The 115,343-nt window shown below is 36.2% G+C and carries 75 protein-coding genes and 1 pseudogene (1 of these 76 running past the window's edge); 13 read left to right on the top strand and 63 right to left on the bottom strand.

Annotation, left to right across the window (positions count from 1 at the left end; translation table 11 throughout):
• Positions 1–165: the 5' end (the start) of a ribulokinase gene (locus tag HCG49_RS13050; RefSeq protein WP_168469974.1), read on the bottom strand. Its footprint begins 1,449 nt before the window's first position; 165 of the gene's 1,614 nt are visible here — the first part of the coding sequence; the start codon lies at positions 163–165; the stop codon falls past the left edge of the window.
• A 13-nt stretch (positions 166–178) separates the two neighbouring features.
• Positions 179–1,960, bottom strand: coding sequence for an L-fucose isomerase (locus tag HCG49_RS13045; protein ID WP_168469973.1), 1,782 nt, complete (start codon positions 1,958–1,960; stop codon positions 179–181).
• Between the two features lie 408 nt (positions 1,961–2,368).
• Between HCG49_RS13045 and HCG49_RS13040 the strand changes: the two genes are divergently transcribed.
• Positions 2,369–2,962: a TetR/AcrR family transcriptional regulator gene (locus HCG49_RS13040; RefSeq protein WP_168469972.1), complete on the top strand. Its 594-nt coding sequence runs from the start codon at positions 2,369–2,371 to the stop codon at positions 2,960–2,962.
• Between the two features lie 38 nt (positions 2,963–3,000).
• Positions 3,001–4,002: a hypothetical protein gene (locus HCG49_RS13035; protein WP_168469971.1), complete on the top strand. Its 1,002-nt coding sequence runs from the start codon at positions 3,001–3,003 to the stop codon at positions 4,000–4,002.
• A 376-nt stretch (positions 4,003–4,378) separates the two neighbouring features.
• Here HCG49_RS13035 and HCG49_RS13030 read toward each other — a convergent pair whose 3' ends face one another.
• The 30 genes and pseudogenes from HCG49_RS13030 to HCG49_RS12885 all read right to left on the bottom strand — a co-directional run bounded on the left by HCG49_RS13030 (position 4,379) and on the right by HCG49_RS12885 (position 57,847).
• Positions 4,379–5,080, bottom strand: a complete 702-nt coding sequence (locus tag HCG49_RS13030) for a DUF2490 domain-containing protein (RefSeq protein WP_168469970.1) — start codon at positions 5,078–5,080, stop codon at positions 4,379–4,381.
• A 1,085-nt stretch (positions 5,081–6,165) separates the two neighbouring features.
• Positions 6,166–6,468 (bottom strand): hypothetical protein, encoded by a 303-nt coding sequence (locus HCG49_RS13025; protein ID WP_168469969.1) that lies wholly within the window; start codon positions 6,466–6,468, stop codon positions 6,166–6,168.
• Positions 6,465–7,163, bottom strand: coding sequence for a metallophosphoesterase family protein (locus tag HCG49_RS13020; RefSeq protein ID WP_168469968.1), 699 nt, complete (start codon positions 7,161–7,163; stop codon positions 6,465–6,467). The genes HCG49_RS13025 and HCG49_RS13020 overlap by 4 nt, the downstream gene beginning before the upstream one ends.
• A gap of 217 nt (positions 7,164–7,380) precedes the next feature.
• Positions 7,381–9,840, bottom strand: coding sequence for a hypothetical protein (locus tag HCG49_RS13015; RefSeq protein WP_168469967.1), 2,460 nt, complete (start codon positions 9,838–9,840; stop codon positions 7,381–7,383).
• 48 nt (positions 9,841–9,888) lie between these two features.
• On the bottom strand, positions 9,889–11,961 hold the full coding sequence (locus HCG49_RS13010; protein WP_168469966.1) for a hypothetical protein: 2,073 nt from the start codon (positions 11,959–11,961) through the stop codon (positions 9,889–9,891).
• A gap of 40 nt (positions 11,962–12,001) precedes the next feature.
• Positions 12,002–14,095 (bottom strand): glycoside hydrolase family 172 protein, encoded by a 2,094-nt coding sequence (locus HCG49_RS13005; RefSeq protein ID WP_168469965.1) that lies wholly within the window; start codon positions 14,093–14,095, stop codon positions 12,002–12,004.
• 132 nt (positions 14,096–14,227) lie between these two features.
• Positions 14,228–15,022 (bottom strand): sialate O-acetylesterase, encoded by a 795-nt coding sequence (locus tag HCG49_RS13000; protein WP_168469964.1) that lies wholly within the window; start codon positions 15,020–15,022, stop codon positions 14,228–14,230.
• A gap of 11 nt (positions 15,023–15,033) precedes the next feature.
• Positions 15,034–16,497, bottom strand: a complete 1,464-nt coding sequence (locus HCG49_RS12995; protein WP_168469963.1) for an alpha-L-fucosidase — start codon at positions 16,495–16,497, stop codon at positions 15,034–15,036.
• An 811-nt stretch (positions 16,498–17,308) separates the two neighbouring features.
• Entirely contained in the window at positions 17,309–20,671 is a 3,363-nt protein-coding gene (locus HCG49_RS12990; protein WP_168469962.1) for a VCBS repeat-containing protein, read from the bottom strand.
• 340 nt (positions 20,672–21,011) lie between these two features.
• Positions 21,012–23,471, bottom strand: a complete 2,460-nt coding sequence (locus HCG49_RS12985) for a hypothetical protein (RefSeq protein ID WP_168469961.1) — start codon at positions 23,469–23,471, stop codon at positions 21,012–21,014.
• A 303-nt stretch (positions 23,472–23,774) separates the two neighbouring features.
• Entirely contained in the window at positions 23,775–25,589 is a 1,815-nt protein-coding gene (locus HCG49_RS12980) for a RagB/SusD family nutrient uptake outer membrane protein (RefSeq protein WP_168469960.1), read from the bottom strand.
• 8 nt (positions 25,590–25,597) lie between these two features.
• Complete coding sequence (locus HCG49_RS12975) at positions 25,598–28,807, bottom strand: SusC/RagA family TonB-linked outer membrane protein (RefSeq protein ID WP_168469959.1); 3,210 nt, start codon at positions 28,805–28,807, stop codon at positions 25,598–25,600.
• Positions 28,808–29,336: 529 nt separating this feature from the next.
• Positions 29,337–29,468 (bottom strand): transposase, encoded by a 132-nt coding sequence (locus HCG49_RS18850; RefSeq protein ID WP_410488996.1) that lies wholly within the window; start codon positions 29,466–29,468, stop codon positions 29,337–29,339.
• 769 nt (positions 29,469–30,237) lie between these two features.
• Positions 30,238–33,168, bottom strand: coding sequence for a two-component regulator propeller domain-containing protein (locus tag HCG49_RS12965; RefSeq protein WP_168469957.1), 2,931 nt, complete (start codon positions 33,166–33,168; stop codon positions 30,238–30,240).
• Positions 33,169–33,251: 83 nt separating this feature from the next.
• Entirely contained in the window at positions 33,252–36,053 is a 2,802-nt protein-coding gene (locus tag HCG49_RS12960; RefSeq protein ID WP_205764395.1) for an NPCBM/NEW2 domain-containing protein, read from the bottom strand.
• Between the two features lie 1,073 nt (positions 36,054–37,126).
• Positions 37,127–37,321: pseudogene (locus HCG49_RS12955) on the bottom strand (glycerophosphodiester phosphodiesterase family protein); the annotation flags it as partial.
• A gap of 96 nt (positions 37,322–37,417) precedes the next feature.
• The gene (locus HCG49_RS12950) at positions 37,418–38,119 is read right to left on the bottom strand and encodes a DUF2490 domain-containing protein (RefSeq protein ID WP_168469956.1); all 702 of its coding nucleotides are present in this window, start codon (positions 38,117–38,119) and stop codon (positions 37,418–37,420) included.
• A 1,096-nt stretch (positions 38,120–39,215) separates the two neighbouring features.
• Positions 39,216–40,214 carry a metallophosphoesterase gene (locus HCG49_RS12945; RefSeq protein WP_168469955.1) on the bottom strand — a complete coding sequence of 333 codons (999 nt, stop codon included), beginning with the start codon at positions 40,212–40,214 and terminating at the stop codon, positions 39,216–39,218.
• An 82-nt stretch (positions 40,215–40,296) separates the two neighbouring features.
• Complete coding sequence (locus HCG49_RS12940) at positions 40,297–40,887, bottom strand: RbsD/FucU domain-containing protein (RefSeq protein WP_168469954.1); 591 nt, start codon at positions 40,885–40,887, stop codon at positions 40,297–40,299.
• 1 nt (position 40,888) lies between these two features.
• Complete coding sequence (locus HCG49_RS12935; RefSeq protein WP_168469953.1) at positions 40,889–41,848, bottom strand: metallophosphoesterase family protein; 960 nt, start codon at positions 41,846–41,848, stop codon at positions 40,889–40,891.
• Position 41,849: 1 nt separating this feature from the next.
• Positions 41,850–42,866, bottom strand: coding sequence for a metallophosphoesterase family protein (locus tag HCG49_RS12930; RefSeq protein WP_168469952.1), 1,017 nt, complete (start codon positions 42,864–42,866; stop codon positions 41,850–41,852).
• Positions 42,867–42,999: 133 nt separating this feature from the next.
• Entirely contained in the window at positions 43,000–44,538 is a 1,539-nt protein-coding gene (locus tag HCG49_RS12925; RefSeq protein ID WP_168469951.1) for an arylsulfatase, read from the bottom strand.
• A gap of 10 nt (positions 44,539–44,548) precedes the next feature.
• Positions 44,549–47,269, bottom strand: a complete 2,721-nt coding sequence (locus HCG49_RS12920) for a GH116 family glycosyl hydrolase (RefSeq protein ID WP_168469950.1) — start codon at positions 47,267–47,269, stop codon at positions 44,549–44,551.
• 9 nt (positions 47,270–47,278) lie between these two features.
• On the bottom strand, positions 47,279–49,894 hold the full coding sequence (locus HCG49_RS12915) for a GH116 family glycosyl-hydrolase (RefSeq protein WP_168469949.1): 2,616 nt from the start codon (positions 49,892–49,894) through the stop codon (positions 47,279–47,281).
• Between the two features lie 34 nt (positions 49,895–49,928).
• Positions 49,929–50,825: an endonuclease/exonuclease/phosphatase family protein gene (locus tag HCG49_RS12910; RefSeq protein ID WP_168469948.1), complete on the bottom strand. Its 897-nt coding sequence runs from the start codon at positions 50,823–50,825 to the stop codon at positions 49,929–49,931.
• 77 nt (positions 50,826–50,902) lie between these two features.
• Positions 50,903–51,799, bottom strand: coding sequence for an endonuclease/exonuclease/phosphatase family protein (locus HCG49_RS12905; protein WP_168469947.1), 897 nt, complete (start codon positions 51,797–51,799; stop codon positions 50,903–50,905).
• A complete protein-coding gene (locus tag HCG49_RS12900) occupies positions 51,796–52,839 on the bottom strand; it encodes an endonuclease/exonuclease/phosphatase family protein (RefSeq protein ID WP_205764394.1) in 1,044 nt (347 codons plus the stop codon). Before HCG49_RS12900 ends, HCG49_RS12905 begins: the two co-directional genes overlap by 4 nt.
• Positions 52,840–54,423 (bottom strand): endonuclease/exonuclease/phosphatase family protein, encoded by a 1,584-nt coding sequence (locus tag HCG49_RS12895; protein ID WP_168469945.1) that lies wholly within the window; start codon positions 54,421–54,423, stop codon positions 52,840–52,842. It abuts the gene before it with no gap.
• 5 nt (positions 54,424–54,428) lie between these two features.
• The gene (locus HCG49_RS12890; RefSeq protein ID WP_168469944.1) at positions 54,429–55,373 is read right to left on the bottom strand and encodes an alkaline phosphatase family protein; all 945 of its coding nucleotides are present in this window, start codon (positions 55,371–55,373) and stop codon (positions 54,429–54,431) included.
• Entirely contained in the window at positions 55,370–57,847 is a 2,478-nt protein-coding gene (locus HCG49_RS12885; protein WP_168469943.1) for a PQQ-binding-like beta-propeller repeat protein, read from the bottom strand. The genes HCG49_RS12890 and HCG49_RS12885 overlap by 4 nt, the downstream gene beginning before the upstream one ends.
• Positions 57,848–58,481: 634 nt before the next feature.
• Between HCG49_RS12885 and HCG49_RS12880 the strand changes: the two genes are divergently transcribed.
• The gene (locus tag HCG49_RS12880) at positions 58,482–59,405 is read left to right on the top strand and encodes an IS110 family transposase (protein WP_168469942.1); all 924 of its coding nucleotides are present in this window, start codon (positions 58,482–58,484) and stop codon (positions 59,403–59,405) included.
• Between the two features lie 693 nt (positions 59,406–60,098).
• Here the strand turns inward: HCG49_RS12880 and HCG49_RS12875 are convergent.
• From HCG49_RS12875 to HCG49_RS12840, 8 genes are all read right to left on the bottom strand, one after another.
• Entirely contained in the window at positions 60,099–60,545 is a 447-nt protein-coding gene (locus HCG49_RS12875; protein ID WP_168469941.1) for an alkaline phosphatase family protein, read from the bottom strand.
• Positions 60,546–60,712: 167 nt separating this feature from the next.
• Positions 60,713–62,440 (bottom strand): LamG domain-containing protein, encoded by a 1,728-nt coding sequence (locus tag HCG49_RS12870; RefSeq protein ID WP_168469940.1) that lies wholly within the window; start codon positions 62,438–62,440, stop codon positions 60,713–60,715.
• A gap of 20 nt (positions 62,441–62,460) precedes the next feature.
• A complete protein-coding gene (locus tag HCG49_RS12865) occupies positions 62,461–64,185 on the bottom strand; it encodes a RagB/SusD family nutrient uptake outer membrane protein (protein ID WP_168469939.1) in 1,725 nt (574 codons plus the stop codon).
• Between the two features lie 9 nt (positions 64,186–64,194).
• Positions 64,195–67,701 carry a TonB-dependent receptor gene (locus HCG49_RS12860; RefSeq protein WP_168469938.1) on the bottom strand — a complete coding sequence of 1,169 codons (3,507 nt, stop codon included), beginning with the start codon at positions 67,699–67,701 and terminating at the stop codon, positions 64,195–64,197.
• Positions 67,702–67,853: 152 nt separating this feature from the next.
• Positions 67,854–69,008 carry a FecR family protein gene (locus tag HCG49_RS12855; protein WP_168469937.1) on the bottom strand — a complete coding sequence of 385 codons (1,155 nt, stop codon included), beginning with the start codon at positions 69,006–69,008 and terminating at the stop codon, positions 67,854–67,856.
• Positions 69,009–69,353: 345 nt separating this feature from the next.
• Entirely contained in the window at positions 69,354–69,962 is a 609-nt protein-coding gene (locus HCG49_RS12850) for an RNA polymerase sigma-70 factor (RefSeq protein ID WP_168469936.1), read from the bottom strand.
• Between the two features lie 1,392 nt (positions 69,963–71,354).
• On the bottom strand, positions 71,355–73,136 hold the full coding sequence (locus tag HCG49_RS12845; RefSeq protein ID WP_168469935.1) for a DUF4091 domain-containing protein: 1,782 nt from the start codon (positions 73,134–73,136) through the stop codon (positions 71,355–71,357).
• A 635-nt stretch (positions 73,137–73,771) separates the two neighbouring features.
• Positions 73,772–74,428: an N-acetylmuramoyl-L-alanine amidase gene (locus HCG49_RS12840; protein ID WP_168469934.1), complete on the bottom strand. Its 657-nt coding sequence runs from the start codon at positions 74,426–74,428 to the stop codon at positions 73,772–73,774.
• 203 nt (positions 74,429–74,631) lie between these two features.
• Between HCG49_RS12840 and HCG49_RS12835 the strand changes: the two genes are divergently transcribed.
• From HCG49_RS12835 to HCG49_RS12805, 7 genes are all read left to right on the top strand, one after another.
• Positions 74,632–74,919 (top strand): hypothetical protein, encoded by a 288-nt coding sequence (locus tag HCG49_RS12835; RefSeq protein WP_168469933.1) that lies wholly within the window; start codon positions 74,632–74,634, stop codon positions 74,917–74,919.
• Between the two features lie 351 nt (positions 74,920–75,270).
• Entirely contained in the window at positions 75,271–77,673 is a 2,403-nt protein-coding gene (locus HCG49_RS12830) for a TraG family conjugative transposon ATPase (RefSeq protein WP_168469932.1), read from the top strand.
• A gap of 36 nt (positions 77,674–77,709) precedes the next feature.
• Positions 77,710–78,291, top strand: a complete 582-nt coding sequence (locus HCG49_RS12825) for a conjugal transfer protein (RefSeq protein ID WP_205764393.1) — start codon at positions 77,710–77,712, stop codon at positions 78,289–78,291.
• Positions 78,291–79,133, top strand: a complete 843-nt coding sequence (locus HCG49_RS12820) for a hypothetical protein (RefSeq protein WP_168469931.1) — start codon at positions 78,291–78,293, stop codon at positions 79,131–79,133. The genes HCG49_RS12825 and HCG49_RS12820 overlap by 1 nt, the downstream gene beginning before the upstream one ends.
• 49 nt (positions 79,134–79,182) lie before the next feature.
• On the top strand, positions 79,183–79,797 hold the full coding sequence (locus HCG49_RS12815; RefSeq protein ID WP_168469930.1) for a conjugal transfer protein TraK: 615 nt from the start codon (positions 79,183–79,185) through the stop codon (positions 79,795–79,797).
• The gene (gene traM / locus HCG49_RS12810; RefSeq protein ID WP_168469929.1) at positions 79,787–80,710 is read left to right on the top strand and encodes a conjugative transposon protein TraM; all 924 of its coding nucleotides are present in this window, start codon (positions 79,787–79,789) and stop codon (positions 80,708–80,710) included. Before HCG49_RS12815 ends, traM begins: the two co-directional genes overlap by 11 nt.
• 12 nt (positions 80,711–80,722) lie before the next feature.
• Positions 80,723–81,547 carry a DUF4138 domain-containing protein gene (locus tag HCG49_RS12805; protein ID WP_168469928.1) on the top strand — a complete coding sequence of 275 codons (825 nt, stop codon included), beginning with the start codon at positions 80,723–80,725 and terminating at the stop codon, positions 81,545–81,547.
• A gap of 87 nt (positions 81,548–81,634) precedes the next feature.
• Here the strand turns inward: HCG49_RS12805 and HCG49_RS12800 are convergent, their stop codons facing one another.
• The 6 genes from HCG49_RS12800 to HCG49_RS12775 all read right to left on the bottom strand — a co-directional run bounded on the left by HCG49_RS12800 (position 81,635) and on the right by HCG49_RS12775 (position 95,649).
• Entirely contained in the window at positions 81,635–84,577 is a 2,943-nt protein-coding gene (locus HCG49_RS12800; RefSeq protein ID WP_168469927.1) for a DUF5107 domain-containing protein, read from the bottom strand.
• A gap of 2 nt (positions 84,578–84,579) precedes the next feature.
• Positions 84,580–87,606, bottom strand: a complete 3,027-nt coding sequence (locus HCG49_RS12795) for a glycoside hydrolase domain-containing protein (protein ID WP_240938695.1) — start codon at positions 87,604–87,606, stop codon at positions 84,580–84,582.
• Positions 87,607–87,839: 233 nt separating this feature from the next.
• A complete protein-coding gene (locus tag HCG49_RS12790; RefSeq protein ID WP_168469926.1) occupies positions 87,840–89,339 on the bottom strand; it encodes an aryl-sulfate sulfotransferase in 1,500 nt (499 codons plus the stop codon).
• 15 nt (positions 89,340–89,354) lie between these two features.
• Positions 89,355–90,905 (bottom strand): RagB/SusD family nutrient uptake outer membrane protein, encoded by a 1,551-nt coding sequence (locus HCG49_RS12785; RefSeq protein ID WP_168469925.1) that lies wholly within the window; start codon positions 90,903–90,905, stop codon positions 89,355–89,357.
• Positions 90,906–90,916: 11 nt separating this feature from the next.
• Positions 90,917–94,318, bottom strand: a complete 3,402-nt coding sequence (locus HCG49_RS12780) for a TonB-dependent receptor (RefSeq protein WP_205764392.1) — start codon at positions 94,316–94,318, stop codon at positions 90,917–90,919.
• Positions 94,319–94,485: 167 nt separating this feature from the next.
• Positions 94,486–95,649 (bottom strand): FecR family protein, encoded by a 1,164-nt coding sequence (locus HCG49_RS12775; protein WP_168469924.1) that lies wholly within the window; start codon positions 95,647–95,649, stop codon positions 94,486–94,488.
• Positions 95,650–95,767: 118 nt separating this feature from the next.
• On the opposite strand from HCG49_RS12775, the gene HCG49_RS12770 reads away from it, so the two are divergent.
• Together HCG49_RS12770 and HCG49_RS12765 are read left to right on the top strand one after the other, a co-directional pair.
• Positions 95,768–96,358 carry an RNA polymerase sigma factor gene (locus HCG49_RS12770; protein ID WP_168469923.1) on the top strand — a complete coding sequence of 197 codons (591 nt, stop codon included), beginning with the start codon at positions 95,768–95,770 and terminating at the stop codon, positions 96,356–96,358.
• Positions 96,359–97,030: 672 nt separating this feature from the next.
• Positions 97,031–97,456, top strand: a complete 426-nt coding sequence (locus tag HCG49_RS12765; RefSeq protein ID WP_168469922.1) for a lipocalin family protein — start codon at positions 97,031–97,033, stop codon at positions 97,454–97,456.
• Between the two features lie 154 nt (positions 97,457–97,610).
• Here HCG49_RS12765 and HCG49_RS12760 read toward each other — a convergent pair whose 3' ends face one another.
• From HCG49_RS12760 to HCG49_RS12675, 17 genes are all read right to left on the bottom strand, one after another.
• Complete coding sequence (locus HCG49_RS12760) at positions 97,611–97,871, bottom strand: Txe/YoeB family addiction module toxin (RefSeq protein WP_168469921.1); 261 nt, start codon at positions 97,869–97,871, stop codon at positions 97,611–97,613.
• Positions 97,872–98,120, bottom strand: a complete 249-nt coding sequence (locus HCG49_RS12755; RefSeq protein ID WP_168469920.1) for a type II toxin-antitoxin system Phd/YefM family antitoxin — start codon at positions 98,118–98,120, stop codon at positions 97,872–97,874.
• A gap of 197 nt (positions 98,121–98,317) precedes the next feature.
• Positions 98,318–98,842, bottom strand: coding sequence for a YozE family protein (locus HCG49_RS12750; protein WP_168469919.1), 525 nt, complete (start codon positions 98,840–98,842; stop codon positions 98,318–98,320).
• Between the two features lie 145 nt (positions 98,843–98,987).
• Positions 98,988–99,749 (bottom strand): phospholipase D family protein, encoded by a 762-nt coding sequence (locus HCG49_RS12745; RefSeq protein ID WP_168469918.1) that lies wholly within the window; start codon positions 99,747–99,749, stop codon positions 98,988–98,990.
• A 96-nt stretch (positions 99,750–99,845) separates the two neighbouring features.
• Positions 99,846–101,450: a type IV secretory system conjugative DNA transfer family protein gene (locus HCG49_RS12740; RefSeq protein WP_168469917.1), complete on the bottom strand. Its 1,605-nt coding sequence runs from the start codon at positions 101,448–101,450 to the stop codon at positions 99,846–99,848.
• Between the two features lie 46 nt (positions 101,451–101,496).
• Positions 101,497–102,522 carry a MobB family relaxase gene (gene mobB / locus HCG49_RS12735; protein ID WP_168469916.1) on the bottom strand — a complete coding sequence of 342 codons (1,026 nt, stop codon included), beginning with the start codon at positions 102,520–102,522 and terminating at the stop codon, positions 101,497–101,499.
• Positions 102,523–102,526: 4 nt separating this feature from the next.
• Complete coding sequence (locus HCG49_RS12730) at positions 102,527–103,081, bottom strand: BfmA/BtgA family mobilization protein (RefSeq protein ID WP_168469915.1); 555 nt, start codon at positions 103,079–103,081, stop codon at positions 102,527–102,529.
• Positions 103,082–103,537: 456 nt separating this feature from the next.
• Positions 103,538–103,918, bottom strand: a complete 381-nt coding sequence (locus HCG49_RS12725; RefSeq protein ID WP_168469914.1) for a DUF6876 family protein — start codon at positions 103,916–103,918, stop codon at positions 103,538–103,540.
• 98 nt (positions 103,919–104,016) lie between these two features.
• The gene (locus tag HCG49_RS12720) at positions 104,017–104,355 is read right to left on the bottom strand and encodes a single-stranded DNA-binding protein (RefSeq protein ID WP_168469913.1); all 339 of its coding nucleotides are present in this window, start codon (positions 104,353–104,355) and stop codon (positions 104,017–104,019) included.
• A 594-nt stretch (positions 104,356–104,949) separates the two neighbouring features.
• The gene (locus HCG49_RS12710) at positions 104,950–106,062 is read right to left on the bottom strand and encodes an endonuclease/exonuclease/phosphatase family protein (protein ID WP_168469912.1); all 1,113 of its coding nucleotides are present in this window, start codon (positions 106,060–106,062) and stop codon (positions 104,950–104,952) included.
• 11 nt (positions 106,063–106,073) lie between these two features.
• Entirely contained in the window at positions 106,074–106,736 is a 663-nt protein-coding gene (locus HCG49_RS12705) for an ATPase (RefSeq protein ID WP_168469911.1), read from the bottom strand.
• Between the two features lie 4 nt (positions 106,737–106,740).
• Positions 106,741–107,415: a hypothetical protein gene (locus tag HCG49_RS12700; protein ID WP_205764391.1), complete on the bottom strand. Its 675-nt coding sequence runs from the start codon at positions 107,413–107,415 to the stop codon at positions 106,741–106,743.
• Positions 107,412–107,702 carry a helix-turn-helix domain-containing protein gene (locus HCG49_RS12695; RefSeq protein ID WP_168469910.1) on the bottom strand — a complete coding sequence of 97 codons (291 nt, stop codon included), beginning with the start codon at positions 107,700–107,702 and terminating at the stop codon, positions 107,412–107,414. The genes HCG49_RS12700 and HCG49_RS12695 overlap by 4 nt, the downstream gene beginning before the upstream one ends.
• 235 nt (positions 107,703–107,937) lie before the next feature.
• Complete coding sequence (locus tag HCG49_RS12690) at positions 107,938–108,762, bottom strand: RteC domain-containing protein (RefSeq protein ID WP_168469909.1); 825 nt, start codon at positions 108,760–108,762, stop codon at positions 107,938–107,940.
• A gap of 479 nt (positions 108,763–109,241) precedes the next feature.
• Positions 109,242–109,367 (bottom strand): prolyl oligopeptidase family serine peptidase, encoded by a 126-nt coding sequence (locus HCG49_RS18845; protein WP_168469995.1) that lies wholly within the window; start codon positions 109,365–109,367, stop codon positions 109,242–109,244.
• 37 nt (positions 109,368–109,404) lie between these two features.
• The gene (locus HCG49_RS12680) at positions 109,405–111,144 is read right to left on the bottom strand and encodes a helix-turn-helix domain-containing protein (protein ID WP_168469908.1); all 1,740 of its coding nucleotides are present in this window, start codon (positions 111,142–111,144) and stop codon (positions 109,405–109,407) included.
• Positions 111,145–111,817: 673 nt separating this feature from the next.
• Entirely contained in the window at positions 111,818–112,069 is a 252-nt protein-coding gene (locus tag HCG49_RS12675) for a hypothetical protein (protein ID WP_168469907.1), read from the bottom strand.
• A 579-nt stretch (positions 112,070–112,648) separates the two neighbouring features.
• Here HCG49_RS12675 and HCG49_RS12670 point away from each other — a divergent pair.
• Positions 112,649–115,252 (top strand): AAA family ATPase, encoded by a 2,604-nt coding sequence (locus tag HCG49_RS12670; RefSeq protein WP_168469906.1) that lies wholly within the window; start codon positions 112,649–112,651, stop codon positions 115,250–115,252.
• The last annotated feature ends 91 nt before the right edge of the window (positions 115,253–115,343 follow it).

Genomic DNA, 115,343 nt, shown 5'->3' with positions numbered 1-115,343 from the left:
GTGTTGCCGAAACTGGTTTTTTAAAGGATTACAATATTGTCCTTTCTCCCATCGCTCGTATTTCTTTTCACTGACGGCAATTATTTTTCCATTAGCCGCATCTACAATGGCAGTCCTAACAGAGTCCGTCCCATAGTCAATTCCTATAACATATTTCCTCTCCATAAATGGTTTTATATTAGTTATACAGTGCTTTATAGGTAGAACACGCTCTATAATCTGCACCTTCTGGATCCATACCAAAAGACGACCACGCGCTAGGTCTAAATATCTTATCCTCGTCAACATTGTGCATATTCACCGGTATCCTTAGCATGGAGGCCAAAGTAATTAGATCAGCACCAATATGTCCATAAGTAAATGCCCCATGGTTGGCACCCCAATTAGCCATTACACTGTAAACATCCTTAAAAGCACCTTTGCCCGTTAAGTTAGGCACAAACCAAGTCGTTGGCCATGTAGGATTGGTTCTTTCGTTTATTACATTATGTACTTCCTCTGGCAAGGCTATCGTTTTACCTTCTGCGATCTGTAAAACTGGCCCTATTCCTTTTACAATATTAATTCTGCACATGGTCACTGGCATTTCACCTACTGTTTTAAAGGTTGATGAAAATCCACCTCCTCTAAAATATTCCAATACTCCAGGTCCCCAAGTGGTATTTTCCAAACATTTTTGAACTTCCTCCTCATTAATATCCCACCATGGTTTCATTGCCGGTTTTCCATCCACAGTTTGTTGGCCAGTTCCATCTAATGCAGAAGCGCCAGAATTTATAAGATGTATAAAACCATTGGCCGCATCACCTTTAAGATCGTGGCCAGTTACCCTTTTCACTGCCTCTGGACTCCAATACGTACGAACGTCAGAGAATATCTGAGCCGCGCCGGTCAATAAATGCCCAAACAACATGGATACACCATTGAGACTGTCGTTTTCAGTAGCTACCATAAAAGGCTGTCGAATTCCGTTCCAATCAAAAGAAGAGGTTAAAATAGCCTCCATAAAGTCACCATTTGGAAAATGATCGGTCCATTGGCGTTGCCCTTGGAAACCTCCTGAAATTGCATTTCGCCCCAAAGCTTCTTCACCATACCCCAAAGTTTTAAGCTTAGGATTTCCAATCATTAGATCCTTAGCTATCAAGGTCATTTTAACCACAAATTCCCAATCCTTATCTAATTCCTCTCTCGATTTCTTACGGTGATCGGGGTTATAATCCTTCCCTTCCTTGCAATTCTTTTTAGTCCACTCCAACGCCTTCTCATACTCGTCTTTATCGTAGATTTCTTTCTCTATACGCCTAACAAATTCGGACATATCTATGTTTTCACTACGCATCCCCAAATAGCTTTCGAAAAAATCCGTATCTACTATAGAACCAGCTATCCCCATTGAAACCGCTCCCATTGACAAATATGATTTCCCTTTCATGGTAGCTACCGCCAAACCGGCCTTAGCAAATCGAAGCAGTTTTTCTTGAACGTCTTGTGGAATCTCGGTATCCCCGCTATCCTGTACATCCCTACCGTAAATTCCAAATGCAGGAAGGCCTTTTTGATTGTGTCCGGCCAATGCAGCCGATAAATAAACCGCTCCGGGCCTTTCGGTGCCATTAAACCCCCATATGGCTTTTGGAATTTCCGAATCCATATCAATAGTCTCACTACCATAACACCAACAAGGGGTAACGGTAAGAGACAATCCTACTCCCTCCCTTGAAAATTTATCCGCTGAAGCGGCAGCTTCCGCCACCCCACCAATACAAGTATCAGAAATAACACATTCTACCTTGCTACCATCGGCATGTCTTAAATTATTTTCTAAAAACTCCGCCGCATTCCTAGCCATCTTCATGGTAGCTTCTTCTAGAGATTCTCTCACACCATCTAGCCTTCCGTCAATAACCGGTCTGATTCCTATTTTTGGCAAATGCCCAATTAAATTTTTGTAAGTCATTATTATGATATATTAAAGTTCATTTTAAATCTTAAATAGTATACAATTAACACTCCTGATCAACGACATCCTTCATGTATACTACAATAACAAGGATTTTTAAACCTAGAAACTAGTACTCTATTAACTATGTCATCAGTTCAAATTCAAGAGGGTATACTTTTATGACTACCACCCTCCTATTCATTCCCAAGCCCTCCCATTATTAGCTAAATTGATTTAGCAAATATAATAAAATTATTAATATTCCGATGAGTTTATAAATCAGAGGCCACAGTACTTTTTTTAAACAGTTATTTTCTCATCTAAATAACTACTTAGAAATACTTAAGTATTTTAAAAATCAATTTAAAACAGGCCATCCTTAAAATATCTTATATACCTTTGCATCATACTAACTAGTATGTAATGCAAAAACAGAACACAAGAGTTAAAATCTTAAACACAGCTTTTGAATTAATCTATAAAAACGGATTTAACGCAACAAGCATAGACGACATAATTAAGCATACAGCCTTTACTAAAGGAGCTTTTTATCATCATTTTAAGACTAAAGAAGATTTAGGAATAGCCCTAATATCCGAAATAATAAAACCAGGAATGGAGAAAGCTTTAATACTACCCTTGTCTACTACTAAGGATCCTATTGCTTCAATTTACTACAGTATTAAAGACCTTTTGCTCAATGACGAATTATTTGATATTAAGTATGGTTGCCCTGCTATAAATCTCATTGAGGAAATGAGTCCAACAAACAAAAAGTTCTATCTACAATTATCCCAAATCATCATATCATGGGAAAACGCTATTGAACAGAGCATTGAAAAAGCGAAACAAAACAAAATAATACCAAGCTCCATTATATCAAAAGAAGTCTCCTGTCTTGTTATTAGTGGTTATGCCGGCATACGAAATCTTGGTAAGATAAAAGGGTACGAGTGCTACAATACCTATTTAGGGGTCTTGGACAAGTATTTAAAAAGCCTAACTATAAATCAATAACATACTATTTAGTACGTTAATTTATTTAGTAGCATATCATGAAAATTCAGAAAATACTACTACTTGCTATTCCGATTAGCAGTATTACCGTTCTTCTTTTAGGTCGTAACTTTTTTAGCACCATTAATAATGAAATAAAGTTTTCCCCTACCTTATCTTCCTATGGCTTTTTCCAAGGAAAAATGTCCGATTTACTTCCGGCAACCGATCTTGAAACATTTGAGCTTTCCGCTCCATTATTTACAGATTATGCCGAAAAACAGCGTTTGTTTAAAATCCCCAAAGACAGTACTATTACCATCTTAAGCACAGGAAAACTTAATTTTCCCGAAGGAAGTATTTTGGTAAAAACTTTTTATTATCCCAACGAGGACAACATTAATTCTCGTAGAATTTTAGAAACAAGAGTACTTATAAAAAACAATACACGTTGGAATTTTGCGACATATCAATGGAATGAAACCCAAACCGAAGCTTTTCTAATCCTTGAAGGGGCCGACAGCCAAATCAACTGGACAGATAACAATAATAGGCGTCGCCAAATTAATTACCATATTCCCTCGTCTAAGGAGTGTGTTGCTTGCCATAAGAGTAAGGGAAAAATACAGCCTATTGGCCCGAAAGTAGGTAACTTAAAAAAATGGCTGATAAAACAGGGCGATACTATCGACCAATGGCAACATTTTATTGATAAAAGATTAATCACATCCAATGGTTCCTATGACAGCTTTGAAAAATTACCAGATTATAATGATACCCAAAAAGACCTTACTAAACGAGCAAGAGCGTATTTAGATATTAATTGTGCCCATTGCCATAATCCTTTAGGACTTGCTAATTACAAAACATTAAACTTAGGATACGAGGTACCTTATAAGAAAACTGGAATAGCCCTAAAATATCCCAAGATAATTCATAGAATGAAGGTTTCGGGAGATTTACATATGCCCAAATTAGGCACCACAATCCTACATGATGAAGGATACGATTTAATTGAAGAATATGTTCAACAATTGCACCGAAACAAACCATTTAGATAAATCAATACAAAATACAAGAGTTTTCATTTCTTTTAGATAAGCATTATAACAACAATTTTGTAGAATTGATCGACTGAATAAAAACTTATTTTAATTCTAAAATCTTATATAGTAATTCTGGTTCATCGGTAGAAATGCGTTCTACCTATTGCCGTAAAAGGCCCTTCATATCTTCCTCCTAATTAACGGTCCATGCATTTACTGTCAACCTAAGATTCTGGGCTTGCTTTTTCCATGTTAGATTCTTCTTATAAACCTTATAATTATAATCTAATTTCGTATAACCATCCTTCTTTGCTTCCTCGGGTGTTTAGTCCCCATTGAGATAGGCAACCTAATCTAACTATTTTCCTTCGTAAGTTTTTAAAATTAGCCGTTACAACTCAAATCCCATCATAATTCCAACTATTGGCTGGTTGTCCCAATTATTAGATTTTATATTCGATTGCAACAGCATATAAATAGCAGGTTCAAATCGACATATTTTTCCTTCAATACCCACATAAACCCTATTTCTTGAAAAACCGTTATGGTTAATAAAAATTTCCTCCAACACGTAAGGGTTAAGGTTTAGATTGGTCCAGTTGAAGCTTGGTTTAATCTTCAAGTCTGTCCTATATCGTAGTCTTGTTTTGCCAATTTTAAACATCCTTAATTCAATACGATGCCGATTTCGAATGCGCCAATCTCGAATTTTAATTTTTCCAGAAAACCTTATCATTGGTCTATATTCTACAACTTTCGAACCATTTAAATCATAATATTCCTGGCGGTAAATTGCTTCAACACCCAGCCATTTTGTAATTTTAAAAGCAGATTTCCCCTCTAGAAACCAATCGTAATTTCCATATTCTGAACTATATAAGTTATTAAAAAGAATTTCACCTCTCCACTTTTTATTAAAATTTTTATATACATATAACTCTTGCCAAAGCTCCTTTATCCCAGACTCTCTATTCTGTGCATTTACTTTTCCCACTACCAGGGTTAACAGCACCAAAATAGCAAACCAAAACATTCTAGTTTTTTTCGAAACTCTCATTAATTTAAAATTTAATTTTTCTTTAATTTTGAACATTAACTTCGTTTTCTTTTAAAAAACTCCTTATGAATTTCACTCGATAATGTTTAATCCCCAATTTATTGGGCCCCGTGACAACTCATAGCCAACAAATGGCCCACTTTTGGGAGTTTTATTTATAATTTTTATGGACAATGGTTATCGAAACTAAGCTGATTTTTAGAATCATTTTTTAGTTATCCTCAATGGGTTTATTGTCAAGTTTCCAACTTTTAATATTAGCTGTGTTCAACTCCTAATTGAAACAAACTTGTTATGTAGGGCTAAATTTTAATAATAATTGATGTTTTATCCGCTTTGGCCAACATCAGTTTTCATTTCAAAACCTACTTCCCCATGTCCTGAATCATAGATGATTTTTGGAGCCTTCTTTATTTGTATCATAACCAGTCTCCTACCAAGGAATAATCTAGGACAAAAACAAAGTGACAAAAAATCGCTTCATGACTAGGTTAATATTTCATGCCTATTGCGCAATATTCACTTTTCTCTCCAATTTACCAACTATATATTTATTTTCAATACGTTAGTTGTACTATTAAAACATAATCGATCCAATTATACTTCCTTCCAAAATATACAATCCCATCCCTTCAATCTAAATTCGTTATAAATCTAATTCAACCCATAACTGCTATCCTGTAAATCACTGATATTTAACCTTAGTTGGTTCTTTAGAAGCCAAGATTTTCTCGATTGGATTAAGTTATCGAATTAAACCGATAGTAATATTTTTAAGACTGTCTGATTCCAGGCCTGAAAGAACGATATAACGAACAGCCAACTGAAAGCCGCCCCCTCACTTTAAGTTAAAATTTTGGTGAGGGAGAACTCTACCAAAGCCTTCCAAAGTATAATCATAGGGCCTAGTATATTCTGTCATAAATATACGTGAGCTCTCCATAGAGAATTCCGACATCATTTTGGCCAAGTGCTCTTTGTATTTGACAATAAAGGTATTCTTTCCGAAGTCCCTAAGGACCACTTACCATACTGCTTTCTAAATTTACGGTTTCTAGAAATTTGGTTATCTTATAATTAACTTTTACAGCTTGTAAAAAGAAAAGGTTTAAAAAATCTAACTAAATTTTCATTTTAAACGCAGAAATGGTTGGTACAATTGGCTCATGAGGATGAGGTTTAGGCATTCCCAATTCATCAGGTCCAGGGCCAACAAACTCAGTTTTTCTTGGTTCAAGAATAATTTTATTATTCTTTATCGTCATAAACGTAAACAATGAATCTTTATATTGGACAGTATATTTTATCCAGGGTTGGGTTTTATCAACAGCCTCACTAAAACGCACTGTTTTATAATCACCACCTAACCAATAATAAGATGCGCTATATATTGGTAAGTAATAGATATCATTGATCTGTGTCAAAAATCGGTGTGATGATGTCCACTCCAGCAGCACAACACCTTTTTAAATCCGACTTCCTTATTCGCTTTTTTAAAAATATTTTGAATCTCTTCAAAATTAGCAACACCACCAGTTTCTTCCAGTTCTAATGTTTGATGACTAAAAACAATGGTAGGTTTCTTTGTTTTTGCTAAGTCATCAATTAACCATTTTTTTTGAACGTCGCCTATGTATCGCTTATAACCGTCCCATGGTTCTGGATTTTGATCGTTCCCATCCAAAACAATAAGATGAACCCCCTTTTTATCAAAAAAAAAATACTTTTTAGGCATATTCCAAAAAGCCATCGTTTGTTCTTTGCTAAAGCCATGGTCCATATCATGATTTCCAAGTATATGATATTTATCACCTCGGTAATTACTCCACCGAGCCATAAAACCTTTATTATGGTCGTGGGGAACACAAAAATCGCCCATTTGTATAATGAAATCTGGATCACGTTTTTTGGCAGCATCTAAAAAGGCTTGCAAACGTTCTTCCCCATCGTGCATAACATCTTGATGGATTTCGGCTATTAAACCAATTTCAATTTTTTCTCTTCCAAGGTTAGCTGAAAATGCATCAATTGGTAGTACCATTGCTGCTCCTGCTAACGATGATAATTTTAAAAATTCTCTTCTATTAGTAATTGGTTTTGGAAGGTTTTTAGAATCCATTTCGGATTTATTTTTATTATTAATATTATATTGCCATATAGCATCAACCATATCCTAAATACCTTGAAAGGAAATAATTGTCGATAGATAGATTTTGGCATTCTTTATTTTCGAAGTGTCATTCGCTAAATAAAAAAAGGTTGGACCTTTCAAAGTCCAACCTTTTGTTATTTAAACTTATACAGTTAACGGAATAGTGTCAAAATTAATATATGCTCTAAATCTTCTTTGATTCATTCACTTCAATCTTAACTAATTCCGGTTTCCCTGCAGTTTTTACTTCTAATTTTAGACTTGCCTCCTCGTTTTCTGAAAAGTTGCAATCTATCTTCAAAATGTGGCTCCCTTTTTCAACCTCAAATAATTTAGGATCCACAGATATACTTTTTATTTTATTCCAAGTTTTATCATAAAGTACCAATTCGTTTGTCCCCGAATATTTAAGATGTTCACCCTCTTTAACGGTAATATCAAGAGAGACTTTTTTAAAATCATCTAGTTCAAAAACAATATTTGAAGCAGCGGTATTCTTAGTTGTAAGTATAAACTGTAACGATTGATTGGAGTTTATATTTTCAAAAGAAAAGCTAGACCATACTGGCTCCCCTGGCTGACGAATCTTTTTTTTATGTTCAAATCTTTCGACATGATATGGCGTTAAGTTCCAACTGTTCTCTGAAATTTTTTCCAAAGAAAACTCGTCTTTGATGTTTTCCATGCGCTTCTTCTGATCAATTGTAAAAGCTCCACCCAATCGTGCCTTTTCCCATTCCTTTATTTTTTCCAATATTTCGTTTCCGGAACCATTTTTTTGTACAAGATCAACTGAGGTAACTAGTGCATAACCTGCATCAAAAGCAGCACTTCTGGCCAACATCCATTCTATGTCTTCCAAACTCGTATTATCTCTCATACTAAACCACCCTAACATGGCTGGAATAAAATTTCTCCTAAAATAGTCCTGATTCAACAATCGATAGGAAGTCTGACTTTCCCTAAATCCAGCATACCAAGGCTCGCCCCAGTTCATACGTGTAAACATATGCCAAAAATAGTGCCCAGGCCTACTCGCATCCATGATGTAATCGTTCTTTATTTCTTCATCTAAATTTTTATACCAGGCATCAACAAACAATAATTCTCCATATGCCCCCATCCCTGTAGAATAATTACCTTCCAATCCATCGAACGATATTTGCTTTAAGCCGGTTTGGTTATATAGATCTGCTAATCTTAAGGACATTTCTATTCCAAGATCCATATTGGTCAAAAATGTTTTATAAGCATGGTCTACCAATTTCCCTATATTTTTATCCTTGCTATGACTAGATGCCTTTGTTCCAAAGGCTCCGCGTTGACAGTTCAATAGGGTCCATGGCGCCGTTTCAGACACACTTTCATACCTAATTATTTCCTTTCCAATGACAGCTGCATGAAGACTATTATTGCCCATTTGATTAAAATAAGTAGGGTCAATAATTACTATGTCTTTATCTTCAACACCAATATCCTTGGTAAGCTGGCTGCTCCCCACCTTTGCCAATCGATCATCTGGAATTGGAGTTACAAGTGGGTCATTGGTGGTTATGAAATTAGAGAGGGTATGGATTCCCAGCTCAACTCCTGCTTGTTCTGCCTTTTCCACACATTCTTTCATACTTTCCCAATTTTCGGGAAAGGCTTCTTTATGTAAGTCAAAATGTCCCCAATTTAAAAAGGGACCGGAATGGTATAAATATCCTAAGCCAGCTTTTTTTGTTAATGATATAGCTTCGTCAATTGTAGTTGTACTAAAATCCTGTATAAGATAAGCAGAAGTTGCCTTAGGTGATTTTTTACTCCACACGCCATCAATTGTGGGGTGAGGCAACCCTTCCCCTAGTTCTATAGCTTCCAAAGTGTTAAGAACATCCTCGGGCGCACAACCAAAAAGGGCTATTTTAGAACCTAATATCCCTTTATCCTTATAAGCTGGGGCCTCATAATACTGATGATCCATTGAACTCACGATCCTATCTTTTGTCCTATTCCGTGTATATGCTTGCAAAGAACTACCGTAATCCTTCGGTAAAGCCGTATGACCACGGTATAATATATTTAAAGAATCGGAAACATCTACCAAACTCGTTGTCCCAAATATATCAAAGGAAGGGGTAGAATCATCTTCAGTAGATGGATACCCCCCAAGAGTTCTCATATTCAATGCCTGTATCCCCATTGAAAAATCCTTATTACGAACAACACCTACTGTTTCTCCTACGGTCTCCTTAATATTTGTTTCAAATGGCCCCCACAATACTAATTCTACTTGGTCTTGCTTGGTTATTGAAATTAGTTCAAAAGTGAGATACTTTTCCTTTTTTACAATTTCAATCTCTGCGGCAACTTCATTTTTTGGATATTCCAACAAAAGAGATCCACCCCCGTTTATGACTTCAACCGAATTAGGATATTCCAATTCTCCATCGACCTTAATAGCCAAAATCGATTTTCGATCGTTGCTAGCATATTCATATTGAGTGTTATTTTTAGAATCAATCATACTAGTAATTTCCCCATCCTGATTAATTCCAATATTCAGATTTCCAGCAAGAAAAACAGTATCCACGTTATTGGTGCAGCATACAAAAGCCCAAATCAGACATATTACTGCTATTTTTAATTTTTTAGTTTTCATATATTAATATCTGGTCTTAATAAATTTATTTTCAATTCAAATTATATTTTAATAGAAATTCAAAACCTTTACCTCTCTAGGCTTCATGTTTATTGTTAATTCATCACCAAAACCATATTTTTTATTTTCAAATTCTTTGGAGTTCTTTAAGGGGAATGATACTTCGTATTGGTCTTTACCTTTGATCAATCCAAATTTTCGATCTAATTTAATGCTATACATTTGTGGTTGATCCGAAGGATTATGGAGCGAAACAAATCCTCCATTCTCATTCCATCCGGTATATCCATATACTTCGAATTCCCTGGGATCGCCTCCGTGCATTTTGGCTCTCTTAAAATACGGAAATACAGATTTTACCCATTTTAATCCATTGGCCAAAACATCCCAATCGCTTTCAGAAAGTTCCGGAGTTTTAATATATAATTCAACAAAACCAGTTCCTCTAGAAAGATTCATCCATAAGTATTCCGAAAATGCTTCACGACTTTCCCCGGATTTTACTTTTTTTGGTTCATGATTAAATATCGAATTAATAGGGAATTGAGTGTTTTCTTTTTGCCATGTGTCATAATAAACCCCATCCCTATAAACCAATTCCTGTGATCTATTACTTCCTCCTGCCGCATCCCCTGCATTGATCATCCAGACTGCATCTACGTACATCAGCCACCATGGACTAAGGTAAGCCCCATTGGAAATTACGACATAAACATTGGGATCAACGGCGTGCTGTTTCTTAAAAAGTTCCATCAACCGCTCGGTTCCAGCGACGAGATAATAGGTTTTTAATTCATCAAATTTGGAATCGTTCAGAAGTGGATCCGATGCCGATAATCCATCTGTTCCCAATTGTGGCATATAAGGTAAGCCATATTGGTCTCCATGAAGTTCAAATTCCCTGGTATTGAGATGTCCAAAAACCCCGTCGAGTTTAAAATATTTAACTCCACTAGTGGTCAATTCCAACATCCTGTCCTCCAGCGATTGCATATATTTTGGTCCGGCCATAGACATCCATTTTCCCAGGGTTTCAAATCCTTGTTCCTTTAGTTTCGGCACCGCCGGTTCTGCTCCCAAAAGACATCCTGGGCTCAACCACAATCCGAGTTTTGAACCTGCTAATTCTATTCCCTTGAAACTCGTCGAGAAGTCTGCATCGAACTTAGAGTTTACTTTCCATACCTTTTGGGACCAATCTGCCTTTACGTCTTGCCAACCATCATCAATAACATAGGCACTCAATGGATCAACATTCCTTTCTTCAACCAATTCTTGATGGACTTTCGACACACTTTGGTTAAATTTTTCTTTGTCAACACCACTATAAAAATCAAACCAACTGTTATATTGAACCTGTAATCTAAATGGCCTTATACGAATCCGGTCTATATAATTAAAAAATGTTTCTTGTATGTGCTCTGGATCATCACCCACTCCAATTACCGCTTTATGGGAGGTGTATATTTCATCTGCCTTAATTTCCTTACCCCATAAATAGCCACAATAGCCCTTTTTATCTTCTACATAGTTGTCAGCTGCAGGAAACTCCACGCCAAAAAAAGTGGCGGATTCAGATCCATATAAGGGTTGACCTAGGCCGGGTCGCCATTGGGCCACCCCTTGGGAAGTAATTTGTTTGATCTGGTATGGTTGATAAATATCATTCAGAGACAAAGACTCAACATCTATTCGTTCTATCGTTACTGGTTTTTTAGAACTAATTTTCAGGTATTTACGAATATAAAAATCGCCTTCTTCTACTTCAAAATATAATTCTACTTCTAATTGATGTTCCTTGTTTTTTAAAAGAAAACCTAATGAGTTACTCCCTTCATTTATAACTTTTTTAAAATTGAAATCCTTCGAGCTTAGTACTACATCTGACCCCTCTATATGTGTACCTTCGGAGATCCGAAATCTAAACTCCTCATTATCTCTTGGAGTTAATATTGTACCTGCAATTTTATTATCAATTTTTGAGGTAAAAAGTTGCCCGTCATCACTAATTTTTATAGTTCTTGAAATAGATTTATTTCCAATGGTATATTCACTCTTAGTTTTGCAGCTTCCTGCTATAAACAGGAATAGAACAATAAATAGCTTTATTAGATTCTTCATTTTTAATTATTTAAATAGTCAAACTTGTAGTCTTTAAAACTTAATTTTTCAGGAAATTATTTTTAATAAGAAAAAAGTCAACACCCAAAGCAAACTTATTATTGGTCATTTTTGCTTCTTTGTTGTTCCCTACAAATTGAATTCGAATAACAAAGGCATTATTCACTGGTTCGCATTCTCCTAGGACTAGATATGGATTCGTAACCCCTTCATGTTTGGAATAAAGATCTTGACTATTTTTTTTGACTCCATTTACATAGATATCAAACTCACCGCTGTTAGGTCCAACAGCAGTACATAGATAGATTTGGGAAGTTTCAAATTGTTCTGTAATATTAAACTCGGCAAAGTCCCCTGGTTCCTCAAACCATATGTTTTTAAGCGCCCCAGAGCTAATCTCCCCCCACATTGGGATTTCACTGAAGTCTTCCTTGACGGTTGCGCTTTTATCAACAATGGGGAGTATTTCTGCTTCTAGAGCTCCATCAACCACATATTGAGATCCTTTTGCCTTAACTATTTTCATCTCCAAGTCTTTTATAGACGGTAATTTGGCCGAGGCAAAAGAGGGTAACGCGGGTTTATTGTGGGTTACCCCTGGGGCACCATACCAAAAGGTAGTCTGTGCATATTGAAGAAAATGAGATTTACTACGTTTGCCACAGGAAGATTCCATATCAAATTTTATTTGACTTTTAAAAGGAATCGCATCCAATACCCGGGTTCTTGAACAAACGTTATATCCCTTGGATTTTTCTCCCACTATAATATTACCCAAGAAGGGTTTCGAAAACTGATCAGATGGCGTAGGAACAACACCGCCGGCCCATCCATAATAGTCCTCCGTTCCAGTCCCAAAGTGTGATGGAAAGTTTCTTTCCAGATCATCATCAATGTAGATTTTCTCATCACCTTCACCCCACCATCCTTCAATGGGATTAAGTACTGACCACTCATCACCAACAATGACTCCTTTTCCTCTTGCACTCAAAAAATTATAATCAAACAATGGAAAGGTCGGAGTGGGGTCATCCATTTGCCATGTGGCATAAAAATGCATTGAATTGGGCGTCCATTTCATTCGTTTCGTAGTAACAGACATTTTAATTTTTACTTTTTCTTTTCCAAGATTCTTAACAACCAACTGACCGCTATTCTTATATGGCATTACCCAACGACATTTCATATTGCCGTCTTTAGTAACCGACCGCTCCCACATATCATAACTTTGGATTTTACCTACATTGTTAAAAAAGTCGCCTACTGGAACCCATATTGTTTCATTACCATCAAAATTGGACTGCAATACCACCGAACGCAGGGCTTGAGCCATATCAGAGGTACTTGAAAGCTTAATTTGAAATTCTTGAATGGAATTATTTCCTTTAGGGAGGTCAAAAGTTATGGATTCTAAGGGGGCAATCGACTTTTCTTGTTCTTTTTTGATTCCTTTCGGTATTGTAGATTCGGTTAAAATTTTACCCACTTCGGTTCTCACCTTTGAAGCCTTCTCAAAATCTTCCATAGTAAAGGTTTTCACCTTGCTTCCCAATGGATATTTTCTATAGTTAATAATATTATAGAAAGCTTTCTTATCCATGGTAATCTTACACCCCTTAGCATAAGGTATTGGAAAGTAAAGATTCCCCGCCCTTGCTGATTTATCTGCAAAGGGTGGCTTTACAAAATCATTCCCTTGCACAAGGTCAAAGAAATTAGTAGAAATTACGGGCTTTGGGTTGCCGTCCAAATAGATATTAATATTTGCACCCTCTGTATTGTCCAACCCATAATAAAAGCACACCGCCCAAATTTTAGTGATTACACCCGGACCTATATCTTCCATCAGAACCCATTCCTTTTTACCGTTTACCTCCTCGACCTTTTCATATGAAACTCCATCACTATCAGCAAACCATCCCGGCAAATCAGGAGAAACTGATTCCCTATTATAACTACTTGCCTGTTTGGATTGATAGTTGGATGTTGGAAACTGGGTAATCAAATCACGATCCACCATTTCTTCCAACAAGGTTGAGATATTCACCTCGGCTTCCTGAGCATATAGCCCTGTTCCGAGATAGAAAAAAAATATGATCAATGACAGATCAATGGTAATAGTTTGCTTTTTCATGCTTTAAAGTTTTGATTTGACAAGTAATTATCCCAGTCATATATCAGAGATAGTATTTGATAACAGATGCAAACAATTATAGCAATAGATATGTGCATTTTTTCATTTGTTTCTTTTTTTAGTATCAAAACACTATTTATATAATAAGCTTTCAATTTCTTGGACGTACCTTTTACCCAATAGTATATAAGATTCCCTATCAAAATGAACCATATGTTGGTCTATTGATTTACAATCGCTACTCTCTGCAAACCCAGTATTTTTCACCTTCGAAGGAAGATCTCTTAAAGCTTTTTTTACTTGATCGATTTTTTTTACTCGTTCCGCTGCATTATGGTCTTTTCCCGTTCCATAAAACTCTGCCAAATTCCCTACAATAAAAGGAAGTTTAGGATTGTTTAAATCGGTTCTTAAATCGGCAATTAGTTGATGTAGTTTAGTTTCATAGGAATCCGCCAATTCTTCATCTACTGTGTCCGATTCTCCTTGGTGCCATAAAACCCCTTTTATTTGTCCTTCGCTTTGGGCAAATAATGCTTTCTTAATTGCATCATTATAGGTCTCAGATCCTTTGTTTAAATCATCAATAGCAGCACCTCCCCAAGCGACAGGAATTAATTTTATAGTAACATCAGGATACTTTTTTAAATATGCTTTAGCAAAGGGAAGTCCCAAACCAAAACGGTCAGATGATAGACGGTTATGTAAAGGGTGTGCTGCTGGTTGCCATTTGTATGGTTCCTTTGCCATAGTAGATATCATAAAAACTCTATCAACAGGGATTGTGTCTTTAGGTAAGAGCTCACCATAACCCGCCATATTAGACTGCCCCATTAAAATAAAAACATGGGTTTCTTCTTTTTCTTTTGAGCAACTTATTAGAATGCAAAGGCATAAACTAAGCGCGAATAAATTTAAAATTTTCATAAGTATTGGTTTTAATTCTTAATACCGAGTACATCAACAAGCATATAATCTCCGGACCTTTTTACGACTTTTAAAGTATGCTTCCCGGGTGATAAATTATGGTTTTCATAAATAATTTCTTGAACCTGCCTTTTATATTTATCGTGGGTTAAAAAAACACCGAGCGATTTATTATCTAAGAATATTTCAACCTTGCCTTGATCCTGTGCTTTTGAGGTCGCAAATACAATACTTGTTCCTGTAAAAGAATAGGTAAAATAGTCGCCGTTTTCTTGTGTATAATGCACGTCTTGTTCAAAAGCTCCCGTTTTTCTGTCTTCGGAATACTGCCAGATACCTGAGTAATTAATTTCCGTATCAGTATCATTCACAAGCTGTAAACTTGAATAAGTGGTATCAGCCGTTGTGTTCATGGCATTACCAATTACCTGTACTTGTTTTATTTTTGCCAAAGGCCAATTTCCATTGGGGTTTATGGCAACATCCCAAGTGGATACCCCGCCATTTTCTCTAGCCCTGACGGTGTGATTTGCAACTTCATCGTCTTTAAATCTTAAATTTCTATCGACCTCTCCCCATCCAGCAAAAACGGGATCTAGTTCTGAAAGAAAAGACCAACCAACATATTGTGTAAATTTTTCTCCTTTTCCTTTAGAAGCTCTAATTTTTGGAAGTGGTGGAAGTTCATTGGACTCACCTGCTGAATATTGACTGTATTTGTCCGGACTTGTAAACACTTCACTTCCCAGCCCAGTATTTAAGGTCATTATTGCATTTGGGTTTCCGCTCCGAACGGCATTCCAAATTTTAGTTGCAATTGGGTAATCATTTGCTTGTTCATCTTTACTAATATTCCAATAACCATCAAACCACCAACCGGCAAGAGTATCTCCCCACTTTTTTGATAACTCTCCAATAAAATCATTGATCCACCAATCTGGGTATGCTGGCGGCACAATTTGTTTTCCTGTCCAACGATCGCCTGCATGTGAAGGGAGGTAGGCTATGACTCTAACTCCTTTTTTACTTAAAGCCTTTGCCAGATCTCCCAACAAATCTCTATTAGGAGTATAATCAGCCCGTAAAGTTCCTTCTTGATTTTTACAATTGGGGGTATTGGGTGGACAAGGAGGGGAATTTAAATCGTAAACCTTACTCGTTGTTGCAAGGTACCCTCTATTTTGAGTTATTGTAAATATAACATATCCTACCCCTAGTTTTGTAACTAAATCGGCATAAGCATTGACATCAAAATTAGAGGTATAATAATCCCATTGCTCAAAACTTCTTATATCGTAATATGCTTTATTTAGCTCACCGCCCGCCAAATAATGATGGCTTATACCCCATTTTGCTTCATCGTACATCCATTTTACTTCTTCGGGTAGCCTATCACCATTATTTATTTGTCCAAGACATGTGCTATTTATCCAAAATAAAACTAGGAAAAAAGACGTTACAGTTTTTGTTTTCATTTCTATTGTTTTTCTTATTATTCAATTACAAACCAAGCATATCGATATGCTAAGGCATTTGGATTAAAAGTTGGATGTTTGAAACTGGGTATTCAAATCACCATCTACCATTTCTTCCAACAAGGTTGAGATTTTCACCTAGCTTCCTGAGCATTTAGACCTCCCCTAGAAATGAAAAAAGATATACTTACTAAAAATCCAAATAACTTTGTTTTATTTTTCATCATCTATAATTTTGACGTAACTGATTATTATTTACAATTGAACAAGTTTAAAAAACAAAGCTTTGATTTTAGACCTTAAGGGAGGATTGGGACAATCAAAAATTCTTAAAATGAACCTAATGACCATTGAGATTATTACAATAATTTTCAACCTACATATTCCAGTATCCTTCAACCGCATGAACAAATTGGTCAAACTTGCTCCCGAATTATTTAAAAACAAGCAAAGATCCTTTGTTCTCCCCTACCAATACCACAACTCCAGTTCCTGTCACCTCTTTTTTCACAGCCTTTATATTTCCCGAAACAATAAATCCACTTTCCCTGCTTGTAACTGCTACAAATACCCCTACCTTTAATTCCTTATAATAACAAGCCAGTAGACACACCGGTTCCCATATACATATGCGTAAAAATATAGTAATTGAAGTCCGGGGTTTCCTTTAGTGAATTCTTAAAATATAACTTGGAATACTCCAGTTTAATTTCATTAAACAGGGAGTCTTCCCCCCTGACTGGAACATACGTGCCATAGAAAGAAAAACATATAAAAAGTAAATTTCCTAAAGCCCTTAACTTTTCCATTTTTAATTATTTATTTTAATAAGTTTTGCCGTACCATTATTTACCCCTATAACAAGTGCCTTTTGGTTTCCATAACCAATGAGTTTTAGTTCCTTTACATCTTGAGAAATGTTTAGTCCTGATTTGCCCATAGGTACTGACTCAAAAATAAACTGGCCCTGTCCCTTTAAAAACAAGCCCAAACTCGCATCATTTCTTGTTGTTTCTATTTCAGATCCATATAGATTTCCAGCCACAACAATATCCTTTATCCCATCATTGTCAAAATCATAAATTACTGAACTGTTGATGTTGGAAATTTGGGCTAAATCTGGCAGTTGCCTAATCTCATATTTACCATTCCCCAAATTTTCCATACTAACACTAGCAAAAGTCTTAGCTTGATAATGCAAGGAATTATCCAATTTGAAAACCCCATATACGTCTTGCAAAGTCGAGGACGCAAATTCATTGTAGGTTGCAAATTTCTTTTTAATTTCTGGAATTTGCTGGGAGGAACATGACCTACCTCGTAACGGATATTGTGTCCCATAATTATAATAACTCAACACTATGTCGTTCTTTCCATTTTCGTCAAAATCACCATAATAAACGGAAAATGGTTCATTTGCATTTGCCTTGTACTTGTAGTTCAATCCCAAATTTCCAAACACATAATCCTCATCGCCGTCGGCATCCAAATCCCCCTTAGAAATGCTGAACCACCACCCGGTGGTATTTTGTAAATTGAATTTATCTGTGCTGTTCTTAAATTGCCCTTCAACATTTTCCAAAACAGTAATGGGCATCCACATACCTGTAACCAATAAATCCAAATCACCATCCCCGTCGAAGTCCGTCCAAACAGCGTCTGTCACCATACCCAACCTATCCAATACATTCATATTGGTTTTTACAAAACTTAATGTTCCAGTTTCATTAAGCTGATTTTTTAACAAATAACTATCCGCTGGTTCGGGATAATGCCCTGGAACTTGTCTACCACCCACAAATAGGTCTAAATCGCCGTCATTATCATAATCCGCCATCTTAACCCTTGAGCCACTAGCCATTATTTCAGGAAGGATCCCTATTGATAATTGAAAATTCCCTTCTCCATTATTTATATACAATCTATCTTGGTAATTTTCGGAATCCAATTCAAATTCATTTCCTCCCGAAACCACATATAAATCCTGATCTCCGTCATTATCGGCATCAAAAAATACGGCTCCCATATCTTCCCTGTTTAGGTCGGGAATAAGTTTTAAGGGACTTTCTATAAATGAACCCGTAGGTTGTTGCTTATAAAGCTTGCCTAAACCTTCATCTGGACCACCGATATAAAAATCTTCTAGACCATCACCATCAATATCTGCGACAGCAATTCCTGAGCCTAAGGTAGACATGCGATGGGGCAATAAGACCTCACGCCCAAAATCATCGAACTTATTCTCTCTATGCACATAATTTACTTTGGCAGCATCGGAAACATCTTCAAATAATAGAAAATCCGGTTTATTGGGGAGTCGTTGGCTATTTTTAGCACTGTTGAGATCATACTCCAATGTTCGGTTTACCTTAACGTTTTTATACATTGAGGTCTGACCGTTAAACCAATCTATTCTTAAACTATCTATAGAATTGATTTGATCCAATCCGAAATGTATAGTTTCTTCACTACTGGAATTAATTCCACGAGCATTGGTCAATTGTGAGATTTGCACCCCATTTTTATGAAACAAGGATACTTTTGTACCAAAAAAACTTTGACCCACCTTGCCCCTTTTGAAATTTATCCTTAAATAATTGTTCTTTTTCTTTTCGGATGTGTTATTTCTATATATATGGGCCACCTCATCTATATTGTTTACTACCAAATCTAAATCCCCATCATTATCCAAATCCCCATAGGCAGCACCAGTGGAAAACGTTTTTTGGGATAGTCCCCATTTATCGGACACTTTTTCGAATTTCAGTCCATTTGTATTACGATACATATAATTCTGAATTTTATCGGATGGAAAAAAGGATAGCATCTTTTCCAACTTGGCATATTTCCAAACGTCAAAGTTTTTGTCGCCTTCCTTATTATAATTGGTATCAATATCGCCAACATATTCATCCAATTTCTTAAGGGCATCGGTGTTTCCAATTTCATGTCGTATTCCATTGGTAACGAAAAGATCCAAGTGCCCGTCATTATCAAAATCGGCCAATAAGGGGGACCAACTCCAATCCGTACTGGATATCCCTGCCATTTGTGCTATTTCACTAAAAAGCATATTCCCATGTACATCAACACCATTGTTCAGTTGTAGAGTATTAAACATATATTGATAATGCCCACCTTTACTTACGTTATTCCAAAACTCAGTGGGGTTCATGGAACTCATATTACTTTTAAGTCTGTAGTTATCTTCTGCTACCATATCGAGTACCACAAAATCGAACCAACCATCATTGTTAATATCGCCAACATCTGTGCCCATACTGAAATAGGAAGTATGCTTTATATTTTCATAAATTTTATTGGTAAAGGTTCCATTGCCATTGTTGATGTAAAAAAAATCAGGACCCAAGTAATCATTTGCCACATAAATGTCCTGCCATCCGTCATTATTAAAATCGGCTATGCTTGAACTTAATCCATAACCAAAATTGCTAACGCCTCCATTATCAGGTGTTTCAAAAAAACGATTGTCAATATTCTCCAATAACCTATAGTTCTGGGTCGGCGTAATTTTTTCTTCATCGTTTGCAGGTGCCATAAAAGATGAATTCTTTGGTTGATTCACCAAGAAAACATCAAAATCCCCATCCCTATCGAAATCAAAAAAATTAGCTTCTGTCGTTCTATTCCTATCATTTAAATTGTACTTGACCGCCGATTCACTAAAAGTAAGGTCTCCATTATTGATATAAAGTTCGTTCTCCCGTAGATCTTCTCTACCGTCATAAAGACTTTTACAAACGTAGATATCCTTAAACCCATCATTATTAATATCAACCATGCTTACGTGAGTAGACCAGCCGCCCTTATCCAAGATCCCGGCTGCCAGGGTAATATCCTCGAATTTTAGATTTCCCTTATTGAGATACAACTTATCACCAACCTGATTTCCAGTAAAATATATATCCAAAAGTCCATCATTATTCACATCTCCAATTGCAACTCCACCTCCCTTGTAAAAACCCTTGTAAACAAAAATATTGTCTTCCTTGGTTTGGTGCAGTTGGTTATTGAAGATTATATCTGTTACAGATGGACCTAGTAAAGTAAATACTGTATCCCTGCTATTATTTACTTCTACATCTTGTGCGTAACTATGTATAGTAAGAACAAAAATCGAAATCGTTTGAAAAATGGCAATTCCTCTACTCATTTTTATATTATTATTATTTCTGGATAGCCTTTGAATAAAATCCCTTTTATTTACGAAAGAAACAACCTACCTCCCTCACAGTCATTAGAACTTCATTAGTACATTTCATAAGTAATGGCAAATCAAATAACACTTTCCTCACCAGTCGTACTGAAGGGAAAACGCGCTACAAACATTGACATTATATCGTTTCCTTACCATTACTTATTCATTATGTTACCTGTGTGGCATATTATTTGTTTTATTTGAATATCCTCATTCCCACGTGATCTTCTTTAGATTGTTATGATGAGCGACAAAGGGCATTGGCAAAACATGAGTGACACATTAAATCTAAAAACTATTTTATTGTACGGAAATTAACAATCATTTCAGGGCCCGCATCCCTTCCTTTGCCTTGATAATCAAATTCGATTACGTTTTGACCTTCAGTCACTGTAAAATAGCCCTCATCTAGAATAACTTCATTCTTAACTTGAAGATCTGCGGAAAGATGTTTATAGGTATTGTTTCCTTTATTAATAATATAATCGCCTGGTGCCAATGTAAACGGTATCATAATTTTTTTTGCTCCTACCTTCAAGTAGATACCATTCACACTTTCTCTCGATTCTTTAGGAAGACGAATTACAAATTGCAATTTTTGCTTGGGTCCTGCACAAAAATATTTCCAAATGGCAGCCGTAGGTTGTCCCGGTTCCGTGGTCATATTCGTATGCCTATAATCCAAAGATACAGGAGCTTCCGGACTGCTTTTCAATATTGAAGATGGTAAACTATTAAGATCATTTTCTCCCTGAGTTCTTCCTCCTTCTGGTGCCCAGGATTCAATAAAAACCAAATTCACACCCTCCCCATTTCGCTCTAGACCATAGAAAGTATAAGGATCGCGTAGTTTTTCTTTTTGTGCTTCTGTAAAAAGACCTTCCATTCTTGCATTTTCCCACTTCTTAATTTCTGATAGAATTGAATTAGCTTCTTTGTTGATTTCTTCAATATTGGGGCTAATGTAAAAATCTACACCCGCATCGTAACCGGCACACAAGCCCATTACCCATTCAATATCCTTTTTTGTTGTTTTTGCATTGATACTAAATTGTCCCATTTTACGCGGCAACAAATCTTCTTTTAAGGCTTGTTGCACATCCAATCTATGGTCTAAATGTGCTTCCCTAAAGTTATCGGATGTCCAAGGTTCGCCCCAACTTTCATTAGCAAAATAATGCCAACCAAAATGTGTTACATCCGATGAATTCGCTACAATATTTGGATCTTTTAAATGATCAAAGAAAACCTTCACAAAACGATCACTTCCATAGCGTCCATGCCCGGAAGCAAGCCCACCTTCAATACCATCAAAACTAATTCTCTTCAGATTAGCTTCATTAAAGAATTTGGCTAGATTTTTAGCCATTTGATCTTGTAAGTTAATATCTGGGAAAAATACTTTGTAACCATGAGACATTAGTCTACTTACCTTTTCTCCTTTTTTGTGTTTAACCGCTTTAGTACCAAAAGCACCACGTTTACAATCTTTTAAAACCAATTTGCCTTCGGCAGTTGCATAAGAATACTCTATAATTTCATCCCCTATTCGAACCGCTGTATGCTCGCGCCACCTAGGGTTAACTTTTTCAATATTTGGTTCATGGTATGCCGGTCGCACAACTTCATCTTGCAATAACAATTCATCATCATTTTCAGATATACTTTTTTCAAGCTTGGTGATACCAGCCATAACAAGACCTGGATCAGGTCGAGGAGTAACTAATGGATCATTTGTCGTAATAAAATTTGTTAATGTATGAGCTCCTAGATTTATACCATGCTTTTCCGCTATATCCGAACACTCCCTAACAGATTGATAACCTTTGGGAAAATCTTTATCATTTAACAAAAAAGTCCCCCATGTTTTAAAAATGCCACCATGATAGACAGATGAAATACCAGCTTTTTTCGCAACATCAATACAGGCTTCAATGTTGTTCACATTGTAAGACATTATCAATTTTGACGAACTAGAGTATTTCGAAACTTTATTCCAGACATCTTTCGTTTTAATATAAGGTAGGTCCTCGTTTACAACGATTTCCTCCACAACTTTCAATAATTTATCTGTAGGCACGCAATAGAAAGCAAATTTGGCACCTATTATTTCAGCATCGCTATCCTTAACAGGTACTGCCTGTCCTAACTTTTGCTCCCAATTATCTACAGTTTGGAATCTGGAGCGATCTCGGACAAAACCAGTTAAGCTTGCACCTCCTTCAATTTTCTTCGCAGCATTTCCAAATCTTTCTCTCGTAGCAATTTCAAATCCACCACGACTTTTAAGATTTAATCCCATAAACCCGATAGCCGTATTATCATCATAGGCTATACCAATTGATTGACCTATTTTTTCTGAGGGCAAGACATGATAGGGTCCCCAAGTAACCTTTGTAATAAATTTTCTACTTTTAACCTTTACGATTTCAAAGGTTAAATAGTTATTTTTACTATTCACATTTACACTAATTTCGGCACCTAGTTCCTTAAATTTCAATTTCAATATTTCTCCTTTACGTTCCCAGCTTGTAATCGGATAATTCACACCGTCACTTTGAATGGTTAATAGAGATTTATTAAAACCTTGAATTAATAGGTTTTTACCTGTTTCTTTCTCTAATAATTCCGTTAAATTACCTTGGTTATCAAGGGTTAATTTGAAAAAATCATTTTCAAGAAATTTATTATCCTGAGAATTACCATAGGCCGTCATACATATTGTAGATAAAAAAATCCAAAATAGTTTAGTCATAATTTTATATTGTACTTAATAAGATTCTTATTCACTTATATTATTTAATAAACAACTCATATTGCAATTAAAGAAGGATGGCTTTCTTATATATGATATAAAAAAACAGAAGCCATCTAGGCGGGCAGTTTTAAATAAAGCTTTAATTCCTGGCTCACAATTTTTCAAATTTACTACTCACATTTTCATTTCTATTTGCAGCCTACAAATGTCTTGATTTGTAAAAAGAGGCTATTAAAGAACAGCCCCCTTTTATCAAACCAACTAACTCAAATAGAACTCCTTTTTTCAATTTTTTTTGGACTATTGCAATGGATCAAAAGTCCCACCTGGCCAACCTTTGGTTTGTTCCAGATTAGGGTTTTTATTAAGATCATCTTGTGGAATATCGAAAAAATAATAGCTATCAAGATAATTTATGACACTACCATCATCATCTATATTTCCAAACCTTTCCACACTCCTCAACTCCGTGCTAAAATAGGTGTTGTATACACTTGGATCGTTAAGATCTATGCTTCCATTATTTATCCCTTCTTCTAAAGCTATACGATCGTCCAAAATTTCTTCGGAAGGATCAAGGGCATCAAAAGAAGCAGTTTTGGTAATTCTATAGCCTTGACGATAGGTCCCATTTATGGCATCGTACATTCTTCTTCTTCTAAGATCTGAGGAACGCTTACCTTCAAAAACCAACTCTAGCCTTCTTTCGAGCATTATAGCATTTCGTAATTGGTCCTGGTCCATCCCCGCCTGTAAGCCATACAATCCGTCTAAACCAGGATCAATACCTGCACGATCCCTGATTTGGGATAGTATGTTGTAGGCTTCTATTGACAATCCAACCTCGTTTGCAGCCTCTGCTAGATTTAACAGCACCTCGGCATACCTGATTTCTATCCAATCCGTAGGGGAGGATAAGCTGGCCGCTCCTCCCTCGATGGAGCCATCAATAGCCTTTCTACAATTAAAACTAGTGGGGGTAATCCTGCTATCGGCCTGTCCTTCAATGGCACTTTCCTGAAAAGTCCACTCCAAATCACTTGTCCTATTGGGAGCAGGATTGTTCAATGGCCAAACGGCACCGTTCCAGGCAATAGTAGCGGCAAATCTCGGATCCCTGTCCACCCAAAGGGCGGTTGGGTTATAGGTATAGGAAGAAGTCGGATCATCAATGGCCTTTCCGTCTTTCATCGGAAAAGCATCTACCAGACTTTTGGTGGGCTTATCAAAAGATTCCCCATTGGTTCCGACAATAAATGGCCTACAGCCAGCATCCCGATTGTGCGATTGATCTAGGGTATATCTTTTTACTAGTATTGCCTCAGGGTTTGATTCACTTTCATCGAACCACAGATTTTCGTAGCTGGAATGCAGTCCTTTTCCATTGGAGGATAGCAATTCCACTGCAGCCTTATTTGCATCATATGCCGCCTGCCAACGCCCTTTATCCTGAGCAGGGTCAAACTGTTCACTGGCATAATGCAATAATACCCTTCCTTTATAAGCTATGGCAGCTCCTTTGGTAATTCTTCCATATTGTTCCGCCGCATTGGGATAAGCCACCGGCAAAAGATCGGCCGCATCATCCAAATCATTCAAAATTTGGGCAATACATTCCGATGTTGTATTTCGTGGCACCTGCAGCGCCTCTATCTCCGATTTATCCTTGGCCTCCAATACCAAAGGCACCCCCCCATATGCCGCAACCAATTTAAAATACAAATGGGCTCTCAAAAACAAGGCTTGGCCAGACATCAGGTTTTGGGCGTCTTTTCCAATAGTTCCAGTGCCTATTTTCGCCAGGAGTAAATTTATATCCTTAATGGTTTTATAGTTACCGGAATAAATATTCATTGACCCCGGTTGGGCCTCACCGTACATCAATCCGTTTTCACCATGGGCATCATCGGATAATTGCGAGGCAGTAGTAGCCCAACCTGGAAGGGCCCTACTATAGATATTGTTCAAAAATCCTATGGCTAAATTCTCGTCGTTCCATACTACCTCTTCACTTATTGCCCCTAACGGCCTTTTATCTAAAGGGTCTTCACTACACTGTGTTAAAACCAAAAAGAATAGGAATATTAATTTGTTTATATTATTTATCTTCATCATACCTTATTTTAAAATGTAACATTTACTCCCAAGCTATAACTTCTATTAACTGGTATTCCCCTTCCGGAAGTTTCAGGGTCGAAGGCTTTGATCTTACTATAGATCATAAATAAATTGGTCCCGTTAGCAAAAATATTTATTCTTTCAGCCCCAACCTTATTGACCAAGGAAACCGGGATATCATAGCCAAAGTTTAAATTTTTAAGTCTTAAAAAATCTGCATCTTCCAACCAAAAGGAGGAGTTAGTATCCCCAAAAGGGGAACCAAACCTTGGAAAGGAATTATTAGGATTATCCGGTGTCCATGCGTTAAGCCATTGCGTATGGGAAGATTGGCCAATGGAAGCAAACTGAAACCTGTTATTGCTCGGCTGATATCTTTCATGACCTGCAAATCCCTGGCCAAAAGCCAATAGACTAAATCTTTTATACCTTAAGTTTAACCGAATACCGTAATTAACGGAAGGGTTACTTCTGGCGCCTATATAATCTCTATCGTTATCATCTATTACCCCGTCTGGCGTATTACCTTCTGGGTCTACCGCAGCCGGGCCTCTTAAATCCCTAAAATACAATGCCCCTATTTGAGGATCTTGTCCGTATACCTTATAACCACTGGCTATTAGATTGTTTAACTGTTCCTCTGTCCTAATAATACCTTCCGCCTTGAGTCCCATGATCCTGCTAGTTTCCTGTCCAGATAACAGCTCGAAAGGCCTCCTGGTTTGAGGCTCATCCAAGGTTACATATTCTGCCTTGGAATATCCAATATTAAATCCAACCTCATAGCTAAAATCGTTCGTCAAATTATCCTTGTAGGTAACCAATCCCTCAACACCTTTTATATCTATGGCACCGTAATTAACCGGCCCTAAGATGAGCCCTGAGGATGAGGGTATAAAAACCTGTCTACTCCCGTAAAGATCTGTCTTCTTATTTTTGAAAAAATCAATGGTGGTGGATAATTTATCATCCAATACCTGAAAGTCTATTCCAAAGTTGTAAGAAGTTTGTTTTTCCCAAGTGATAAACAAATCTGGTTCCGCACCAATCGAAGTGGCACTGGAAATAGCATTATTGGTACCGAATATTGGGCCAGTGCCCCCTACATTATAATTTTGGATATAAGGGAATATTGTGGCACCTTGTCCAGTAACATCATCATTTCCTGTGTTACCTATGGAATATCTAAGCTTAAAAAAATCAAAGAAGCTAAAATTGTTCTTAAAAAAACCTTCCTCACTTACTATCCAAGCCGCGGAAACCGAAGGAAAGAATCCCCATCGTTCATCTTCGGCAAATTGCACTGAACCATCATACCTAAAGGTTGAATTAAGGAAATATTTGTTTTGGAAGTTATACCCAAGGGTTCCGATATAGGATTGTCTGCCTGTTTCTCCCGCATTTCCGTCCGCAAATTGATTTTCTACCGCTGGATTGGTCGCGAACAATTGGGATACCAGGGGGGTTAGTAGGCCTCTACGCAGCGCGTAAAAAGATTTGTCATCCCGCTCATACTGTTCATAATTGAACAACGCATTTAAGGAATGATCTCCAAAAGTATTTTCATATCCTAGCCTCGCATTCAGCTGATAGGAGTTTGTCTCTGCAGTAGATTCCCGTAGACTGTTGGAATTGGCTCCATCATCACTTCGAAGCCTTGTTCCAAGAATTTCATCGGTCAGAACAAATCGATTGTTTGGATCAACACCAAAGGTAACGTCCTCCACAATATTTCTTAGCAAGGTTTGATCATTCCTTATATTTAGCTTATTATAGGTCAATCCGGCCGTCAATCCTTCCACAAAAGGGAATTTGTAATTTACGTCTACAATGGCTCCTATATTCCTTGCACTTCTATCCTTAGATCCGGCCCCTTCCTGGGCCAAATGAACAGGGTTCCACCCGTTGAAATTGGCTACATACTCCCCATTGTGGACTGCTGGCCCCCACCGGCCAGTTCTATTTCCTGTTCTATAGAAATCCCCGAAATCCTCATCATCACCGTTCCATCTCCAATAAAACTCCTCGCGCAGATCATTATTGGTATTAAGATTTAAAGATACATTAAGGTCATCAGTTATATCCACATCTACCTTGGCCCTAAAATTTGTTTTCTGATAGGATAGATTACTAAAAGCACCGGTTTCTTTAATATAAGATCCTGACATGAAATACCTAACATTATCCGTACCACCATTCACAGTCACCGCATGTCTATTCAAGACTGGAGTCTCCTCGGCCTGATCTAAAAAAGAACCTATATTCAAATTCTTTAAATATTCCAATTCGGTCTGGTTAAACCTATTGGAATCATCCATGGGTACGTTGTTAAAATCCTGAACCTGTCCTATGATTAAAGCCTGTTCATAGGCGCTAGTCATAGGTGGCACATTAGTTGGTTCTGTGGTTCCAATCGAGGATGTGAAATTAATGATAGGTTTTCCTGTTCTCCCCGATTTTGTTTTTACCAACACAACACCGTTGGCGGCTCTAGATCCATAAACGCCAGACGAAGCCGCATCTTTTAAGATCGACACAGATTCAACCTCACTGACGTCCAAGGCGTCAAAAAGTTCCTTGGTGGAGATAATATTATCAATTACGTAAAGTGGTTGGTTATTTCCAGCAAATTGTCCAGAAGTTGCCCCTCTGATTATAATATCCGAACTTCTACCGGGCTTACCTCCCGCCTGACTAATATTTACCCCTGCAAATCTTCCTGCAACCGCATTACTCAATGAGGTTGCAGGAACCTCTTGAATTTCCTCTGTAGTCACCGCAGAAACGGAACTGGTTAAATTTCGTTTTATAGATGAACTGTACCCTAAAACGACCACCTCATCTAAAGAATTAACATCTTCCTCCATGGAGATTTTCAATTCAATTTGATTCCTGACGACAACATCCTTGGTTTTAAATCCAATATAAGAACACCTTAGTATATCCTCAGTATTGGCCAAAATAGAAAACTTACCATCAAAGTCCGTTTGGGTTCCCATACTAGTGCCCACCACCAATACATTAACTCCGGGCAAAGGAATCCCCATTTCGTCGGTAATAATTCCCGATATGGTTTTTTGTATTGGGCCGCTTTTTTCATTGAATTTTTCACTTGCCTTTAAAGGCAATAATGCAAACAAAAATAACATTGCCAAGGCTGTTCTAATGGACGAAGCTATTATTTTGGTTGCCTTTTTTGATTTGATTAATTTCATTTTTTAGGTTTTGGTTGTTACTTAACATTTCTTTGTCCCTTGCAATAGCCCGGAACTTATATCAGCTTTTAATCGCAGATTTTTTTACATAAACATTACCCCATAGACTTGTTGTTTTAATTATTATTTTTTAAACATTATTGATTTTAATGATATTATATCATTCGCTAGATTAAAGATTTGTTTAATTACTATCGACCCATATTATTTAAAAGGTCTTTTTAAAAATGTCTTATTAAGCATTAGGACATGACAATTAATAGGAAAGTTAATTTAGCCTTATAGCTATGAAGAAGGTCAGTAAGCTTTTCAAATAGGGTAGCTTATGTAAATTAAAAAAAAGGGGAAGTAGCTAGAAGTACATTCCATTGGAGGTGAATTTTTCACCATACTAGCCCAAATTCAAAAACCTGATTAGGTTTAAGGACTTCATAAAATAGTGCTATTTAGAATGTTCATTCTGTTTTGAATTAAATTTCAATTTTTATTTATAAGATTGAGTAAACAGTGGGGATTTCTTCTTGATTTGTCAAAAAGTTTTCAATGGTTCGACCTCTGCGATATTCTTAAGGCTGTTATTTATCGTTTTTATGATGGAACTTTTTCGAAGAAGAATCTTGTTCACATGATCAACTACACATTTTTTAAAGTTGTTTCTGATGCCAAAAACCAGGTGCAGGCTTTGTTCGAAGAGCATTTACACGAATTCCTTAGAGATAACTCCTTTGTCCGAAAATAGACTAGTGAAGATTTTTATTATCTACTTGCCTTCTTTACACCAAGTGACTACTAGGTGGAGAAATCATCCCTTATTGTTGATCACAATATGCTGCTTGAAACCAAAAAACTATTCCTTTATGAGTTTTGCCAGATTGGCAATAGGTATGGACATCTAGTTCGTCTTGAAGGAATTTTTACTGCAATATTATATAATCATTTACTCCACATAGCACATACCTAACCACATGTCTTTAAATAGAGTATCAAGGCCAGAAAACTAGATTGCAAAAATTGGTAAACCGATTATAGGAGAATATATCTTGGAATTCGTCATTTAGGAACCTCTTGATATAATAAATATGTTCAAAGGTCTGGAAACCTCTCAAATGGAAAAGCACGGTATTGCGAAGAATTTAACAATTTGAAATACTAAAAATCCTGTTCCTATGCTTATTTCTGACCAAAATTAACTTTTGGGCAAAGCTGGTTTAAAATTATGCAAACTCATCGAGGGAGTAGTAAATTTCAATGATTTATTTTCAATCTCTGAGAACAACTTGTCTTTCATCGAACTCAGGTTTAGTTAACAATCAATTATCCATGACAAGGTTAGTTGTTGTGACCTTTTCTCCAAAGGTCCAAATATTTTATAAAAAAACCTGACAATAAAAGGAATTCTAATTTTTACAATCTAACCTTAAGTTGACTAATCAGCTATTCTGAGACATTTTTTGATATTGACTAGGAGTTTTTTTTGTAAAATTCTTAAATATCCTATTAAATGCAGATTTAGAATTAAAACCACAGTCGCCTCCAATAGAAGACAAGGTCTGCTTTTGATATTTAGGATCTTTAAGTCTTTTTTTTACTTCTTCTACCCTATACTCATTAATATAATCATAGAAATTTTTTCCAATACAATCATTTAACAACATAGATAAATGATTGGCGCTAACTCCTATTTTATCTGCTAATTCACTTAGACCTATTTCAGAATCTAAATAAACTTTATCTGTTTCCATCAAAGCGTTCAGTTCAGAAACCTTAATAAGGTTTTCTTCATTTAATTTTGGATCAAAATGTTTTATTGACTTTTTGTCCCTTGAACCATTCTCGTTAGGAATACTGTTTATATTGATTTTTTTAAATACTAATAGTCCAAAAAAGATTACCAAGGGAGCTAAAAATACTGTTCCAATTTTCACTATATTATTTTCCATTATACTACCATGGACTATAATGTCCAGGTAAATTGGTTTTTCATTCCAATTACCATCATAATTGGACGCTTTTAAAAGAAAACGATAATTTCCAGGTTTAAGTTTAGAGTATCGAGCACTAGGGTTACTTCCAGATATTATGGTCCAATCTTTATCTAAACCCTCCAGTTTATAGGCATATTGGTTTCGGATTGGTGAGGCAAAAGTTAAAGAGGTAAACTCAATTTGAAATCTATTATCCTTTTTAGGTAGATCTATAACAGCTCCAGATTCTAAAGAGTTTTTAATAACAATACTTCCATTATACTCATGTCCTGGCTTAATAATCTTGCCATCTATCAATAAGTCGGTAAAAACCGGGGATGGGACGTATATTTCCTTTAGAAAGTTTTCCGGATCAAAGAAGTTGATCCCAGCGGCCCCTCCAAAAAACATGATACCCTCCTTTGTTTTCCAACTCGCATTTTTCCTAAATTTTCCCTTTAACACACCATCATAAGTAGAAAAATTTGTAAATGACTCATTTGCTACATCAAACATTGAAAATCCTGTATTGGTGGCAATCCATAGATTCTCGTTATTATCCTCAAGAATTGCATTTACTTCATTATCGGAAAGCCCTTCTTTCTCTGTATACCTTTTAAAATAATATCTATTCTCATTTTCTTTTCCATCATCTTCCATGAGTAAATTCAATCCTGCTCCGGAGGTTCCTATCCAAACTCGATTTTTTGTGTCTTCATAAATTACAAACACTTCATCATTACTCAAAGATTGTAAATCTGTTGGATTATGATTAAACCTTAAAAAAGACTTGCTTTGACCATTTTCTTTTAACAAGCTTAATCCCCCCTTATTCATACCTATCCAAATTCTATGTTTGCTATCCTGGTAAAGAGTATAAATATCATTCAATGGCAATGAATTCGTATTAAATTTGGAATATCCAAAATTTTCAAATGAAAAATTAGCCTCATTCGTTTCCTTCAGCAAGGACAGTCCTCCACCGGTACCAAACCAAATTCTTCCTAAATGATCTTCCAAAATAGCACGCACAGAAGATGATGCAATACTATTGCTATCCCCAATTTCGTGTTTAAAATTTTTAAATACTTTTTGCTTTTCATCGATTAAAAACAATCCATTACTCATGGAAGATATCCAAAGTCTATTTTTTGAATCTTTAAATATACTTGTAACATGATTATTATTTAAGGCTTCAAAACCACTTTCAGTTATTTTGAAATGGGAAACTTGAGGATTGGTGTATCCCTTATCAAACTCAACCAAATCTATACCTTCTCTTGTTCCTATCCAGAGGGCACCATCCTCATCTTGATATAATGATTGTACAAAACTACTCCTTAAACTATTTTCCTTCTCCGGTAAATGTACTAAACTGTTGAACCTATGCCGTGAATAATCAAAATAGTCCAACCCTTCTTGTGTTCCAATCCAAATAATATTTTCGTTGTCTACATATATATCATAAACATCATCACTACTAATAGATAATGGATTTTCTGGGTTTGCCTTTAAATTCTTGAATTCCCCAGTAACTCGAGAATATTTTGTAACCCCATCCCCATAACTACCAAATAAAATATCGCCTTCGGTATTTTGACAAATAGCATTTAAGGAATTGGATTCAAACATTTCGATAAATCTATCACGCTCCGACTGGTATAATAAAATTCTATCAGAGAGGGTTATCCAAATTTCTCCATTAATATTAGAGAATATCTTATCCAAACTATAGGCATTAAATCGACCTACGTCATAAATTTTAACAATGACAGAACTTTCGAATTCATATTTAAGTAATCCCTTATCTGTACCAATCCAATATTTATTATCAATTCCTTTGGTAATGCATGCAATTTTAAAATCCTTCAGAATTGAGGTGATTTCCAAAGTCTGGGTATTAATAATAAAATTCTCATTTTCCGTGGACACCCAGACTTTATTAGAACCATCATAATAAAGTTGAAGGATACTGCTATCCCCTAGTACTTTTTTTATTTTTGCTATCGGAATAACTTCGAGGGTTACGGTATTAATAACACTCAGACCTGAAATGGTTCCTACCCATAATTTATCCTTGGAGGTTGTTAAGGAAAATATTTTATCCCCGACAATTGAAGTGCTATCATCGGGGTTATTTTTAAATATTTTAAATCTATAACCATCAAAGCGATTAAGCCCATTCTGTGTACCAAACCACAAAAAACCTCTGTCGTCCTTAACAATCTTCCGTACTTCATTGTGTGAAAGCCCATCAACTGTTGTTAAATGCTGAAATTTATATTCTTGGGACCAACCAACATAAAAGGTTATCAAAAACACAAAAATTAAGGAAGCATAATTTTTTCGCACTTGCATAGATAAATTTGAGAAAACAATATACAATTTGTATTTCATTTTCAAAACATTGGATATGCCAATCGAACCAAAAACATAATTTTAGATTATTCTTATATGATATAGTCAAATAAATAAAAGTTTTATTCTATAACTAACCAAGAATATGAATTGGCAGGTATTGTAACTTTTAGGGTTATTTCATAATTCCTGTTAAGTCGATATCTTTTTACAGGACCTTCCTTTTCGCGAACCTTAGCAATACTGGTTAATCCGGTATAGTATAACGGTAATTTTAATTCCCTAACTATTTCTTTATTTAGTGGATTGAAAACCATCACCAAACCCTTTTCTTTTAATTTAGGGTTCGCATGTAAAAAGCCATCCCAATCTTTTCCCGAAGGTCGCCTTAGATGTATTATATCACTATTTAAAATATCCCTATACTTTTTGTACCAATTGATTACATTGGTTACTACGGCTTTAGTTTTTGGGGTATCGTAAAGTCTCGGCCCTCGATAGCACGCCTGCACCCCCGCGCCATAGTTCTGCATCATATGGCTTTCATAATCTACCAAATGATCATTTAAAGGCTCTAAGGTAGCGGCCTCCCCACCCCCATGATATTCCGTTAAGGGCACAAAGGTCCAAGACATACTAGGAATAGTTTTCCATAGCCCATCGTATAAATTTTGCCGCCCCAGAACCAATTGCCTTTCTCTCGGAAGAGACCAATTGACTTCTCGATATCCAATACCCGTTTTATTGGATCCCGAATTGATATAGAAATCTGGAATATTCATATATATGCCCTTAGATCTCATCCATTTATACAAACCTTGAATCTGAGCGTATTGCTTCCATTGAGAGTCTTCAAGACCATTATGGTAGGAATGTGATGTTGATGCACATACATTTCCAGGGTAAGATCCATCATTCTCAAAAACGCTCATACCGGTTTCTTTAAAAAAGGTTTTGATTTTTCTGAAATAACTGTAGCCCCAATCCGAACATAAGCAAGGTGAGGATCCAAATATCATTCCTCCTCGTTTTCCTGTTTCTGGATTTATAACATCAACCTGATCACTAATCCATCTACTGGACAATAATGAATATCCGCCAAGTTCAATTCCTTTGGATTTTGCATAATCCACATACTCCTTGAATTTTGCATAATATTCAGGGGATTCTTTCTCCATATTCAGCCCACTTCCAAAACTCAAAATAATCATTTCATATCCTACTTCAGCACACTGATCTACAGCTTCCTTTATTTTTACAGGATCTGTAGAAGTAAGATGAAGGAAAATTGGATTTTCTGTTGTCCAAGGAGAAATAGTCCTATACATTTTTCTAATGAACAATCCTTTTCGTTCCTTGTCGTAACTATCAAATGGGGTCTCCCATACCCTAAAAGTAGTAAGGGTATCTCCTTTAGATATAGCTATATTTGGTCCTAATGGAGGCTTTACCTCTAACATTACCGGTAACTGCATGGCATAATTAGTTTGGGAAGTATAGCGTGGATCTGCTTCCCAGAAGGTTGTCTTATCAGATGTTTTTTGTTGCATTGCACCGAAAGCATAGTCTGTTTCTATATGGATATTTGGTGTTTCAAAATGTTTGGGTACATCTACAAGGCTCTCGCCTTCTACCATTGCCAATTGTTCCAATTTAAATTCGTTTAACTGAATCATTATATCACCCTTGTTGATGACTTCTATCCACTTACTAAGGGTGGGAATGCCGTCATACATTACGTAATGGACTTTTACCAATATATTATCCTTTGACAAGGTAAAAATCAATTCCTTTCCGGTCGGCATATGTGGATTGGAGGCCCAACGAACACGTTGCCATTCTAAGCGATCAGTAATATCCTTTACCTCAAAATCTTCAATTAAAAATGAATTGGGGTCTACAGTCATTTCATCTATCCATTTCAATAAGGTATAAGCATATTCTGGTTGCCCTTTTAACCCCCCAATAGGATACTCCTTGCCATCAATGATTAATACACCTTCATTGGAAACACTTCGCAAAAGGCTTTCTCCAGTCATTTGATTGACATAGTCTATGGTAGCCAAATTGGGAAATAACCTAAAAACCCTAGCCATCAAACCATTGGATATAATTATATCTTGGCCATTATCACTTCGATATACTTCTGCTTTTGCTTTTCCATTCTCTATTAACCAATCATAATCAGGTTGTTTTAATGGAGTTTTTATTTCTGGTAAATCAACAATCATTTTTTTTAATTTTGTATTAATTGTTTTCGATTGTTCCGGAGTTTTCCCTACATAATCATAAGCTACCATAATTGGAGGTATTTCAAAGTAATTTATTTTTGGGTTCAACCATACAGCATGATCACCACTATTACCATCTCCTGCGTCTTGCACTATCATTTCAAAAACGCCTCCTTTTAATTTAACATCCACCTCCTTGGCGGGGTCACCTTCCCTCATAATTCCGCTGTTATAAATCTCTTCCCCATTGTTAAGTAAAAGAAAAACCACAGAGCCTTTATCTACTTCTCCGTCTTGCCCCTCAACTCCAATAAACTGTTTTTCCGTATCTGATATTTCATAAAACATACGTTTACCATCAGTTAGAGGAATAGAGGTGACTCTTTCCGAATCATACTTCATTTTAGCATCATTCACTCCCACTTTCGCCGTAAATTGTCTACCATCATTAACCTTTATTTTAAAGCTTGATCTAGAATGTACCCCGACTCCAGCTTTGAACTTAACTCCTGCTACAGATAGTACTTCTCCTGTTACAGCTTTGTTTTTGACCGGAGCACTATAGGTTTGAAGGGCTGAAGAAATGTGCATTTCCCCAACATCCATAATATTTTGAGCAGATATCGTTGAAAAACCTAATAAACTGATTGAAAGAATTAATGATTTTATTTTTACTTCAGAAGCAAGTTTCATAATCTTTTAAATAATTTTATTTTTATTCTATACTTGTAGAAATCCATCTATAACCTTAAAAAACAAGGTGCAAATAAATTTTAAACGACAATTATAATTAAAGTAAACTAAGTATTCGTCCTAAAGACTAATTTGGGCCGTTTATATTTTTTAGCACATGTCCCAACTAGCATTAGGACTTTTTAAAAACTCATTATCAATACATTATATTTTTATTATTCGAAATATGATTCTGTTTTTATACTTACTTGAATTATTGTATAAAAAGCATTTAGATAATTTTTAATTGTGGCTTACTTAATTTGTTTTCAAAAGACAGCATCATTTTAGATGTTTTTAGCTCATTTTTGCTGCATTAATAATTTGAACAGGATAGTGCTTCTTTATATCAGAATTCTATTTCGAGATAACTTTAACTGATCGTTGTTGTCTAAAACTGTTTAAACCAACGACCCTCATTTCTGCGTTCATAAATTTTTATTGAAAGAAGAACAAACCAACGTAATCCTCGGTAAAACACAAAATATTGTACAGTCCCAATGCTTCTGCAGAATCCTTCAACGCAAAAATTAAAGCGTTCAGGGCACAGTTCAAAGAGTTAAAAAATGTAAAATTCTTCCTTTACAGATTAACCACAATTTTTGCATAAACACAACAATTGGTCATGATCCCAATAAAATCACTACTTTTTGATTCCCATAAGAAACACTAGAGATACCATTTTAGACGGTTTTAAATGATTTTAGATGATATCACTAAAAACACAAAACACTGAAAACCAAGTGATTAACAGTGTTTTGATATCATTTAATTTAGTTCAGTCGGGATGACAGACCTAGAGTCTTATGCATAAATCACTAACTATCAATGATTTAACCCCGTTTTATTAAACTGTTAACCGAACTCTAAACTCGGTTTAAAATAGCATTATTTGGTACAATCTGACATAAAATTAATCCGTCTCTTGCTCCATAAAAATACAAAATAAATCAATACAAAATACTAGAGGTTTCATTTCTTTTAGATAGGCTTTATAACAATTAATTTGAAGAATTGATCGACTTCATAAAAACTTATTTTCCTTCTAAAATCTTATATAGTAATTCTGGTTCATCGGTAGAAATGCATTCTACCAATTGCCGTAAAAGGTCCTTCATATCTTCCTCCTTATTAACTGTCCATACATTTACTGTCAACCCAAGATCTTGGGCTTCCTTTATCCATTTTGGATTCTTCTTATAAACCTTATAATTATAATCTAATCCCGTATAACCATCCTTCTTTGCTTCCTCCGGTGTTTTGTCCCCATTGAGATAGGCAACCTAATCTAACTATTTTTCTTTTGTACGTTTTAGAATTAGCCGTTACAACTCAAACCCCATCATAATTCCAACTATTGGCTGGTTGTCCCAATTATTAGATTTTATATTCGATTGCAACAGCATATAAATAGCAGGTTCAAACCGACATATTTTTCCTTCAATACCCACATAAACCCTATTTCTTGAAAAACCGTTTTGGTTAATAAAAATTTCCTCCAACACGTAAGGGTTAAGGTTTAGATTGGTCCAGTTGAAGCTTGGTTTAATCTTCAAGTCTGTCCTATACCGTAGTCTTGTTTCGCCAATTTCAAACATCCTTAATTCAATACGATGCCGATTTCGAATGCGCCAATCTCGAATTTTAATTTTTCCAGAGAACCTTATCATTGGTCTATATTCTACAACTTTCGAACCATTTAAATCATAATATTCCTGGCGGTAAATTGCTTCAACACCCAGCCATTTTGTAATTTTAAAAGCAGATTTCCCCTCTAGAAACCAATCGTAATTCCCAAATTCTGAACTATATAAGTTATTAAAAAGAATTTCACCTCTCCACTTTTTATTAAAATTTTTATATACATATAACTCTTGCCAAAGCTCCGTTACCCCAGACTCTCTATTCTGTGCATTTACTTTTCCTTCTACAAGGGTTAACAGCACCAAAATTGCAAACCAAAACATTCTAGTTTTTTTCGAAGCTCTCATTAATTTAAAATTTAATTTTTCTTTAATTTTGAACATTAACTTCGTTTTCTTTTAAAAATCTCCTTATGAATTTCACTCGATAATGTTTAATCCCCAATTTATTGGGCCCCGTGACAACTCATAGCCAACAAATGGCCCACTTTTGGGAGTTTTATTTATAATTTTTATGGACAATGGTTATCGAAACTAAGCTGATTTTTAGAATCATTTTTTAGTTATCCTCAATGGGTTTATTGTCAAGTTTCCAACTTTTAATATTAGCTGTGTTCCAGTCCTAATTGGAACAAACTTGTTATGTAGGGCTAAATTTTAATAATAATTGATGTTTTATCCGCTTTAGCCAACATCAGTTTTCATTCCAAAACCTACTTCCCCATGTGCTGAATCATAGATGATTTTTGGAGCCTTCTTTATTTGTGTCATAACCAGTCTCCAACCAAGGAATAATCCAGGACAAAGACAAAGTGACAAAAAATCGCATTAAGACTAGGTTAATATTTAATGCCTATTGCGCAATATTCACTTTTCTCTCCAATTTACCAACTATATATTTATTTTCAATACGTAAGTTGTACAATTAAAACAAAATCGATCCAATTATACTTCCTTCCAAAATATACAATCCCGTCCCTTCAATCTAAATTCGTTATAAATCTAATTCAACCCATAACTGCTATCCTCTAAATCCCTGATATTTAACCTTAGTTGGTTCTTTAGAAGCCAAGGAAAACATATAAGTAGCCAAGATTTTCTCAGTTGGATTAAGCTACAGAATTAAACCTGTAGAAATATTTTTAAGACTGTCTGGTTCTAGGCCGGAAAGAACGGCATAACGAACAGCCAACTGAAAGCCGCCCCCTCCCTTTAAGTTAAAATTTCGGTGAGGGAGCACACTTCCAAAGTATAATCATAGGGCCTAGTTTATTCTGTCATAAAAATACGTGAACTCTCCATATACCATTCCGACATCATTTTGGCCAAGTGCTCTTTGTATTTGACAATAAGGGTGTTCTTTCCGAAGTCCCTTAGGACCACTTACCATACTGCTTTTTAAATTTACGGTTTCTAGAAATTTGGTTATCTTATAATTAACTTTTGTAGCTTGTATTAAGAAAAGACCTAAAAAAACTCACTATATTTTCATTTTAAACGCAGAAATGGTTGGTACAATTGGCTCATGAGAATGGCGTTCCGGCATTCCCAATTCATCAGGTCCAGGGCCAACAAACTCAGTTTTTCTTGGTTCAAGAATAATTTTATTATTCTTTATCGTCATAAACGTAAACAATGAATCTTTATATGGAACAGTATATTTTATCCAGGGATGAGTTTTATCAACAGCCTCACTAAAACGCACTGTTTTATAATCACCACCTACCCAATAATAAGATGCGCTATTTATTTGTACGTAATAGATACCATTAATCTGTGTCATAAAATCGGTGTGATGATGTCCACTCAAGCAGCACAACACCTTTTTAAATCCGGCTTCCTTATTCGCTTTTTCAAAAATATTTTGAATCTCTTTAAAATTAGCAACACCACCAGTTTCTTCCAGTTCTAATGTTTGATGACTAAAAACAATGGTAGGTTTCTTTGTTTTTGCTAAGTCATCAATCAACCAGTTTTTTTGAACGTCGCCTATGTATCGCTTATAACCGTCCCATGGTTCTGGATTTTGATCGTTCCCATCCAAAACAATAAAATGAACCCCCTTTTTATCAAAAGAATAATACTTTTTAGGCATATTCCAAAAAGCCATCGTTTGTTCTTTACTAAAGCCATGGTCCATATCATGATTTCCAAGTATATGATATTTATCACCTCGGTAATTACTCCACCGAGCCATAAAACCTTTATTATGGTCGTGGGGAACACAAAAATCGCCCATTTGCATAATGAAATCTGGATCACGTTTTTTGGCAGCATCTAAAAAGGCTTGCAAACGTTCTTCCCCATCGTGCATAACATCCTGATGTATATCAGCGATTAAACCTATTTCTATTTTCTCTCTTCCTAGGTTTACACCAAGTACATCAAATGGTAACACCATTGCTGTTCCAGCCAAGGTTGATGCTTTTAAAAAATTTCTTCTACTATTTTCTGATTTTTGAATACTTTTAGTTTCCATTTCGAATTTGATTTATTTTTAAATTATCCATGTCTAGCATTAGCCACTTATTGGATTTGGGGAGTAAAAATTGTAAGTATAGTTAGTTGTCTCGTGCTAAAGCTTCTCTCAATTCATTTTCGGAATCTGAATTCCAATAACCACATTCGAGTTGAAAGAAGACCGAGGTATATGGAATTGCTAGGTTTGTTTTAAGAATTAGCACATTAAATAATTTTGCGGATGAATCTAGTTTACGAATAATATCTTCATGCATTATCGTTTTCACAGGTTTTCCTTCTAAAATTGAAAATAAATTGTTTCTATAATCCGTAATTCCTTTGGCATTTTTTTCTGGAACAAAAGTCATTTCCTTATCCACAAAAATATTAGCATCTACATGGGTGGATTTTGATATTAAATCACTAACATATTCTACAGTCTCAAGTTGGGAAGCATTAATTGTAATGGTCTCAACAGCTGGATTACTTTGTTGTGGGTAGGCAGCATCGACAATAACTATCCAGTTTCGATGTCCATATAATTTCAATTTAGCCTCTAAATCTGTTTTCCAATTTGAGGTCTCCTTAACTTCTTCTATTAAGATTGTTTCCCTTTCAGGTTCTTTTCCCATATTGCAGGCACACATAAGCGCCAGGATAGTAATTGCTTTAACTATTTTTATAGTCTTCATTTTAATATTTAATATTTCGTTCCGTAATAGTCGAAGTTATTTTGCCTTCATCATCTAAACCTGCCTCTTTAGGTGAAGGAGAAATATATACAGTTGAACACCCTTCAATATGTATAGTATGACCTTCTGGATCAATGGTCAACATAGTATATAATGGGTCTCTGTACGGAAATGTTAGTTTTAAAATAGGATGTGCATGTTCTATATGCTTTGGAAAACGAATATTTGAATATTTACCATCACCTAAGGATTTATATGACATACTATTGATTTGTATGTAAGCAATATTATTAATAACCCTTACATAATCTTCATGATGATGCCCACTTAAACAAGCAATAACCTTTGCTTTATTATCATCCATATTTGCTTGTTCAATAATCGATCTAATTTGATCCCCATTGGTCACTCCCCAATCATGTTCTCTTTCTAAACTTTGGTGACAAACTATAATCGTTGGACTTTTTGTACCTGCTAAATCTTGTTTTAGCCATTCTTGCTGTTCTTCATCAATATAGCCTATCCATGGAGCACCTTTTTTATTACCATCCAAAACCACAAAATGAAATCCATTACTATCAAAAGAATAATAACGTTCTTTCATTCTCCACCAAGCCATAGTTTCTTCCTTTGTAAATCCATCATCCATATCATGGTTACCCAGTACATGATAGGTAGGGTGTTTATAACTATTCCAGATGTCTAGAAATGGTTCATTATACTTATGAGGAAGGGCGAAATCTCCCAATTGAATTAAAAAATCAGGTTGGCGTTCATTCATATCATCCATAAAATACTTTAGGCGCTCATAGCCATCATGTATAGTATCTTGATGCACATCGGCAACCAAACCTATTCTTAGCTTTTTATGATTATTTGATTGAAACGCAGATAAGGGTAATGGAATGGACAATGCAATACCTGTTTGAATCGTGTTTTTTAAAAATTTCCGGCGTTCCATTCTACCTCTTTTTAAATTTTATTTTATAATCTGACATTTTAGCTGAATAAACCATCCCATCAATTCCTTTGTCCATACCCATTTCGTAAGGAGAAGGTGACATCCATGTACTTTTTACTCCTTCTATCTCCATTGTACCCTTTGCATTTAGTGTTGCAAATGCGTATAATGGATCTTTATAAGCTCCTATTTGGGGAAGATTGCCGTATTGGTCATAAAACTCTTTTGGAAAACGCTGAGTACTTTTATATTTAGCTGACAACCATTGATACGACATGCTATTGATTTCTATATAATCAATTCCGTTTTGATGATGATGATAATCCAAATGATTGTGTCCGTTAAGGCAACAAATCACCTTTTCATTATGGGCTTCCATAATTTTCTGAAGGGTAAGGCGATTTTTAACACCCCATTGGTAGTGCCATAAACTTTGATGTGAAAACACCATAGTCGGGAGCTTTGTAGCCTCTAAATCAGCTTTAAACCATTCTATTTGCTCGTCATCTATAAAGGTTCTGGCACTATCATCTACATAGAAATTTGCATTTTTGTAGTCGATGAACTCCCCATCTTGATATAAGAAATTGGCATCTAATACAATAAAATGATAGCCTCCAAAATCGTATGAATAATATGTTTTAGGCATCCCCCAGAAGTCCAACATTTCATCCTTCGAATTTTTATCCATGTCATGATTGCCCAAAACATGATATTTGGGACCTTTAAACTGTTCCCAAATATTTAAAAAAGCTTTATTTTTTGTTTCTGCGAAACAGAAGTCACCCATTTGAATTATAAAATCAACTTTCTTATCAATAGCTTTGTTGATAAAGGTTTCTAAGCGCTTATCGGCATCTGGCATTAAATCCTTGTGTACATCCGATACAATACCGATTTTAAGCGAATTTGCCCTTCTTTCAGAAAATAGTGATGGTGTAAATGATAATAATGTGGTTGGAAACATTGTTGCTGCTGATCCAACACCTATTTGTTCAATAAACTTGCGTCTTTTCATCTGTTAATTATTATTGTTTTATATCTGTAGGATGTAACTTTCATTTTACTATTCCTAAGTGTATATACTTTAATTATGAATGTTTTTTTTCATTTATAATTAAAACTCACCTCCACTAAATGTTTGTTAAGGGTTAATTATATAAAGGAAGTGCTTTAGGCTCTAAATGTGCTTCTTTTAATATTTCTAGTGCTTTAGCTACGACATCTGGGTGATTTTCTGCTAAATTATTTTGCTCACCTATGTCTTCGTTAAGGTTGTACAACTCTATAGGGTCATTAATATCTTCTCTTACTACTTTCCATTTTCCAAAACGGATCGCTTGACGTAATCTGGTTTTATGAATTTCATAGGTAGTCCCCTTTTCCACATAGTCAGGAAGCTCCCAATAGAGGTATTCATGCTGTTTTTGTATGTTATCTTTACCCATTAAAGCATCTACAAAAGATATACCATCTATTTTTTGAGGAACCAAGTTCTCCTTATAGGCAATTTCTGCAAAAGTTGGCATAAAATCAGGAAAGTAACCTATGTAATCACTAACCGTATTTGGTTTAATTTTTTCAGGCCATTTAGCAATCATGGGTACTCGAATTCCACCTTCGTAGTTCCATGTTTTTCCTTTTTTAAGTTTGCCATTGGCCTCAAAGAAAATTGAAGGTACATCACCCCAAGTTTCTCGCATTTGTCCGCCATTATCTGAAGTAAATATTACCAAAGTGTTTTCAGAAATTCCTGCTTTTTCTAATACTTTTATCACTTCTCCTATCCAATAATCTACTTGAGAAACCATTCCCGCAAAATTGGCTTTAGGCGTACTAGTAGCTACGTGATATCCATTATTTATAGAGTTATACTCTTCCCATCCTAATTGTTTATATGGTTCTACAAATTTCTCATTTGCTAACATTTCAGCATGCGGTAAGCTGAAAGATAAAAAACAAAAGAAAGGTTGTTTGGTTTTGGCTTTTTCTTCAATGAATTCTATTGCTTTAAGTGAAAAAACATCATCGGTATGTTCTCTTCGGTCCTTAATATTAGTTCCACTTAATCCATATGGGCGATTGCCTTTTCTAGTTATATTGTTCAATAAATATTTTTCTTTGTTATACCAAATATAAGCTGGATAGTGAAAATGTCCATGTCCATGCTCAACTAGTCCCATAAAGTTATCAAATCCTATATCGTTAGGTTTTAAACCTGAATTTACATCTTCAGGTCCTCCAATACCATATTTACCAAAGTAACCTGTTTCGTAACCTGCCTCTTTCATTATTTGCCCCAACGTTTTTAATTTGCCATAAGGCGCATATTCTTTTGCTAAATGATTATCGCGGTTTTCACGATACGGTACGTGCCCTGTGTGTAAACCTAGCATAAGTGAGGTTCTGGAAGGGCCACATACACTTGCCCCTGCATAAAACTGAGTAAAACGTATACCTTCTTGAGCTAAATTATCAATATTGGGGGTTTTTATTTTTCTTTGTCCGTATGCACCAAGATGATTATAACCTAAGTCGTCTGCCATTATGTAAACAATATTTGGAGGTGTAGGTGCTAGAGATTTTGTATTTTTGACAACATTTTGACAGCTCACTACTATTATTAGTGAAACTATAGTTTTAACAATAACTACACCTTTATATATGGTCATATTTTTAATGTTCTTCATTATTATGTTTTTATTGAATGGTAACTTCAACTTTGTCACTTTCTCGTAAACCAACCGATTCAAGGCTAACAGTTACTATTTTGCCTTTTTTATCAAATGTTGATTTTATGTCCTTTCCATTAAGGGTTACACTGACCTCATCTTGAATCTCATTTTCTATTGTTAAGAATAGCTGTGAAAGTGTTAGTTTCCCATATTTCAGTATAATGGTATTTACTTGAGTGTTTTCATTTCGTTTCTGAGAAAAATTACCCCAACCTTCTGCAGTAGAAAAGAATGAAATATGATTGTCTGGTTTCCATTTTGGGTCAAATCCAATTATTTGCTCCGGTCCATTGTACTCAAAACCCTGAGCGCTTAATAGAACTGACCAAATAGAGAGCGCCCTTCCGTAAAACTGACCACATTCATCATCACCGAAAGGATTACCGCTAAACCCAAAATTACCCCAGTCTCCTATATAACCTGTTCTTAATTTTCCATCATAACGGTTATAACCGGACCGTAAAATAGTTAGCGCATCTCGGATTTTATTATATTTAATTAAGGAGGCCCCTATTGTATATTCAAAAGTGGACCACACCTCACTAGAATACCCCGACGCGTATTCAGTTCTATCTTTGTTTGGCCACGTACTCACTACCATTCCCGCTTCCTCACGTAAGGCAAAGGTTCTATGGCCTTGATCGTGATTTTTTAAATTACTTTTAAAATTATACTTTAAAATTGCCTCGTTTGCTGACTTAATTTTATAATCGGGATACAAACTTCCTAAACCCAATTGATCTGCCCACCATTGCCCCAATAACTGATCAGAATGACAGGCATTTTCATAATCAGTGGCACGTATTGCACCAGGTATTTGGTAAAAATATTCTCCGTTCCACAGCTTTTCTGATTGTAATTTAGCTGAGTTATCGGCTATATTTTTCCATTCTTCTGCCTGATTGTTATCTCCCATTATAATTGCCATTTTTTCACTAGCTCTTAAAGCTGCTAAGTATAAAGAGCTTAAAAAGGACGGATTCCCTGACATTGAAGCATCGTATGTTGTGTGTTTGGCTGTATCGGATAGCCATCCATCTTTATCTTCATCATACCCATTCACCAGATAGTTCATCGCTTTTTTAATTGTAGGGTATTGGCTTTTAAGCCAAGTGTTATCTGGTGACAATAAATGCTCTCTATAAGCTCCTAATATATCCCCACATTGCCCATCAAACGCTACACTACCCGCAGGTTGGCGATATGGTATTTCACCGTTCTCCTTTATACTGTTAAAGGTTTGATTTCTGATCGATCTTCCCAACTCTGGGAATAACCTTGCATGTGATTGGGCATAATGCCAAACATGATTGCAATTTCCTGAACAAGAACCATCTACTCCCCCAGTTCCTTCCCATAGCCCTACATATCCATTTTTATCGTGAAAAATAGTTCGACTTTTAAGGATAGCCAACTGATTACTAATACGTTCAACTAACCAATAGGGTAAGTTTGTTTCAAAAAACGAATTTGTAAAATTTCGGGTTCTACGGGTCAATATTTCATGGTTTTCTTTTAAATAATTAGTGAGTTCTTTGATACTTTTCCAATGATTCGCATAAAAATTACCATCACCTTCCCAATCACCGTTTCCCCAAGCATCCCACTTATCCGCTTTACCACCATTTCTCCCATTAGGAAAATACCAAACTAATGCCATTTTAACCGTACGAACTTCTCCAGGTTTCAATGTTAATGAGGTATTTAAAGCACCAGTAAATGTGCTGCCTTCATCACTACTTTTAGCAATCAAATCGCCTTTTAATTTGCCGAACTTTTCAAATATGGAGTAGAGTTCTATTTCATTATTCCAACTAGCAATCCCTTTTGTTTTTCCTTCCTTATCAAAAACCACCATTGCCATTTCCCCAAAATGTTCACTATCACTGGGATCATTACCTTCCATTAACAAAATTTCGGCTCCTTTTTCAGAAACTATTGAGTTTGTATTCCCCTTGTAATACTCAAAATTATTACCGGTTACTGGTCTACGATTAATACTATAGTTAAAATTATCGGCAAATGATTTCTCGTGATTTACAAGTGGTAATTTTGAAAACCCCACTGCATTTTGTTGTGAAGCCAGAAGATTCACCGACACTTTATCACTTGATATATTGTTTATGGTGAACACATAAAAAACAGCAGGAATACCAGATTCTTTACTATTAGTTGGTATAAATGGATTGAAGATTTCCATCGTAACTTTTACAGGAAGATCATCATCAAAAATATATTCTAAAAATGGAAACCTACCAATAGCTTCTAAAGATTTCATTGGTTTAAAAGAACCAACTTCTTTGGTTTGCAATGCTCTTACCTTAATCTTTTGTTTTTGTTTTGTGCGAATTGCAAAAAAACTATTTGGGATGAAATCATGCCCCATATTATTGAAAATTTGCCAATATCGTGGTACAGCCTGTCCATCGTATTGAATACTCCCTGTGCCAATACCCCCTACTGGGAATTGGATTGCGGTTAAATTTTCGTCTTTATACACTGTCTGGGAACCGCGCGTTAGAAGTCCGGCCTCATTGCTCAACTTATAGTAGTCCTTTAAAAGAGCGTCTTTATTTTCTAAAGTATTGTTTATTACTGATTTGACCTTTAATTCTTCGGCAACCTGAGCCTGTAAACTGATACTTAAAGCCCCTATAACGATTAAAAAAAATAATTTCTGCGACATATTTTATTATTATTTAATTTCAATCTCAAGTTTATCACCTTTTATAAGCGAGATAGGTTTAAATGATACCATTACTTCATTGTTTTTATTCTTCAACTTTGCTTTTACTTTTTCACCATTTAAAGTCACCATCACGTGCTTTGAGTCCGACAATTCATCCAAACTAACTTCTTGTAGTTTTAATGCACCATATTCAATCACTAATCTCGCTCTCTGCTGTCCGTTCTTTACATTTTGAGAAAATGTACCCCAACTACTTCCAGTAATAAAAGCTGACCTAAAATTTTCAGGGGTGATTTTAGGGGCAAACCCTATTTTTCCATTCGGTTCATTTAATGTAAATCCAGAGGCTGTAATAAATGCACCATAACTAGACATTGCACGTGTATAATGATTGCCGTATTCAATTTCATTATATGGATTTCTTTTACTAGGTGCATAGCGGTCATGAATAGCTTTGATCATTGTCATTCCCTCATCTACCAAGCCCTCTCCGATCATATGAGCTGCTGCCTGATAAGTAAAGCCAGTCATGGATTCACTAAAATAGCCTATCACCAAATTATCCCATTCAGCAGCTTTAGTGCCCTTGGCCTCGGATGCCCCACCTTTTGGAAATGTACACATTATGGTTCCCGACTCTCCTGGTAAGGCATAGAAGCGTACATTTTTAATGGTAGCAGTATCTAAATACTTACCTATATCTTTCTGGAAATTATACTTATAAATTGACTGTAGAGCACTAACGGTTTCTTTCTTGGGCAAAACACGTGGCAGTCCTGTTTGTAAGGCCCAGGCTTGCCCCAAAACCTGATCAATATGACAACCAATGTTTGTATTCGGATTTTCCCTGTTGTCAGGATCGGGAATATTGATAAAATATTCCCCATCGAACAATTGGTCTACCATATTTCTTTTGCCCTTTTCGGCTATGGCCTCACACTCTTCAGTGAATTTTTTATCTCCTAATTCTTTTGCCATCGCTATGCCTGCCTGTAGTGCTGCATTATACATACTACTGATCCAGGTATTTTTTCCATTCCACATTTTATCAAGTGTGTTATATTGGATTCCCTCTAAAATACCATCTGGCTTTATCGACTTTTCTGCATCGTGGGCAATCATGTATTCCAAGCTCTTCTTGATTTTTGGCCAATAGGTCTTTAAATATTCCATATTGGGTGCAGTAGTATGTTCTCGATAAGCTCTGAGAATTGTTCCCGCATGTCCATCCACCGCATAACCACGACCATCATGATCTCCAATATCACTTAATTCAGCCCTATATTTAATTATTCCATCTTTTCTAAAAGAGAGCCCATAGTCTACCTGCGTTCTTAATTGACGAGCCAAACCGGGGAACACTCGGCCAAGTGCCTGTTCATAGTGAAATACGTGAGTACAAGTACCATGACCTAGATACACTCCTTCCATAGTATAGAAACGGCCCTCATTGTCCGGGTCCTCGGTTAGGTCATGTAGCCGATAGCAGGATGTTGTGGCTAGAGTACTTGTGTTAATGAATGTTCTATCTAAAAACCAATCTGGCAATGAGGAATCATACCAAGTATTGTTCCATATTTTAGTGGTGCCAAGGTATTTTTTTTGATCTCCTGCAATGGTTTTTGCCACCTCTGCAGAAGAACTAAATTTCTTGCTGTAATAGTGTCTCAGATTTTCTCTTTTCTTTAAATCATGAAAACCACTTTCTTTTCTATGCACATTAGGGAAGTACCAAGACAAAATAAAGGTCAGAGTATTACTTTCCCCTGGCTTTAATGTTAACTCTTTACCTAATACCCCAGTCAATGTATTTCCCAAAGGTAATTCTGCCTTATTCTTCTCGGAGCCCTTAACTTGCGTAAGGTTATAATCAATATCTTTAGGAGCATTCGGTGAAGCCCAAGCATCTTTCCCCTCTAATAGAGTTAAGGACATATTACCATAATCTGGAAAATCCTTATTATCAGCAACCACATCGGAATCTAAAAACAACTGAGCAATACTATCTGATTTTAATACAGTATTTCGATGTTTACCTATAGCCATATCTGAAGTTTTATAATTAACCATATTCTGCAACCATCCAAACAACTCTACCGTAATATCAGATTTAGAATCGTTAGTCAAGGTGTATTCCATAACCACCGCCGGGAAATCCGAAGACTCATGATCAGTTGGAATAAAAGGAGAGTAGGAATTCAATAAAACCGAAATAGGGAAGTCAGGTTCTTTAAATGTAACTTTCCCTATTGGATATTCACCTCTAAAAGTAATATCTGCAAATCCGTTGCTGTTTAACGGCTTAACTATTGGAGTAATGGTAGTGGGCAGTAATTTATTAACCCTTATCGCAAACCCTTGGTCAAATTGTTTGTCTTGGGTCATTGGATTTAGGTAAAACTTATCACCTGGCCCACCAGGTTCAATACGTTGAATATTAAAAATATCCCAATACCACAATTGACCATCTCCTCCTAAGTACACCTGTCCACTATTCATCCCGCCTACTGGCATTCCAATATATTTTAATTGATTTCCGGAATAAATTTCTGAATCTGGATTTTGAGCGTCTAAATCAAATACTAAAAACCCAATAAACATTAAGGCAATTATTTTTATCATTTTAGGTCATTTTTAAATTGTTTATTAATAAGTTCTACCATACAAATTCAGCTAAAATTGGATAATGGTCAGATAAATAGTAAGTTTCTTTTTTATTAAGCACCGTTGCGTTTACACACTTCTTCGCTAAAAAAGGGGAACTTAAAATATAATCTATTCGAGTAGAGTTTTTATTAGGGCCTTCTCCCTTTTCGGTTTCAAACACCTGTGTGGGACAGCTCAATCTATCCTCCCATCTGGTAGTAAACCTTTGAACAACATCAATTAAAGGATAGCCTAAAAGAGACCCAATTACACCGTATTCCAATTCATCATCTAATAAGTTTCTAACATGGTCGTGTTCTCTTTCCGAAGCTCTTTTATCCTCCAAAAGCCCTGCTTTATCTCTATAGAGATAGGCATCAAAAGGTGACAAAGCATTGAAATCTCCTAAAACTAAATACTTATCCTGCCCAGTTGTAAGATTGGTTAGTTTATCTAATATAATCTTTACTTCCTCCCGTCTTTTTTGATGGCTAAATGGTGAAAAGTGAATTACAAAAACATCAATACCATATACCTTACAATGTAAGGCCCCGTGATGCATATCATCCAATATCCTTTCTTTTACCTCTATTGGTTCCTTTGATGTAATCCCAACCGGATACCCAGAAGTTTTTAAAATTTCAGCATAGTTATGCCCCCATTTCTTAGCATCATCCAACAGTTTTTCCTGTGTATATCCACATAATTCCTGCAGGGCAAATACATCCGGATTTTGGGTGTTTACCCAATCTATAAACTGCTTTTTTCGATCGGTATCTTTACCCCAATCAAAGCCATTCCAAATATTATAACTAATCACCTTTACAGATTTGTTAACTTGTGCGTTGACCAAGTGAACACTTAAAAATGATATAACCACAATCATTCCTATAATTGTTTTTCTCATTGATAGATATCTTTTAATTAGAATTTTTAAATCAAAGTTTCTTGCTTCACAATGGTGACCTCTAAAAACGTTAACGGTTATTCAATAACAAAATCGACCACTACCCCATTATGGTCTAATAAATTAATAGATTCCCATAGATTGCGTTTTGCAAAAGCAAAAGTTGGTTTTAAACCATTTCCTTTAAAATAAACTTGGTCAACACGTTTAATATAATCGTCTTGTCCAGGACAGGTTACTCCATTACCTTTTTTATGGTTATTCGGGAGAAACACCCAAGCATCATTAAAATTGGCATCGATTAAAAATTGTGTGGTTTGCGAACTATACGTATAATCACCAATTTTTTTGGATGAATTGGGAAACTCTGCAGCAGGTGGACTGTTGAAATCACCAGCGAATATTACCATATCGTTGACTGTGACCTCCTTAATAAAAGGCAATGCTACTTTACTTATTTCATCATCAGTGGTATGGTTCCCTATATTTAAATGGGTGTTGAAAATAAATAGCGCCTTATCTTTAACTCTTATTTTAACACCTAATAGCCCCTTGCCCATCCTTTTTTCACTTGTTTGTTGCGTTGTAAAGGTTTCTTCAATTGGAAATTTGCTAAACATAGCTAATGGATAACCACTGTTTGTAGAATTTGGAACATAACCCGTAGTTCCGTTAGGTTTGTAAAAGGCAGAATAAATATATCCCTTTTTAATAAGTTGATTTTTAATACTGGCGTAGGATTGATGATGGGGTGGTTTTTCCAAAGTTACTTCCTGGAACAATAAAACATCAGCGTTATCTTCCGTGACGTAATCTACCAATTTACCAACCGGGTAACCATTAGCGTGTTTATCCCAAAATGGAATGTCAGCAGGGTCCCAAATATTAAAGGTTAATACGCGTAAGTTTTCTTGCGAAGAAACAACACTCGTAATACCAAACAAAAAGATTAAAATAAGATATCTTAAATTCATTTATTTTGATTTATTTGAAAAGTCGTTAATACCGCACCGTGATCGGATGGGAATTCTGGAAAACTCCTGTTTAAATTAGAACTATGATGGACAATGGTTTTAGAATTAAGGGGGATTATATTTTCGCCGGTGCTATATATAAAATCTATTCTAGAAAAAGGATTTCTGTATTCGGGTTCAGGATGTGTATCCGTTTTAATGGGTACAAAGCCCAAGTCAGAATCATACGTAAATTCCAACCCTACAGTAGTCCAAGTATATCCCAAAGTTTCTTGAGTAATTTTAGGGTTAGTTGACCTATACGTATCGGTAAAACTTGCATTGGCCATAGCCATGGAGGTTTTATTAGCAACCAGCCTATTAAAATTCAACCCATTAGCTTTTGTTTCCTCCGTGAAATCCAAATGAGAAACACAGTTGAAATCTCCAGCAACAATTAATGGAACCTGATCTTTATTCACTAAATCCTTTTTAAAGTCCTCATGTTGAATTAACTGCTGAATATGTTCATAACGATTCTCGTCCCCATCATTAAATTCAGTATCGGAGAGTGTTTTATCTTTAATCGCTACAATATGTCTTCCTCCACTGGTTAGCCATATGTTATAAACCCTAATTTTTTGATCACTTGGTAAAATAGCAGTCGCAGCAATAAAAGAAAAAGGTGATAAACCGTTTACATTTCCAAAATCCTCTAAAGGATATCTGCTAAAAATGGTGAGGTTTGCATCTGCCGATGGCGTATAATAGTGAAAATTCAAAGCCTCCGAAATTGCTAGTGCAGAACCGTAAGTTTCCGTCATGGTAATAATATCCGCATCACTATCTTTAATAATGTCAAGAACCCGCTCTCGGGCGGTTTTACCTTCCATGGTATAGCGTGGTTCCAAATTATATCTCCCCCAAATATTCCAGGTCATTACTTTTAATGAAGAAAACTTGGAAGTGTCTAAGGCAGTAGACTTGTTCTTACAACCTAAACTCAGTATTAACAGTAATACAGTCACAATTAGAACGGTATTTTTAAAGTTTCTTCTCATTTATTTCAATTGAAAAATAGTTAAAAAGGCGGCGTGGTCAGATGGAAACATAATAGGGTGATAGTTCACTACTTTAGATTCTAAGGCTCTAATGTTTCTTCCTTTATAGAAAATATAATCTATTCTGCTTTCCACATAGCGCTGCCCAAAACGCCTACTGTAAGGCCATGCAGAATACCCAGGATCAATTAAGGGATTTGGGTTTAACTCTCTATAACTATCGGTGAATCCATGGTTATGCATAACCTTAGTTACGGGCCATTCCACCACATAACCTAAATGGGCGTCTTTGGTTGCTTCTGTCCAATCTAAATGTGAGTTGGTGTTAAAATCACCAGCCATAATAATTGGTGTTTTATCTGCATTGTCCAAAATCGGTTTTATTTCCTTTAATATCTGATTTATTTCATTTAATCGGGTGTCGGCCTCTTCTTTTACCAGTTCTTCCGAAGTTATCTCTCCTTTTATAATATTGCTATGGTAATCTGGCAAATAATGTAACCAGGTGTCTAAGACCACAATTTCTTTGTCCTGATCTACTTGTAATACGACACCACCAAAATTGAACGATTTAAATGCTTTAATGGTCTTCTTAATAGGAAAACGACTCATAATCGAAAGGTTGGAACTTACTAGATAAAAATGATATCCTAGAGCGTCTGCAATTTCTTCACCAGAACCATAAGTCTCAATAAGTGTCACTACATCCGGGTTGGCATCTTTAATGATATTTATTACCCGATCTAAACCTACCTCTTTCCCAAATCGTTTTCCCCCTTGCCAAATATTCCACGTAAATAATTTTAGTTCATTTATTGGATAAATGGGCTTATTTTGCTGAAAATACTTTTGATAGTTTTCAGATATTTTTGCTGTAGGTAGCACCGCTTCCCAAACAGATATGTTATCCATATACCCGTTAAAGGCTTCCCATTGCCCAAAATATTCCCATCGTCCCGATGTTCCAACAAATGTAGTCTCTAAATCACTTTTTAAATCTTTTAGTCCACTTGCGTTATAGATCGCGACGTTAACACCGTCAAAATACATCCATATTTCTTCCTTCACCCTGTCAATAGTAAAGGCAATTTGATGCCATTTACCATCATTGATTTTTTGACGCTTTACTGTGGGCTTGTAAATATGTTGATGCTTACCATCACTAACCGAAAGCGACCAACTGCCATCTTCTTCGGCATAAATTAACCATCCCTTATTTTCAGTGTTTTTATCCTTCTTATTTCCTGCGATAGGGGTCCCTTGCCCTGCGTCTGGTTTTGCCTTTACCCATAATTCAACCGTTAAAGATGTTTTGGCATGGTATTCCAATTCTTCCTCTGGTTTCAGTTTTAAGGGCATTCTTATAGTACCGTCCTTAGAAAAATCTATAGCTCTACCTTCCAATCCTTCAGAAAATGAATGTTGCTGTGCAGCAAATAGATGCTCTGGGGTTTCAGGAATACTAATTCCTTGATATTGATTGTCATGAACATCAAAATCAATTTGAACAACAGGTTCTTGAGCAAAAATTATAATCGAAAATAGCAATGTAACCATTACTATAATCTTGTTTCTTAAATGCATGAGTTTTAGTTTTTAAAAGCTTCTAGGACAGGTTTTCCTGTCCATTGTATTGGAATGTGTTTATCTGCATCCAACAGCCGTAAAATCGTTGCAGGCGTATCATAGGTATTAATCGGTTGCTCAATGGTATGCCCTCTTTTCACATTTGGGCCAATTAACATCCATGGAATGATTATTTCTTCCATAGTACTACCACCGTGGCTGGTGCCAACACCACCGTGGTCTGACGTTACCAATATATTTACAGCAGTACCTTCTTCTTTGTTAAAGGCCTGGAGTTTTTCAAAAAAGACTCCTATAGCTTTATCAATAAGTTCAATCTCATAATAATACTCCTTTGAACCGTGACCGAATGTATGACCGGCACCGTCAACAGCATCTAAATGGACAAACACAAATTTGGGACGTTCCTCTTTAAAATACGCAAAGGCTTTATCCAAGGATTCATCCATATCACTGGTTTTTTCAATATGGTGCAATGATTTATTATTGAATAAATCTTTAATGGTTCCCCATTCATGAAATACCCCTAGTTTAGCTTTTGGATCCTCTTTTTCAATAATATCGAAAACCGAAGGGAAAAATCCATCCCCATCTTTAATAGTAGCTTCAATACTATAATCGTTAACACGCCACCCGTTACTAGTGATTCCATGCTGTTCTGGGCCTGCCCCTAAAAGCATGGAACCCCAATTTGGACCACTACTAGTTGGCATAACACCTCGTGCTTTTAGGGAACTAGCTCCCATTTTTATAAACATATCCATAGTAGGCGTGTTGGCTTTTGTTAGTCCGTCAACACTCAAACCATCTACACCAATAAAAAAAACCGTAGTGGGTTTTTCCTTTGAATTCTGCCCCTTTTTAAGTTGGGTATTGGTTTGAGCAAAATTTGAGATTCCCTGTAATAGGAAAAACAAGCCTAGTAAATTTTTAAAAATTCTTTTCATATTTGGTCTGCTTTAAAAAAGTAAATATTTCCGGCAAAGTCACATATAAAAAATCCATCTGCGACAATTGCCGCCGAGGTAATCACCGGGGCTCCTAAAGAGGTTTTCCATACTAGTTGGCCAGTATCAGCCCGTACCACATATATTTTACCGTCCATTGCGCCAAAAATCAGGTTCTCTCCTACCAGTATAGGCGTGGTTTCTACACTCTGTTGCTGATCTGAAAAATAGGAAGGAGTATAAAATAAGGCAGGATCTACTTGAAACTCCCAATTTTTGGTTCCCGTCTTTAAGTCGAACGAGGTAATACCTGGATGAGACCCGGAGAGGATAGCATTGTCTTGCAATAATATAGGCGCCGAAGTTCCCGTATGCTGCATCCCAGTTATAAAACTATGGACCGTTTTCCCTGTTTTTAGATCTAGTTGATGAAACTTGTCGCGTTCGGCAACCCAAAGAGATTTATCCTTATAACTCAAAACACCATCCCTAAAACGAAGACCTTCATCACTTCTGGACCATAATAATTCTCCCGTAAACCTATTGTGGGCATATATAGCACCCCAATGACGTGATGCAATAAGCACATCATCTGCAATGGTCATTGTGGGTGTAGTACCCTCCCCTCCACTCCAAGCAGTATTCCGCCATAAAACTTTTCCAGTATCTACGTCCAAAGCGGAAAGTGATTCGGAAAATCCAGTGTATACAATTTTCCCGTCAGTAACCAAACCAGTAATAAACCCAGGAGCTCTGTTATATTTTAAATCTTTCTCCCAAGCCAATTCTCCAGAAGCGATATCTATGGCATAGGTATGGCCAATCATATCGGTAGCTATCACTTTTTCTTGAGCGATGACCATCTGATTCTTGATGCCGTTTTTGGTCTTATACCGCCATAGTTCCTTGCCAGAGGTAGCATCCCAACAAACAATAAAGCTGTTCTCCGCATTACTATCATCAAATCCTGCTGTTAATACGTAATTACCCATAATTACCGGTGAACTCATAAAGATATTGCTACCTACATTAGCCGTCCATTCCATGGTATAGGGAGCATGCTGCTTTATATCTACCACAGGGTGATGCTCCTTATTCCCTGCCATATTAAACCATTCACCATTAGATGTACCGCTAACTTTTTTGTCATCTATACTAAAATTTTGCTTTCTATGTAGTACTTCACCACTTTGCAAATAGGCATCTACGACCAACTCAAAGTCCCTTCCATCGTTTGGGGAATAAGTTGCCCTCCAATTCCAATCGGAAGTTTTGGTCATCAACTTAAATTTTGATTTGTAAAGTAGGTTATCCCAGTTAAATTCGTCCTTGCCCCATACACTATATCGGACACTATCTATAGCAGATCCGCTATCGTACACATTAACGGATATCTCAATATTCCCATCTTCATTTAATCTTAGCTGATTATTTTGTGGACTTACAATTTCGATTTCCCTTTCCAGATGACTCCAAATCAACTCGGATTTGGGATTGCCATTTTTATCCACATCAATTACTCTAAAACTTGACGGCGAGTGGTCTATTCCCCCCTTGGCCAGAGTAGCGGTACTATAGGATACTACCCCAGATTTTTCGTGGGTTTTCACCATATTAATATGCCAATGCCCATATAACCACGCTTTTAAATTGTAATCGTCCAGAACTATGGATTCCCTCTTGTTCTTCTTAAAAACAAAACTATCACCGTCCGTCAACAGATCATGGTTAAAAAACATTTTAGGCTGATTTTTATCGTAAGCCTTCATTAAATTTTGAAGCCAACCGCCAATATCCTCATGATTAAAGCCAGGGGGAAAGTCACCACCCATCATAGGGGTAATGACAAATAAAGTGTTGCCCTCCTCAAAGGCGTACCAAGCAGGTCCAAATTTTTCCTCAAAAAACTGCTCCCCATAATCACCTTTTACTAAGTCATGATTACCAAGGCAATAATAAACCGGAACACCTAAATCTTTTTCTGTTAAGTTATCTGCATGCCATTCCATACCCGCCCTATAACAGATATCCCCGGTATGCACAATAAAATCTGGTTTATGGACCTTTACGTATTTCTTTAGATTATCTACCCAATCTCCATATTCATAGGTTTCGGTATCGGAGATCTGGACGAATTTCACCTCTTCTTTCTTTATCTTAGGCTCAACTAGAAAATCATATGATTTTGATTTACCTGTAATGGGAATAAACCTCTTCTCCGATTTAAAATCGCCACTTGGATAAATCGTTATAAATCGTTGTTTTTCCCATCCCGGTAGTTGATAATTTCCATTTTTGTCGGTCCGTACTACGTGATAGCCATCAGAAATCACTGCATTTTGCACTCCTTTCTCAGAGACTTCCTTTTTGCCATTATCGTTGTTGTCAAAAAAAACTTTACCTTTTAATTGGCCGTAACTTAAAAAGTTTATACCTAAAAATAGGATACTTACAATCAACAATTTAATCTTCATGTATTTTCTTTTAAATAGTTTACTTAATTCTTTATTTTGTGATTTATTATTGTTTTTTTTTATTGTCTATTATATACTTTCTCCTAATAGATTATCGGCTCTAAAAGAAAAAGGACGCAACATGCTGATTGTCGGTTGAAAAAAGTCCATCTTCACCCACAATGGGGAAGCGGACTTTTAAATTAAACTAACTGAACCAACTAATTACTTTCTTATATTAAATTCTACTTTCTAAACCGGTAGACTACGCTAGCATATATTAACCATACTAAATAGCCATATACTTCTCTCCTACAATAGGTACGAGTTAAAGGAAAATAACCCTATATGAATTTTAGGATATTTTAAAAAAATCAATTAGGTTTTTATTATTAGTGTTATTACCCTTTGGGTATAATAACATTACCAGTATTAATTTTCGTAATGTCAAGAAAAGTACAAGGTATAAATATTACTAATGTTATATATGGCTTAAACAACTAGGCTTACTCACTTCATTTTAACTTCACCCCTCCCATTCAAAACAAAATTGGAAAAATCAGATAAATTCTATGAAATACCCATGATTTAACACACGCAAACACCGATGAGTTTTTTTCTTAAATTTAGGTTAGGAATTAAACACTTGTCGAATATGAAAGCAATTGACTTTGAGCAACTTATTTCCGTGGGATGCGGAATAGATGTTCACAAGGATGTTATTGTTGCTACCATTAGAAGGAGCAGCAAAGATTTTGAGACCCGGCAGTTTACTGCCTATACAAGTTCTTTGACAGAGTTACGTGATTGGTGCAGGGAAGAGGGAGTATCCCATGTTGCCATGGAAAGTACCGGGATCTATTGGAAACCGGTTTTTAATATTCCGGAGGAATATTTTGAGATTATCCTGGTCAATGCCCGGCATGTCAAGAACGTCCCTGGGCACAAGACGGATAAGAAAGACAGTGCTTGGCTTAGCAAACTCTTGTTGAGCGGGTTATTGAAAGGTAGCTTCATACCTCCCAAAGAGATCCGGGAATTACGGGATTTGATGCGCTATAAAAAGAAAAAGGTCCAGTTTGTGGCCTCTGAGACCAATCGTATTATAAAAGTCCTAGAGGATTGCAATATCAAATTGAGCAGTGTGGTAAGTGATGTAAAAGGAGTAAGTGCCTCTAAGATTATCGATGATATCATTGAAGGCAAGGAGGATGTTGCCCACTTGTTGACCCACGTGCACGGCCGTGTAAAGACCCCTCGAGAGGAAATGGCCGAGGCATTGACCGGACGTATCACGCCCCATCACCGGTTTATGCTAAAGATGATCCGCGAGACCATAGCAGAGAATGAGAAACTTATCACTAAACTGGACAGGCAAATAGATTTGATCGCTGCCCAGTACCAGTTGGAGCTGGATTTATTGCAGACCATAGACGGGGTGGGAAAAGACACGGCCTTGACCATAGTCAGTGAGATCGGTGTGGATATGGAACGTTTTCCCAACCAGCACCATTTGGCAAGTTGGTCCGGGGTAAGCCCTGGAAGTAATGAGAGCGCAGGTAAAAAAAACGAGCACTAGGGTCATCCACGGGAACAAGCACCTCCAATCCGCATTAGTGGAAGCGGACTGGGGAGCTACCCGTCGGAAACAGGGCTACCTAAAGCGGTTTTACCAAAAGCTACTGGTTCGAAAAGGCAGTAAAAAAGCCTTAATGGCGGTCAGCCATAAGATCATCGTAGCAACGTATTTTATTCTTAAGAATAAGAGGCCTATAAAGAGCCATTGTTGCAGATCGCGAAAGCTGACCAAAAGCGCAAACAAAAAGAAGTTCAAAAAACAGTGGGTCACTTGAGAAAACTAGGGTTTAACGTAAGGTTGACCCCTGTGGCCTAAAGATAACATAGTGCTCGTTTTTTTTACTAGGATATCAAACCTGTGTATGAAATTGAGTCGATAACTGGATAAGCACAAACACTTGTCGCAAAAAAGGGTTGCGATACCCTTTGGAAGCACGAATATGAAAATTTACAATTTTCTTATCCTTTTTACTTTTATAAATCACGTATCGCTAAAAAGATAGAATTAACCTATAAAAACACTGGCATAAAGCACAATCCAATTTGTGAAAATTCTATAACGGAGCAATTTGTTCCAAGGAATTGCTTTGGCCTCTAATGACAAAAAATCAAATAAAACACATATGAAAATAAAGTAGACTTATGTTTACGATGTATTTAAGGCCCTTTTATAAAAAGATTTATTTTATATGTTTCAAGTACAGATTATAATACTCCAAGTAATAAATGATAGTGTATTTAGGTTATTGTCATAGGCTTCTAATCTTGAAAACAAATCGGGATAAGCAATAAATTCAGTAATATTTGGATCTGGGTCTACATTTTGCCCCCAATGCACTCCTCTTAATATATCAGACCAACCTCCCCAACTTCCAGTTAAACCGGACGTTGTAACTTTAGGAAAATAGACTCCTTTATTTATCAATTTTTCCATGTTAGGTAACTTCCCTATTTTTATTAAAAGTTGAAAAACACCTGCTCGAATACCATCAAAGCCAATTAATAGAACTTTAGTCTTAGTCTCCAAAATGGGAGGTTCTCCCTTGTCTGGATTAGGATTTGTATCTGGGGTATGAGCTTCATTTTTACTGCATGATAAAAGCATTAATAGAATAATAAAAATCGTGTGATGATTTTTCATTTTTTTATAATTTATATTTCATTTATACTAGTAATAATACTAGATGTTACTATAATTGGTTTAATCGTTTACATTGTTTAGAGACAATTATATAAAAAAAGAAAGTGGTTGTTATTTCTAAAAACCACTTTCTTAAATTAAGTTAAAATTTATTCAAACCTTATTTACTAATTAAATAGTGCATCTACTTGTTCTGGCGATAATGCATAGTTATAAATAACGGTTTCAGCAATTTTACCTATAAAATTATTATAACTACCAGTACCTTCATTACCGATGTTCCAAGGCATTCCACTATTTCTATTACCTTGTGTAGAAATATCAAGAGTCTCCCCTAAAACACCATCTACATATAGAGATTGCGTTCCTTCTGTTCTATTCACTACACATACTACTTTATGCCATTGGCCATCACTATAATCAGCTGATTGGTTATCTACTCTACCTCCACCATCTCCAGCAGAGTTAAATCGGATATTTCCACCACCGTAATAAATACAGAAACCTACATTTACTCCACTTCCCCAATCTTTATCTCCCATAAAGCAAGGGTCACTAGCCATACTTGAATAGTTAGTCCAGAAAGTAAAAGAATAGTCTTCCTCACCTCTAAACGCTAGGTCATCTAATATTTCTACATAAGTACCACCTTGAAAATCGTAAGTAATTCTACCGTCGTTTATTGCTTTAGGAGCATCACCATGGTTAGTTACTGGTAAGTTTACAACACTTTCAACATCAGTTCTTAAGTAAACACCTGTATCTTTAGAAGATAAACTTGCGACCTCATCTGGAGTTAAAACCCAGTCATGTATTAAAACTTGCCCAACTTTACCTTCATACCAAAGTCCATATGATCCTGTTCCATCTTGCGCAATTCGTATTGGATAATCATGTGTCATATTTCCAAAACCAGCGATACTAGCACGATCTACCTCAACACCATCGGAATATAATATTGCATCTCCAGCCGTATCAAAAGTACATGCTAAATAATGCCATTCACCATCATTTATAGCTGGTCCATTAATATCTATCCGATTAGTACTATCTCCAGCATTCATTCTTATTGTACCACCTGTAAGGGCAAAAAGAAAACCAGCATTACTTCCGCTTCCCCAGTCCTTATTACCCACAATAACTGGGTCATCACCTGTAGATGTGGTATTTACCCAAAAACCTACAGAGAAATTACTGTTTTTTATAAATTCTATATCGCCCAAATCATCCTCAACTTCAACTTGATTTGAAGATCCATTAAACTCAACGATATGCTGGTATGCAACATCTTTAACTCTTGATGTAACGTCTTCGGTAGCAAGTCTTAATGGAACAGTCTCTCCTGAACTTTTTTGTAGATATACAAACGTATCGATAAAGGAGTTTGGGTCAATAAACTTAGTGTGCTTTATTGAAAACCTTTTATTTAAAACCGTAATGCCTTCAAAATCCTTGTCTTTATTATCATAATACGCTTTATATGAAAAACTTGTGACGCTAAAAAGGTCAACACCAAGATCTGGAATTGTAGTTGAATATTCTGGTGTTCTATACTCACCATCAATTAATTCTAAATCTGCTCCCGCATACGTTGTAATTAAATCGCCATTAACATCAAAAAACTCAACACGCATTGGTAATTTAGAACTAGCAAAACCAAATACTACAGGGTGGTCTTCATAATATTCTTCAATACTTCCAGGGTCATATCTAAGTGCAGCAAGTTCTGCTCCTGTATAAGGTAATCCTGTTTTAGGATTATCATGATAAATAGAAACCACTTCTGTAATTCCATCTGGTATTTTCAACTGAACAGTAGTATCGTCCTGATCGCAACTTCCTAACACTACAAACAGCATTAGAGCCATTATTTTAATATAAATATTATTTTTCATAATTTTTAATTTAAAATTATTTATTCCCAACCTGGGTTTTGGGTTAAAGCTGGATTAAGTATTATTTCCTCTCTAGGAATACTAAAGTAATAATGCTTATTCTCATTAAACACTCTACCACCTGGTAAGGTGTTTTTGTAAGGATATATATACCCATCTTCATTAAGTAAAACAGCAGCATCATCTGAAGCATCATATAATGGTTCACCAGATGGTTCTTTAAAATCTTTTAAAGCATCCCATTTTGCTCCTAAAACTCTTTTTTCTAAGAAATTACCAGCTTTCCAACGCATTAAATCATCATAACGGAAGTTTTCAGCTGCCAATTCTATACGCCTTTCTCTTCTAATTTCTTCGATTAAAACCGGTACATCTACCCCATACCCTGCACTAGGAACCATATCGCTATCTGGATCACGTTCAAGATCTGCAATCAGCATGCCTGGCATACCCGCTCTAGCTCTTATTAAATTAATTGACTCATCAATTACCGATTGATCTGCTAAACCTAATTCTGCCATAGCTTCTGCATAAACTAATAAAATCTCAGCGTATCTTAAGATTGGTAAATCTGTTTCTGCTTTATCATATTTTGCCACCTCATCTGGCGCATAATATTTAATCATATGATATCCTGTCGTTGTTGCAGACCCATTCCCCAGTGCTAATCCAGCAATACGAGGCTCCGTTTCATCTCCATCATTTTCCACAAAATAGTTTTCAGATTTAGGAAGAAGGGTTTGCGACATTCTAGGATCTCTATCTTCAAAAAGTGCTTCAAAATCATCATCACCTTGATAAAGGGTACTTAATCCTATTGGTTTTCCATCTGTACATAAATAATCTTCAACCATATCTTTTGTCATACCATTTTTAGTTGATTCTGGTATGTACCTAATAAAGTTATGACCGCGTACATCTGGGATATATTGTGCATAAAAAACTGCTTCCGGGTTCCCTACAAGACTAAGTTGTGTAAACATATTTGCATAATCTACTGAAGGATCACCAGTAGAATAGAGTGCATATTGGCCACTATCCATGGCTCCTTTTGCGGCATCTGCCGCAGCTTGTAAGAACTCCTCGGCATTTTCCAAACCATGGTATTTCCTAAAGGTTCCTTCATGCAAACAAATTCTTGCCATAAAACCTTGAGCAGCCCCTTTTGTTAAACGACCTGCTTCTGATTCTTTGGTTGGAATTAATGCAACAGCTTCTTTTAAATCTGCAAGTACTTGCGCCATTACTTCATTCCTAGGCATTCTAGGACCATAAAGCTCATCTACATCGCCTGTTGTTAAAACTTTAGTGGTAAAAGGAATATCTCCATACCTTTTTACTCTTGCAGCTGTAAACATAGCGCGGGCTAATAAAACCTCACCTTTATATTTATCTTTAACACTTTGATCAAGATTGGGGTTTTTATCATAATTTTCTAAAAAGAAATTACAGCTTCTTAAAAAACTCCAACTCCATGTACCATTATCTGCGGTATGTAAACCAGCAGCAACCGTATTAAAACTTTCTGGAGCATTGTTATCACTGTTGTTATCTCCCCAAATATGTTGGCCAGATCCAAAAATACCATATAAACCAGAGGCATAGGCTCTAAGATCGTTTTCTGAATTCCAAAATGTTTCATTAGTAATATCGTCCAACGGGTAGCGCTCTAAGTAATCGTCATCACAGGCTGTTATAGTTAATCCCCCTATAACTAGTAAAACGTATTTATATATTTTTCTCATCTTTTTAATTTAGAAATTAACTTTTACACCTAAGGAATATGATCTTCTAAGTGGCGCCCCAAATGGATTGCCCAAATTTTCAGGATCATATGGTTCTGGTAAACTATGTTCTTCCCATAAATTACGACCATTTAGCGAAAGCACTAGATTGCTAATCGGTAATTTATCCAGTACATCTGATGGTAAAGCATAGGATATACTTAAGCTTTTTAACCTTATATAGGATGCATCCTGTAAATACTTTGTTTGTGTCGCATAGTTACGCGTACCTGTTTCTAGTTGTGGGAAGTACGCATTAGGATTATCTTGAGTCCAAGAACGCCCAACCTGATGCTTTTGTATATTATCCCAACGACTTACAAATGGATAGAAAATAGATCCATCCCCTGTAGGGTTATAATCTCTTTTACCTACTCCTTGAAAAAAAGCTTCAAATCCGAAACCTTTATATGATCCATTAAGCGTAATTCCATAATTATAACGCGCCGATCTATTTCCAATAATTTTTCTATCACCAGAATCTCCTACAAGACCTTCTCCATCATCAACTTTACCATCGCCATCTAAATCTCTATACTTAATATCTCCAGCTTTCCAGTTAGATCCAAAATCTGATTGATCATGCGCACCACCAGCTTCAGCTTCAGCAGCTTCAGCTGCCGTATTGAAGAACCCTTCGGTTTCATAGCCCCAAATTTCACCAAACTCCTCACCTACATACCAAGCTCCACCAAGACTATTGGTTGGGTTGTTATCAAACTTAGTGATATGTGCTCTAGAATCCCATACATTAAGGTTTACACCATAGTTAAATTCTTTTATTTTGTCTCTCCAACTTAATCTTGCTTCCCAGCCTTTAGTTTCTAAATTGGCTGCATTTCTGTCTGGAGCCCCGGACCCAAAAATACCTGGTAATGGATCTCCTGCTACTCGCATACCTTCAGTAGTTCGTATATAATAATCAAATCCAGCTTCGAGTTTGTTTTTTAAAAATGCTGCATCTACTCCATAATTTGAAGAGCTAACCTCCTCCCATGTAATAAAAGGATCTACAACACTAGGTAAACCAACAGTGGTAGGTCTTATAGTCCCTAAAATGTTACTTGATTCTCCAATACTTAAAGTGGAGATGTATGGGTAAGTTCCACCACCATCTTGATTACCAATACTACCATAAGACACTTTAAGTTTAAGATCACTTAACCATTCGTCGGTACCATCCATAAATTTTTCTTTAGAAACTCTCCATCCTAAAGATCCTGAAGGAAAGAACCCAAACCTATTTCCTTTTTTAAATCGAGATGTACCATCGTAACGACCACTAAACTCTAATAAATATTTGCCATCGTAATCATAATTAACTCTATAAAAACCGCCACGAATAGCCCAATTTGAAGCACCATGATTTGAATCAATATCTGAAAGCTCATTTACCAAAGTTAAATCAGGAGCTGGTACACTTTCCGTAATTAAATTATATTTTCTAATGTTATAAAATTCACTAAGATATTGTTCTTGATTATAACCAATAGTAGCTAATACATTATGCTTATCACTGAATGTTTTACTATAGTTTCCATAGACATCAACTAAAAAACGCCTCTCTGATCTTGTTCTTCTATATGCAGATGATCTAGTACCGTTTGGATACCATATGACATCTATAGGAAAATGATAAGCACCATTATCCGCAATAGGTGTGATTTTTTCAAAGTCTTGATTAAGCCCCGCTAAAGAATGAGATGTAAGTGTTGTTACTACATTCAAATTTTTAGCCAATTCCACACTGGTTTTTAAACTAATAGTTATATCGTCATCTTCATATAAATCTCTTTCTCCGGCATTCAATGTTGCTATGGCATGATTTGTAGGAAGATTTAATCCTCTATTTACCAACGGAAAGTAAGTTCTTTGAAAATATGTCTTGTTGTAAACCCAGTTAAAACCAACTAAAGGTGAATCATATTTACGTTTAACATAAGCCATTCTGGTATCTACCTCTAACCAATCGTTAACTTTAGTTGTACTATTTAACCTAACATTAAAAATCCTAAGATTATCATTACCATATCTAAATGCCCCTTCATCTTTAACAAAACCAAAAGACCCATATAAAGACATTTTTTCTGTACCTCCAGAAACACTAACATCATATTTTGACTGTATCATGGATTTTTTAAAGGTTTCTTCCATAAAATTTGTAGTTCCGTAAAAACGATAATCTCCAGAAATAAGGTTACCATTAGCATCGTATACCGGGTTTACAACTTCGTCTACAGGATTATTAAATGGGTCATTATGATAGGCTTCAGCAGCAGCAATCCAATCATTTTGGAAAAATTGAGAATCTCCAGCAGCAGTTTCTGCTATGGTTCTTAACTTCATATGTGTTGGTGTATCAACAAAATCAGGAAAATGAGATTGAGTAGATATTCTTGTAGTAGTATTTAAAGTTACCTTGATTTTCTCATTTTTCCCTGTTTTGGTAGTTACTAATATCACCCCAAATGACGCTCTACCACCATATATAGCAGATGCAGATGCATCTTTTAAAACACTGATACTCGCAATATCTTCTGGATTCATTTGAACTAATATATCTGAATCTACGGGTATATTATCTACCAAAATCAAGGGTGCACCACCTCCACCAATTGTAGTAATACCACGAATATTAAAAGAAGGTTTAGAATCTATAGCACCATCACCAAAATTAACATTCAAACCTGAAAGACGGCCTTGTAGCGCCTCACCGAGGTTGGAAATCCCTTTATTTTCAACAATTTCTTTTGCAGTGGCTGTTTCAACAGCACCTGTAAGGTTAATTTTCTTTTTAGATCCATAACCTACCACGACGACTTCTTCTAATTCGTTAGAAGCTGTAAGAACCACGGTCAATTCAGTTTGATCCGTTACTGTTATCTCCTTTGAGTTATAACCAATATAAGATACCACAAGGATATCACCCATTGATGCCTGAATATTAAAATTCCCATCAAAATCGGCAGCTACACCGGTCGTACTACCCTTAATGACAATCGAAGCCCCAGATAATGGAATATTTTCTTCATCCGTTACCGTACCAGAAATAGTTTTCTGTGGCAATTCTATTTCGGTTTTGGAATTATTTGGTATTTGAGGAGTATTTCTTTTTGAAGAATCAGGCTTTAAAACAATTTGTTTCCCAACAACCTTAAAAACAATATTGGTACCTTTAAATAATTTTTCCAAAACGCTAGAAATTCGCTTTTCCTTTTCAGTTACAGAAACTTTTTTCGATAGATCAATAATATCGGTATCTACAAAAAATTTAAATTCTGTTTTAGATTCAATTTCATCCAGAACACTTTGAATAGTAACATCATTGAGGTTCAGGGATATTTTGGTATTTTGCGAATATGAATTTGCTTGACTCTGCATCAATACAAGCAAAAATAAAAATGTAGTTAGTTTCACCTTTAAGTTGAATTTAGGAATACCAATAGGATGGCACTCCTGTTTTAATAGTTTTTTCATACCTTTGTTTGATTTTTTTGGTTAAAAATTTAGGTTTTTAACTATTTAATTTTCCGGGGAATGTTGCAAGCGTTTCCCGGTTTCTTAAAAATTAAACAGTTTCATGGTCGATACTCATTTCTTTTCAGTTCTTCATTTCGTTGGTTTTAAGGTTATTCAATAATTAATTTATTGTTCTCGATTGTATATTTAATTCTGAAGCTTTCATCCAAAGTTTGCATAACCTCTCTTATCGTCTCAATATCAAAGACAGCATTATAGATTTTCTCATCAAGTAGTCGGTTGTTATTTATAATTTGAATGTTGTAATGCCTTTCCAATTTTTTGCGTATGACTTTAAAGGGGGTATTTCGAAAAACCAATCTTCCTGACACCCAAGCGGTGTACATTTCCGCATCAACAGCTTTTACAATAACGCCCTTTTTCTCCTTGTTCCATATTGCCATATGATTTGGCACTAAAACAGTTGAATGTTCCTTTGAAAACTGCTCTTTATTATGGTAAATACCCACCGACCCCTCAACCAAAACAGTACTAACATCTTTTTCTTCAGGGTAAGCACTCACGTTAAATGCAGTTCCCAATGCCCTAATGTTAGCATTATTGGCATTAACAATAAAGGGGTCCTTATCCTTTGCCACTTCAAAAAATCCTTCTCCACTTAAAAACACTTTTCTTTCTAAACCCAAAATAAAATTTACCGGAAACTTAAAAGTACTTCCTGCATTTAAATAAACATAGGTACCGTCTGAAAGTAAAACTTGGAACGTTTTACCATAAGGCACCTTAATTTCATTATAGACTAAGTCTTCCGCCTTGGAGTTTGCATCAGTTATTGTGTGATTTATGTTTGTTTTAACAGCATAATTTAAAGTATCACCTTTCTGCATACCAATAACCTGACCATTATTACCTACTATAACCTTATCATCAGAAGCATCGATCAATTCCAATTGTCCATTTCCAATATCTAGTGTAATTGAGTCCTGAGAGTTTTGTATAGGACTGTTTTCAATGGTATTGTGAGTCACATAAAAATATGTACCGCACAAAATCCCAATAAATACCGCAGCGTACTTTAATAGGTGACGATTCACTCTTTTTTCACGCTTATCTATAGACTTTTGGATTGATTGCCATGCCTGTGTTTTATTCTCATTAGATTCTGAAGTCATTGCCCATACCTTTATGAGATCTATATACATTCTCTCATTTAATGGATCAGAATTTATCCATTCAAATAATGCTTCAACTTCATCTTCCGATGCTTCTCCTGATAAATACTTCACAATAGCTGACTGATTCATATAAATATGTTACACTTTAGGTACGTATTAGTTTAAATATACCCTATGTGATATTATTAAATTATTTAATATTCTGGTGAGGCGTAGTTTATTCTTACTGTAATACTTGAGAAATTGTTATAAAATTAGAAATACAAATTATTGTTACTTTTCTTATACAGTATTAATAAGAAATAAAACAAACTCCTAAATCACAGAAGTGGGTAGGTGTTTGGTTAAAATTGACTGAAATACATTTTAGAATGCCTAAAATTTGTAAATGGAAATCATTTTCACAATTTATAAAGGAAGTGTATCCAAATTACTTTAAGATAATGTAGATAAATCCCAGTACTTAATTAAATGTTACAATAAAAAACTGCTTATGATAAAAAGTATAAATATGAGGTAGCTAGAAAGTTCTATTCTGAAAATTTTTAGGGCTCGCGTTATATTACCTTCTACAGCCTTAATCGATATATTTAACTCATTTGCTATTTCCCTGTTCTTCTTGGACTCAAAGCGACTCAGAAGAAATACAGTCCTACATTGTGGCGGCAATTTTGAAATTGTTTTATCAACTAGTGCTTCTAATTCCTGAAAGGAAACTTCATCAAAATTCATAGCCTTTAATATTTCAACATTCAAATTAATTTCTTTCTCGTGTAGTTTCAAATTCCGGTATTTAGAAGTTACCGATTGATGTCTTAAAATATCCAAGCATTGGGTTTTAGCAGCTGTATACAAAAAAGATTTTATGCCACTAACTTTCTCAACCTTGCCCCTATTTAACCATAGCTTTATAAAGGCCTCCTGTGCAACACTTTGAGCTTTGTCTTGATCACCCAAAAACTGAATGCAAAAACCTGTAATCCGTCCATAAAAAAAGGAAAAGTAGTATTCAAATGCGAGTTTATCTCCCTTTTTAAAGGATTTAAACCTTTGCTCCTCCGAATTTAAATTTATTACATCCATATTTATTAATCTTTAAATATTGATTTTGACACCATAGCACTTTGAAAATCACTTATTTAAGTTCATATTAAAAATCATGAAAGTTTTACAATAACTAATATTTAAATAGAGTCGCAAAATATTCAAGACAGGTTGAAAAAATTGACATATGGGACATTATTCTTACAATAATTTTAAAGTTTAATAAAAAATGCTGTCTTACTTCCACGAAAAACAAGAATAAAACATAATATTATTCAACTTCCTGCTACATCACTAATTTTCATATTTAAGACTAAAATAGAAAAGCGCCACCATATCAATTGCATTGAAAACTAATACTATGATTCCTTTAACCTCTAAATCTTTGACGCAAAAAATAAATTGCAACAATTATTTATTTTAGATCTGTAACTCCTAAATACACGCTCAAATATTTTTATCTACTTTCAATTTTTTTTCTAGTTCTTTATGCTAGTATCCCCTCTTTAAATTTGAATTAAAAGATTAAAGTCCGATAGCATCCACCACGACAACTGAAAATTTAATCACTTTATTAAAGACCAATATAGTTCCCTAAGTTAAAAGCTCATGAATCAGGTTATTTACTTTACAAGAAATTTTGATACTTCCCAAATCTTCATATAACTCTACATTGTACACAGTCTAATAATCGAAAATAAAATAGATGGACCCACCCTTTAAAATGAGTTATAAATTCACATATATAAACAGCTTTGAAGGAGTAACTGATACCAGTTCATAGTAGTATAACAATTTTTTGAATTGTTAATATTATTGGAACGTTAAAAAAACCAGCACAATCACCTGTTGTAGAGCAAATTTTTCAATTATTAAATAATGGTCAGTCATATTAGTTTTTGGTTCATTAGTGTTATTTTTTTACGGTTTTCAACTACATAAAAGAATGATTAATTCGTGTTTTCCTCCTGCAGGATTTAAAAATATGGTTTTGGGAACTGCTTGAAACATTTATCTGAATATTTTTATGTAAAGCCAGTCCAAATATAATTAATCAACAATTACAATAGTTCATTACCAACCACCATATACTCTATAATATATATTATAAACAGTATCACTACGAAATAATTTATGCTTTAATAAGTAAGTTTTTTTTCCTTATTACATACAATATTTATTGAATTTCAAGATTGATTGCTTATCCACAAAAATCTAAGTAGTACCAATACAAGTATATAACTATAAAATTATATTAACTCCAGTTCTATTTTACTTAATTGGACGTTTAATTACAATATTTATTGGTCTTAAAAATATTTACAAAAGAATAAATACTTATTTGAGTAATTTTATATTTCTAATTTATGTATCACTATTAAGATCCCTATGCTAATGTCTAGAATTATACCCCTAATTATTAGTGTTGTTTTAGTGTTTCTCTAATTTTTCAGCTAAACTATTTAATACGTTTTTACCATTTTCAATCATAGCTTCTACTCCATCTTCAGGACTAGTTGTAATATTAAATTGAGCAACCACCATATTCAAATAGTCTAGATCATCAAGCATGTTCTTGTCTTTTAACACCTTTCTTAGTATTCTGATTTTTTCGGCATCTTCAATACCGTCATGCAAGGATTCAAATCGAATTGAGCTTCTATTGTCTGGATACACAATATAAGTATCTCCCGCAGGCCAAGCTCTAAAGCGGGAATCCTGCAAAGGGTTTTCTACCCAACTGTTATAGGCCCAACGCAAAAAACCATCAAAATCTGCAGCCATTGTGTACCAACCAATAAACACACCTTCCACAGGGGGTGAGAAAGTGAAGGTATTTGGAAATCCATCTGAACAACATACATAGTGTGTACTTATAAAGTCATTAGCTCTTCTTTTCAATAAGTCTTCGTGATCAACAGGGTGACCAAAAGCGACCGACATATCCTTTAGTTCATCGGGGTACAACTTGTAACTTTTATGATTATCAGCAAATGACACCCCAAATTCCGGTGCGTGTTGATCAAGCAATGTCAACATGGCTTTCATTTCTTCCGGACCACGCTCATCCATTGAAATTCTCGTAATGTTATTCCAGCCTTTATCAACCAAATGTTTTTTAAACTCGGTTAAAAAAGGAACCCATAACTCCTCATATTCTTTTGTTCCTGGAGCCGCTTTAATCTTTATTTCCTTATTTTTAGCTTCATCAAAATAATAAAATTCGTTACCCCAAGGCACCATGGAATAACAACTTATTTGTTTTTTAACTCCAAGATCCATCATAAAATCTACCCAGTTATCAAATATGGAAAAATCGTACTCCCAAGTCCCATTAGCTTTCTTTCTCCAATCGACCATAGCTTCAAATTGGTCAAAAGTTTGTCCGCCCCATGGACGTTTGTTAAGCGATACAGTGATAACTTTTTGACCTGCATCTGCCAATCGTTTCATCAAAGGCTTCAACAAGTCCCAATGCTCTTTCGACCAAGGTTCAACATTATGAAAACGAGCAACAGCATATGGATTTTGCCATAAGTCTAAATGAAAATCCCATTCGACTCCTGGCGGGAGAATCATATCAATAACATTCAGGGTGAATTCAAAGGTTTTTGATTTCTGCCCTTCAATATTAATGGTTACTGTACTTTTATAAGTTCCAGATTCAGCATCGCTAGGGACATCAATGGTAATCCATAATGGTCTGGTTTCTCTTTCTTTTACAGCATACGAACTCACATCATCTAAGGCGTCGGCAGCCAGAGAAGATGCAAAGTCCTCCGGTTTTCTGTAACCACAACCTCCAGCAAACTCATCTGTAATTACATATTTCACGAAACGTGCCTTAGCAATACTAGAGGGTAAGGTCTGTCCTGTATCTGATTTAAAATCTGAAATTTCAGTTGTAACAAGATTAATGGAATCATTACTCCATAAAACCAATTGACTAGAAATACGCTCCCCCTTCCAAGCATCACCCGTCCAAGTTGTTTTCTGCTCTAATTTAGGAATCACACTTTTTACAAATCGGATGTTGGTTGATGTTACTGAAGCTTGCAATCCATTTGGAACCGCATCCCAATTTTCATCTTTAATTGGTGATGGATCTATAGGTTCATCAAAAGTATTAGGCATACCAAACTTCTTTTCTTTTTGACAACTAACAAAAAAAACGAAAACAAAACAAAACAAAACAAATTTTATAATTTTCATATATATTATTTAGTATTTTTTCAGCATCATCTTAAAGCTTTATTGTTTTTATTTTTAAGTTGCATCTTATCATCTTCAAAATATTTTACAACTAAAAAAAACATCATGCCGTTTAAATCTCATCTTTCACAGCCTGATCTGCTCTAATTATTTTTATATTCAATTTGATCAATATACCTATTAACATTAGGTACGTATAAAATAGAATTTACCCTATATGAATTTTCATTTTTTTTATCTTAGGACTGCTAATAGTATGGCATTAAGCGAATATTAAGTGTTTGTTAGTTTAACTATCCTGGCCATCTCTCTCTAAAAGGACCATGACATATCATTCAAAACATTAAAAACTAAGCTGTTTAAGTTTAAAACTTTTTAGAATTATGGAGAAGCTGTAATTCAATAAAAACACTTGATTCTAATATCCGAAAGCGATGTTTTACGGATTAACCACAAACAGAAAGGAGGATTTTTGCTAGAATTTACATATTAGAAGCATTAAAAATCCAATAACGGGAGTTTTCCAAAGTTTTACTTAACTCCAAAATATAGAAATCTTGGGGTCTTTTTTCTCAAAACAAAGAAAGCTATGCCTCTTAAAGAACAAACAAGATTTGATTATAATATTTGCCTTCCTAAGACTTACCAACAACCTCTATCAAAGTTTGAAGTATAGCCATGGCATACCCTGAAATACTCGATTTTTTCATACTGTGCATAGCTTCTTCTGAATTGGACAAAAATCCAAGTTCTAGAAGAACGGCTGGGCATGTAAATTGGGTTTCCCTCAAAACTTGAAAATTGGCATACTTCCTTCCTCTTATTTTAAAGCCTAGGGCATTATCGAACTCCAATAAAATTGTTCGTGCCAAGTCTTCCGATTCTATTAGAAGCTTCGGATCCATTTTAATGTGAGGATGCTGTATATAGACTTCAACACCTTGTGCCTTTTTCCTAATTGCTTGATTGCAATGGATAGAAACAAAAACACTTGGACCCAAAGCTTTTGCCAGTTTGGTCCGATCGCCTAAGGAAATTAAAGTATCAGAATACCTGGTTAAATAAATTTCCAATTGGTTGCCATATAACTCCTTATTTAAACGGAGGACTTCCTCCCCTACCGCAAGAACAACATCCTTTTCCATGATCCCATTTACGCCAATTGCCCCTGAGTCTATTCCCCCATGTCCTGGATCCAAGATGATTAAAGGTGACTTGTGCTGTTGTGCCAAACCGGGTCTAATACCAAGGAATAATCCAAACCCAAAACAAACTATCCAAAATCGCTTCATAACTCGGTAAATATTTAATGCGTGTTGCACAATATTCATCGATTTACCCAATTCACCTCCAATACATTAATTTTTAACACTTTAAAATGTTAAATTTTATTCGATTCCCATCATTCTAGCCAATCCTTTAGAAATTCAATAAACAATAATCCATAAGTCGTCCTTCCCCTTACTTATGAGCCGGCTTGAAAAACCACATAGTCATGAAAAAATTTAGTAAATCACTTTTACTGTCCCTCTTGGCAACGGCACCGTCTTTCGCTCAAATTGGGGGCATAGAAGACTCTGTTAACGATGTTTCCGACACCATCAGAACCATCTTTCCAATTATCCTTGGAGTCATTTTCCTTATAGGGTTCTTGTTCAACGCCGGACATTTTTTTGGAGAAAACGCAGATCTAAAAAAGGGTATCACCCGGGTATTGGTCTTTGTCCTTATTGCTGGCGCTGTAGTTGGCATCTTCACCTACTTAATAGGAATTGTAGTCTAATAAAATGAATCAACCAAATCTTGATTCCGACCGAGATGTGTAATGACAAATTAAAGCTGAACCCTAATAAACACTAACTGATGAAAAAATTTGAGGTATACAGAAACATTCGGAAAAGAGCGCTGATCTTCGGCTTGCCCATATCATTTTTCGCCCTACAGATACTTTCAATAATCGGTTCATTAATGGTTATTATATTCTCCTTCAGCCTCACCGTAATCCTAAGTTTATTAATATTCAATGCAATCATATATATAGCCTTGACCAGGATAACAAATACCCAATATCCATTCCTGTTAAAGAGGGTATTTTCAAAAATTATCAGTAATAAAAAATCAACATCCCTTACCTATGGAAAAGATTGATCTTTTTGCCTGTCATCCCATTGCGGATATCCAATCAAATTTGGTTTTTGCCAATAATGGCAATCTGGTATTGTGTTATGAGGGATTGTTACCGGAAATCTATTCCCTTTCAGAAAAGGATTTTGAGGATATCCATGGAACCTGGTTTCAGGCCATAAAATCGCTGCCCACAGGAATGGTTATCCATAAACAGGACGTTTATATCAAAAAAAAGTACTCCTCCGAAAAGTTGCCCAATAGTAGTTTTTTGGAAAAGGCAACGCATCAACATTTCAAAGGTCGCGAGTATATGGAGCATCGGTGCTTCTTATTTTTCATCCTTTCCAAAAATAAAACGTTGAACAATGCCAAATATGTAAACCCATTTCGAAAGGTGCCCAAAGAGATTCATATCGACGCGGACCACCAGGTAAAAAATTTTATCGCTTGTGTAAGCGATGCCGTATCTTTTCTCAACAATAGCCGTAAATTAATTTTTAAACCATTGCACTCCAAGGAAATCCTAATGGTTACCGATAATTACTTTAATGGTTTCAATGAGGATTTCGATACCGACATCCTTTTAGAAAGATCGAAGGTTAGCATCGGAGATAACTATTTTGATGTATTGGCCATAAATAGCGAGCTGTGTTTTGGGGAAAGTGTCCAGAGCAGTAAGACCAATGCACAATTTACCTCGGACGATTTTGTTTTCCATCAGGGATTTATAGATGGTATTGGTCTTACCTTGAACGAAAACCATTTCGTAAATCAAATCATTTATCTGGATGACAAACATAAATGGCGTAAAATCCTGGACAAAAAAATAGAGGAACTGAGCAAAAGCTCTAATTTTGGCTCCCAAAACAAGGTAACCCTTACCAAGGTCCAGCACATCTTACAGCAGATCAATAGTGATGACAGTTCCCGAATTATCAGGGGACATTTAAACATCATCTATTGGGATAGAGAGAAAAAACACCTAGAAGAAATAGGCTCTAAAATAAGGACCGAGCTTAAGGAGCTCGATATATCCCCTTACTACCCTAGGGGCGAGGAACGTAAAAACTATATTCTAAACAGCTATTTCTGTTTTTCCTCCAATTTTTCAAACCTAGACCTTTACGTGACCGACTTAAAGCATGCCCTATGCCTTACTATAAATAACAGCAACTACAAATCCGATGCAACAGGAATCATTTTTAATGACCGGGTACATAATATCCCTGTCTTAAAAGATGTCTGGGATGTAAATAAAAAGCGCATTAAGGCCCGAAATTTTGCCATTTTCGCCCCTACCGGAGAAGGCAAATCATTCTTGGCGAACAACATACTTCGACAATATTTTGAAAACGGGGTTCGCCTAGTCATTATCGACCTTGGAGGATCCTACACCAAATTTGCACGGTTATATCCTGGGCACTATACCGTATTGAGATATGAAAATGGCAAGAGTCTTGGCATCAATCCTTTTTATATTAATTCCCAAGAAGACCTAAGTCCAGACCGCTTAGAGGACCTATCTATTTTTCTTTTTGAACTTTTGGCTTCGTACCAAAAAGCTAGTAAAGAACAGTCCGTCTCCATTAAGAAAATACTTCGATACTACTATCAACATGTCGGTGAAGAACATTCCTTGGATAGTTTTTACCAATTTATTGAACTGCATCAAAAAACGCTGTTAACCAACCTTAAAATACAATCAGAATATTTCAACATCCCGGCCTTCTTGCACATCATGTCAGAATATGTAGGGAATGGACTGTACAGTTTTCTTTTCGAGGTCAGTGAGGACCAAACCTATAAAATTGAAGATAAGAGATTGATCGTTTTTGAACTAGACGAAGTAAGGGACAATAAGGAAATCCTCTCGGTGATGTTGAAGCTGATAAAATCTGCCATCCAACAGACTATCTGGAAAAACCGCTCAGAAAAGGGCATTATCCTATTCGATGAGTTCGCCAAACAGCTCAAGTTTGAGAATGTCCTTGAGAGTGTAGAGTTCTATTATCAGGCCATCCGAAAACAAAACGGGTCCATAGGGATCATCCTTCAATCGATTAACCAATTGCCAAACAATTCCACCTCCGCAAGCATATTAGAAAACACCCAGGTCATCTATAGCCTTAACAATGAAAAAGGGTATGGGGAACTAAAAAATCGGTTAAACCTCTCCAGCCATGACCTGAACCAGTTAAAATCTATTAGGAACAACCTCACGGGATCCCGAAGGTATACCGAAATGTTCATCAAGATCGGAAAGGAAAGCAACATATTCAGATTGGAAGTACCCAAAGAGGTTTATGCAGCCTATTTAACCGATGGGGCCGAAAACGAAACCATCATGGCGCTCTATAACGAACATAAGGACATGGAAAAGGCCATACAGCTTTTTACGAAACAGTCATAATCCGAATTAAACAGTAACCATTAAATCCAGAGAAAAATGAAACCTAAAATCAAGACACTCCTTGTGTTCACAACATTGATCCTACTGACGAATGTCGATGCTAGCGCACAGGGCCTACCTGTTTATGACAACACCAATTTTATCTCCTTTACGAAATCCTTGTTGGAATCGGGAAAGCAGACCTCACAATTATTAAAGACCGTAAAATTTCTACAACAACAGAAAGAGAACGTGGATAAGGTCAATAATGTAATCAAACAACTAAGGGCTGTAAAAGAACTGGCGCTTAGCCATCAGCGCCTATTCGATATAGTTCAGGATGATCTGAGGGAGATTTTCCAATCTACCTACATAAAACCCCATGAAGTCACCCGGATCTCGGAATCCTTCAGCGACATCATAGAAAATTCCTTAATGGGAATGGAATATATAGAGGTGGTACTATCAAGTGATAATCTAAGAATGACGGATGCCGAACGCGCTTCGATCTTGAAGAAAAAAGAACTTGAATCCAAAGAAATGGTGGCAGAGATAGAAACTAAGACCCGACGGTACCGAGAAATTATTGCTTTTAGGGAGATGCAGGACAAAATGAACAATAGAGAAACCAAATACTAATGTCAGATATTTTTTTAGGAATAGGGCTAGAATATGTAGATACCGTTTTTCAGATGGTGAAAAACAGTGAGTTCTCGCAATATACTATTACGGGTATGAAGACTTTAGCTTTATTATTTTTTCTCATCAATATCTTAAAAAAATACAATGAAGGGGTTGCGAACAAAGATGGTTACACCTGGGGGTTGACCCCTACAGAACTGGCAAAGAATTTTACAGTGGTCATTTTGGTTATTTTTTCCACACAGGTTCTAGGGGTGTTCGACAACATTTTGGTAGCTATCGAGGCCCAATATCGTGACACGGCTCCGGCACTCCTCCCGTTACAGTTGCAGGATATTGACATTGAACAGGATGTGGGTGCCTTGGAAGCCGCCAAAAAAGCCATGGCCCTGTTATATGAGTCCTTGGTGACTCCCTTGTACGTATTAAGGTTTGTATCCTTCATTATTGGCTTGTTCCTATGGTTGTTGGACCTTTTTATCTACCCGTTATTTTTGGCAGAGCGATTTTTCTTGTTGGGAATTATGCAGGCTTTTTTTCCTTTAGTTATCAGCTTGGCCGTATTTGAAAAGTTCAGGTCAATGGCCTACAACTTTTTTAAACTCTATGCAGGGGTCTATATGTTGGTACCGGCCTTTTTCTTGGTAAATATCTTTATTAACAACCTTTATACCGAGGTGAACACCAATTTTTGGCCCAGCCTGTTCGGTCCGGATTGGGGTGGTCGATATTACGCACCACTGATACAATTGGCATCTATTGGATTTATTGTGCTCCTTAAGTTCAAATTATACCGCAGGGCCATCTCTTTTACTTTTAGACTTTTTAGTGGTGGATAGGTCACTTTTAAATATAATATGCTGTCTTATTAATCAAAAAACAGAACAGATGAAAACACCTTATAAAAACATTTACAGCCTCCTGAACCAAAACCGCTTTATCGTATGGTCCATGGTTATTGGTACCACAGTGACTTGTATTGTTGCCATTTTATCTGTGGTAAAACTGCATCGGGACACCCTTAACAATGCCTTTATGATCAATACGGACGGGAGCGTAATTCCATTAAAATTGGTTTCACAAAAAGAAAACCTAAGCGTGGAAGCAATGTCCCATTTAGAACTGTTCCACACCTATTTCTATAACATAGATGCTGGCAATTATAAAAAGAATTTAGAGAAGGCCTTATGGCTGGGAAACAGTTCTGTAGACGACCTGTACAGACAAAAAAAATCTGACGGGGTATATAACCGCCTGTTGCAATATTCACTAGTCCAGAAGGTTCTTAAGGTCGATTCCAAAATAAACCTTTCGAAGGAGCCCTATACTTTTAATACCGTTACCAGATTTGAGATTAATAGGGGTACTGTCGTGGACACCTATGAATTAATAACTACTGGGAATTTGATCCATGTAGACCGCAATTTCCCAAAAAACACTCACGGTCTTTTGATCACGAACTTTTTTGAGAAGTCCTTAAAAAAATTGAACCATGAGAATTGAGAAAAACAAAATTGTCTTTAGCGCTGTATTGCTGATCATTTTACTGTTCATTTTTGGTTATGCGCTCTTAATCATGGAAAACGGGAATACTGATAATGAATCATTGGAAGATACCGAAGTTCCGAAATTGGAACAACAACAAAAAGAGTATAATACCAAACTGGAGGCTGTCGATAACATAAAGGAAGTACAATTGAAAAATGCACCTAGTATTTATGATGAAAAGTTATTGGATGCCACAGGCGTATATGACCCCAATTTCTTGGATAAGGATAAACAACGAATCGTAGATAGCATTTACAATCAAGGACGGATCAATTATTCCGAAAACAGGTATCGAAACTCAGTTCCTACTAAGGAGCGACCTATAGAAACTATTGCTTCTACCTCACAAAAGAACGAAGTCGAGACACCTGTTTCTGCCAAAGAATTGGCTTTGGAGCACCAGTTGTTCTTTGCTTCTGCCCCGGTCTCAGACCCTTTCTCATTTTCGCCCAATATCCGAGACGTTTATGTAGAAGTGGATGGCAACCAAGTGGTGAAGGCCAACAGCCGATTACAAATGCGTTTATTGCAGGAAATAAAATTAGGAATAGAGACCTTTCCAAGAAACACCTTAGTCTATGGAGTCGTTAGTTTTCAACCCAACCGAACCCTAATAAAAATCGACAATATAGATCATCTTCCAGTAAAACTAAGAGCCTTTGACCTGCAAGATGGGCTCGAAGGCATTTATGTGGTGAACAGTTTCCGTGGTGAAGTAACAAACGAAGTGGCAGGTGATTTATTGAACGATATAAATATAGCCGGAATTCCCCAAGTAAGCGGTATCAAAAAAGTATTCCAACGCAACAATAGAAGCGTTAAAGTAGCAGTAAGTAACAAATATAAGCTTGTTCTAAAAGCTAATTAAAAATCATACAAAATGAAAAACTCAATAGCCTTGATCTGTATTCTTTGTGTCCTGACATTTTCAAATGCGCAAAATAGTGTGGTCATTGACACCATTTTCGCCAATGACCAAAAGACCGTTTCCTTATTCTTTCCACATCCCATTCGCCAAGGAATTACAGGTTCTACCAAGTACGCTTTTAGTTACAACCGTGATAAAGAACAATATTTTGGTTTACTACAGGCCATCCCCGGGGAAGAAAGCAACCTTTTGGTCGTGACTTCCAATGGCGAGGTGTACTCCTATCTTTTACGTTACGCCCAAAACCTTGATAAACTAAATTATTTTATTACCGCCTCCGAAAGTATCGGAAATGAAAAGTCTGGTGTCGGCCATAAACAGAAACCAAAAAATGATCTGGCATCCCACAAAACGTTACAGGATACTATTAAACCTACGGACTATTCCAAACTCAGCTCCCAAATGCTCCGAAGTCCAATATCCCTCAACCAATTAAAAAACAAGAAAGGAATTTCCATCCGTATGATCAAAAGTTTCTTTTATGAGCATGAGGTCTTTATCCTATTTGAAATCACCAACAATTCCCATATCGATTTTGAGATAAACACTTTAAATCTCTTTAAAGTAAATGGCAACAAAAGACGAAAAGCATCTTATCAGGAACTACCCCTCTCCCCTATCTATCAGTTTAAAATGCCTAAAGTAGTCCTCAAAGGTCAAAGCGTCCAATTTGTTTGTGTATACCCTAAGTTTACATTGGGAACCAATGAAAAACTTAGGGTAAAACTGGATGAGCTGAATGGGGCCCGGGATGTGGTTTTAAGATTGAGAATGTAACATAGATAACCCTGAACTAAACTTAAACGAAAACTATTCTAATTCTGTTGAGATGTTTACCGTTCTTTTATGGTTGTTGGCACTCCGCTAAAACATCCGTTGGTCTTTTTTTAAGGTTATGGTTTTAATTTCATCCAATACCGCTTCCTTTTTAATCGGACCAGCTGTTACTAATTCAGCATATTTCGTTGCCATCTCCTTAGAGCCCATGTGAGTATAGATCAGTACTCTCAAGGAATTTTCCAAGCGGGTATCGATTAAATTGGCATACGGTTTCCCAACCCCCAAATGCTCTGGCCATTCTTCCGCCTCTTCTATTTTTTTAATGGCTTCGGAATATTTGCCTTGCTCCATGGCCTTGTATGCCAACATCAATTTGGTCTGTCTATAATACTTTCGCGAGTCGGAAGCCCCCTCAAACGGAAGAATATATAGGTCAGTTAGTATTTTTTCGGCCTTTTCATATTGGTTTCCCAACATCAACGTATTGATTAGGTCCAATCCTACCACATAATTTCCCTTGTCGCTTTTATAGGTGTTTTCTAAAACCTTTATCGCCTTTTGGGTATCGTCATTTTGAGATAAAATTTGAGCATATATTCTTTTGTAACGCCATTGTTTCGGCTGTAGCTCCATCGCTTTTTTTATCAGGGCCAGCGTTGCTTCTCTCGAAGCTCCTTCGTTTATTCTCGCCTTAAAGATGTAAAAAGGTGCAAAATCTACTTGTTCATACTTATTTAATAGGGAAACCGCTTTGGTACGATTGCCCCTGAAATCTTGAATAAGGGCCATTAGGTAATTGGGTTTCCACGATTTGTTTACCGATGCCGCCCAATTGAGAACTTCAACGGATTCTTCCCGAAAGGGGAAGACAAAATCCAAGGAGGCTTCTTCTGCCTCTTCCAAGTATTTGGTGTAGGCTCCCGTTTCTTTATGCAACCAAGCTAGCCAGTAAAGGCTTTCCGCATTATTGGGTGCCAGTTTTAAAACGGCAATGCTTTCCGAGGTCCTGTTTAGCTTTGCATACCATATTGCCAATTCTAGAAAGGATTCTATGGGCATTTCATTTCTTATTAGGTTTACGAAATCTTCCTCATTTACCTTAGTTGGATCTTGATAAAATTTTTCAAATCGGATAAAATGATCAATGGGGTTCAGCTGACGTATTCTAGCGGCAGTTTCCTTTAAAAGGGCCTCATTATTGTTGAGTCTTGCCAATACATGCAGTATTTTCAAGGCCTCTAAATTATTGGGGTTGCCCTGTAATGCCATATGCACGTATTCTTCGGCTTTCAAAAGATCCATCTCTTTTAAATAAATCCGACCGAGGGAGGTGTAGGCGGCATTTCTATGACTGGGCGACAGACTAGCCACTTCAAATCCATCCAAAGCATCATAGTGTCGGTCGGTTTTAAGGGCTGAAATACCGTAGTAATAATTTGCATCACCATCATAGGTGTCCAAACTCAGGGCTTTTTTGGAATAGTAAAAAGCCGAATCGTATTCCATACGATGCAACTTAAGTTTCGCCATTTCTACCAAGGCAGGAACAAAGGCCGCATTTTTTAATAGGGAAGCTTCTATTTTCTTCGCTGCATCATCATAGTTTCTAAATCGGTAAAGGTCTCTTCCCTGCAGAAAAAGTCCGTAGGCACTTTCTGGATCCAAATCCTGGGAAATTTCCTGTGGCCTACTGAGATTTTGGAGTTCGTTATTTTCTAGAACGATTCTCGCCTTGCCTACTTCCAAAATAGAAGGCTGTTCTCCTTCGGGGAGTGTCAAACTTATCTTTAAAGGCTTTAAAGGTGTTAAAGATATATTAGTGGAAGCTATCTTTTTCCCTGCCTTATTATAGACCTTTAGGGAATCTTGGAGTTGTTGTGCAGGGCTCATTTTAACCTCTAGTTGCTGCCCCTTTCGCTGAATTTTAAATGCACCCATGGTATTAGCATCCGTAAAACCGTTTATTTCTCCGAAGGGAAACCAATATTCCGTCCAGGACTCATCGGCATAGGGTTTAAATCCCATTTGCTTAAATGGTGTTAAGCTGCTGCTAAACACATTCTGATTAAACAAACGTCCACTTTGGATTTCTACATATTGTCCGCTAGTATCTGTTAACAGGTCTTCCCATATTTTACCAGCATCGGATTGGGCCCAAAGAAATATTTTTTTGCCCAATTTATCACCTCGGTTAGAATATCGGATCATTCCAAAGTCGTCCTTTTCCCAAAATCCCCCAAAATAATTGCTGTGCGTTCCCATAACATGAAAGGATTTAGATCCGTCAAAGTTATTTTCCGAATATTTGGATAGATTACGGCCTTCCTTGTCCATTGGCCAATTGTGCGAGCTGCCATCATGGCCAATATATTTGTTGCCCGGATAGAGGAACTGCAGGTCGGCACCCGCAGGGATACCGGCATTCATCCAAGTGTAATAGGGGCGCTCTTCCTCCGTGGCATTAAACCAATAGGAGGTAGTAGTAAAATAGGCCTTATCCTTTTCCAGTTTAGTTTCTATGACCCACCTTGTACGGGTAAGGAGATCCAAGGCACTGGTAAAACAGCTTACGCTGCCATCTTCATTATTTTTCACAACATAATCTACAGGGGTAGCACTGTTCGGGGTGTGTCCTATAATGCCATAGTTAGCCTCAATACCGCCACTTACCCAAGGTCCGCGCATAGCGATATCCCTAAATTTAACCACCCCATTATTGTACAGGAAATCTTTTTGGTGGATTTTGTCATAGGCAGACCATACCTTCCCGCCTATTTCGGGCATGATCTGTACTTTTATATAATCGTTTTCCAATACTACCACTTTCCATTGCTGGGGTTTGCCCTGATTGGTGAATCCATCGAAACGGAAATAGGGATATATTTTGGCCTGGGCTGGAATGAGATCAGGATCCGAAAAAGAATAGGTGCTGTATTCTTTAGAATATTCCTTATAAGTTGCATTGTCCTGTGCAACGATCGAGTTTACAAAAAGGACAGCGATCAATAGTATACTGTGATTTGTCATACTTATTCAATTATTAATAACCAACCTTGATTCTTTTTCACGGGAATTTCATCGCCGATATTAAAAACCGCCGATGGCTGAAAGCTTTTCACTTCCTGGGCTTTTATTTTAGCGGTTTTCGGATCGATTCCTAATTTTTTCCAATCGATGTTCAATTTTATTTTGGTATCGTCTGCGGCCCAACTTGCGATGGCCACCAAAACCTTGGACTCTTTTTTATAAACGGTGGCCAGCACCTTTTCATTATTGGTTTTTATGGGATTATCACTAACCCAATACCCGATCATTTCGGATCCTTTGATACCGAAATCGTCCCATACCTTCCAAATTTGATCTGGTTTCTGCTTTTGATAGGGCATTCTATTGGTCATGCCATAGATCATTCCCCTCCATGGATTTCCACCATCTTGTAGCATCTCTCCCATGAGTCCGAAGGGGATACCGCTCACTTCGGTAAGGTAAAAATCTGGGGACCCGGCTTCATAATCAAAATACTCACCAAACCACAATCTATTAATATAGGGGAAATGCTCCATATACAGGTTAGCACTGTTGTTGAAGCCGTCCCTTTCATTGAATTGATTCGCAGAATGCAAATCGATCAATCCGGAGTGCCCCTCTTTTGTAAGCACCCTTTTTATCCTTTTCATGGTAATCCGGTCGAAGGCCACATCATCCAAATAAATTCCGTCAATACCAATATTTTGTACCAACCAATTCATCCCCTCCACATAATAGTTGTGCCAACGGTTCATTCCGCTATTAATAATCGCAGCATCCTTGTAGGTTGGCACATACCAGGCAGCAATATAATTGTCCTGTAAGTGCTCTTGCAACCAAGAATAGCCACCGCCGGGCCCTTTGGAGAAAACCTCGTTGTTTAAGCTACGTAATGGATATAGTTCATATAACCTGTTGGAGACTTCGCGTACCGTGTTGTATATTTTTACTTTGAGATTTTTTTTATGGGCCTCATCAACATATTCTTTCATTTCCTTGGTGGCAATAAATGGATAATTGATATAGGGGTTAAGCTCATTGGCATGGTGAATATTGATGACGTTAGATCCGCTTTTGATAACCGAATCTATTGGCTTATAGGAGTGAAAGTATCTTTCATTCCATTGGGCATCGGTCTGTAAGGTATGGAAAGGGGTGATCAGAAGCGTAAAATTGTAATATAGGATGTCTCCCTTTTTCATAGCCCTTTTACCACTATAGTTATTGACCATTACGGTATTTTCATCAGTGACGATATTTATTCCGCCCTTATTCTCATTGCCCCAAGATGTGGGTAATGTCAAGGGTTTTTGAAGGTAAAAATTGGTGTTTAGCGGGCGTTCGTAGTGCTCATCCCTTAAGCTCAACTGCATTCCGGCGTTGACACCTCCCAACCATACGCCATCCTGATTTTTATGGGCCACATCCCATTTCCAGTGTAAAGTTTCAGGGCGTTGCCCCCCTTTAAGACCTAGTCCCAAAATATATTTGGACGATTCTTTATGGAAAGGAATATGTAAGGCAATATCTTGAAGATTGATATCTCTTTTTGCAATGACTTTAACTACAAAACTAGCGAATCCATCAAATTCCAACGCTCCGTTTACTTCCATTTTAATTTCTGGCGAATCAGTAATGGCATTCCAGGACACTATGCCCGGTTCCTTTTTTAAAAAGGTGGTGCCATTACTTTCTAGTTTGATTTCCCTTCCATTTTCTCCCATCAATTTAAATCGAAATGGAGCTGTTAAAAGGTCCTTGGAAACTGTTGATATCGAGGTCATTGCCTCCGTAAAAAAACTTTGGATCTGGTTTGGAAATCCGGTGTTTCCAATGGTTACCTTACGTCCTAACAAAGAAATGGTACTATCTGACACCTCTAAAGGCAGGTAAGGTTCAATGACCGAGTTTTGTTGAGCCAATGTAGAATTGATCCAGTTTAAACGAGTTTGTTTCCATGGTTCTGCGATATTATGTTCCATTGCAGTCTTATCCGATACCCTGAGGCTGATAGTAACGATGGAGGGAGCCGCATTTTTAGGGCTTATCGTTACGGTTCCGCTATAGGTGCCGGAGGCAATATCCTCGGGGACCCGAACGCCAAACCATAGGGCCTGTACCTTTCCTTTCCCTACATTGATGGTTTTTAAAAAATCCGTGCCTGTATAATCAATCCCTTCTTTGTTAAAACAAGTGATGTCAGTAGCATTTATTTCGTTCCCTTTTGCATCCTTTAGATTTGAAAATGAAACACCTACATCTTCAAGATCCTGATTAAAGGCCCAAACCCCCAATTGAAAGGTGAAATTTTCCCCTTTCATGGTCTCATCGGAGAAATCCGAGGCAATATCCGTGTCTGCCCATACCTTAGGTAAAAAGCTTTTCATTTTTATAGGTCGAATTCTCTTTTCTGGAAAAACTAGGTACGTCTTTTGGGGGTGCGACGCTTTTAACCGATGTACTTCATTTTTAGTAGCGATAACCTCCATGGGGTCATTGCCGTTAAAAGTATCTACCGATTCCAGTCCGATAACCGTTGCAACTTTGAGCTTGCTAATTTTAAATTGTTTTGTTGCCGGTCTGACTTTATGCTCTTGATGATGATAATTTACGGTGGGATAATTGGCTCTCCCCTCTAACCTATAGGGTAAATAATAGAGTTGAAAAACCCCTGTTTTTTCGGAAGTATCAAATGTGACGACTCCTCTCTCGGGCCCCATTTCCCATAATACAACATTGGAAACCGTTTGGTTTTCCGGGTCCATCACATAAACAGTCTGTTCTGGTTTTACATTGCGGTTTCGCCATTCAATGGCCACCGTAACACTTTTTACCTTTTTGTTTACTTGTACCAAGGCCCTGTGGTTCCCTAGGGAATCGGCATCCCATAATTCCTTTTCGGGAGGGTAGATTTGTTTTTGGGCGGAAACGTTTCCTATGCATAACAAAAATGCAAACAATAGCCATGTTAAGCTTCTAAGACTCATGAGGCAAGAGGAATTCATAGATTTCGTCTTTTTTGATTTCATTTCCTTTGTTTTAATTTGTTTTGATTTTTTTATTACATATCTCTCGTGATTTCAGGACACGACAGGATTCCATTTAATTCTTTTAATCTGGAAAAAATACGTTCTGGTCTAGAAGGGTAATTTCTCTGCAAGTTTTCCGTAAGAACATTGACTTACACGTTGCTAGGGAATCAATCCGTATAATCGTAAGGCTTGTACAAAAATGCACTGATCCTTTTAACAAACCTCCTCTTCTATTGTTTAAAATTGATGTATTTTCTCCAAATGGTAGATGGAACATATTCAGCTCTATAAGGGATAAAATGAGAATTCAATGACCAAAGCACTTTCCCTTTTTGATCGGTAACAACTACTCCTCCAGTTTTGGAGCTAGTTTGCAGGATATTATTATTTGGCATTAAAAACGTAGCCCCCATCCTCGCTGTGTAATATAAAGAGGGCAGGGTAGCATTAATTTTTAATTTGGCCTTCATTTTAACAGTATCTAATTCAAACGAAAGGCTCCTGGACAATTTATTAATTTTTGTGGTGTCATTCGGTGAGAAATCTCCATTATCGAACAACATTAAATCACCGTATTTGTTCAAATGAGCGTTATGTTGGAAATAAAAGTAGGCAGTAGAATCCATTTCAAAATCACCATCTCTACCCAATTTCCATTTTATCTTTCCAGTGTTTGAATCAACCTTCCAGACTTGGTTTTCTACTGGAGTAGAAAGTAAGTAACTCCCATCCGCATCTAAGGATAAAGAATTGAAATGAAACCGATCCCCTGCATATTCTTTGATTCTTTTATCTTTAGAAATATCCCAAACATCCCAAGCGGACCATTTCTTCACAACCTTACCTAGGGTATCCATTATCATTACACCATCACCCCATAAAGTATCCTTTGCCATTCCTGTTCCTTCCAAATCATACATTTTATAGTCCCTAAAAATACTCATCACCTGATTTTTTTGATTCATTTGTAGGTCATGGTGAAATACGATATCTTTTTCTTCTATATTAGTCCGCCATAGAACATTTCCTTCAAGGTCTATCTCTGCTATTTCCGTTCCTCCCACAAAACCGATTTTTCCGGTCCGCAAATAATAAGTGGCAACTCCTGTTTCCTTACCTTTTTCAGTTGTTTTGAATTCATCCCTATTGGCTGGAGCCAAAAGAGCCAATATGGTATTTCTCGGTGTAATGGTTGCCAGACGAACTCCCATTGTCTTATCTTGCCAGTACCATCGAATGGTCCCTTTTCCGTCAACCATGGCAATGTACCCAGGATAACCGCGATAACACAGCATTACCAACCCTTCTCCAAGAGCTGTTGCATCATTAAGTTTTTCTTCTTTTATCCAGTTATGCACCATCCACGCTGATTGTTCCCGCGTTTTAAAAGAACGATGTTTTGTTGACCTATTAAGCAATCCATTAATGATAATTTGATACTCATAAGTGGTGTTCGGCTCCAAAAGAACAAGGTGGACAGTATGGTCTACCTTGCTTTCTGAAACAGGTGTTCTATATTTCTTAGATTCACCCTCTTTCCAATATTCAACATAAAGCGATGATTCCTTATTTAAGGCAATATGGATGTCTTCTTTTAGAGCTGAATTATCTGGTGAAACCAATTCAACCTTTTCGATTTTTATATCACTATTATAGTAGTAGAAACCTCCAAGACATACAAATACTAAAGCGCATCCTACTAAAAAAACTCCTCGAAAATTATTTTGCATTCCTTCATTTTTAAATTACGGCAATCTAATTACGTTTTCTGCTTGCATTTCATCATGAATCAAAGCCTCTTCTAAAGGATATGGGAAATAGCGCATGTTCGGTGTAACAATTGGTGCCAACCCTCTTTCAGTCAAATAAGCGTTAGATATTTCTACATACTTACCTAGGCGTATTAAATCTGGTCTTCGATGATATTCAAAAACCAATTCATATCCTCTCTCATCTACTAGAGCATTTATCATGTCGTCTTGTGTAGCTGGTACCGGGAACTCTGAACTACTTCCATAAGCAGGTGCACCAGCACGTATTCTTACTTCATTTAAATAAGGTAATCCAGCAGCTGGTCCTGAAAGTGCATTCTCTATTTCGGCTTTACATAGAATAACATCTGCCATTCTAAAAACCTGAATAGTCCTACCATCTAGATATGAATTTGAGATCATTTCATGTGAATATTTTTTGGTAGCAACATTTTGAAGCAATCTTGTAGTGTCATTAGGAGGTGCTGTTTCTCCAACTTCCGGAATTTTATAATAAAAACCACTTGAAGTACTACCATCCCTAGGCGAGGCACCTTCGTAGTTGAAATAGAAAAAATCTTTTCGAGGATCTAAATCTGAATACTTTCTCCAAAAAGGAAGTGAAACGGCATAATATTGCCATCTGTTCTGAACAATTTTATGATCACTCGGTCCAAAATGATTTGTGATCTCCCCGCCATTTTGAGAAGCTTCATGTAATATTCCGAATATAAGTCCCATATCCATTTTATTACTTTCTGACCATTCATTCTTGAAATCAGGATTTAAGCTATAAACTCCTTTATCCCTAAGTTTTAACACTTGATCTATATAAATTTTAGCATTGGAATAGTCGTGTGAACGCATATATACTTTACCTGCAAGTGTAAGAGCCGCTCCTTTAGAAGCCCTTCCGATTCCATATTCAGGATCCCACTGTTCAGGCAAATGCTCTGCTGCAAATTGACAATCCTCAATAATTAAAGCATCTACTTCAGAGACCGGAGCAAGTGGCAAATTTTCACTCTCGGTTGGATTTTCTGCACTGGTAATCAAAGGAACAGGTCCCCAAGAATCGGTTAGATCGCGATATGCTAAAGCCCGTAAAAATCGTGCCTGCCCTTTAATTTGATTTTTCTTAGTCTCATCCATGGCAACATCATCAATTTTAGACAAGAGTATGTTGACATTACTAATAACCTGATACATGCTTCTCCAATTTAAACGGAAGTATCTATTATTATCGTCATAGGTGAAATTACTCATTTTGGTTGGGTCTCCTGCGGCAGTAGAAAATCCCATATCTGTGGCATAATCAGAAATCATCACTAAGTAACCAGCATAATAAAGGTAGGCATCTCCAGGATAAGGATTCAACTGAGAATATGTGCCAGTTAACGCAGCATCAATATCGCTTTCCGTACTATAAGCGTTCTTAGTAGTTAAATCACTATATAGTTCTGGCTCTAAGTCTGTACAACCTGTAAACAACAGTCCAAATACAACTGTAGCAGCAAAATTCTTAACTATTCTATAATTTATCATTTCTTTCTTTTTTAAAATTTAGCATTCACTCCAAAAGTAAAGGACCTCATAGTTGGGTAGGAGTTAAAATCCAATCCGGAACCTGCATTCGCAGATTGTGCATTACCTCCATATTTAACCAAGTTGTCATTTTCATAACCTTTCGTATCCACTTCTGGATCCCATCCTGAATAGCCAGAAATTGTTAATAGATTCTCTGCCATTACATATAGTCTAAAAGTTTTAATTACCTCAGATTTAAAAGGCACATTGTATCCTAAAGTGGCATTTTTCAAACGCAGAAATGAAGCATCTTCAATAAAATGAGAGTTGATATAACCTCCATATTGAGAGTAAAAGAATCCATTTCTAGGTATGCTCGCATCTTGATTCGAAGGAGTCCATCGATCCAACGATTCTTCTGTCCTGTTCCACTCTAGATTCATTCTAGTCATATTCAACAAATCATTTCCTAATTTCCCATATAAAAACACCGACAAATCAAAACCGTTAAAAGTCAAGCTATTAGTGAATCCAAAATTCAATTTAGGATATGCAGACCCTATTATAGCTCGGTCAGCAGACGTAATCAAACCATCCTTATTCACATCCTCAAACTTTGGGTCACCTGGCAAAGCATTAGGTTGAGGAGAATAAGACTCACCTTCTTGAAGAATACCGGTATATTTATAACCAAACAATGACCCTAATGGTTCTCCCTCACGAATTATTGCAAAGGCTTCTTCTGACACGTTTCCAATTGGCTTGGATGATGTCAATAAAATTTCACTTTGATCACCTAGTGTTAAAACTTTATTTCTATTTACGGCAAAATTTAATGAAGTGTTCCAAGTGAAATCCTCAGTTGCAATGTTTCTTGATTCCACTCCAAACTCAAATCCTTTATTTTCTATAGCACCAACGTTGCTTAACCCCGAAGTATAACCTGAATACATAGGAAGGTTTACATTTATCAACAGATTGTCCGTCTTTTTGTAGTACCCTTCAAGGTTAAATCTTAATCGACTATTGAAAAGACTAAAATCTACTCCAACATTGTATTGATCGGTTGTCTCCCATTTTAAGCTACTGTTTTCTGGAGAATTACTATTTAAATATGTGCCTGAATTATTGTTAACACCATCAAAAGTATATTTAGCATTAGAAATTAAACCATACGAAGCGTAGTTACCAATTCTTTCGTTACCGGTTTTACCATATCCTGTCCTAACCTTCAGGTCAGAAAATATATCTTGGTCTTTCATGAATTGTTCATTAATAACTCTCCATGCAAAAGATCCTGATGGAAATACACCCCATTTATTATCTTCTCCAAATCTTGAAGAACCGTCACCTCTTATAGTGAATGTAAATAGATACTTAGTATCAAAGGAGTAATTGGCCCTCCCAAAGAAAGACACTAAAAGGTTTTCAGATTTCCCAGATGAAACTCCAGATATAGTGGATGCTGCTCCTAGATTATTAAACCCAAACAAATCTGTCGAAAAGCCATAAACATTTACCCCTTTTCTTTCATTAATATATTTCTCATAAGAATACCCCCCCATTAATTGAATTACATGTTTATCTAATGATCTATCATATGTAAGAAACATATCAATCAAATTATGAGTTAATGAAAAGTCAGAAACATTTGCGACCCCATCGTCAATTCCTCCTTGATAAGATTCCTTTGATAGATATCCCCCTAATTGATCATGTCTTATTTCTGTACCTCCGTTAATTCTAGCCTTTAATCCTTCTGCTAACAAGAACTCCAAATACATTGAACCGTTAAATGTATCTTTTTGCAAATCATTTTGTCTAGCATCTAAATTTGCCAAAGGGTTATCTCCTCTTCCTCCAGGGGGCCTTGCAAATGAACCATCTGCATTATAAACCGGAACCGTTGGATCATATGTAAGAATACTATACAGGACATTAGAATTTAAGATATTCCCATCATATATCTGATAGTTTGATTTTTCCCTCTGTGCCATTATGGACACTCCAGATTTGATGTACTCATTAACTTGATGATCTATATTCACCCTTCCGGAGAATCGAGAAAAACTGGTATTCTTCAAGACACCACCTTGATCAAAATAACCAATACTTGTAAGCACCTTCGTTTTTTCACTACCTCCAGTTATCTGCAAACTATAGTTATGAACCATACTATTTCTTGTCGCCACATCAACCCAATCAGTATTCACATCCGACTGTAATTGAGATGGAGTATAAGCTCCATTTTCCTGATTCTCTTGTCCCGAAATCTCTTTGTAAAGATCATTAGCCAATAACATGTACTCTTTACCATTCAACATATTAAATGGATTGATTACATTTTGAGTACTTGTGTATGCGCTAATTGAAACATCTCCTTGTCCTGCTTTTCCTCTTTTAGTTGTTATCATGACAACTCCATTGGCTCCTCTAGAACCATAAATTGCAGTTGCAGAAGCATCTTTTAATATTTCCAGAGAAGCCACGTCCTCTGGATTAATATTAATTCCATTATCAGTAGGAAATCCATCAACTACATATAATGGTTCATTGGTACTACTTACAGAATTCGACCCCCTGATTCTTATAGACATACTTCCGCCTGGCGCCTTTGAATTTTGAGTAACCACAACACCGGCCGCCCTACCTTGCATCGCTTGAGCCACGTTGCTAACTGTCCCTCCAGAAGTTAGATCTTCCGTACTTAGGGATGTTATTGCCCCCGTTAAGTCGCTTTTTCGCTGAGAACCATACCCTACAACAACCACTTCATCAAGACCAGCTGCACTTTCCTCTAATATAACATTAACAGTAGATTGATCACTCACATTAATTTCCTTAGTAGCAAAACCGACGTAAGAGAATACTAGGATTGATTTCTTTTTATTCAGAACAATAGTGAAATTCCCATCAAAATCAGACTGCGTACCATTGGTTGTTCCTTTTTCAACAATACTCGCTCCTGGTAAAGGCAGTCCCTGAGTATCGGTAATAACACCTGTGATTTGAAATTGTAGATTCTTTAACTCGTCAGGAGATTCACTTATATTCAGTTCTTTAATCTTCTTACTTCTTTTCAAAAAGATTTTTCTATCATCAAGTTCGTAAGAAATATCTGTCTCAGTTAAAAGCAACTCTAAAATTTTTTCTAATGAAGCTTTTTTAACTTTTATAGATACTTTCCTCTTCAAGTCTAATGTTTTTGTATTAAAAATAAACTTGAATTCGGTCTTATTCTCAATTTCGTCAATAACAGTACCTATGGCCACATTTCCGAAATCCAATGAAATTTTGGTCTTCTGAGAATATGTCGAATTTGCCTGCATTACAAAGGATACGGTCATTAAAAAAAGAAGTGATAACTTCATTTTTAAATTTAAATTTAAGCACCAAGGGAAAAACTCCCCTGACTTTGGTGGTTTTTTCATAATTTTGAATGTTTGGTAGTGGTTATACTTAATTTTGGTTTAATCACTTTATAAAATCGGGGGATGTTACAGCATTTCCCGATTTCTTTAAATGAAATTTTAAAATTTCATTATTATTATAATGTGAATTAGTTTTTTACATTGAGTTTATATCATGGGCGTTTTATTTAATTTATTATAATTTTATTTTCAACTATTATATATTCTATTTGATACACTTTATTAAAGTAGTTAAGAACTTGTTCAATGGTTTCATGCTGTGTTTCAATAGTGGCATTAAAGCTTTCATTTGCCAATTTTTTATTGTTGTTGATTATATTTACATTATAATGTCGTTCAAGCTTTTGAATAATTTTTTCAAACGAAAGTTCTCTAAACACCAAATTTCCATTTTTCCAAGACGTATAAATAGATGTGTTAACCTTTTCTTTAATAATTGAACCATCTTCTTTTTTAAAACTCCCTTTAAATCCTGGCTCTAGAAAAATCTCATCCTTTGAATCAGCATGCTTTGATTTATCCAAAAGACTTACAGAACCTTTTAGGAGCACAACTTCAGTTGATTCGTCCTCGGGATAATTGGCAACATTAAAAGTGGTTCCATAAACCATAACCTCCAGTTGTTGCGCATTTATTATAAAAGGTCTATTTGAATCATGAGCTACTTCAAAAAACGCCTCTCCTGTTAAAAAAACTTTCCGTTGCTCTTTAGGTAAAAAGGTTGTAGGATACTTAATGGAGCTCTCTGCATTTAAATACACTTGGGTACCATCTGACAATTTAATAGAAAACTGTTTACCCCTAGGAACACTTAATGTATTATAGCTTATTTCTCTTTCTGTAGTGTTTTCCTCATAGACCAGTTTTTCTCCCTGTTGTAAACCAATAATATCTCCTTCAGAGTTTAATACTTTTGAATTTCCGTCTTCAGAAATAACCTCAATACCTCCGTCGCCAAGTTCCAAGGTTATAGCATCTACATTAGGAGTTATTTTATTGACTGGAATGGTTTCGACTAACGCATGTTGAAAATAGTACCCTACTCCCAAAAAGAAAACTGCAATTGCAGCATACTTAAATATAGATTTAAGCTTAAACTTGTTCAATATATCTTTATCTTTTTGTATCTCCTTGCGGAGCTTCTTTCTTATTTGCTCTATTTCTGGATCATTCATAGATAGGGTAATCGCAAAATGGGTTTTAACATAATCTTTGAATATCAACTCATTACCTGGATATTGAATCCATATATTCAGCCTATCCAATTCTTCTGAATTAGCAGATTGAAAAAGATACTTAGTAATAATATTCTCAATTTCTCGGTTAATCATTTAATGCCGTTCTTTTATATTAATACAGAGCAGACTTCAAATACCCTACCTTTTTAGCAATATTTTTTTTTATATCTATATTATTCATAGTTTTATTTATAAAAACAATAATGCATAAATGAAGACATATAACAATAAAGAATTAACGGAACAGCTTATTCTAGGGAACGAAAAAGCCTATATGCAATTGTTGGACACCTATCACAAAAGACTATATGCCTATGCACTCACTTTGGCAGGAAACCCCCATTCCGGCAAGGATATAGTTCAAAACGTATTTCTAAATACCTGGAAATTTCGAAAAACATTAAATCCTAATTTGTCTATCGAAAGTTTTTTATATAAATCCGTTTACAATGAATTTGTAAATCATTATCAGCAGCAAAAATCTACCATGCTCTTACAAAAAAAATATGTTGAGTTTTTAACAAATATAGTTGAAGAAACAAATGAAAATGATCTAGAACGAATGATTAAGGTGATGAATAAAGAAATTGACAACCTGCCCCCGAAATGTAAGAAAATTTTTATTATGAGTAAAAAAGATGGACTCACCAATCGTGAGATATCAGAGCATCTAAATATTTCTATAAAAGCAGTAGAAGCTCAAATTACAAAAGCCTTCGGAATCCTAAGGCTTAAATTAGGGGAGAAATACAAGATGATATTATATGCTTTTATTGGAATTAACCTCAAAAATCTGGCATAAAATTGATGTCTCTGAATTTTCTTTCTATTGCATTAAGCTACATCAGTCAAATAATTTTTATTTAACGCCCCCCCTCAATTCGCCGGCTCCAAATCCAGTTCCCTTCCCCATTCTACTAGGCTCTTTTCCTGGTAATCTTCATTGTAGAACAGGGTTTTAAATACAGCGACCAGTTCCAATCTTTATCTTCAAGGGCCGCTTACACCTAATTTTCGATTCCTTCCTATTCAATAGGTCTTAGAACAAACTATCTACATATAAATAATGTGCAATATAGTTGAAGATATATAATGAGGATAGGCCTGAAATTAAAAGAAGAATTTATCAATAATTCAGTTCGATTTGAGCGAGGGCTTGTGGTTCTTGTATAATACGATGTTAATACACCCTGTTTCAATAATTTAAAATTGTTTTGACAAGCTAAATTAGAAACCTAATAAACCTTTGGGTTTAAAGTATGATGAATTTATTTAAAGGTTTCTTTTTTATTTCCTAACAATTGTAATAATATTGGATCTAACATTTATAAGCAGATGACCATATCGTATTAGTAAAATAGCTGCCCAAAATGCATTTTATATTATTTGAATATAACTAGCCATCGTCCTTTTAAGATCAATCAAAATAATTTAGCTGTTAAAACGACAACAATATTAACATAGTCACAAAACAATGAAAAATTTAATAATCAAGACAAGGGCAATTCAAATCCTATTTATAATTGGAATACACTTATTAGGTTCTTGTAGAAACGAAAGAAAAAATACCCCCGAAAGCGAAATCACATCTGAAATACAAAACGAAGACAAACATAATTCTACTGTAGATAAAGAACTTCTTGTCGGATCTTGGAAAGACTATTCTGAATTTGCATTACATTTCACACTTTTTAAAGATGGCTCCGCTAGTTCTGACAATATGAAAACTTTACTCTATAAAACCTGGGAAGTAAATGAAAACAAAATCACCTTCACAGTTGAAAGTATTGGAAATGGCACATCCTTTATTGACAATGAAACCTACATTATTGATAAACTAACTAAAGATAGTTTAATTTTAAAAAATGGAGAATATCGATTTGAATACTTCAAAGAATAAAAAAAGTAACGCCCCTAACTAAAGTTGCCCCTCCGAGAAGCCAGGGTTGAGTATCTTTACTTCTTGTAGCCCCCATACTTGAACAACTCTTTCAGCAGTGATGGGTACAATTTTCCCTAAAGGCTCCTGTGCTTGTTAAGAAAGTATGTTGGGGTTATTTACCATAATGATAACGACAAGCCGCTATCCATAATTGTTCATTTTCATACTTGTAGACCAATCGATGTTCTGTTGTAATTCGCCTTGACCAATAACCTTGTAGATCTCCCTTCAAGGCTTCGGGTTTTCCTATCCCTTCAAAAGGTGTCCGCATACAACTTCTAATAAGTTCGTTGATTCGTTTTACTATTTTCTTATCGACTTTTTGCCAAAACAAATAGTCTTCCCAAGAAGAAGTAGACCAAGTTAATCTCATCTATTCGATCAAGTCTTTTTCCATACCTTTTCCTGTTTCCAGTTCTTTGATAGAGTTTAATAAAACATCCCTGTTCTTCCCAGTCAAGAGATAGGTAGTTTCCTTTAATGAATTGTATTCATCCAATGATATCAATACAAGGTCCTTACCGTTTTTACGTTTGATAATGACATCACTTACATCATTGATTACTTTATCGAACCAATGCTTCAGATTAGAACGAAAGTCTGAGTAGTTTACCGTTTCCATACTACAAAGATAATTAAAAGTACTTAAATACGTACATGTAAAATAATCTACCATAAAAAAGGGGCTTACAAAACTCCTTGGTACGGGAAGGAATAATATCCCTCCCAACCGATTATGATGCTGTCAAAAGTGGCTTTATCCACCAAAGTCGAGGCTTCGCTCAACTTAATAGAAATTTATCTATAAATACCTAAATATTAGTTATTATGAAAAGTCAGGGTTAAGTTATTTACAGAATCATTTTGACTCAGATACCCCAAACAGGCTTTAAGAAATTCTATTTCTTTATACTGTTGGTAATTATCAAATACTCTCAAAACCTCAGTTAATTGTTCGGCATTAACTGTTTTTATTTGGGTTACGATTCTATTTCCTTGAGTATTCAAAGTAACATCAAATAGCTCGTGTAAAAACCCAGCTAGCGGATCATTAAAATCTCTATTTGTAATACTAACTACAGTATTGTAATCAGTGGCAATTATACTATGAAACCAACCGGATAGATTTTTTCTTTTTTCATCCTTGATCTTTTGGTATTCCTCCTTAAACTCCAAAAAAATGTCATTGGTTCCTCCGATTAACGTTTTAGAATCTAAATATTTCCAAATCTCATTTTCGTGTTTTTTGAATGGGAAATCGTTGTCCCTTAAAATATCCTTAGCTAAATCTCCGATATGGCTATCTTCCTTTGCACATTCTTGTATGTATTTCCTTAAAGTCATATTATAATGTTTAAGAGTTATCAATTTTTTCTTAAAATGAAACAGGTAGCAGAATTTATTAAATCATAGAAATATTGTTGAACTATCCATGGGTTTCTAAATTAAAAGATCAGACAGTGTTTAAATGAGTAATCTCCCTATCCCCTCAATTCGCCGGCTCCAAATACAGTTCCCTGCCCCATTCGGCTAGGCATTTTTCCTGGTAATCTTCATTGTGGAACAGGGTTTTAAATTCAGCGACCAGTTCCTTGATTGCTTTCCTATCGGCAATCCGGATTCGGGTTTCATAATTTTTTTGGGTTCCACCTCCGGTAAAATTCAAGGAACCCAAATAGGCGATTTCGTCATCGATCAGGTACATTTTTCCATGAATAAATCGGTGGGAATAAGAGTTGTTTGTGGGCGTTGTGAATACCTTGAACGGAAATAATTGTCGATAGGTATATTGGTAGATTTTGGCATTCTTTATTTTCGAAGTGTAACGCCGCACCATAGCCCATACTGGGACCAATGGCATAATCCCCAATAAAATCAATCGGTCCTGCTTCATAAATGCTATGGCACATATAACAAGGATCCCTATAATTAACAAGTAGAGCAAAAGTCGCTTTCTTTTCCTCCATTTTAAACGCAGGTCTTCTACCTCTTTATCGATTGTCCTGTCCTGAATGATGAGTTGGTGAATGTTCCTTTGCCGATCGCCGTAAAAGTCCTCTATGGTATCCATGGTGATCAACTGCACATAGATATTGTTGTAGTGGAGGTTGATCAGTTTTTTTACTAAAAAAGGAGAAAGATATGGAGATACAACTTTAACGGATCGTTTAGCATTCTCGATTTCCTCCATCAGTTTTTTTCCGGCTCCGGTACCGATATACACATCACAAATAGCCTTATTATAATACATGATTTTTAGATTTATGGATAGCTAATAATTTACAAAATTCAGGGCAGAATTCAAAACACATTTCACTTGTAACCAATCAGTTATCAATTAATTATTTTATTTATTTTGAAGCCGAAGAAACTGCCTCACCTCCAAATGAATCCGATCAAAGTTTTCTTTTATAGCACCATCCCCATGTTGGAACTTGGGCATGGGCAGGCTTTTGGCAATAACAGGTTTCGGGAAACGAACTTTTTTATCCTTACCGTCGGCAAAAGCTATGAACTGCCCTTCTTTTAACTTAAAGAATTCCTCTGCCCGGATTTTACTGACCTCCCTCTCCCCTTTTGTTATCCTAGTGTCAAACCCTAGGGTATTCTCTCCCATACTAATACTTTTAGTAGGCCGTTTCACAATCTCAAAAAAGCGTTCGTAATATCTTGCTGTATCGGGGTCGTTCGCCTTCCCAAAAAACTGATAGGAAAGGTTACTAAGGATTGCTCTACTGGCCTTATCGCCATACATCATATCATTCTGTATTTTATCCTGCAGCACATAAATGGTAGCGATATCATAACTCCTCAAGGTTGCAGGAATCCTGTGCATATTCAGCAGACGAATGGTAGGTGCCTCTTCCATGAGCACAAAAGAAGGTCGTCGCCCACGGATACTCAATTGTTTTGTGATGGTATGTATGAGCGTTGCTATCACGGGGGAATAGGCCGTTTCAAATTTTGGATTATTGATTATTGACACTACAGAGGGATGTTGGGGATTATTGAGATCCAAGGGCACCTCGTCCGCAGAAAGGGTCATAAATATACGTTGGGTACTGATTTTTTTAAGGGCATTGGCCAATGTACTCATTACCCCCGCGGTTTGGCGTTCCGAATCCTTGCCAGAGATAAATGCATTTGCCATGGCTTTGGAGGTATAGTCAGAGCTCAAAAACTGTATCAGGTTTTCGGTATCCAGGTATTGAAATATGGCTATTAAATGCGGTAGGGTGCAATATTTTTCATGACTCGTCTTAAGTTTCCAGATAAGTCCCCCCAGGAGCCCCTCCACGGCATCGTTAAAGAACTTTGACGAGCCCATGGCAATAGATTCCCGCTGCTCCAAAAGATTCTCTAAAAGCACTCTAGAAACCTCATTGACGCTTTCCTCGTCTTCCATATATCTGGGCGCTATGGGGTTCACCCTGCAATGGATATCGTCAAAGGAAATAATATGAAATGGAATATTGGCATTTTTAAAAAGAGGAAAAGCCATCTCGGTGATCTCAAAATTTTTATAGTCATGGATAACCCCGGAAAACTGATGTTCATTAAAGTGTTTTAAAAAATTGTAGACCACACTTTCTGTTTTACCACTTCCTGCCGATCCTATAATAGAAGCCCCTCTACGAATATTCCTTAGCACCAGGCTACCGTTTAATAAACTGAACTTGACACGATATGTTTTAGAGGTCTTAGGAGGTTTCAGGTCATAATTGAAGTAAACGAAAAAGCTTAAGTTTATTACTTGGAAGGGCAATAACCATTCTAACATCAATGTGGCAAAAACCTGCCAACCATACATCGATTGTAAAACAACCCCAAGCAGTGATATAATCAGCAGATTAACCGCAAAAGGGTGTTTACAGCTTTTGAAAGTCAGGTATTCCAAAGCTATGGCAAAACAATAGATACAAACAGGTATTAGAATTGAAAGTGTCTCCATTCTATTTTACATTTATTTTATTATAAACTCCTGGCACCTAGAATAGTTAGACACCTATGGAGCTAGAGGATTTGGCTATATCTACAGCCTTTTTAAATTGTTTAATCACCCGAAGCGCGGCCTCTACTTTGTTCGTGGGAATGTTTATTCTGGGCACCGGTAAGCCGGCCGATCCCATGATTTTAAAAGCGGCACTCCGTTCGTTGGTTGGTAGCCCAAGGAGATGAGCGAAATAGAACTTCGGATCCTGAATAAAGGCCTTATAGGCCGCATAGCTTTCCACATAATTACGATTGTATTTAAAGGTGGCGTCAAACTTTTTCTCTGCCCTTTCAATAAAGTAATCACGGTTGAATCCGCGCTTCACCACTTGCCCATTAAGCACCGATTCCGACTCCTTATACTTGCTGCCCGGAGAAAGACTGTATTTGTTGGTGACATCCTTTCTACTGACGATGATATGGATATGGGTCTGTAGCCCTGGCTTTTTCATTCCCTGAGTAATGACTTTTCCATTCAAGCGATGGGGAATTTTTGCCGAAAGCTTTTTGATTTTCTTTTGCAAAGTTTTGACGTTTCCTTTAAGCTCCCCCTTTAATACCATTCGGATATCATTTTCCAATTTGACGATCTTTGCCTTGTACACCTGATTTTCCTTTATCTGTTTATCATACCCTTTAAAGGTGCGTTCATATTCTAACTTTGCATAATATTTAATACTGTCTACGGACACCAATTTTTCCCGATAAAACGACGCAGCATAGTCCTTCATCACCTCTCGCACATATTGTTTTAACAACATGGGATCATTGTTGATATGTCTTAATTCTCGCCTGCTTGGATTGATGGTTAGGGAATAGAACTTAGGTTCCCTTTTTTTCAATTTGGCAGTATTTTTATCTATTTCCTTGACCACTTGTTCTGGGGCAATCCGATCGTTGTACTGATCAAAGAAATGCTCCTGGAGTTCTGGCTCCTTTCCTTCATTTTCTTTTTCTAGATAGGCCACATAATCCGAGGAACTCTGGGAAAATGTCTCCGTTAAATGTTGTTTGGTTATGCTGATATACATATCGCTATTGCTTTTTGGTCCGCTGTTTCAATTCTTCAAAAGCTTCCGGGGTCATATCCAATTGCAGCCTTGGTTTTCCAAAGCCACTTTTCACCAATTGAACTTTGTCAAGCAGTGCAACAAACTCCTTTTTTTGTTGGTTCAAGGCTCGCTTCAGATTGGTATGTTCTCTTTCCAAAACGATCGCTTCTTCTATCTTTTGAAAAAAGACATCGCCTTCCTGACCGCTCTTTGGAGTATCCATTTGTAAGGGTCCTTGCCGAGATTTCTTTTGGGGCGAGTGTTCAAAAAGAAGCTCGAGCATTGCCGTTGTGGGTCGGGTCTGACTCTTTTCAATATCACGGATAATGGAGATCAGGGCTTCTGTCCGTTTTCTATTCTTGAAGATTTCCTTGCCCACACTTTTTTCAAATTTTTCCGACGGCAAGAAACCATGCCATTCAAAAAAATTTAAAATCATCTCCATGGAATCTGAATAGGTACTGCTAATTTTCTTCGAAAAGCGTTTGAACCGCTGGGCGGTATTTCGTTTAAACCGTATCGTAAGAAAACCATCCATGCTGAAATTTTACATTTGTGTCAAATTTTTTCAATGTTTTAGGGGGCTAACCAAGGATTTGACCCAATTTCCCGAAGCTGCCCAAATACTAAAAACATTCCTAACCCCTATAAACAAAGGCTTTGCGCAGCAAAATATAATCGTAACGCCGCTTCGCGTGTTACCCTCTTGCTATTCCTTCTTTTTCGCCCTCAGCGAAAAATTTTCATCCAATACATGAAAATAGCCCCAACTCTCAGGGATCTATCATTAAAAGAAAAAATTAAGATTTTCAAAGGGTCGTTTTTAGTGAATTCACAATGAAATCAAAAAAGTAGTGCGAATACCGAAATTTGATTGGGGATAATTCTTGTAGCTAAAAACTATAAATTTTACTACGATCCCAGAAGTAACATCCAGGAAGATCTAAAGATTCTCCCCGGTCAATTCTCCATCCTGGCTCGCCCGCTCCATCGCTTAATATTCCCCGGGCAACATCAAGGTATTTTCAACAAAGAACAATCGGAGTCGGTCCAATGGAAAATCGGTTGTATGGTAACCATGGGTTTCAAAAATAATCCCATTGCCATCGCTGTAATCAATGGTAGCTTCGTACCCCAATGCTTCTTTCTCCTCCCCAGAATATTTTCTAAAATCGATAGTGATAAATCGGCTTCTGTTGATCAGACTATTGGCGATAACAGAAACATCCGTCACTAGCCAATAACATTCTCCGGCCTTGGCAAGGTATTTTATGCCCTCCGTAAATTTTGTTTTTAAAAGTGGGATTTGGTACAACATTTCAGATCCCGAAAATTGTGCTAAACCCTCCCTTAATCCTTCCTTAACTGTTTCCATTTTTGATAATTTTTAAGTGGTTAATGATAAAATACAGAGGGTGCTACATTTTGGCCAACGCCCTCTTTTTGTTTCTGGCGCAATTGACAGCTGTCCTTTTAGGGCTTGCTTCCAAGTAGCAAGATCTCATCTGCAATCACTTCGGTTACATAACGGGCATTGCCATCCTCGGCCTCATATCTACGAGTCTTTAATTTCCCTGCAACACCGAGCTCCCTACCTTTTCTGGCATACTTCTCTACGATCTCCGCGGTCTTCCCCCAAGCAATAACGGTGTGCCAGTCCGTATTCTTGACCTTCTCACCGTTCGCGTTTTTGTAATCGTCATTGGTGGCCAAAAGAAAACGGGCTACCTTTTTACCGCTATCAAGGTTTGTAATGGAGGGAACATCCCCGATGTTCCCGATCAACTGTACATGATTTCTAATTCTGCTCATAATTGAAAAATTTATGTCTGCTTCCATGCAGACGGTTCATACTGTATAAAAATGATTTACTTATTATATCTCGAGCGTTTTCCTTTTTTGATTTGTTTTGTGCCTTTTCATTTTTAGGATTTGGATACGCTTTCATGATTTCTTGTTTTTGATTTACTTCCCATAGCGCTTTCGCTGTTACCTTTTTTGATGTACTGCCCAATACAATATTCGAGCTTGGAAAGACGTATAAATAAGAGCAGGGCTTAGCCTGGTTTATGTCGTCGGTCTAGGTCGAATATTGTTATTTCGACATCGAAAAAAGGTCATAGCGGATATCTGGCAGTACTACTAAAACAATCAATGAAAGGATCACAACACCGATGGAACGGCACAAAATGCACCAATGGAATTCCCTTGAAGCCTCCCCATTCATTTTAAAGAGGGATTTAATTTATTGGTTCGGAGGATAAGGCGGACTTGAGCAAAGGGTTTAAGGGCATCTGGCACAGTGCTCTTACACCCATTGTTCGTGTCCAAGATTTCGTTCCGAGGCTTATTGACCCGAATGGAATGGAGTGGCAATATGCCGCAGTGAACACACCATAGGAGGTATTATTCTATATCCAGTTTCGCCCAGATCAAGGGATGTGAACTGGCTGCATGCCCTCTAGTTTTCACTGTCGGATATACCTCCCATTTCATATTCCGCTCTGGCCACATCGCTTTACGGTTGAGTCCACAAGAGATGACTCTACGGTTCATTTCATAGGAAAGCAGCATATAATCTTTCTGTTTGATATTTACCCCCATTCGATAGCCTCCCAAACTATAATATCCGGCACCGCTGCCCTTGTCCTTGTCGATCTGACATTTTACATGTTTGGAGACATCTTCAAGATCGGTCTCCCGAAGTATTGGGTAAAGGCAGTTGCTATAGGATAGATCGTTTAAAGTGCCACAGACCAAGATCAACTCTTTTCCTTCGATCAACATATTATCATAAATAGCAGCAACTTTCGTAGCCTGTAGCCTTCTCCTAGATTCGTCATCCGAGGAAAAATGATTGCAAAGGATATGGACCCTTTCGCCATCTGGGGTTACAACAACATATTCCTGACAGTCGACATCAAAAATATGATCGGGCAGGGCTGTATTGTTTACGGCATGGCTTTTTACAGTATCCAAACGGAATCCATTTTTGGTCATGATCCCCATACTCAACCCACGGCTATCGTTCCCCTCCAGGACCATAACCTGGTCAAATGGAGCAATCTTAAATTCTTGAAACAATTCCTGATTAAACTCCATTAACGAAGCCTTGTCCTCTACCTCTTGCAGGATTAATATATCCGGATCTATTTCCGAAATAAGGCGGGCTTTATTCAGTGTAGATTTATGATCAATTGCTATAGTATTTAAGGCAATCCAACCATTCCAATCCGTAAGTTTAGAAGCTTTCATTTCCTGGGCAAAACCCCGTTGTTTTAGAAACAATTCCCCTTGTCTTTTTCTAAGCACCCCGTAGGGACGAATGTTGATTTTCTCAAAACCCAACAAAAAAGTAAGTTCCCGGATTCTGCTAATTTCATTTTCGCTTTTTTGCATTCTTGGCAGTAGGCTGTCCAATTCCACGACCCAATCGGATACGCATTTGCTCAAGGTGGACCTAATCAGGCCCTTGTCCCGATGATATAGGTTTTCTATATTCCATGTTGCTATTTTCATCTTTTTTAATTTTAAGTTCGCTTATCCCTGGTGCTTTTATCAAAGCCTATGAGGTTGAATATTTGGCGCATCCGGCTACGGACCCTTTTTCCGTAACGTTCCTCCAGTTCCTCTGCGTTCAGATTGGTGGTACCATGGGTAATTATTTTGGTTTCCTGGTACAGTTCGTGTCTTGAAATCAACACTTCTCCCATGACATTGCAGTCCATTCCAAAGTGCCTTCCCAGGGGTTCTACCCCCAGATCATCAAAGCAATAGAAACGTCCGTTACCGTACTCTTCGATGATCTTATAGCCGATATGGTTAAAGGCAAAGGTGATGTTCCGGGCCGGTATGATTTCATAGGGTCTTTGGTGTGGGACGATGTGGCGTATCAACCGCATCAGACTGGTTTTTCCGCAGCCGACAGGGCCTGAAAGCAATATCCCCTTATCGGGGTCGATATCGAACTTTTTGCAGTTGTCGAAATCCCGAACCATGTAGTTGCACAGTTTCAGCAAAATCTCCTTGTCCTCGTCGTAGATCTGAAAGTGTCTACCAAAAAGCAACTTGCCTTTGGCTTCGAGATAGACGAGTACCTTTGAAAAATCGTAGTCGATATGCTTGCCGTCAAAATCTCCCAAGGAATATTCCGTGGCTCCTTCAATGATGATGTGTGGGCGTGATTTTTCCATTTGCTCAAAGGGGTTCCCCGTAGTTTTTTTTAATGGTGGTCTGGAGGTAATCTACCTTTCCTTTTTTTCGGGGCTTTCTAGCAGGTTCTTTGTCCGCATTTAATTCATTTGCCTTGAGCATCCATTTCTTGGCAAAAGCTCTCCAATCTTCTATGGAGCTTTTGCCACCAACCTTCCATCCTATCCCTTGGTAATGATTATAAAATCTTGTTGCTTCTACTGCTTCCCAATGGTTGTTTTTAAAAAAATTTAAGACAACTTGTTCATTTTTTGGTATGCTCTCTCTAGAGAGTTTATTATTTGTTTTAATATGTTTATTAATGTTTATATATGATACCACCGCTAGTTCATCTGTAGTATCATTCATGTCCGCTACTTGTCCAGGACTTATCTCAAAAATGGGCATCCTGACACGGCTCCCTTTAAAACGATTTTGAGAGGGTTCATAAACGATATATTCCCATTGGTGCAGATTGGAAATACAGCGGTGATACGTTGTTCTCGATCCTATTTTGGAGAGAAGCATGGTTGAATTCCTATCCACTAAAAAACTGTTCGGAAAACGATTCTCGTTCCACATTTGAAAGAGGGCGAAATACAGACTGATATGGGTGGGATTTAGCCTCTCATCCGACGCAAAAACTTCAAATATGGCATTGAGGTGTTTTATATAATTCATCTCCTTTTGTTTGAAGTTTTCACAGTATTCTCAATAAGGACTTTCTCTATCTCTTCTGCGTCATAAAAAATAAGCCCTCCTATTTTAACAAAGGGTATGGTTCCATTCGCCCGAAGGCTTAACAAAGTAGTCGGGCTTATCTGAAGCATCTCCAAGACATGGGTGCTTTTTAACCATTCCTTTTTAAAGCGACCTGGTCGTTTTTCCCTAATCAATTCATTAATCTCCTGGAGAAGTTCCAATTTGAACTCTCGTAGATCGTCCGTAGTAATAATTTTTGCTGGCATAACTTTGAATTTTATACAAGACCCATACAAATGAATAGATCTTTGGTTCTTTACAAAGTTGAAGAGGTCTTTTGGAATAAATCGTCAATTGACACCCTACTGACATAAGGACTTATCAAGTAATTTTGGAAGAAAAAACTAGGAAAACAACCCTAAACAAGGGTGTTTTAAAGAAGCGTGTTCGTGTTTTTTTCGGGATGCCCAAAACAGTCAATTGACAGTGACCTGACATTTTTCATTCATCCAGTTCAATCGTCCAGTTCTGTAAAGTTCTTCTAAGTTTATCCATGAATTTAGTGGGATTGGCGCGGTTTCTTATTCGAATGGAAGTATGGTGGTAATCCCCAAGATCCATACCGGTTACCCGCTCCAAAAACTCCATAACAGATTTCAAGCTGGTGTTCCCATGATCAATGGCACCGCTATAAAAAAGGGCGAACCCTAATTCGGTAAGTGCGATTTTGGCCTCGGTCCACTTAATTTTAGCTATCGGTGTTTTTAATTCTGATACTAAAGTATTAGGTGTTCGGAGTTTATTATGAAGAAACTCAAAGTAGCCTTTATAACCCAATATATGGGCCAGTAGACCGTCATGGGAAGTACTGAATTCAGGGTCGAAACTTACCCCAATGGCACTGGGACTAGCATATAATTGCCTGTTTTTACGCAAAAAATACTGTGTATCCAATCTTTGGTTTTCCAATTCAAGATACAATATAATGTCCTTATGATTGGATAGAAAAGTGTTTACTTCCAGCATTTTTGCTTTAATAATATCATTTTGCAAATCACCCGAAATATTGACAAATTCAAGTTCATAAAATAGCTGGTGTCTACATCGTAAAAGGTGGCCTAATAGAAAAGGTTTGTGATTTTTAAAAAATTGAATTTCCGACGCTTCATCCGGGAAACCCCGAGAGATTACCGCGACACGGTATTCCTCTAAAATAGTTTGGCAATAAGTGATGGATTTGTCATACGACACTAGGGTATTACTATGCGATTGCGTGATAAGCTGCAATTCAGCTTCAATTTCTTTTTGAGAGCGTATCCATTCCATTTTCCTTTCCTTTGGTTATCCTTAAATCTTTAATCTACTAGTGTTCCTTGAAGTGTTTTTTAACAAGGTCTTATATTATTGAACACTTAAATTTCATTATAAAACGCAGAAATAAAAAGTCGGATTAAAGGCGATTTATAAAGGAAATGGAGGCATTTATAAATCAAGGGGAATTTTGGTGGAAAAATATAATTCTAGGTTAGATGAGATACCCGAAGGTAAAGCAATCATCCTTATTTGAAAATCAAGGAAGGTATGTTGAGAACAGCTTAGATTATCCATACCTCAAACTAAGGAAAAGAAAGAATAAAAAACCAAAAAAAAGGTAGAAATTTAAGAGGATAACACTAATGTTTCATATGCGTTTTAGCAAAGCTAAAAATACGCGCATAGAGTTCAATATAGGCTTCTTGCCCCCCTATATTCTCATGTCCTGAGGTATAATTGATATCCAATAATACAGGAGCCTTGGAAGAGTTCTATTTTTGAAGTTGAGCAATATATTTGCCACTATCCCATAAGGGAATCCGGTCATCATTACTACTTGGCATGAGTAAGGTTGCTGGATAATTCGTTTCGGGTTTAAGATTTAAATAGGGATCTATTAAGTTTGATAGCTGAAATAACTATCCTTACTGTCATTTATGAATGTTTAGCTTTTTCCCTTTTATCTAATTCCTTTAACAATTTAGAAGGATATACCCCTGTCTTTTTATGAAATGCTTTAGAAAAAGACTCCCCTGTTTTAAACCCGAAGGTTTCTGCCAATCCTTGATAGTTATATTTTAATAGTGCTGGTTTCTTGGTAAGCTCCTCTATAGCAGTCGAAATTTTAAGGTCATTAATATATTTCGGAAAATTCATTTGTTTGTAGTGGTTGATAATGATTGACAAATAGGAGGTATTGGTATCCATTTCTTGAGCCAATAGGGTCATATCCAAATCCTTTCGCAAATAGAGATCTGACTTTTCAAAAGCCTCGAGTTTCATTAAAAGTTCATTTCGTATCTCTTTTGGAACAGATGCAGGGTGCTCTCCAACCTTCCGAGGAGGTGATTTTAACTGCTTTGAACCTTCCATCAACATTTTTACCTTTTTTTTCGTTCTATGTGCCTTGACATAAAAGTATGGGCCGACAAGCATACCAAGTGTGGCCATAAATCCTAAGATAAGAATCCAATTACTTTTTACCTTTAGTAGTTCCTCCGCTTTCTTTTTCTGTAATTTTAAATATGGTATATCATAGGCCATAGTAGCCTGCTGAATAACTCCCTTTTGTTCAATAGCCATCAAACTATCGTGAAAAATCAATTTTTCGAGGGACTCAATTTCCTGTTCCTGGTCATCTTGTAAGCTATAATGTATTGCCAATTGCTGATATACTTCCTTGACTTTCTCAAAGGGTTCTTTGGTTTCTTTTATTATTGAATCAATTTGTTTATAATAGGAAATAGCCAATAAATCATCATCTGACTTTTGAGCAATCTTTCCAAGATAATACAACTTCATGGCCTTGCTATTCCCTTCCAATTGATTTGTATATTTTAAAAGAGTATCCTTTGCGTTTTTATAATTATGTTCATAATAATCTAATTGCGCTCCCACTAAAACCATATCGCGATGTTCTATTGTATCATTTTTAATGATTGCCGTTTCGATACCTTTGTTCAAATAAAGTCGAGAAGAGTCTAATTGAGACAACCTTAGATGCGCAAGTGATAGGTTGTACATCAATATCATATAATCCTCATAATACCTGCTTTTATAATCTTCTTCCCCTTTCAATAAATGCAAGGATCTGGTGTAAATGTCTGCTGCGACGTGCGATTGCCCGTTAAGATTTCTTATGGCAGCTATGGCCATGGAACTTGATAATTGGTCATCAAAGTTCTTTTTTTCTACAGCAAGATCGTAAGCTACTATGTAATTATGTAAGGCTAATCGATAATCGCCTATTTCATAGTAAATCATAGCCTTAAGTAGATATCCCAAAGTGGGGTATTTTGGATGCTTGCTGTCTGCAGTCACTAAAATAATTGAGTCAGCATAACTTATCGCTAATTTCGGCTCTTCTATCATCGTACGATAATAATACGCAAAAGCCATTTCCAAAGGATTAGACTCACTTTTAGCTTTATGAACATGGATATCTGTCAATTTTCTTAGACGATTTAGTTCGTTTTTTTCATATGCCTCATCTTCCAGCTCCATGATTTGTTCATAGGTCAGACGAGAAAGTGAATCGGCACTTAGTCCAATAGTAGCCATTGGTTGCGTCTTATCTTGAGCATTACAAACTGTCCCCAAAAAACAAGAAAACATTAGTCCTATAAGTAGGCTGGCGTGATAAAGTCGAAATGCATTATAATTTCTATTCTTCATTCTGTATGGGATTATATATTTATAAAATGCCAAGAAACAACTTGGTTAAGGCTATACGAAAATTCTCTTAAGTGAACGGAATCATTCATTTCCAAGACTTCGGTTACCTCAACTATGAATACTCTTCTATTCTCTAGGCTAAAAATTCTCCTTAGATCATTTAGGTTAACTTCCTTATCCTATTACTTAGTGTGACTTTTTAAGTCCGTAGGTCTGTAATCTGTTGAACTGGGCCAATGTTAGTTGTGAGTTATAACGGCTCTAATTAATTTTTAACATACAGTATTACTCCCCTAAAGTAACTTAAAAATTACCGTGGCATTCTTGATCTCAAAGGTGATTTATAAATGATGGTCAAGTTTCCTATTGTAAAAGGCGCTTTTTTATCAGTCTAAAAGCTAATTATTCCACTTTATTACTAATTTCTATTTTTCCGATAAACTATTAGTATTCCCCCTCCACTTTTCTTCAGCTTTACGCTTTTATTGAGCCTTGGCCACCATGTTATTTATCCATCGCATTTTAGGAATATTATTTAGGGGTTTATTATGTTTTTGAATACTATGACCTTCCTGGGTTGCAGGTATGGTTAAATTGCACCCCAGTTTTTCCGAGTTAATAACGTATTAACGAAGAACATACACTGAATGCAATCCCTTGTAAGTAATAATTCTTAAAATAATTTTAGGGTTTCAAACCAATGTTTTCCTTCAGGAGTAATGATAAGTTGTGGTGGTGAAATAAAAGAAAACTGCCCATTGCCTCCCATAAACCTACGTTGTTTAAAATCTATAAGACCTTTATCCTTCATTTCCTTTGCAATTTGGGTCGCTTGATTTGGGTCTAAGCAAATATGGGTGATTCGCACAAAGCCTCTTTCCTGGTTTTTGTAAAGAAATTCTAGTATGGAACGATATAGATTCATAACTGAATAATTTTATAATGCTGTAGGTAATACATATTTAGCAAAGGAAGCAATTTAACCTACAAAAGGACTAAAATACTAGTTAAAATTCCTACATTTTCAAATAATAAGCTCTTACTTCTTAATTTTTTATAGGTACCCATAGATTGCTATTCATATCATTTTTTCAACGAAAAGGCAGAAAATCTAGGCGTTATTGCCTGCGTTTACCAAAACAAAAAAGCACTTGTAGCGCGGTTATGAGGATGGTAGGCCATAATGAGCATAGTCATTCCTACATAATATCATGATGAAACTTCGTGGAGTCGTAAAAGCACTAAAGGAAACGATGCGCATTTCCCGCAAGAACATATTTTTCCCCTAACAAATTAAGATTACACCTCTTTAATTACAGATTTTTACTTACATAAAAATAATATTTACGATATTAGTCGATTAAAATTTAGGTAGGACTACCGCAGAAATGTAGTTCATAGTAAGAATGGGAAAGTAAAACTGACACCCCTACTATCTTACAGTTATCCAAATTAATATAAAGTATATTTTATACAGATATAACTTGTTATGGGCAATTAAAAAATGACAGAAAATCCAGAAGATATAAAAACACTTGAATCAGAAGTAAAAGCTTTTGTAAATGCTCAACCATATTGGGCTAAATATATCTGTTGTGAAATCCTATCAGGAAATGAAATTACAGATGAGAAAATAGAAACTACTTTTTCTTTTCTTCTTGAAGAATTGAGCCTTAAAGAAGAAACAACAAAACCTGAACTTTCTATTACATACAATCCAAATGCTACAGATGATTTCAAAGAAGAACTAACCTTTGACGCATTAATAGATGTAGAGGGTGTCAATGCTCTTAAAGAAAATCAGCGAATAGAATTAACACCAAACCTAACTATCTTATATGGAGTTAATGGTGCAGGTAAATCAGGTTATATAAGACTTCTAAAAAACAGTTTTTATTCTAAAGATAAAGAACAAATTGTAGAAAACGTAAATCAAGAAAATGCAAATAAACCTATTTCCGCACAATTTCACTTTTCCACAAATGGCACCCACATACCATTAAAATACCCAGAAGATTTAGAAAATGGCATTTTTAATCAATTCGCAGTTTTTGATGGAGAAATCGGTAAAAGGCATTTAAAAAATAGAAACGATTTTTCTTTTAGACCAGCTGGTCTTAGACTATTTAATGAGTTCAATTCTGTACTTGAGAAATTAAATAATCGCCTAATTATAGAAGCTAGGAGTAAAAGTACCCTCAACCCATTTGCTAATGATGATATATTTCAAGGAGAGTCAGAAATAAAAAATTTCCTTTCGTCCCTTTCACATAATTCAAAACTCATTGATTTACAAAAGCACTTACCTTTCACAGAAGAAGAAAAAACTAAAAAGCTTGAAAGTGAAAAAAAGTATGATGATTTAAAAATAGCACTTTCTCAAAAAGATAAAACATTAAAAGAGCTTACGATTATAAGAGAACAATTGACAGCTCGACAAAAGAATCTAGAGATAACAAATCTATGGTTTGCTCAAACTCAATTAGAGTCTGTAAACAATTCAATTTCTGATTGTAATACAAAAAAAGAAATAGCTACGAAACAAGGAATTGAAAAGTTCAAATCAGAAAAGATAAATAACATTGGTTCTGAAGAATGGAAAGTGTTTATCCAAGCGGCTGAAAAATTTGCATTAAAACAAACGAACAATGATACATTCTATCCTGAAATTGGAGATAATTGTTTGTTATGCCAACAGCCAATTAATGAAGATCTTCAAAAAAACCTAATTCAAAGTTATTGGGCTTACATAGCAAGTGTTGCAGAGCAAGAAGCAAAAACAGCCATAGAGGATTTAGATAAAACAAAAGAAGGTTATGAGAAATTAGATTTTAATCAATTTCCAGAATCAGATATATTATCTTCTTGGCTTAAGGAAAACAATGAAGAGGCTTTAAAGTATGGAAAACAAATATTGGAAAATCAAAATACGCTTTCTTTAAATATCATAGATGCCATAAATAAAAATGAAACTCGTCAATTTACTGAAATAAAAACAGACCTTTCAATTTTTGATAACGTGCTAAATGAATTAAATACAAGAATTAAAGCACTAGAAGAAAATGAGCAAAATAAAATCTTAGAATTACTTTTAAAGGAAAAAACTTATTTAGCTCACAAAGAAAAACTTAGTATTAGATATACAGAAATAGAGACCCTTCATAAAAATATTATTTGGGTTCATAAATCAAATTCTTTTAACAAGCAATGGCATAAAACTCAATCTACAAATACTGAAAAAAGGCTATCCAATGATTATTTTAATTCCGACTACATCAACGCATTCAATCAAGAATGTGATAGTTTAAATGGGAAATTTGGAATAATCATTGACGCAAAAAGTTTTGATGCTCAATCAAATAGACAACTTTTTTTAAAAGGAAAAGACCCCTCTGCAATTTTGAGCGAAGGTGAACAAAAGGTAATAGCATTAGCAGATTTCATTGCAGAAACTAACATAACAACTATAAATAAAGGTATCGTTTTTGACGACCCTGTAACGTCCTTAGACGAAGAAAGAAAAAGTACTATTGCTAAAAGACTTGTCGATTTATCAACTCAAAAACAAGTAGTTATTTTTACACACGACCTAGTTTTTGTTTCTAGTTTAATAAATTTTGCGGGAGATAATAATGTACCGAATGAATGTCATTGGATTGAGAATAGAAATGGAATCCCTGGACAAGTTTGGCTAAGAAATTCACCAACTTATGAAAAAGTTTATCGGAATTCGGAACCTGCAAAGGAATTTTATAAGGTAGCCAAAGAAGACGACTGTCCGCCAGCAGAAAGAGAATATCAAGTAAGAAATGGTTTTACAGCATTACGGACTTGTTATGAAGTTTTGGTTATAAATGACCTATTCAAAAATGTTGTACAGAGATATAATGAAAGAGTAAGCGTAGATTCTTTATCAAGTGTGTATTTTGATGAGGAATTGATAAATGAACTTTTAGAAAGTTTTGCCCAATGTTGTCGATATATGGAAGGACATACACATAGCGATAAGTATGCTTATTTAAAACCTGAGCCACAAAACTTAAATGAAGAAATTCAGAGATATGAGACAATTCGGAGTAAAATAAAAAAGAATGACACTATCCCGTAAACTGTGTAAGTTTAAAATAACAGGGGTTGGACTTTTATCTAAAGTCTGACCCTTTTTTCATAGATCGTCAGGAACTGATTTAGGATGATTC

This window comes from Arenibacter sp. 6A1 (genome assembly GCF_012272855.1).
In the GTDB taxonomy this organism is placed as follows: domain Bacteria; phylum Bacteroidota; class Bacteroidia; order Flavobacteriales; family Flavobacteriaceae; genus Arenibacter.
This window is presented reverse-complemented; position numbering and strand designations above follow the sequence as displayed.

Excerpts from the sequence above, each read along its gene's own strand:
- HCG49_RS13045 (WP_168469973.1), bottom strand. The coding sequence starts at position 1,960 with ATGACTTACAAAAATTTAATTGGGCATTTGCCAAAAATAGGAATCAGA.
- HCG49_RS13040 (WP_168469972.1), top strand. The coding sequence starts at position 2,369 with ATGCAAAAACAGAACACAAGAGTTAAAATCTTAAACACAGCTTTTGAA.
- HCG49_RS13035 (WP_168469971.1), top strand. The coding sequence starts at position 3,001 with ATGAAAATTCAGAAAATACTACTACTTGCTATTCCGATTAGCAGTATT.
- HCG49_RS13030 (WP_168469970.1), bottom strand. The coding sequence starts at position 5,080 with ATGTTCAAAATTAAAGAAAAATTAAATTTTAAATTAATGAGAGTTTCG.
- HCG49_RS13020 (WP_168469968.1), bottom strand. The coding sequence starts at position 7,163 with ATGGATTCTAAAAACCTTCCAAAACCAATTACTAATAGAAGAGAATTT.
- HCG49_RS13015 (WP_168469967.1), bottom strand. The coding sequence starts at position 9,840 with ATGAAAACTAAAAAATTAAAAATAGCAGTAATATGTCTGATTTGGGCT.
- HCG49_RS13010 (WP_168469966.1), bottom strand. The coding sequence starts at position 11,961 with ATGAAGAATCTAATAAAGCTATTTATTGTTCTATTCCTGTTTATAGCA.
- HCG49_RS13005 (WP_168469965.1), bottom strand. The coding sequence starts at position 14,095 with ATGAAAAAGCAAACTATTACCATTGATCTGTCATTGATCATATTTTTT.
- HCG49_RS13000 (WP_168469964.1), bottom strand. The coding sequence starts at position 15,022 with ATGAAAATTTTAAATTTATTCGCGCTTAGTTTATGCCTTTGCATTCTA.
- HCG49_RS12995 (WP_168469963.1), bottom strand. The coding sequence starts at position 16,497 with ATGAAAACAAAAACTGTAACGTCTTTTTTCCTAGTTTTATTTTGGATA.
- HCG49_RS12990 (WP_168469962.1), bottom strand. The coding sequence starts at position 20,671 with ATGAGTAGAGGAATTGCCATTTTTCAAACGATTTCGATTTTTGTTCTT.
- HCG49_RS12985 (WP_168469961.1), bottom strand. The coding sequence starts at position 23,471 with ATGACTAAACTATTTTGGATTTTTTTATCTACAATATGTATGACGGCC.
- HCG49_RS12980 (WP_168469960.1), bottom strand. The coding sequence starts at position 25,589 with ATGATGAAGATAAATAATATAAACAAATTAATATTCCTATTCTTTTTG.
- HCG49_RS12975 (WP_168469959.1), bottom strand. The coding sequence starts at position 28,807 with ATGAAATTAATCAAATCAAAAAAGGCAACCAAAATAATAGCTTCGTCC.
- HCG49_RS12965 (WP_168469957.1), bottom strand. The coding sequence starts at position 33,168 with ATGAAATACAAATTGTATATTGTTTTCTCAAATTTATCTATGCAAGTG.
- HCG49_RS12960 (WP_205764395.1), bottom strand. The coding sequence starts at position 36,053 with ATGAAACTTGCTTCTGAAGTAAAAATAAAATCATTAATTCTTTCAATC.
- HCG49_RS12950 (WP_168469956.1), bottom strand. The coding sequence starts at position 38,119 with ATGTTCAAAATTAAAGAAAAATTAAATTTTAAATTAATGAGAGCTTCG.
- HCG49_RS12945 (WP_168469955.1), bottom strand. The coding sequence starts at position 40,214 with ATGGAAACTAAAAGTATTCAAAAATCAGAAAATAGTAGAAGAAATTTT.
- HCG49_RS12940 (WP_168469954.1), bottom strand. The coding sequence starts at position 40,887 with ATGAAGACTATAAAAATAGTTAAAGCAATTACTATCCTGGCGCTTATG.
- HCG49_RS12935 (WP_168469953.1), bottom strand. The coding sequence starts at position 41,848 with ATGGAACGCCGGAAATTTTTAAAAAACACGATTCAAACAGGTATTGCA.
- HCG49_RS12930 (WP_168469952.1), bottom strand. The coding sequence starts at position 42,866 with ATGAAAAGACGCAAGTTTATTGAACAAATAGGTGTTGGATCAGCAGCA.
- HCG49_RS12925 (WP_168469951.1), bottom strand. The coding sequence starts at position 44,538 with ATGAAGAACATTAAAAATATGACCATATATAAAGGTGTAGTTATTGTT.
- HCG49_RS12920 (WP_168469950.1), bottom strand. The coding sequence starts at position 47,269 with ATGTCGCAGAAATTATTTTTTTTAATCGTTATAGGGGCTTTAAGTATC.
- HCG49_RS12915 (WP_168469949.1), bottom strand. The coding sequence starts at position 49,894 with ATGATAAAAATAATTGCCTTAATGTTTATTGGGTTTTTAGTATTTGAT.
- HCG49_RS12910 (WP_168469948.1), bottom strand. The coding sequence starts at position 50,825 with ATGAGAAAAACAATTATAGGAATGATTGTGGTTATATCATTTTTAAGT.
- HCG49_RS12905 (WP_168469947.1), bottom strand. The coding sequence starts at position 51,799 with ATGAATTTAAGATATCTTATTTTAATCTTTTTGTTTGGTATTACGAGT.
- HCG49_RS12900 (WP_205764394.1), bottom strand. The coding sequence starts at position 52,839 with ATGAGAAGAAACTTTAAAAATACCGTTCTAATTGTGACTGTATTACTG.
- HCG49_RS12895 (WP_168469945.1), bottom strand. The coding sequence starts at position 54,423 with ATGCATTTAAGAAACAAGATTATAGTAATGGTTACATTGCTATTTTCG.
- HCG49_RS12890 (WP_168469944.1), bottom strand. The coding sequence starts at position 55,373 with ATGAAAAGAATTTTTAAAAATTTACTAGGCTTGTTTTTCCTATTACAG.
- HCG49_RS12885 (WP_168469943.1), bottom strand. The coding sequence starts at position 57,847 with ATGAAGATTAAATTGTTGATTGTAAGTATCCTATTTTTAGGTATAAAC.
- HCG49_RS12880 (WP_168469942.1), top strand. The coding sequence starts at position 58,482 with ATGAAAGCAATTGACTTTGAGCAACTTATTTCCGTGGGATGCGGAATA.
- HCG49_RS12875 (WP_168469941.1), bottom strand. The coding sequence starts at position 60,545 with ATGAAAAATCATCACACGATTTTTATTATTCTATTAATGCTTTTATCA.
- HCG49_RS12870 (WP_168469940.1), bottom strand. The coding sequence starts at position 62,440 with ATGAAAAATAATATTTATATTAAAATAATGGCTCTAATGCTGTTTGTA.
- HCG49_RS12865 (WP_168469939.1), bottom strand. The coding sequence starts at position 64,185 with ATGAGAAAAATATATAAATACGTTTTACTAGTTATAGGGGGATTAACT.
- HCG49_RS12860 (WP_168469938.1), bottom strand. The coding sequence starts at position 67,701 with ATGAAAAAACTATTAAAACAGGAGTGCCATCCTATTGGTATTCCTAAA.
- HCG49_RS12855 (WP_168469937.1), bottom strand. The coding sequence starts at position 69,008 with ATGAATCAGTCAGCTATTGTGAAGTATTTATCAGGAGAAGCATCGGAA.
- HCG49_RS12850 (WP_168469936.1), bottom strand. The coding sequence starts at position 69,962 with ATGGATGTAATAAATTTAAATTCGGAGGAGCAAAGGTTTAAATCCTTT.
- HCG49_RS12845 (WP_168469935.1), bottom strand. The coding sequence starts at position 73,136 with ATGAAAATTATAAAATTTGTTTTGTTTTGTTTTGTTTTCGTTTTTTTT.
- HCG49_RS12840 (WP_168469934.1), bottom strand. The coding sequence starts at position 74,428 with ATGAAGCGATTTTGGATAGTTTGTTTTGGGTTTGGATTATTCCTTGGT.
- HCG49_RS12835 (WP_168469933.1), top strand. The coding sequence starts at position 74,632 with ATGAAAAAATTTAGTAAATCACTTTTACTGTCCCTCTTGGCAACGGCA.
- HCG49_RS12830 (WP_168469932.1), top strand. The coding sequence starts at position 75,271 with ATGGAAAAGATTGATCTTTTTGCCTGTCATCCCATTGCGGATATCCAA.
- HCG49_RS12825 (WP_205764393.1), top strand. The coding sequence starts at position 77,710 with ATGAAACCTAAAATCAAGACACTCCTTGTGTTCACAACATTGATCCTA.
- HCG49_RS12820 (WP_168469931.1), top strand. The coding sequence starts at position 78,291 with ATGTCAGATATTTTTTTAGGAATAGGGCTAGAATATGTAGATACCGTT.
- HCG49_RS12815 (WP_168469930.1), top strand. The coding sequence starts at position 79,183 with ATGAAAACACCTTATAAAAACATTTACAGCCTCCTGAACCAAAACCGC.
- traM (WP_168469929.1), top strand. The coding sequence starts at position 79,787 with ATGAGAATTGAGAAAAACAAAATTGTCTTTAGCGCTGTATTGCTGATC.
- HCG49_RS12805 (WP_168469928.1), top strand. The coding sequence starts at position 80,723 with ATGAAAAACTCAATAGCCTTGATCTGTATTCTTTGTGTCCTGACATTT.
- HCG49_RS12800 (WP_168469927.1), bottom strand. The coding sequence starts at position 84,577 with ATGACAAATCACAGTATACTATTGATCGCTGTCCTTTTTGTAAACTCG.
- HCG49_RS12795 (WP_240938695.1), bottom strand. The coding sequence starts at position 87,606 with ATGAAATCAAAAAAGACGAAATCTATGAATTCCTCTTGCCTCATGAGT.
- HCG49_RS12790 (WP_168469926.1), bottom strand. The coding sequence starts at position 89,339 with ATGCAAAATAATTTTCGAGGAGTTTTTTTAGTAGGATGCGCTTTAGTA.
- HCG49_RS12785 (WP_168469925.1), bottom strand. The coding sequence starts at position 90,905 with ATGATAAATTATAGAATAGTTAAGAATTTTGCTGCTACAGTTGTATTT.
- HCG49_RS12780 (WP_205764392.1), bottom strand. The coding sequence starts at position 94,318 with ATGAAAAAACCACCAAAGTCAGGGGAGTTTTTCCCTTGGTGCTTAAAT.
- HCG49_RS12775 (WP_168469924.1), bottom strand. The coding sequence starts at position 95,649 with ATGATTAACCGAGAAATTGAGAATATTATTACTAAGTATCTTTTTCAA.
- HCG49_RS12770 (WP_168469923.1), top strand. The coding sequence starts at position 95,768 with ATGAAGACATATAACAATAAAGAATTAACGGAACAGCTTATTCTAGGG.
- HCG49_RS12765 (WP_168469922.1), top strand. The coding sequence starts at position 97,031 with ATGAAAAATTTAATAATCAAGACAAGGGCAATTCAAATCCTATTTATA.
- HCG49_RS12760 (WP_168469921.1), bottom strand. The coding sequence starts at position 97,871 with ATGAGATTAACTTGGTCTACTTCTTCTTGGGAAGACTATTTGTTTTGG.
- HCG49_RS12755 (WP_168469920.1), bottom strand. The coding sequence starts at position 98,120 with ATGGAAACGGTAAACTACTCAGACTTTCGTTCTAATCTGAAGCATTGG.
- HCG49_RS12750 (WP_168469919.1), bottom strand. The coding sequence starts at position 98,842 with ATGACTTTAAGGAAATACATACAAGAATGTGCAAAGGAAGATAGCCAT.
- HCG49_RS12745 (WP_168469918.1), bottom strand. The coding sequence starts at position 99,749 with ATGTATTATAATAAGGCTATTTGTGATGTGTATATCGGTACCGGAGCC.
- HCG49_RS12740 (WP_168469917.1), bottom strand. The coding sequence starts at position 101,450 with ATGGAGACACTTTCAATTCTAATACCTGTTTGTATCTATTGTTTTGCC.
- mobB (WP_168469916.1), bottom strand. The coding sequence starts at position 102,522 with ATGTATATCAGCATAACCAAACAACATTTAACGGAGACATTTTCCCAG.
- HCG49_RS12730 (WP_168469915.1), bottom strand. The coding sequence starts at position 103,081 with ATGGATGGTTTTCTTACGATACGGTTTAAACGAAATACCGCCCAGCGG.
- HCG49_RS12725 (WP_168469914.1), bottom strand. The coding sequence starts at position 103,918 with ATGGAAACAGTTAAGGAAGGATTAAGGGAGGGTTTAGCACAATTTTCG.
- HCG49_RS12720 (WP_168469913.1), bottom strand. The coding sequence starts at position 104,355 with ATGAGCAGAATTAGAAATCATGTACAGTTGATCGGGAACATCGGGGAT.
- HCG49_RS12710 (WP_168469912.1), bottom strand. The coding sequence starts at position 106,062 with ATGAAAATAGCAACATGGAATATAGAAAACCTATATCATCGGGACAAG.
- HCG49_RS12705 (WP_168469911.1), bottom strand. The coding sequence starts at position 106,736 with ATGGAAAAATCACGCCCACACATCATCATTGAAGGAGCCACGGAATAT.
- HCG49_RS12700 (WP_205764391.1), bottom strand. The coding sequence starts at position 107,415 with ATGAATTATATAAAACACCTCAATGCCATATTTGAAGTTTTTGCGTCG.
- HCG49_RS12695 (WP_168469910.1), bottom strand. The coding sequence starts at position 107,702 with ATGCCAGCAAAAATTATTACTACGGACGATCTACGAGAGTTCAAATTG.
- HCG49_RS12690 (WP_168469909.1), bottom strand. The coding sequence starts at position 108,762 with ATGGAATGGATACGCTCTCAAAAAGAAATTGAAGCTGAATTGCAGCTT.
- HCG49_RS12680 (WP_168469908.1), bottom strand. The coding sequence starts at position 111,144 with ATGAAGAATAGAAATTATAATGCATTTCGACTTTATCACGCCAGCCTA.
- HCG49_RS12675 (WP_168469907.1), bottom strand. The coding sequence starts at position 112,069 with ATGAATCTATATCGTTCCATACTAGAATTTCTTTACAAAAACCAGGAA.
- HCG49_RS12670 (WP_168469906.1), top strand. The coding sequence starts at position 112,649 with ATGACAGAAAATCCAGAAGATATAAAAACACTTGAATCAGAAGTAAAA.